Annotated in this window: 99 protein-coding genes, 1 tRNA gene, 4 pseudogenes and 1 riboswitch (1 of these 105 running past the window's edge); of the genes and pseudogenes, 25 read left to right on the top strand and 79 right to left on the bottom strand. The window is 35.0% G+C overall.

Annotated features, from left to right (window positions below; translation table 11 throughout):
- A partial coding sequence (locus BKP37_RS21020; protein ID WP_139193108.1) for a transposase domain-containing protein occupies nucleotides 1-156 on the top strand: 156 nt, incomplete at its 5' end.
- A gap of 408 nt (nucleotides 157-564) precedes the next feature.
- Here the strand turns inward: BKP37_RS21020 and metA are convergent.
- Nucleotides 565-1,476, bottom strand: a complete 912-nt coding sequence (metA, locus tag BKP37_RS10770) for a homoserine O-acetyltransferase MetA (RefSeq protein WP_071309609.1) — start codon at nucleotides 1,474-1,476, stop codon at nucleotides 565-567.
- Between the two features lie 182 nt (nucleotides 1,477-1,658).
- Here metA and BKP37_RS10775 point away from each other — a divergent pair, with 182 nt between their 5' ends.
- Nucleotides 1,659-2,324 (top strand): reverse transcriptase-like protein, encoded by a 666-nt coding sequence (locus BKP37_RS10775; protein WP_071309610.1) that lies wholly within the window; start codon nucleotides 1,659-1,661, stop codon nucleotides 2,322-2,324.
- Nucleotides 2,325-2,349: 25 nt separating this feature from the next.
- On the opposite strand, the gene BKP37_RS10780 is transcribed toward BKP37_RS10775, so the two are convergent.
- The 10 genes from BKP37_RS10780 to BKP37_RS10825 form a co-directional block, all read right to left on the bottom strand.
- Nucleotides 2,350-3,210: a PHP domain-containing protein gene (locus tag BKP37_RS10780; protein WP_071309611.1), complete on the bottom strand. Its 861-nt coding sequence runs from the start codon at nucleotides 3,208-3,210 to the stop codon at nucleotides 2,350-2,352.
- A 50-nt stretch (nucleotides 3,211-3,260) separates the two neighbouring features.
- Nucleotides 3,261-4,082 (bottom strand): ammonia-dependent NAD(+) synthetase, encoded by an 822-nt coding sequence (nadE, locus tag BKP37_RS10785; protein WP_071309924.1) that lies wholly within the window; start codon nucleotides 4,080-4,082, stop codon nucleotides 3,261-3,263.
- Between the two features lie 328 nt (nucleotides 4,083-4,410).
- Nucleotides 4,411-4,641 (bottom strand): small acid-soluble spore protein Tlp, encoded by a 231-nt coding sequence (tlp, locus tag BKP37_RS10790; RefSeq protein WP_071309612.1) that lies wholly within the window; start codon nucleotides 4,639-4,641, stop codon nucleotides 4,411-4,413.
- Nucleotides 4,642-4,810: 169 nt separating this feature from the next.
- The gene (locus BKP37_RS10795; RefSeq protein ID WP_071309613.1) at nucleotides 4,811-5,230 is read right to left on the bottom strand and encodes an acyl-CoA thioesterase; all 420 of its coding nucleotides are present in this window, start codon (nucleotides 5,228-5,230) and stop codon (nucleotides 4,811-4,813) included.
- A gap of 19 nt (nucleotides 5,231-5,249) precedes the next feature.
- Nucleotides 5,250-7,580 (bottom strand): AAA family ATPase, encoded by a 2,331-nt coding sequence (locus BKP37_RS10800; protein WP_245712506.1) that lies wholly within the window; start codon nucleotides 7,578-7,580, stop codon nucleotides 5,250-5,252.
- A 544-nt stretch (nucleotides 7,581-8,124) separates the two neighbouring features.
- Nucleotides 8,125-8,343 (bottom strand): hypothetical protein, encoded by a 219-nt coding sequence (locus BKP37_RS10805; RefSeq protein WP_071309614.1) that lies wholly within the window; start codon nucleotides 8,341-8,343, stop codon nucleotides 8,125-8,127.
- A 172-nt stretch (nucleotides 8,344-8,515) separates the two neighbouring features.
- Nucleotides 8,516-9,448, bottom strand: a complete 933-nt coding sequence (locus BKP37_RS10810; protein ID WP_071309615.1) for a DMT family transporter — start codon at nucleotides 9,446-9,448, stop codon at nucleotides 8,516-8,518.
- A gap of 177 nt (nucleotides 9,449-9,625) precedes the next feature.
- Nucleotides 9,626-11,248 carry a copper resistance D family protein gene (locus BKP37_RS10815; RefSeq protein ID WP_071309616.1) on the bottom strand — a complete coding sequence of 541 codons (1,623 nt, stop codon included), beginning with the start codon at nucleotides 11,246-11,248 and terminating at the stop codon, nucleotides 9,626-9,628.
- 2 nt (nucleotides 11,249-11,250) lie between these two features.
- Nucleotides 11,251-11,817, bottom strand: coding sequence for a copper resistance CopC family protein (locus BKP37_RS10820; protein ID WP_071309617.1), 567 nt, complete (start codon nucleotides 11,815-11,817; stop codon nucleotides 11,251-11,253).
- Between the two features lie 505 nt (nucleotides 11,818-12,322).
- Complete coding sequence (locus BKP37_RS10825; RefSeq protein WP_071309618.1) at nucleotides 12,323-13,609, bottom strand: glycoside hydrolase family 18 protein; 1,287 nt, start codon at nucleotides 13,607-13,609, stop codon at nucleotides 12,323-12,325.
- A 365-nt stretch (nucleotides 13,610-13,974) separates the two neighbouring features.
- Here BKP37_RS10825 and BKP37_RS10830 point away from each other — a divergent pair, with 365 nt between their 5' ends.
- Complete coding sequence (locus tag BKP37_RS10830) at nucleotides 13,975-14,607, top strand: TVP38/TMEM64 family protein (RefSeq protein ID WP_139193109.1); 633 nt, start codon at nucleotides 13,975-13,977, stop codon at nucleotides 14,605-14,607.
- 52 nt (nucleotides 14,608-14,659) lie between these two features.
- Here BKP37_RS10830 and BKP37_RS10835 read toward each other — a convergent pair whose 3' ends face one another.
- On the bottom strand, nucleotides 14,660-15,112 hold the full coding sequence (locus tag BKP37_RS10835; RefSeq protein ID WP_071309927.1) for a VanZ family protein: 453 nt from the start codon (nucleotides 15,110-15,112) through the stop codon (nucleotides 14,660-14,662).
- Between the two features lie 267 nt (nucleotides 15,113-15,379).
- Here BKP37_RS10835 and ku point away from each other — a divergent pair, with 267 nt between their 5' ends.
- Genes ku through ligD (BKP37_RS19300) form a run of 3 tightly spaced genes read left to right on the top strand, consistent with a single transcriptional unit; the run spans nucleotide 15,380 to nucleotide 18,002 of the window.
- Nucleotides 15,380-16,189, top strand: a complete 810-nt coding sequence (ku, locus tag BKP37_RS10840; RefSeq protein WP_071309619.1) for a non-homologous end joining protein Ku — start codon at nucleotides 15,380-15,382, stop codon at nucleotides 16,187-16,189.
- Between the two features lie 2 nt (nucleotides 16,190-16,191).
- Nucleotides 16,192-17,118 carry a non-homologous end-joining DNA ligase gene (ligD, locus tag BKP37_RS19295; protein WP_084034656.1) on the top strand — a complete coding sequence of 309 codons (927 nt, stop codon included), beginning with the start codon at nucleotides 16,192-16,194 and terminating at the stop codon, nucleotides 17,116-17,118.
- The gene (ligD, locus tag BKP37_RS19300) at nucleotides 17,094-18,002 is read left to right on the top strand and encodes a non-homologous end-joining DNA ligase (protein ID WP_084034657.1); all 909 of its coding nucleotides are present in this window, start codon (nucleotides 17,094-17,096) and stop codon (nucleotides 18,000-18,002) included. Before ligD (BKP37_RS19295) ends, ligD (BKP37_RS19300) begins: the two co-directional genes overlap by 25 nt.
- A 60-nt stretch (nucleotides 18,003-18,062) precedes the next feature.
- Here ligD (BKP37_RS19300) and BKP37_RS10850 read toward each other — a convergent pair whose 3' ends face one another.
- The 5 genes from BKP37_RS10850 to BKP37_RS20765 form a co-directional block, all read right to left on the bottom strand.
- Nucleotides 18,063-18,203 (bottom strand): acid-soluble spore protein N, encoded by a 141-nt coding sequence (locus BKP37_RS10850; protein WP_071309620.1) that lies wholly within the window; start codon nucleotides 18,201-18,203, stop codon nucleotides 18,063-18,065.
- Between the two features lie 129 nt (nucleotides 18,204-18,332).
- On the bottom strand, nucleotides 18,333-18,473 hold the full coding sequence (locus tag BKP37_RS19305; RefSeq protein ID WP_084034658.1) for an FbpB family small basic protein: 141 nt from the start codon (nucleotides 18,471-18,473) through the stop codon (nucleotides 18,333-18,335).
- A gap of 83 nt (nucleotides 18,474-18,556) precedes the next feature.
- Complete coding sequence (locus BKP37_RS10855) at nucleotides 18,557-19,297, bottom strand: DUF421 domain-containing protein (protein WP_071309621.1); 741 nt, start codon at nucleotides 19,295-19,297, stop codon at nucleotides 18,557-18,559.
- A gap of 81 nt (nucleotides 19,298-19,378) precedes the next feature.
- Nucleotides 19,379-19,579: a DUF1657 domain-containing protein gene (locus BKP37_RS10860; RefSeq protein WP_071309622.1), complete on the bottom strand. Its 201-nt coding sequence runs from the start codon at nucleotides 19,577-19,579 to the stop codon at nucleotides 19,379-19,381.
- A gap of 11 nt (nucleotides 19,580-19,590) precedes the next feature.
- Nucleotides 19,591-19,722: a hypothetical protein gene (locus BKP37_RS20765; RefSeq protein WP_281243046.1), complete on the bottom strand. Its 132-nt coding sequence runs from the start codon at nucleotides 19,720-19,722 to the stop codon at nucleotides 19,591-19,593.
- A gap of 151 nt (nucleotides 19,723-19,873) precedes the next feature.
- Here BKP37_RS20765 and ymzB point away from each other — a divergent pair, with 151 nt between their 5' ends.
- The gene (gene ymzB, locus BKP37_RS10865) at nucleotides 19,874-20,221 is read left to right on the top strand and encodes a protein YmzB (RefSeq protein ID WP_071309623.1); all 348 of its coding nucleotides are present in this window, start codon (nucleotides 19,874-19,876) and stop codon (nucleotides 20,219-20,221) included.
- 344 nt (nucleotides 20,222-20,565) lie between these two features.
- Here the strand turns inward: ymzB and acnA are convergent, their stop codons facing one another.
- Nucleotides 20,566-23,292 carry an aconitate hydratase AcnA gene (acnA, locus tag BKP37_RS10870; protein ID WP_071309624.1) on the bottom strand — a complete coding sequence of 909 codons (2,727 nt, stop codon included), beginning with the start codon at nucleotides 23,290-23,292 and terminating at the stop codon, nucleotides 20,566-20,568.
- Between the two features lie 233 nt (nucleotides 23,293-23,525).
- Between acnA and sspO the strand changes: the two genes are divergently transcribed.
- Nucleotides 23,526-23,675 carry a small acid-soluble spore protein O gene (gene sspO, locus BKP37_RS10875; RefSeq protein WP_071309625.1) on the top strand — a complete coding sequence of 50 codons (150 nt, stop codon included), beginning with the start codon at nucleotides 23,526-23,528 and terminating at the stop codon, nucleotides 23,673-23,675.
- A 441-nt stretch (nucleotides 23,676-24,116) separates the two neighbouring features.
- Here the strand turns inward: sspO and BKP37_RS10880 are convergent, their stop codons facing one another.
- On the bottom strand, nucleotides 24,117-24,377 hold the full coding sequence (locus tag BKP37_RS10880; protein WP_071309626.1) for a hypothetical protein: 261 nt from the start codon (nucleotides 24,375-24,377) through the stop codon (nucleotides 24,117-24,119).
- A gap of 144 nt (nucleotides 24,378-24,521) precedes the next feature.
- On the opposite strand from BKP37_RS10880, the gene BKP37_RS10885 reads away from it, so the two are divergent.
- Entirely contained in the window at nucleotides 24,522-24,659 is a 138-nt protein-coding gene (locus BKP37_RS10885; RefSeq protein ID WP_071309627.1) for a small acid-soluble spore protein P, read from the top strand.
- A gap of 594 nt (nucleotides 24,660-25,253) precedes the next feature.
- Here the strand turns inward: BKP37_RS10885 and selA are convergent.
- The gene (gene selA, locus BKP37_RS10890; RefSeq protein ID WP_071309628.1) at nucleotides 25,254-26,675 is read right to left on the bottom strand and encodes an L-seryl-tRNA(Sec) selenium transferase; all 1,422 of its coding nucleotides are present in this window, start codon (nucleotides 26,673-26,675) and stop codon (nucleotides 25,254-25,256) included.
- 916 nt (nucleotides 26,676-27,591) lie between these two features.
- Nucleotides 27,592-27,822 (bottom strand): Rdx family protein, encoded by a 231-nt coding sequence (locus BKP37_RS20870; RefSeq protein WP_425424985.1) that lies wholly within the window; start codon nucleotides 27,820-27,822, stop codon nucleotides 27,592-27,594.
- Between the two features lie 101 nt (nucleotides 27,823-27,923).
- Between BKP37_RS20870 and selD the strand changes: the two genes are divergently transcribed.
- A complete protein-coding gene (gene selD, locus BKP37_RS10895; RefSeq protein ID WP_084034659.1) occupies nucleotides 27,924-28,976 on the top strand; it encodes a selenide, water dikinase SelD in 1,053 nt (350 codons plus the stop codon).
- 99 nt (nucleotides 28,977-29,075) lie between these two features.
- Nucleotides 29,076-29,951 carry a selenium metabolism-associated LysR family transcriptional regulator gene (locus BKP37_RS10900; RefSeq protein WP_071309630.1) on the top strand — a complete coding sequence of 292 codons (876 nt, stop codon included), beginning with the start codon at nucleotides 29,076-29,078 and terminating at the stop codon, nucleotides 29,949-29,951.
- Between the two features lie 97 nt (nucleotides 29,952-30,048).
- Here BKP37_RS10900 and BKP37_RS10905 read toward each other — a convergent pair whose 3' ends face one another.
- From BKP37_RS10905 to BKP37_RS10925, 5 genes are all read right to left on the bottom strand, one after another.
- Entirely contained in the window at nucleotides 30,049-31,116 is a 1,068-nt protein-coding gene (locus BKP37_RS10905; protein ID WP_071309631.1) for a glycosyltransferase, read from the bottom strand.
- Nucleotides 31,101-33,026 carry a selenocysteine-specific translation elongation factor gene (selB, locus tag BKP37_RS10910; RefSeq protein ID WP_071309632.1) on the bottom strand — a complete coding sequence of 642 codons (1,926 nt, stop codon included), beginning with the start codon at nucleotides 33,024-33,026 and terminating at the stop codon, nucleotides 31,101-31,103. The genes BKP37_RS10905 and selB overlap by 16 nt, the downstream gene beginning before the upstream one ends.
- Before the next feature lie 372 nt (nucleotides 33,027-33,398).
- Nucleotides 33,399-34,664, bottom strand: coding sequence for a hemolysin family protein (locus BKP37_RS10915; protein ID WP_425424986.1), 1,266 nt, complete (start codon nucleotides 34,662-34,664; stop codon nucleotides 33,399-33,401).
- 166 nt (nucleotides 34,665-34,830) lie between these two features.
- On the bottom strand, nucleotides 34,831-35,535 hold the full coding sequence (locus BKP37_RS10920) for a LysM peptidoglycan-binding domain-containing protein (protein WP_342707786.1): 705 nt from the start codon (nucleotides 35,533-35,535) through the stop codon (nucleotides 34,831-34,833).
- A 418-nt stretch (nucleotides 35,536-35,953) separates the two neighbouring features.
- Nucleotides 35,954-37,588 (bottom strand): HD domain-containing phosphohydrolase, encoded by a 1,635-nt coding sequence (locus BKP37_RS10925; RefSeq protein ID WP_071309633.1) that lies wholly within the window; start codon nucleotides 37,586-37,588, stop codon nucleotides 35,954-35,956.
- Nucleotides 37,589-38,037: 449 nt separating this feature from the next.
- Here BKP37_RS10925 and BKP37_RS10930 point away from each other — a divergent pair.
- Nucleotides 38,038-38,134: transfer RNA gene (locus BKP37_RS10930), tRNA-Sec, on the top strand.
- 128 nt (nucleotides 38,135-38,262) lie between these two features.
- On the opposite strand, the gene BKP37_RS19315 is transcribed toward BKP37_RS10930, so the two are convergent.
- The 8 genes from BKP37_RS19315 to BKP37_RS10965 form a co-directional block, all read right to left on the bottom strand.
- On the bottom strand, nucleotides 38,263-38,442 hold the full coding sequence (locus BKP37_RS19315) for a site-specific integrase (RefSeq protein WP_084034661.1): 180 nt from the start codon (nucleotides 38,440-38,442) through the stop codon (nucleotides 38,263-38,265).
- Between the two features lie 120 nt (nucleotides 38,443-38,562).
- Nucleotides 38,563-39,033, bottom strand: a complete 471-nt coding sequence (locus BKP37_RS10935) for a site-specific integrase (RefSeq protein WP_071309634.1) — start codon at nucleotides 39,031-39,033, stop codon at nucleotides 38,563-38,565.
- An 879-nt stretch (nucleotides 39,034-39,912) separates the two neighbouring features.
- Entirely contained in the window at nucleotides 39,913-41,661 is a 1,749-nt protein-coding gene (locus tag BKP37_RS10940) for a SpoIID/LytB domain-containing protein (RefSeq protein WP_169823133.1), read from the bottom strand.
- 237 nt (nucleotides 41,662-41,898) lie between these two features.
- Complete coding sequence (locus tag BKP37_RS10945) at nucleotides 41,899-42,585, bottom strand: S-layer homology domain-containing protein (protein WP_071309636.1); 687 nt, start codon at nucleotides 42,583-42,585, stop codon at nucleotides 41,899-41,901.
- Nucleotides 42,586-42,822: 237 nt separating this feature from the next.
- The gene (locus BKP37_RS19320; RefSeq protein ID WP_084034663.1) at nucleotides 42,823-44,385 is read right to left on the bottom strand and encodes a LysM peptidoglycan-binding domain-containing protein; all 1,563 of its coding nucleotides are present in this window, start codon (nucleotides 44,383-44,385) and stop codon (nucleotides 42,823-42,825) included.
- A 201-nt stretch (nucleotides 44,386-44,586) separates the two neighbouring features.
- Nucleotides 44,587-46,260 carry a S8 family serine peptidase gene (locus tag BKP37_RS10955; RefSeq protein ID WP_071309637.1) on the bottom strand — a complete coding sequence of 558 codons (1,674 nt, stop codon included), beginning with the start codon at nucleotides 46,258-46,260 and terminating at the stop codon, nucleotides 44,587-44,589.
- A gap of 33 nt (nucleotides 46,261-46,293) precedes the next feature.
- Nucleotides 46,294-47,931 carry a glycosyl hydrolase family 18 protein gene (locus tag BKP37_RS10960; RefSeq protein WP_084034664.1) on the bottom strand — a complete coding sequence of 546 codons (1,638 nt, stop codon included), beginning with the start codon at nucleotides 47,929-47,931 and terminating at the stop codon, nucleotides 46,294-46,296.
- A 12-nt stretch (nucleotides 47,932-47,943) separates the two neighbouring features.
- Nucleotides 47,944-48,702, bottom strand: coding sequence for a hypothetical protein (locus BKP37_RS10965; protein ID WP_071309638.1), 759 nt, complete (start codon nucleotides 48,700-48,702; stop codon nucleotides 47,944-47,946).
- Nucleotides 48,703-48,855: 153 nt separating this feature from the next.
- Here BKP37_RS10965 and BKP37_RS10970 point away from each other — a divergent pair, with 153 nt between their 5' ends.
- The 6 genes from BKP37_RS10970 to BKP37_RS10995 all read left to right on the top strand — a co-directional run bounded on the left by BKP37_RS10970 (nucleotide 48,856) and on the right by BKP37_RS10995 (nucleotide 57,308).
- A complete protein-coding gene (locus BKP37_RS10970) occupies nucleotides 48,856-50,580 on the top strand; it encodes a DUF4127 family protein (protein ID WP_071309639.1) in 1,725 nt (574 codons plus the stop codon).
- A gap of 211 nt (nucleotides 50,581-50,791) precedes the next feature.
- On the top strand, nucleotides 50,792-51,547 hold the full coding sequence (locus BKP37_RS10975; protein WP_084034685.1) for a WecB/TagA/CpsF family glycosyltransferase: 756 nt from the start codon (nucleotides 50,792-50,794) through the stop codon (nucleotides 51,545-51,547).
- Nucleotides 51,544-53,091: a putative polysaccharide biosynthesis protein gene (locus BKP37_RS10980; RefSeq protein ID WP_071309641.1), complete on the top strand. Its 1,548-nt coding sequence runs from the start codon at nucleotides 51,544-51,546 to the stop codon at nucleotides 53,089-53,091. The genes BKP37_RS10975 and BKP37_RS10980 overlap by 4 nt, the downstream gene beginning before the upstream one ends.
- Before the next feature lie 30 nt (nucleotides 53,092-53,121).
- A complete protein-coding gene (locus BKP37_RS10985; protein ID WP_071309642.1) occupies nucleotides 53,122-55,029 on the top strand; it encodes a DUF5693 family protein in 1,908 nt (635 codons plus the stop codon).
- Nucleotides 55,017-56,144 carry a polysaccharide pyruvyl transferase CsaB gene (csaB, locus tag BKP37_RS10990; protein ID WP_071309643.1) on the top strand — a complete coding sequence of 376 codons (1,128 nt, stop codon included), beginning with the start codon at nucleotides 55,017-55,019 and terminating at the stop codon, nucleotides 56,142-56,144. The genes BKP37_RS10985 and csaB overlap by 13 nt, the downstream gene beginning before the upstream one ends.
- Before the next feature lie 72 nt (nucleotides 56,145-56,216).
- Nucleotides 56,217-57,308, top strand: a complete 1,092-nt coding sequence (locus BKP37_RS10995) for a glycosyltransferase family 4 protein (protein ID WP_071309644.1) — start codon at nucleotides 56,217-56,219, stop codon at nucleotides 57,306-57,308.
- A 26-nt stretch (nucleotides 57,309-57,334) separates the two neighbouring features.
- On the opposite strand, the gene BKP37_RS11000 is transcribed toward BKP37_RS10995, so the two are convergent.
- The 5 genes and pseudogenes from BKP37_RS11000 to BKP37_RS20120 form a co-directional block, all read right to left on the bottom strand.
- A complete protein-coding gene (locus tag BKP37_RS11000; RefSeq protein ID WP_071309645.1) occupies nucleotides 57,335-59,179 on the bottom strand; it encodes an FAD-dependent oxidoreductase in 1,845 nt (614 codons plus the stop codon).
- Nucleotides 59,180-59,435: 256 nt separating this feature from the next.
- Nucleotides 59,436-60,533, bottom strand: a complete 1,098-nt coding sequence (wecB, locus tag BKP37_RS11005; RefSeq protein ID WP_071309646.1) for a non-hydrolyzing UDP-N-acetylglucosamine 2-epimerase — start codon at nucleotides 60,531-60,533, stop codon at nucleotides 59,436-59,438.
- A gap of 894 nt (nucleotides 60,534-61,427) precedes the next feature.
- Nucleotides 61,428-62,090: an IS200/IS605 family transposase gene (tnpA, locus tag BKP37_RS20525; protein WP_084034665.1), complete on the bottom strand. Its 663-nt coding sequence runs from the start codon at nucleotides 62,088-62,090 to the stop codon at nucleotides 61,428-61,430.
- 97 nt (nucleotides 62,091-62,187) lie between these two features.
- Nucleotides 62,188-62,436, bottom strand: a pseudogene (locus BKP37_RS19330) (family 1 glycosylhydrolase); the annotation flags it as partial.
- 61 nt (nucleotides 62,437-62,497) lie between these two features.
- A complete protein-coding gene (locus tag BKP37_RS20120) occupies nucleotides 62,498-62,668 on the bottom strand; it encodes a hypothetical protein (RefSeq protein WP_169823134.1) in 171 nt (56 codons plus the stop codon).
- A 204-nt stretch (nucleotides 62,669-62,872) separates the two neighbouring features.
- Between BKP37_RS20120 and BKP37_RS11025 the strand changes: the two genes are divergently transcribed.
- The 3 genes from BKP37_RS11025 (at nucleotide 62,873) to BKP37_RS11035 (ending at nucleotide 65,358) form a co-directional block, all read left to right on the top strand.
- On the top strand, nucleotides 62,873-63,742 hold the full coding sequence (locus tag BKP37_RS11025) for an alpha/beta hydrolase family protein (RefSeq protein ID WP_071309648.1): 870 nt from the start codon (nucleotides 62,873-62,875) through the stop codon (nucleotides 63,740-63,742).
- Between the two features lie 400 nt (nucleotides 63,743-64,142).
- Nucleotides 64,143-64,997: a protein-glutamine gamma-glutamyltransferase gene (locus tag BKP37_RS11030; protein ID WP_071309649.1), complete on the top strand. Its 855-nt coding sequence runs from the start codon at nucleotides 64,143-64,145 to the stop codon at nucleotides 64,995-64,997.
- Between the two features lie 163 nt (nucleotides 64,998-65,160).
- Nucleotides 65,161-65,358 (top strand): YjcZ family sporulation protein, encoded by a 198-nt coding sequence (locus BKP37_RS11035; RefSeq protein WP_071309650.1) that lies wholly within the window; start codon nucleotides 65,161-65,163, stop codon nucleotides 65,356-65,358.
- Between the two features lie 361 nt (nucleotides 65,359-65,719).
- On the opposite strand, the gene BKP37_RS11040 is transcribed toward BKP37_RS11035, so the two are convergent.
- The 3 genes from BKP37_RS11040 to BKP37_RS11050 all read right to left on the bottom strand — a co-directional run bounded on the left by BKP37_RS11040 (nucleotide 65,720) and on the right by BKP37_RS11050 (nucleotide 69,055).
- Nucleotides 65,720-66,898 carry a DUF4317 domain-containing protein gene (locus BKP37_RS11040; RefSeq protein WP_071309651.1) on the bottom strand — a complete coding sequence of 393 codons (1,179 nt, stop codon included), beginning with the start codon at nucleotides 66,896-66,898 and terminating at the stop codon, nucleotides 65,720-65,722.
- A gap of 514 nt (nucleotides 66,899-67,412) precedes the next feature.
- The gene (locus BKP37_RS11045) at nucleotides 67,413-67,781 is read right to left on the bottom strand and encodes a peptide-methionine (S)-S-oxide reductase (protein ID WP_071309652.1); all 369 of its coding nucleotides are present in this window, start codon (nucleotides 67,779-67,781) and stop codon (nucleotides 67,413-67,415) included.
- An 89-nt stretch (nucleotides 67,782-67,870) separates the two neighbouring features.
- A riboswitch (SAM riboswitch) is annotated at nucleotides 67,871-67,985 on the bottom strand.
- A 488-nt stretch (nucleotides 67,986-68,473) separates the two neighbouring features.
- On the bottom strand, nucleotides 68,474-69,055 hold the full coding sequence (locus BKP37_RS11050; RefSeq protein WP_071309653.1) for a hypothetical protein: 582 nt from the start codon (nucleotides 69,053-69,055) through the stop codon (nucleotides 68,474-68,476).
- Between the two features lie 485 nt (nucleotides 69,056-69,540).
- Here BKP37_RS11050 and BKP37_RS11055 point away from each other — a divergent pair, with 485 nt between their 5' ends.
- A complete protein-coding gene (locus BKP37_RS11055) occupies nucleotides 69,541-70,356 on the top strand; it encodes a ZIP family metal transporter (protein WP_071309654.1) in 816 nt (271 codons plus the stop codon).
- 666 nt (nucleotides 70,357-71,022) lie between these two features.
- On the opposite strand, the gene BKP37_RS11060 is transcribed toward BKP37_RS11055, so the two are convergent.
- The 3 genes and pseudogenes from BKP37_RS11060 to BKP37_RS11070 all read right to left on the bottom strand — a co-directional run bounded on the left by BKP37_RS11060 (nucleotide 71,023) and on the right by BKP37_RS11070 (nucleotide 74,883).
- Nucleotides 71,023-71,718, bottom strand: coding sequence for an N-acetylmuramoyl-L-alanine amidase family protein (locus BKP37_RS11060; protein WP_071309655.1), 696 nt, complete (start codon nucleotides 71,716-71,718; stop codon nucleotides 71,023-71,025).
- Between the two features lie 774 nt (nucleotides 71,719-72,492).
- On the bottom strand, nucleotides 72,493-73,968 hold the full coding sequence (locus BKP37_RS11065; RefSeq protein ID WP_071309656.1) for a protein adenylyltransferase SelO: 1,476 nt from the start codon (nucleotides 73,966-73,968) through the stop codon (nucleotides 72,493-72,495).
- Between the two features lie 202 nt (nucleotides 73,969-74,170).
- Nucleotides 74,171-74,883: pseudogene (locus BKP37_RS11070) on the bottom strand (Crp/Fnr family transcriptional regulator).
- Between the two features lie 136 nt (nucleotides 74,884-75,019).
- On the opposite strand from BKP37_RS11070, the gene ric reads away from it, so the two are divergent.
- Nucleotides 75,020-75,718, top strand: coding sequence for an iron-sulfur cluster repair di-iron protein (gene ric / locus BKP37_RS11075; RefSeq protein WP_071309657.1), 699 nt, complete (start codon nucleotides 75,020-75,022; stop codon nucleotides 75,716-75,718).
- Between the two features lie 214 nt (nucleotides 75,719-75,932).
- On the opposite strand, the pseudogene BKP37_RS11080 reads toward ric, so the two are convergent.
- From BKP37_RS11080 to yneA, 19 genes and pseudogenes are all read right to left on the bottom strand, one after another.
- Nucleotides 75,933-76,638 (bottom strand): annotated as a pseudogene (locus BKP37_RS11080) (oxygen-binding di-iron domain-containing protein); the annotation flags it as partial.
- Between the two features lie 313 nt (nucleotides 76,639-76,951).
- Nucleotides 76,952-77,467, bottom strand: a complete 516-nt coding sequence (locus BKP37_RS11085) for a CcdC family protein (protein ID WP_071309658.1) — start codon at nucleotides 77,465-77,467, stop codon at nucleotides 76,952-76,954.
- Between the two features lie 230 nt (nucleotides 77,468-77,697).
- Nucleotides 77,698-78,531 carry a malonyl-ACP O-methyltransferase BioC gene (bioC, locus tag BKP37_RS11090; protein ID WP_071309659.1) on the bottom strand — a complete coding sequence of 278 codons (834 nt, stop codon included), beginning with the start codon at nucleotides 78,529-78,531 and terminating at the stop codon, nucleotides 77,698-77,700.
- The gene (locus tag BKP37_RS11095) at nucleotides 78,524-79,267 is read right to left on the bottom strand and encodes an alpha/beta fold hydrolase (protein WP_071309660.1); all 744 of its coding nucleotides are present in this window, start codon (nucleotides 79,265-79,267) and stop codon (nucleotides 78,524-78,526) included. The genes bioC and BKP37_RS11095 overlap by 8 nt, the downstream gene beginning before the upstream one ends.
- Nucleotides 79,268-79,270: 3 nt before the next feature.
- Nucleotides 79,271-80,458, bottom strand: coding sequence for an 8-amino-7-oxononanoate synthase (bioF, locus tag BKP37_RS11100; RefSeq protein ID WP_071309661.1), 1,188 nt, complete (start codon nucleotides 80,456-80,458; stop codon nucleotides 79,271-79,273).
- A gap of 29 nt (nucleotides 80,459-80,487) precedes the next feature.
- A complete protein-coding gene (bioB, locus tag BKP37_RS11105; RefSeq protein WP_071309662.1) occupies nucleotides 80,488-81,480 on the bottom strand; it encodes a biotin synthase BioB in 993 nt (330 codons plus the stop codon).
- A gap of 22 nt (nucleotides 81,481-81,502) precedes the next feature.
- Nucleotides 81,503-82,210 carry a dethiobiotin synthase gene (bioD, locus tag BKP37_RS11110; protein WP_071309663.1) on the bottom strand — a complete coding sequence of 236 codons (708 nt, stop codon included), beginning with the start codon at nucleotides 82,208-82,210 and terminating at the stop codon, nucleotides 81,503-81,505.
- Entirely contained in the window at nucleotides 82,203-83,564 is a 1,362-nt protein-coding gene (gene bioA / locus BKP37_RS11115) for an adenosylmethionine--8-amino-7-oxononanoate transaminase (protein ID WP_084034686.1), read from the bottom strand. Before bioA ends, bioD begins: the two co-directional genes overlap by 8 nt.
- Before the next feature lie 189 nt (nucleotides 83,565-83,753).
- Nucleotides 83,754-83,960, bottom strand: a complete 207-nt coding sequence (gene copZ / locus BKP37_RS11120) for a copper chaperone CopZ (protein WP_071309664.1) — start codon at nucleotides 83,958-83,960, stop codon at nucleotides 83,754-83,756.
- Nucleotides 83,961-83,985: 25 nt separating this feature from the next.
- A complete protein-coding gene (locus BKP37_RS11125; RefSeq protein ID WP_071309665.1) occupies nucleotides 83,986-86,373 on the bottom strand; it encodes a heavy metal translocating P-type ATPase in 2,388 nt (795 codons plus the stop codon).
- A gap of 17 nt (nucleotides 86,374-86,390) precedes the next feature.
- Entirely contained in the window at nucleotides 86,391-86,720 is a 330-nt protein-coding gene (locus BKP37_RS11130; RefSeq protein WP_071309666.1) for a metal-sensing transcriptional repressor, read from the bottom strand.
- A gap of 186 nt (nucleotides 86,721-86,906) precedes the next feature.
- Nucleotides 86,907-88,724 carry an ABC transporter ATP-binding protein gene (locus tag BKP37_RS11135; protein ID WP_071309667.1) on the bottom strand — a complete coding sequence of 606 codons (1,818 nt, stop codon included), beginning with the start codon at nucleotides 88,722-88,724 and terminating at the stop codon, nucleotides 86,907-86,909.
- Nucleotides 88,717-90,477, bottom strand: coding sequence for an ABC transporter transmembrane domain-containing protein (locus tag BKP37_RS11140; RefSeq protein ID WP_071309668.1), 1,761 nt, complete (start codon nucleotides 90,475-90,477; stop codon nucleotides 88,717-88,719). Before BKP37_RS11140 ends, BKP37_RS11135 begins: the two co-directional genes overlap by 8 nt.
- Nucleotides 90,478-90,629: 152 nt before the next feature.
- Nucleotides 90,630-90,842, bottom strand: coding sequence for a YneF family protein (locus BKP37_RS11145; protein ID WP_071309669.1), 213 nt, complete (start codon nucleotides 90,840-90,842; stop codon nucleotides 90,630-90,632).
- Between the two features lie 199 nt (nucleotides 90,843-91,041).
- Complete coding sequence (gene sirA / locus BKP37_RS11150) at nucleotides 91,042-91,482, bottom strand: sporulation inhibitor of replication protein SirA (RefSeq protein WP_071309670.1); 441 nt, start codon at nucleotides 91,480-91,482, stop codon at nucleotides 91,042-91,044.
- 171 nt (nucleotides 91,483-91,653) lie between these two features.
- Nucleotides 91,654-93,648, bottom strand: coding sequence for a transketolase (tkt, locus tag BKP37_RS11155; protein ID WP_071309671.1), 1,995 nt, complete (start codon nucleotides 93,646-93,648; stop codon nucleotides 91,654-91,656).
- Between the two features lie 388 nt (nucleotides 93,649-94,036).
- Complete coding sequence (locus tag BKP37_RS11160) at nucleotides 94,037-94,279, bottom strand: DUF896 domain-containing protein (protein WP_071309672.1); 243 nt, start codon at nucleotides 94,277-94,279, stop codon at nucleotides 94,037-94,039.
- Between the two features lie 63 nt (nucleotides 94,280-94,342).
- Entirely contained in the window at nucleotides 94,343-94,996 is a 654-nt protein-coding gene (locus BKP37_RS11165; protein WP_071309673.1) for a YneB family resolvase-like protein, read from the bottom strand.
- On the bottom strand, nucleotides 94,959-95,297 hold the full coding sequence (yneA, locus tag BKP37_RS11170; RefSeq protein WP_071309674.1) for a cell division suppressor protein YneA: 339 nt from the start codon (nucleotides 95,295-95,297) through the stop codon (nucleotides 94,959-94,961). The genes BKP37_RS11165 and yneA overlap by 38 nt, the downstream gene beginning before the upstream one ends.
- A gap of 157 nt (nucleotides 95,298-95,454) precedes the next feature.
- Here yneA and lexA point away from each other — a divergent pair, with 157 nt between their 5' ends.
- Nucleotides 95,455-96,081 carry a transcriptional repressor LexA gene (gene lexA, locus BKP37_RS11175; RefSeq protein WP_071309675.1) on the top strand — a complete coding sequence of 209 codons (627 nt, stop codon included), beginning with the start codon at nucleotides 95,455-95,457 and terminating at the stop codon, nucleotides 96,079-96,081.
- Nucleotides 96,082-96,527: 446 nt separating this feature from the next.
- On the opposite strand, the pseudogene tnpA (BKP37_RS19335) reads toward lexA, so the two are convergent.
- The 6 genes and pseudogenes from tnpA (BKP37_RS19335) to spoVK form a co-directional block, all read right to left on the bottom strand.
- Nucleotides 96,528-96,974 (bottom strand): annotated as a pseudogene (gene tnpA, locus BKP37_RS19335) (IS200/IS605 family transposase).
- Between the two features lie 307 nt (nucleotides 96,975-97,281).
- Nucleotides 97,282-98,619, bottom strand: a complete 1,338-nt coding sequence (gene glnA, locus BKP37_RS11180) for a type I glutamate--ammonia ligase (protein WP_071309676.1) — start codon at nucleotides 98,617-98,619, stop codon at nucleotides 97,282-97,284.
- A 93-nt stretch (nucleotides 98,620-98,712) separates the two neighbouring features.
- Nucleotides 98,713-99,123 carry a MerR family transcriptional regulator gene (locus BKP37_RS11185; protein WP_071309677.1) on the bottom strand — a complete coding sequence of 137 codons (411 nt, stop codon included), beginning with the start codon at nucleotides 99,121-99,123 and terminating at the stop codon, nucleotides 98,713-98,715.
- Between the two features lie 213 nt (nucleotides 99,124-99,336).
- The gene (locus BKP37_RS11190; RefSeq protein ID WP_071309678.1) at nucleotides 99,337-100,605 is read right to left on the bottom strand and encodes a methionine gamma-lyase family protein; all 1,269 of its coding nucleotides are present in this window, start codon (nucleotides 100,603-100,605) and stop codon (nucleotides 99,337-99,339) included.
- Nucleotides 100,606-100,616: 11 nt separating this feature from the next.
- Nucleotides 100,617-101,882 carry a GTPase HflX gene (gene hflX, locus BKP37_RS11195; RefSeq protein WP_071309679.1) on the bottom strand — a complete coding sequence of 422 codons (1,266 nt, stop codon included), beginning with the start codon at nucleotides 101,880-101,882 and terminating at the stop codon, nucleotides 100,617-100,619.
- A 225-nt stretch (nucleotides 101,883-102,107) separates the two neighbouring features.
- A complete protein-coding gene (gene spoVK / locus BKP37_RS11200) occupies nucleotides 102,108-103,043 on the bottom strand; it encodes a stage V sporulation protein K (protein WP_071309680.1) in 936 nt (311 codons plus the stop codon).
- 171 nt (nucleotides 103,044-103,214) lie between these two features.
- Between spoVK and BKP37_RS11205 the strand changes: the two genes are divergently transcribed.
- A complete protein-coding gene (locus BKP37_RS11205) occupies nucleotides 103,215-104,204 on the top strand; it encodes a tyrosine-type recombinase/integrase (RefSeq protein WP_071309681.1) in 990 nt (329 codons plus the stop codon).
- A 161-nt stretch (nucleotides 104,205-104,365) separates the two neighbouring features.
- Here the strand turns inward: BKP37_RS11205 and hfq are convergent, their stop codons facing one another.
- The 9 genes from hfq to miaB form a co-directional block, all read right to left on the bottom strand.
- Entirely contained in the window at nucleotides 104,366-104,596 is a 231-nt protein-coding gene (hfq, locus tag BKP37_RS11210) for an RNA chaperone Hfq (RefSeq protein ID WP_071309682.1), read from the bottom strand.
- Between the two features lie 44 nt (nucleotides 104,597-104,640).
- Nucleotides 104,641-105,567: a tRNA (adenosine(37)-N6)-dimethylallyltransferase MiaA gene (gene miaA, locus BKP37_RS11215; RefSeq protein WP_071309683.1), complete on the bottom strand. Its 927-nt coding sequence runs from the start codon at nucleotides 105,565-105,567 to the stop codon at nucleotides 104,641-104,643.
- 21 nt (nucleotides 105,568-105,588) lie between these two features.
- The gene (locus BKP37_RS11220; protein ID WP_071309684.1) at nucleotides 105,589-106,362 is read right to left on the bottom strand and encodes a class I SAM-dependent methyltransferase; all 774 of its coding nucleotides are present in this window, start codon (nucleotides 106,360-106,362) and stop codon (nucleotides 105,589-105,591) included.
- Nucleotides 106,363-106,664: 302 nt separating this feature from the next.
- Entirely contained in the window at nucleotides 106,665-108,569 is a 1,905-nt protein-coding gene (gene mutL, locus BKP37_RS11225; protein ID WP_071309685.1) for a DNA mismatch repair endonuclease MutL, read from the bottom strand.
- 37 nt (nucleotides 108,570-108,606) lie between these two features.
- Nucleotides 108,607-111,210: a DNA mismatch repair protein MutS gene (gene mutS / locus BKP37_RS11230; protein WP_071309686.1), complete on the bottom strand. Its 2,604-nt coding sequence runs from the start codon at nucleotides 111,208-111,210 to the stop codon at nucleotides 108,607-108,609.
- 70 nt (nucleotides 111,211-111,280) lie between these two features.
- Entirely contained in the window at nucleotides 111,281-112,444 is a 1,164-nt protein-coding gene (locus BKP37_RS11235; RefSeq protein ID WP_071309687.1) for a putative amidoligase domain-containing protein, read from the bottom strand.
- Nucleotides 112,445-112,557: 113 nt separating this feature from the next.
- Entirely contained in the window at nucleotides 112,558-113,130 is a 573-nt protein-coding gene (locus BKP37_RS11240; RefSeq protein ID WP_071309688.1) for an outer spore coat protein CotE, read from the bottom strand.
- Between the two features lie 555 nt (nucleotides 113,131-113,685).
- On the bottom strand, nucleotides 113,686-114,099 hold the full coding sequence (locus BKP37_RS11245) for a YlbF/YmcA family competence regulator (RefSeq protein WP_084034668.1): 414 nt from the start codon (nucleotides 114,097-114,099) through the stop codon (nucleotides 113,686-113,688).
- Between the two features lies 1 nt (nucleotide 114,100).
- Nucleotides 114,101-115,343 carry the 3' portion of a tRNA (N6-isopentenyl adenosine(37)-C2)-methylthiotransferase MiaB gene (gene miaB, locus BKP37_RS11250; RefSeq protein ID WP_071309689.1) on the bottom strand. 305 nt of this gene lie beyond the right edge of the window, so the window shows 1,243 of its 1,548 coding nt (coding positions 306-1,548); its start codon lies off the right edge, out of view; the stop codon is at nucleotides 114,101-114,103.

Here is a 115,343-nt window from a genome sequence, read left to right on the forward strand (position 1 = left end):
GCGGAAACCGCTAAAAGTAACGGTGTCGATTTCTACGAATACATAAAGAAACTTTTGACGGATCTACCGAATATCGGCATCCATCAAAACCCTGAAATTTTAAATCAGTACATGCCCTGGTCCAAAATGATCCAGGTATCATGTATGAAAAAATAAATATGCCGTATATTCGATAAAAAAGTCGTGATATACGGCTATTCGTCATGCGTACCGGAAAGGTGCGCTATTTTTTATATTTCGGGCTTACTTTTGACACAGTCTAATCATTTACCTTTTCAATTGAAGAAAATTCTCTAATGGACTTATACTTATACTATAGTTCGAAAAATTCTAGTAGCTATTTCTAAAACTCGGTAGATTATAAGAAAAGCGCAAGGCGCCCGCCTATCGGCGACAAACACTGGAAGGTCGTCAATTGCGGTCTGCTCTTTGACCGCAATTGACGACCTGAAGTGATCGAGCCGATGGCGCCTGGAGCTAGACAGTTTCCAAGTTAGAAATTTATAAATTCTGATACTACAAGAAAACCCTCATTATTGTAATGAGAGTTTTCCTTCTTCGTACCTATATATTTAAATCGTAAGGAGTTTCTTGATAAACATAATAATTTAACCAATTTGAGAAAATTAAATTAGCATGCGCACGCCAACGTAGCCTTGGCGCTATAGTAGGATCATTATTAAAAAAATAATTAATTGGACAGGAAATATCTAAACCTTTTTGAATGTCTCGCTCATATTCAGTTTTTAAAGTTGTCGCATCATATTCAAAATGACCAGTAATAAAAATTTGTTTCCCATTTTTTGAAGCAACAATATTTACTCCTGCTTCTTTGGACTCCGATAAGATTTCTATATCAGGAATTTTCTCAATATCCTCTCTCCTTACCTCTGTATACCTTGACTGCGGAACGACATACTCATCGTCAAAGCCTCGTAATAAATCAACGTGTGGGTTAGAAATTGTATGCGGGAATATTCCGAAAACCTTTTCCTTCAACATATATTTGGGCACACCATAATGATAATATAAGCCTGCTTGAGCTCCCCAACAAATATGTAAAGTAGAAGTAACGTTAGAAACCGACCAGTCCATAATATCCTTTAATTCACTCCAATAAGTAACGTCTTCAAATGGAAGATGTTCAATTGGAGCGCCTGTAATTATCATCCCATCAAACTTTCGATCTTTTATTTCATCAAGAGTTTGATAAAAAGCAGTTAAATGTTTTTTTGATGTGTTTTTTGATTCATGTGTATCTGGATGTATGAAAACCACTTCTACTTGCAAAGGTGAATTCCCAAGTAAACGAAGAAGTTGTGTTTCCGTCACTTCTTTAACAGGCATTAAATTTAAAATAACAATTTTTAGAGGGCGAATATCTTGACTAAAGGCTCTGCTTTCATCCATGACAAATATATTTTCTTTAAGCAAAATTTCTTTTGCTGGTAACATATCAGGTATTTTTATAGGCATACTAAACGTCACTCCTTCATAAAACTATTCATATTCCAGTATGGATACGATCCGTATAACTTCAAATAATATTAAAGAAGTTACTCTTACTTATTGAACCCTTTTAAGTTATTAAGTTATCATGAATTTATAAAATTCGCAATTATTTATTTATTAAATTGAAAAAGTACAGGAGTGAAAGTATGAAAATACGGTTAGAAATATTATATAAACCAAAACAAGGAACAAATCAATATGAATTATCAACTGATTTTTTACCAATTCAAGAAGCACTTTTGTTAAGCGAAGATATTGAAAAAACAGGTAGAGCAACAAAAATCAATTATATTGATGAAACTGATACAACGTGGTTGAAGAAACATTTACAAAAATATATAAAAAGTTTGAAAGAAGAACCTCATAATATTCTTGTTTATTTTGATGGAGGTTACAATGAAGAAAAACGCATGGCAGGTGTAGGTGTAGCCATTTATTATGAACAAAACAATAAATATTATCGATTAAGAAAAAATCAGTCGTTAGACCAATTATCTTCAAACAACGAAGCCGAGTTCGCAGCCTTATGGTTGGCTATTAATGAATTAGAAGGTCTTGGGATACATCACCTTCCTATTACTATTAAAGGAGATTCGTTAGTAGTCATAAATCAAGCAAAAGGGGAATGGCCATGTTACGAAGAGGAACATACTCGTTGGTTAGATAGAATCGATGAAAAAATATCAGCATTAGGTCTTACCGTTAGTTACGAGTCCATTAATAGAGCTGAAAACAAAGAAGCTGACAGCTTAGCTTCTCAAGCACTATCTGAAACAATTATTGATGCCACAAGTGAAGTAAAAAAATATTAAAAACTTGGCGAAAAGCCAAGTTTTTTTATTTCTTTATTCGAGCTAATAATCTTATAGCAAACTCGTTATCTATTCGAGTCTCTCCTAGCGGTTGAGTGACTCTACCGTAATCCTCATGATGAAAATCGGACCCACCGGTTCGTAATAAGACTACACCTTGTTGTTGTTCGATTTGCTTTACAAGTTTCTCATAATGATTTTGGACTTCTAAATTATGGTCACGGTGATATACCTCCACCCCGTGTAACAATCCTGTTTTTACCCATGATGAAATTCTATCGTCCAAATTGTAATATACTGGGTGGGCTAAAATTGCAATACCTTTTGCAGCTTCTATCCATTGAAGTGCTTCTAGCGGAGTCATTTCTCTTTCCTTTTTCACATAACAAGGCTTTCCTTCAGCTAAATACTTGTCAAATGCTTCGGCAACATCGTTTACAGCCCCCATTTTAACAAGTACTTTTGCAACGTGAGGTCTACCAATACTCCCACCATCAGCTTCTTTTAGAATATCAGCTTCATTCAAATGAATATTAAGTCTTGCAAATTTTTGAACCATTTCCTGCATACGAGTTTTCCTCATCTTTTGTTGCTCACTAAGCATTGATAATAATGGTTCATAAGTTAGATCAATTCCGTAACCTAATATATGAACGCCGATGCCATTCTCTTTCGTAGAAAACTCAATACCATTAATTACGGTGATGCCTAACCTTTCCCCTTCAACTATGGCCTCTTTAACACCTGCAACCGTATCATGATCTGTAATTGCTATATACTCTAGTCCTACTTCTTTACACTTTCGTACTAATTCCTTTGGTGAATATCCACCATCCGATGCAGTTGTATGAAGGTGTAAATCCGTATTCTTTGACTCACTTCCCATGTTAACCATCCTTTTTCATGTGAAATCCTAAATGCACCATCTATAATCGGTTATTTCCACCAATCGTCATAAATACTGACTGGCCCTTGTCGTTTATGTTCTGTCAATTTGTATTTTGCTTCAATCTTATCACTTATTGTTGATGGAATGGTTTTACCCTCTAGGTAATCATCAATGTTTTCATAGGTAAAACCTAACGCAACTTCATCGGGTAAGCCAGGTTTATCGTCTTCTAAGTCCGCAGTTGGAGCTTTTAAATATAGGTGCTCAGGACAAACTAATTGTTTTAAAATCTGTTTCCCTTGACGTTTATTTAAACCATATATTGGAACAATGTCACATGCACCATCTCCATGTTTTGTAAAGAAACCTGTAATGGCTTCTGCTGAGTGATCCGTACCTACAACTAGACATTGATAATGACTAGCAATATCGTATTGTACCTTCATACGTTCTCTCGCTTTTGTATTACCTTTTAGAAAATCACTTAAATAACTTCCTGTTGCTTCTGTAAAAGAGTTCATTGATGCATCTACAGCTGGTTTTATGTTAACGGTTATTGATTTAGTAGGTTGAATAAAAGAAATCGCATCTTGTGCATCTTGCTCATCTTGCTGCTCTCCATACGGTAGACGAACAGCTATAAATACGTACTCTTTATTCCCATCGCTTTCACTGTTTAGCTCATCTATCGCCATTTGACACAATTTCCCAGTTAACGTTGAATCTTGCCCACCAGAAATCCCTAATACATATCCACTTACTCCTGTTTTATGGATGTATTGTTTTAAAAATTTAACTCGTTCTGATATTTCTGCATTTACATCAATGGTTGGTTTAACCTTCATATTTGCAATGATAGATTGTTGAATATTTTTCATCTATAATCCTCCAAATTTTTCTATGTCCCTATAGTTTACCACTTTCTGAAAATAAGCACATAAAAAAAGTAAATTTTACTAACAAATTTATAAGAAAAGCGCAAGGCGCCCGCCTATCGGCGACAAACACTGGAAGGTCGGCAAGTAGCGGTCTGCTCTTTGACCGCAATTGACGAACTGAAGTGATCGAGCCGATGGCGCCTGGAGCTAGACAGTTTCCAAGTTATAAATTTATAAATTCTGATTATATAAGAAAAGCACAAGCGCCTTGGGCTTTTAAGCAAACAAAAATGGTTAGGTAATTACCTAACCATAACCATTAATCGATCTGTCCATTATGCCGTGCAGACATCTCATCTTCAATTTCTGATTTGAATCCTTCAATACTTTGTTCTCGTCTTGCATTTTTAGATTGAATCGCTTCCCTCTCTTCAGGCTTTAAGTCTTCATTTTGTAACGTTTTATGTGCTTCTTCTAAATTTTCAATCGTATTGTTGACCATTTGTTCTAATCTTTCTACGTTATTGCTACGGTTATCTGGTTTTGCCATTATGTAAAACCTCCTATGTTTAAAGTAAAAATACTTGCTTTTGTTTTCAAATAGATGTCTACCATGTTGTTTAACGAAAGCTCTATTATTGTACTATCACTGTATAAGGATCACTCCGTGAAAGTACAAGGTTATTTTTCACTTTGAAGAAAGTTTTATTCATACAAGCTTATGACTTTTTTATTTTTTCATACACTTCATGCCAATTCGGGAATTTACGCTTCATAGAGATTGGACGGAACGAATCTTTAGTGACACAAACATGTTCACTAGTACCTGTTAAACAGGTGACTCCCTCTCCATTCACAATTTCATAACCATATGTCACCTTCACACCAGAATACTCCTCTACCCATGTTCTAACTTCAACAGTTTCTCCATATTTTGCAGGATACTTATAAGAAAACTGAACATTTATTACTGGAGATAGTACTCCTTCTTTTTCCATATCAGCATACTTAAATCCCATTTCTTCAATGATTTTCGTTCTTCCTATTTCGCACCAAACAAGATAGTTTGCATGGTAAACTACTCCCATTTGGTCTGTTTCTGCATAACGAACCTCTACTTTCGTCTTAGAAATATACATGGAAACTCACCTCTCTAAATCAATTACACCCTTTAAAATCTTCAATTACAAGCTCAGATAGTTGCTTTTTTGTTAACTCTTCTCCATCATTCATTATCCGAAAAGAATGATGTTGAATTGCTAAATCTACTAAATCTTTTGCGTATCGACCATTTCCTTTTGGATTTTGATCATTCAGTCTAGAAAATACATATGTTTTAACATCTTCTTTTATTGAATACCCATACAGGTTCGCATTCAGGTTGACCATTTGGACAAGTTCTTCAACAGTATAGTCACTAAAATAAAAGTACTTCTTAAAACGAGAAGCAAGGCCAGGATTGCTTTCAATAAGTGTTTCGATTTCATTTGGATATCCTGCTAAAATAACAACTAAGTTCTCATTATGTTTTGTCATTTCATCAACTAATGTATCGATAGCCTCTTTTCCGAAATCACCTTGACCACCGATTAAAGAGTAAGCCTCATCAATAAACAATATACCACCTAATGCTTCTCTTATTTTCTTCTTCGTCTTCAAAGCGGTTTGACCAGTAAAGCCTGCTACAAGATCTCCTCTAGCGGCAACAACTAGGTGTCCTCTTTTTAACAACCCTAATTCTTTTAAAATTTTTGCATATATTTTTGCTACGGTTGTTTTCCCTGTACCTGGGTTACCGGTAAAAACTGAATGAAGTTGAAGAGGGACAGTCGGTAGTTTCTTCTCCCGACGTAACTGCTGGACTTTTACAAATGATATTAGCGACTTTACTTCTTTTTTTATTTCCTGTAAACCTATGAGTCCTTCAAGCTGCTGAATACCATCCTCTTCTTTTTCATCGTTATTATGAACACGAACATCATCAACAGTTAAAATTGTAAAATCTTCACTCCGATGTGGTTCATGTAACTGAACAATTGAACCTTTTTGAAAAATAGCATCTAAAACAATATTTTTTACAGTACGTGCATTGCCAAACGATGCATCTACTTGCTCATTTTCAATACGCTTTCTTAATTCAATAATCGCTTCTTCAGAAAAAGTAAAATCATTATCAAGTGCTACCAATTCAGCAATGTTAATTAACTCATTCACTGTATAGTTTCGTAAATGGATATGGTTATTTTCCGGAAAACGACTTCTCAACCCTGGATTTGCCCATAGAAATTGGCGCATTTCCTCTGGGTACCCAGCTAAAATCACCGCAAACTTGCCCGCATATTCACTACTCGTCATTTGAGATACGAGGGTATCAATAGCCGTTTGACCATAATCGTTGCCGCTACTATCTTGTCTTTTTAAACTATAAGCTTCATCAATAAAAAGAACTCCACCCACAGCTTGTTTTATTATATTAATCGTATTCTCTTCTGTTTGTCCTACATAACCACCTACTAAGTGGGACCTGTCCACTTCTATTACTTCTTCTCGTGGTAATATTCCAAGTTCATAATATATCTTTGCAAGTAATCTTGCTAAAGTAGTTTTACCAGTACCTGGATTGCCTGTTAAGATCATATTTAAACTGAGTTCATCTTTTAATTGATAACCCATTTCTTTTCGAATGTTTTGATATTGTAAATAACGATACAGTTTCTCGACACGATCCTTTACTTCAGTTAAACCTATCATCTTTTTCAAGTCAGTTAATGCAACCCTTTGATCATTGTCTGTTTTTATTTCATCATCAGCAATCGTATTTATCCATTGAATGTGAAGCTCTTCAATTTCAGAGATTGTTTTTTTCACTTCAAGTAATTGTGATTTAGAATAGTAAATCCCCTTCACTGAGTCAGAATAAGCCTCTGTTGATTTTACAATAGTACGTAACTGTTTTTTTAACGCTTGCAGAATATCATTTAAATTCTCAAATCTTATAATAAGTTCATCATCATATAGTCGTCTTGCTGCACTAATTAAGGATTGAACAATCGCTTCATACTTCGTAGCGCGATCAAAAAAGTCGTTGGCTATATTTAAATAATCAGCAGCTAATTTTTTCTTTGCATTTCCGTGATCTGTTTCTCGAATTTGTGGAAACTGTTTAGGAAGAAGAGATGTTTCTAAAAGCTTAAAATAAATTTTAATAAATACTTCGTTTATTAAATGATCAAGAGGATCGACTTCCATAGCCTTATCAAGTCTATCTAATGTAATTTGATCGAGCTCATGTATTCGAGCAAACCTGGCGTAAGCTGCCAGCGCATATAATTTTGCTACTAATTTATTTCTTTTATTTGATTGGTCTGTTATCCCCTCTAGCATTTGGAGCATTCTTACTATATGTCCCTCTTGTACTACTTCAAGTTGTTTACACCACTCAATGACCTTTGTTTCTATTTCATTCATATTAATCGTATCATTACTCACTTTAGCACCCGCCTAATTCCACAGCATTTTTAACATTGTTATTAGAAAATAACACTATATATATTTTATCATTTCTTAGCGCTATTCTCACTCTTACAGCATTGGAACTTAGTTCAATCAAGAAAAGCGCAAGCGCCTTGGTCACGAGCGAAAGGCACTGGATGGCCTTTGACAGAAGCCGCTCTTTGGCTTCCTACGTGCTTCTGCGTCTTCTAGTATTGCTTCGTAGTAAGCTTCCTCGAAGCAGTGTTTTGTGCGACGAGTAACCGCAGGAGCAAAGCTGCATGAAGCTATTCAGAGACGTTATTCATGTAGTTATTGAAGTCAGTAACTTGACTGAAGTGACCGAGCTCGTAGGCTGCTTGCGCTAGACAGTTTCCAAGTTAGAAATTTATAAATTCTGATTATATGAAAAAAACTTAGAAGAAGTACATAGAGCTTTTTTCAACTAAGTCTATACAAGAAGAATTTATTCAATAGGTGCTAAAGGTAATTTAATAATTTTTAAAATTAAAAAGGATAAGAATATATCTCTCATCCCTTTTTAATGACGAATAATTTTTTTGTATTTTTCAATTTCCATTAAATATTTTTGTAGCTCTGACCTACATAATTCTTGTTTCTTACATAGTAACGTTTTTGAAATTAAGTTTAATTCATCCTTTAATCCATCAACACGAAACCCTTGATCAATATATTCTTTCACCCTTTTGTAATAGGCAATAATTTCGCTCGTCGTCATTTCTGTATAACACATTTCCATAGTATCACTCCTAGTAGTAGATTTATGTTTTAAGGGTTATAATACTACTTATTTTATACTGCTAGAAATAGTGCTTCAAACAAATTCGTTCATCAAATTCTTGGTCGATTCGACCTAACGTAAACATTTTTTCAGTATAATGTAGACAACAATAGAACAATGTCGATTTTTCTTATGCTGTTCGCTGCTTCTTTTCATTCTTTGACGATTTCCAGCCTTTCTTATACGTACTAAGGGTTACCCCAGTTAATACAAAAAAAGCACCTATTAAATGAGGAATAGTTAATTGCTCATTTAAAAATACATTTGCCATAATAACAGCTGAAATAGGCATAAAATTTATAAAAATAGATGCCCTTGCTGCCCCTATTTGTTGAATACCATAATAGTACATAATAAAAGAAATAACTGTTACAAAAACACTCATGTGACCAATCGCTACCCAAGCATCTATAGTACTATTTGTTAAATCCGAAACAGTTGTTTCATATAAAGCAAATGGTAGTAAGAACAGTGTTCCAAAACATACAGCATAAGTTGTTGATACAATGGAACTATATTTTCTTAAAACTACTCGACCGATTACACTATAAAGTGCCCAACATATCAATGCTCCAATTAAAATTAAATCGATAGGCTCAAATGCCATAGTTAAAAAAATACTGAGGTTACCATTAGTTATGATAAAGGAAACCCCTAATAAAGCGAAAATTAAACCTACAACTTGATTTTTTGATATTTTCTCTTTCAAAAATAGCGCAGATAATATAATAATTAAAACTGGATTAGAAGCAATAAATAAGGAGCTTTTAATAACTGGTGCATGTTTAGATGCTAAGAAAAAGAATATGTTGTAAAAACAAATACCAGTTAAGCCTAGCAATGCAAATAAAAACCAGTCTTTTAATGTTGGTTTTGGAATATTACGTTCCTTATACCACATTAACGGGAATAGAAGAATTACTGCACCTAAAAATCTGAAAAAAGCAACTGTTGCCGCTTCGAAGCTTTGGATTGCTATTTTTCCTGCAATAAAAGCACTTCCCCATGTACTTGTTGCTAAGAAAAGCATTAGATATATGAGCCACATTTTCTTATTATTCATTAAAACCGATCACCTACTTGTTTTTCGATAATCGAAATATACCTCATTTCCGTCGAATTTTCCATCGTTTTTCAAAAGAAAAAGGTAAAAAGTCGGAAAAATCCGTCTCTTTACCCTTTTATCCATTAGCTGTTATGAAGAAACACACTCTTTCACTTCTTTCTAAGGAGCTTTTATTTAATGACAATACGCATCTGTTTCCATGATCCCGCGCATATAATCGCCAACCTCATTTTCTGACTGATCATAAAAAATAATCGGATGGAGAGCTTCCCACTGGTCATTTGAATAGGAAAGATTAAAAAAAGATTGATTCTTAATGGGAACTTTTTTATGTTCACCTTCATACCTAATTTCTACAGTATCCACATCTTTTGGCTCTTGAATAAAACCAAATGTAACATACGTAAAAGAGTACCCTTGTTGTAACCAAGGACCATCGGTAATAAGGAATGTTCTAATTTTATAATCTGTCTCAATTATCGGAATGCCACCAATAGTTAGACGACTATCCCAAATGCGTTCATAGCCTGATTCACTCTCAAATAAAAGTTCACTAATTAGCTCAGATTCATTAATTGTGTATAAAACATAAATGATGTCATCATACCTATTTCCTTTTTGTAGAATAGTTAACTGATCATTTTCTTGATGTCCTTTCAAAATCGCTTCCTCAACCGAATGAAAAATGACACCCTCACTCATAAACGTATTTTCTACAGAAATAGTTGTCATAACAAAAAGGTAACTAGCAATAAGAAAAATGGCACTACTAATTATTCCTTTAAAGATGCGATTATTTACAAATGCTGTACGAAAAAGAAAGAAAACACAAACCAAAACCATAATGATAAATACATAACTTACTAAACTACCTGAAAATACAACGGTCGAATAGGGCCCAACACTTCCATGAAATTTTTCGAATATGGAAGATGGTTGCGTTCGTTCAAGTGTAACTGAAACATTATGAGGAGGTGTAGACTCAGTCATAAGAGCTGTAATAAATAAAACTAGTAGGATAAATACACTTTCTAAACGTAACCACTTTTTAGGTCGGAACGAAGAATCTCTTTTTAGTTTCCTTCTAATAATAATTCCATTAATGACACCATATAAAATGATTAAAATAAATAGAAGGTGTTTGAGTAGTAAAAATTGCCCATATGATAACATAAATGAATTTGCATACTCGGGTGTAGTTCCACCCATTAAAAACAAACCTGAAAAGGTTACGGTTAGAACAGAAGTAATCGCAACTGGTGTGTACCACTTTAAAAATGCAAGCCAATTTTGTTCGTCTATCGCACATAGTCCAATAACAAAGAGAATACCAACCCAAATACTAACACTTAAAAAATGCATCCCATGAGTGATGTAACCAAGATTAGGTTGTAACGACGCCATATGGCTTCCTTTTGAAACAATGAAAATCATAACAATCCCTAACAACAATGCCACAAAATATACGAAACGTTTATCTTTTTTATTTAGTATTATTGTTATTGCTAAAAAAATACCGATAACAACCGTCACCAACCAGGTTTTACCTATCGTAAAATTAGTTAATACAAGTTCCAACCCTTGAAAAAAAGAAAGACTAAAAATGTTTGAAACATAACTAACTGAAGAAAAAATCGGTACAAAGCTTAACATAATAATACTTAGAACAACTAAAGCAAAAGCACTTCGTTTTATTTTTATTGATGGACGTTTAGTTGTTGGAACTAAGGTAAGTATTAATCCACCAATTAAAAATGCAAATGACGGATATAACAATGCCTTACTTAATACAACCAAAATTATCCCTTCCTTCTATATATAAATAGAAATACCGCCACACCAATTACTATTAGGCTAATAATAAACGGAAGATTAGAGCTTTGTTTATCAGCTATTACGTTTTTGGACTCTTCTTTTCTTAATTCATTTTCACCGTTAAGCACTTCATCCAGCTGCTCGATCTCTTCGATTTCTTCAACCTTTTCATGTTCGACTTCTTCTTTTACTGGTAAATAAATCGAAAAGTGGAAAACTCCGTCTGTTGGATGTCCATCATCACCGATAACAGCCCACCGCACTTCATAGTTATCTGTTTGCAACGCTTCCTCTAACGTTACATAAATGTTAGGACTCTCAACTGTTAATTCCTTAATAGCAATACTGTTTTCTTCAGAACCATAAATCTCAACGATACTACTTTTTTCTATGCCTGCGTTAAATACTAACTCAAGTTCAGAGACTTCTTCTTCGATAACTGATCCGTGTTCAGGAAATGAGTTTTGTAAGTATGAATGTGCCCCGTTATGGTTGGGAAAAACAAAAATAGGTAAAAACAAAATAAAAATTATTAGTATTTGCTTATTCATAAAATTATGACCTCCACGTTCTCTAATTCCAAGTTATTAACTTTGTTTTATAATATTGTTATCATAACAAACTTGTTAAAAGATAGAAAGTAGAATGCATATGTAAACATACATTTGAATTCATAGTAAATTAGCTTAAACCTAATGTAAATGAAAAGTGTTTCCTAATTTACTTCGGTTGCTAAAGTTTTATTTTCCAAACACAAAGAAAAACGCAAAAAATAATATAGTTCTTTGCGTTTTCATAATTATACCTTTTTTGACTACTAAATAATTTTAACCCATATGGCTTTTTCAAATGTCATTTATATTATGGTTAGACCCCCAAAGTCCACTGCTTTGGAATCAGTTTTTGCCAATCACAATATGTGGAAGTGACTGACACTGTATATCGTACCTTAGGGCGACCGAAAACCTTTTGGGGTGTGAACCATATTAATATATGTTTCTAATTATCGATTCGAGGGTTAAGGAACTCGTTTAAGTTTTCACTTCGTTTTTGTACTTATAATTTTCTTACTTGAAAGTTTTCTTCAATTAGTAACCAATTCTGCGGGAATGGTAAACCTAACTTCCAATAACTAACCCCTCTTAGTCCTAGTTCTTTTAATAAATTGAATTTTGCTTGGATGCTTCTTGCATCCTCAAACCATACGATATGTTCATTTCCTTGATCATCTACATATTCAAAAAAAGGTGCTTGCGCAACATAATCATACTCAATTATTACATTTCTATCTCTTGCTAACTCTATCGCAGCTTGGGGACTAAGTGCTCTAGCGTACTCTCCACCAGGAACGTAAGGTAACGTCCAATCATAACCATATAAATTTTGTCCCATCATAATTTTTTCACCTGGCATTTCAGTAAGAGCATATTCTAATACTTCTCGCACTGGTCCAATTGGAGACACCGGCATTGGAGGACCACCACTATATCCCCATTCATACGTCATTATAACGACAAAGTCAACAATTTCACCATGAGCACGATAATCATGAGCTTCATACCATGGTCCAGGTTGATCAGCTCTAGTTTTCGGAGCTAATGCTGTTGAAATTAACAAACCTTCTGCCCGTATTGTATCTGCTGCTTTTCTTAAAAATTGATTATAAGCGTCTCGATCTTCTGGTCTTAAGAACTCCAAGTCAAAATGAATATCACTATAGCCAACCCTACGAGCCTCTTCAATAATGGTTGTTAAGAGAACATCTTGCAAAGCTTGATCATTTAAAATAATCGCTCCCACTTCATCACTAAACTGACCACCTTCCAAATTTGTAACGACCATCATTAATGTCGCTTGATGATTAGCAGCAATTTGTGGTAATTCACCTAAAGGTGGCTCCCGTAAAGTCCCATCTCTTTCTATTTCATAACTGAATGGTGCTAAATATGTCAAATGAAGAGCTGCTCTTCTTGATGCATCAAGTAAGGCTTCACTAACAACCCCTCCCATCGGTTCCACATAAGCGTTTGTTTCTTTTACTGGTCTCGCTAGAGGTGGAATATACAATCTCAATCCAACAGGTAATATTGATTCCACAGGAATTTGATTTATTTGAGCTAGGCTGTAATAATTAATTCCGTACCTTTGAGCAATAGACCAAAGGCTATCCCCTTGTTGGACCCAATAAAATCGTCCCACTATAGGAATTACGATTGTTTGACCAATAACTAGTCTACCTGGCTCTGGAATTTCATTAGCAGCTACTATATTTTCTACCGTTGTGCCGTAAGCTTGTGCAATTCCATAAAGTGTTTGGCCTGCTTGTATTGTATGAATTTGCAATTACATTTCCCTCCCATTTCTATTAGTAATATTTTATTTACTTTAATGAATTTCAAAATTCATTACTCTGCCACTAAGATACTAGATATAGTTACGCAAAATCCTCTATAACTATATATAGAATTAAACAGCTCATTTTGAAAATTATGAAATTCACTCACTTCAATTAATATTACGATAGGAATGGCGCACATATGTCATTTTAATCTGCATAGTGCATCGCTTCAAACAATACGAGTCTTATTGCCGCTTAAGAGTGGGATAAACTTTGCGATAAGTAAATCTAAACCATGATAATTATGATAAAATGGAGAAGTTCAAAAAGAACCTACAAAGGGAAGGATTATTTTTTTAGGAGTGACATCATGAACAAAGGGATTTTATTTATTTTTTACCTTTTAATCGCCGTAGCGATCTACTTATTTCAAGAAGAACTTCTCATTTGGTTTCAAGAAACAAGGGAGACCTCGATTTTTCTGACTATGTTTATTGCAACATTGTTTGCTCTATTCCCGATTATCCCCTTTCCTATTATCGGTGGGATTATTGGTGCAATGTATGGCACCTTTTTAGGTGGATTTGTAACGTGGGTCGCATCAACAGCTGCCTCACTAATTATGTTTTTATTTATTCGTTTCGTCTTCCAAAACTGGGGGTTAAAAGTTATTAACCGTTATAAAAGGTTAGAACTGGTGACAGTCATGTTCGAGAGAAATGCCTTTATAACTATTTTAGTTTCTCGTCTCATTCCCTTTATTCCATCGATTGTAGTAAATGCATATAGCGCTGTGAGTCGAGTTTCTTTTATAAGCTATTCAGTTGCCTCAAGTCTAGGTAAAATTCCTGCCATGCTTTTATTTGCTGTATTAGGACATTCGTTTGTTTCTACTAACCAAGAAGTCATTTTTGTAGTTGGTATTTATGTACTTATCATTTTATTTACAATTTATTTATACACTCGTTGGAAAAAAGCTATTTTTTTAAAAGAAACGAAATAACAAAAGAGGATGAATCGTTAATTAGCATAGCTAATTACAAAATTCATCCTCTTTATGTTTTAATAATAAGTATTCTTGCTTTCACCCAAAAGCAAAGCTTGATTAAGATTGCTCCAATAAAGGCACCTAACGTATTTAATATCACATCATCAATATTTGATACCCTATACGTAAATAAAAATTGACTCGTTTCAATGAAAATTGAAAGGAGCATCCCCATCATTGTAGTAGCTATAATTGATTTACGTAACCTTTTCATTACTATCGGTGCTAAAAAACCAAAAGGCAAGAACAATACAATATTACCAACTAGTATCTTTAAAGGATCCATAATAGTTGGACTAAATACAGCAATTCGATAAATACTTCGAAATGGAATAATATTATAATTTCTTCCCCCTGGGCCAACCGGTCCTAAAGATGCACCATAATTCCATGCAAATAGAGTCAAATAGATAACCAACGCTAAATAAAGAAAGAAACAAATAATTAATATGCTTTTCATTTTCTTTTGTATCGGTTTAGTTGAATGTTGATAAATATGGTTATTCTTATTTTGCGGATGAATATCAAACACTTCCTTTTAAGACGTTTCTACTCCATTATTAACTGTCAACCCTATTTTGACAAGTACTATTTTAACTGAAATATAGACATACACCTAGTTTAGCAAATAGGTAAAAGCTTACAGTTTGATGTGTTTGAATGAGCGCATAATAAAACTAGTTCTACTTTTATCCTTTTATATAAAATGGAAAAGGAGTGATTATAAATGCATACGATGTGGAAAGGCTCAATCAGTTTTGGTTTAGTCCATATTCCAATTAAACTTTTTTCTGCCACTGAAAATAAAGATATCAAACTTAGAATGATACACAAAGAATGCAATAGTCCAATTAAATACGAACGAACATGTCCAGTCTGTGAAAAAGAAGTTGAAAATCATGAAATTGTTAAAGGATATGAATACGAACCTGGAAAATTCGTACTTTTAGAAGATGATGATTTAGAAAAATTAGAAAAGGAACAAAATAAAAGCGTTGAAATCATTGATTTTGTTAAGTTAGAGGAGATTGACCCAATTTATTTTAATCGTTCCTATTTTATTGGACCAAACGACAACGGCCAAAAGGCTTATATGTTATTAAAACAAGCAATGGAACAATCGGGTAAGATTGGCATTGCTAAAATTACGATCCGTTCTAAACAACATTTAGCGGTAGTCAGAGTTTTTAAGAATGCACTAGTTCTAGAAACCATTTACTTTCCTGATGAAGTACGAAATATTGAACAAATTCCAGGAATACCGGAAAATATTGAATTAAGTACGAAAGAAATGGATACAGCTATCCAATTAATTGAACAGTTAACAACAACTTTTAACCCTGAGAAATATACCGATGATTACCGTACTGCTCTTATGGATTTAATCCAAACGAAAATTACTGGAAACGAGGTTCGTACGGCTAAAGAAGCCCCACAAACAAATGTTGTTGATTTAATGGAAGCTTTGCAAGCAAGTATCGATCAAACAAAACCGAAAAAACGAAGAACGACTAGGAAGAAGAAAGCGACTGGTTAAGATTGAAATTATTAAAACCAATGTTACCTACACTCGTAACGGAAATACCTAATGGTCCTAATTGGTTATATGAAGTGAAGTACGATGGATTTAGAGCAATGATCTATATCAATGAAACGGAAACAAAAATCATTAGTCGGAACCTAAAACTGTTAAATGATCAATTTCCTGAGATAACTCTTCTCTTTCGACAACTATCTACACAATTAAAGTTACCTATTATATTAGATGGTGAACTTTGTGTATTAGAAACAGACATTAAAGCTAATTTTGATAAGATCCAAAAAAGAGGACGATTAAAAAATAAAGACAAGGTTGTACAAGCAGAAGAGTTATACCCTGTGACTTATCTAGCTTTTGACTTACTAATGGAAAATGGAATTTCATTGACAAAAAAAACACTCACAGATAGAAAGAAAAATCTTATAGAACTCTTTAAAGAGTTCGAGCATACCCATTTATTTAAAATTGTCCAACCTTATGAAGATGAAATAAAACTTTGGGATTTAATAAAAAGAGAACATGGAGAAGGAATTATCGCCAAGCAAAAAGACAGTAGATGGATTGAGGGGCAACGATCTAAACAATGGTTAAAAATAAAGAACATGTCAATTGCCACATTTTTTATTATCGGATATGACGAAACGAACGCTTTTTTTCACATTGGTTGTATCCATAATCGAATAGTTAAGATGATCGGTAAAGTAGGACAAGGCTTTTCCAAAGAAGAAAAAGAGACATTAATTGATATTGTAAAAAAAAATAGCCATAAAAAACTTCAACATATTCTTTATGTTAAACCCGGAATTTGTATTGAAGTTGAATTTTTAGAAATGAGTAAAAATGAGCTGAGACATCCAAAATTCCGTCGGTTTCGATTTGATAAACATTGGGAGGATTGTTTATGGGAAGCAATACCCAAGGGATAACAATTGATGGGGAACTAATAAATATAACAAATATAGACAAAATTCTTTGGCCGAAATTAACCATAAAAAAATACAACTATTTAAAGTACTTATCAATTGTAGCTCCTTTTATGCTTCCCTTTTTAAAAGATCGGTTATTAACAGTCATACGCTTTCCTAATGGCGTTAACCAAGAATCCTTTTATCAAAAAAATTGTCCAGATTATGCGCCACCATTTGTAGATACAAAACAAATAGATAATATTAATTACATCGTTTGCTCAAAACTTGCTACATTATTTTGGTTAGGAAATCAAGCAGCTATTGAATTTCATATTCCTTATCAAACTGTTTACAGTAATAACCCTAATGAGATTGTTTTAGACTTGGATCCACCTTCGCAAAACGAATTTTCGTTAGCTGTCGAAGCAGCTTTAATATTAAAAGAGATATTTGAACAACTAAAACTTCACTCCTTTATTAAGACATCTGGGAATAAAGGGTTACAAATCTATATACCTTTAAATGGACACTTCACATATGAGGAAACGAGAATTTTCACTAGTTTTATCGCAAAATATTTAGAAACAAAATATCCAGAAGCATTTACAACCGAACGTCTGAAGAAAAAACGTCATAACCGACTATACATTGACTTTTTACAGCACGGGGAGGGAAAAACTATCATTGCACCCTATTCACTTAGAGGTAATGATGATGCCCTTATGGCTACCCCCTTACATTGGTCTGAAGTAACAAACAAACTTCATCCATCACAATTTCCTATGACAGAAGTGATAGCAAGGTTACAAAGTGGGACCAACCCTTTTAAGGATTTTTTTGATATCGAAAATAAAGAAGCATTTAAAAAAGTATTAGAAACGATAAAGCAGGCTAGCTATTAATGTATTAAAAATAACTAGCCTGCTTTTTTAATGATAATGATACAATTTAACTTCCCTACACTATCCTTTTGGTGGAACGTAGTCCGGGCTTTCATTTCCTTTAGTCGCCATTTTTTTACCGTTATTTATATCAGATTCACGAGGTTGAGTACCTAAATGATTAGGTCTAAATTTATCGAAAGCATGTTTTGATTTAGCCAATTTTGATTCCCCCCTTCATGATATTAATATTAGCTATCATCAACTCCAATATGTTATGAAGCTGTTTCAGCATTTTCAATAAAGTGGGAAAAGCAGAAAAATATTAAAGGTAAAGCCGAATATTAGGCTTTACCAGTTTTCTTTTAAACGTTGATAATGCTTATTATCAAGGCGTTCTTCAATTTTTTCAATTGCTTCTTCATCATTTAAGAGCTCTTTTTTATTTTTACTTACTAACTCATCAAATGACATCTTTCTAAATTTCCTCATTTTTCTCGCCCTCTTTGATGTATTCTTGATTTTACAGAATGTTCTTTATCATTATCAACGTCTGGGCTTCTATTTAAACATAATTATTTGAAAATTTCCTTTTTTATTTTATCTACACGTTGATTTTTTTGACTCACGTAAATTTGACCCGCTTCATCCATTGTCATTAGAAAACAATCAGTATGATCCTTTATCCCATGTTTTTTTAATTGTTCTTCAAGCCACCCTTTAGTACCTACTTTTTTCAAGTTTACATCGACAATAATTCCATCTTGAATGAGCACCGTCGGATATCCTTTAGGAGCTACTTGCTTTAACATATCATTTGGTGTTAGGGAATCGTATTGACTCTTTTTAATCACACTTATTTGTCCGTTGGCCTCCAAAATCGCATAATCGATTTCTGATAGATCAGGTGCGTTTTGCAAGCGCAAGTCCATTAATAGTGATTCAACTGTCATTTTTACTTTTCTCATTTCTTTATTTAATATTTTTCCTTTTTCAATAATAATAATCGGCTCATCCTCGATAATCCGTCTGAATCTAGGTGTTTTTAAAGCAATAATGGACAAAAACAAATGTATACCTGCTATTAATGCTGCGGCTGCTAATGGACCAGCAAGAGGAATATCTCCGCTAGACAATGGTTCACCTACAATATCACCTATGATTACAGCAAAAAGAAAATCTATTGGATTGAGCGCTACCATTGAGCGTTGTCCTAAAATTTTAATAATAACAAAAATATAAATATAGACAATTACTGCACGTATCAAAAATCCATAAACCGGCAAACTCTCTGCACCAGTCCAAAAATCAAACATAATGACAACCCATCCTTATCCTATATGTATAAATTGGCTCGATTAGGACATAGCCTAATGAGCCAAAGTTTATTTTTAATTCTAATTAAATTGCGGTTCTTGTTGTAGGATTTGTTGATAGCGCCCTTCTAATTGGGTAACAATACCTCTTTGTTGTTGGGCTAGTTGACTATATAATTGTTTCGCCTGTTGGTTTTCAGTTTCTAATGAAAACTGAGTGAGGCTTGCTTCAACACTTTGAGCAGAAGCAATGGCTTGCTGCATTTGTGTTTGTACAGTCATATCAAATCCTCCTAATCGTTTTTCATCTTTTCTGCTTCTATTTCAGAAAATGTAGATAATTCAGAAGCATGGTTTTTCTTACCCATTTGCTTTTTATTATTATTTCTTTGCGCGTTAGCATTACCTTTCTTTTGCCTTCCCACTATTAAATCCCCCTCCTTTCGAAGCTATTTCATTTGTAGTATTTTCAACTCCTTACTAAAATATTTCACTTTTTGAGTAAGCTATTACATGCATGATTCATAAATTGAGTGCAAATCATAATCTTTAGGTTACAAAAAGGAGGCGTTTAAGATGAGTGAAATGACAAATAAATCGATTAAATTTTTGCTACAAGAGTTACAGGGATGGGTTGGTTCTGAAATAACAATTGAAAAAAAGGAGCGAAATGATTTAGATAAAAATACATTAGCTTTAAGTGGTGTTGAGATTGCAAATCAAGTTGAGGACGAAGATGACTATGTAGACCCACACACAATACAATTAAAAGGTAATGGAACAGTACTACAAAAAAATGGTAACACCTTTAAGTTACCTTTAGATAGCTACGAACTGCCAATACATGAGCTTTACTCGATCGAAGCATCTAGTGAATTGTTGACAGTAAAAACAGACCGTGCCACATATATTTTGAAAAAATAAGAAGAGCGCAAGGCGCCCGACTATCGGCAACAAACACTGGAAGGTCAGCAAGTAGCGGTCTGCTCTTTGACCGCAACCTATGTGCTTCTGCGTCTGACAGCAATGCTTCGAAGTAGTTTTCCTCGAAGCAGTGTTTTGTGCGACGAGTAATCGCAGGAGCAAAGTAGCATGAAGCATCAAAGAAGCAATCCAGGAAGTCAGAAACTTGACTGAAGTGATCGAGCCGATAGCGCCTGGAGCTAGACAGCTTCCAAGTTAGAAATTTATAAATTCTGATTATGTAAGAAAGAGGGTCAAATTTACATATGTAAATTTGACCCTCTTTACTAATTAATACAGTCTAATTAGGCATTCGCCTTTTCTTCAGCAAGCTTTGCGCGAAGAACCATTTGTAAAATACCTCCGTGACGATAGTAGTCAATTTCGACTTCACTATCGAACCGAGCGATAACTTCGAATTCCTTCTCATCACCAGTTTCATGATTTGTTGCAATAACTGTAACTATATCTCTAGGTCTAATATCATTAGATACTTTAACAGTTAACGCTTCTTTTCCAGTTAAACCTAATACGTCTGCATTTTCCCCTTCTTTAAATTGAAGTGGTAATACCCCCATTAAAACTAGGTTACTGCGGTGGATTCTTTCAAAGCTTTCAGCAATAACAGTTTTGATTCCTAGTAGGTTCGTTCCTTTTGCAGCCCAGTCACGAGAACTTCCCATACCATAATCTTTGCCTGCAAGAACGACTAATCCTGTTCCTGCTTCTTTATACTTCATGCAGGCATCATAAATAGCCATAACCTCTCCTGTAGGCCAATACGTTGTGTATCCACCTTCTGTACCAGGAGCAATTTGGTTTCTAATACGAATATTTGCAAAAGTTCCTCTCATCATTACCTCATGGTTACCTCGACGAGATCCATAAGAATTAAAGTCAGCAGGTGTTAACCCTTTTGAAATTAAATACTTACCAGCAGGTGTATCTTTTCCAATTGAGCCTGCAGGAGAAATGTGGTCTGTAGTTACAGAATCACCAAGTTTTGCAACAACAGTTAATCCTGTAAGTTCTTTTACTTCCTCTGGCTCAGGTGAAAGGTTTTCAAAGAACGGTGGATTTTGAATATACGTTGATTCAGTATCCCACGTATAAAGGTTTTCTTCTGTTGTTTTCAGCTCATTCCAACGCTCATTTTCTTCAAATACACGCTCATACTCTTTCTTAAATAATTCAGGTTTAACAGCTTTAGACATTACTTCCTTAACTTCCTCTGTTGATGGCCAAAGATCTTTAAAATAAACCTCATTTCCATCCTGGTCTTTTCCAAATGAATCATTTAACAGGTCAAAATTCACATTGCCAGCTAAAGCATAGGCAACTACAAGTGGTGGTGAAGCTAAGTAATTTGCTTTTACCAACGCATGAATTCTTCCTTCAAAGTTACGGTTTCCACTAAGAACTGAAGTAACTGTCAGGTCGTTTTCAGCAATCGCTTTTTCAATTTCTATAGGAAGTGGGCCACTGTTACCAATACATGTAGTACAACCGTAACCAACAGTATTAAATCCTAATTTATCAAGGTATGGCGTTAACCCAGCTTCATTTAAATACCCTGTAACAACCTTAGATCCTGGTGCTAAGCTAGTTTTTACGAACGCTGGAACTTTCAAACCTTTTTCCACTGCTTTTTTCGCAAGTAATCCCGCTCCTAGCATAACAAATGGATTAGATGTATTTGTACAGCTAGTAATAGCTGCTATCATCACAGCTCCTGTACCAAATGTTGATGTTTCTCCATTTGGATGTGTCACAGTAACTGATTTAGCAATTTCGTCATCACTTAAATCAAAGCCACTGCTTCCTGCTGGTGCCTTTAATGCTTTTTCCCACTCAGTTTTCATCTTAGAAAGTGGAATTAAGTCTTGTGGACGTTTAGGGCCCGAAAGGTTTGGTTCGATTTCAGATAAATCAATTTCAACTATATCTGTAAAAATAGGATCTTCTAAATCAGAAGTATAGAACAAACTGTTTGCCTTACAGTACTCTTCAACAATCTTAATTTGTTCTTCACTTCTGCCAGTTAGACGTAAGTAATTAAGGGCTTCTTCATCAACTGGGAAGAATCCACATGTTGCACCATATTCAGGTGCCATATTAGAAACTGTTGCACGATCAGCTAAAGGCATTTCCGAAAGACCTGGTCCAAAGAACTCCACGAACTTTCCAACAACATTCTTTTGCCGAAGAACCTGCGTTACTTTTAATGCTAAATCTGTAGCTGTTGTACCATTTGGTAAAGTTCCTACAAGTTTAACTCCAATAACTTCTGGAACTGGGAAATAGGATGGTTGCTTCAGCATTCCTGCTTCTGCCTCAATACCACCAACACCCCAACCAAGAATTCCTAGTCCATTAATCATCGTAGTATGTGAATCTGTTCCTACTAACGAATCGGGAAATGCTTCAAATTCTCCGTTTTGTTCAACCGTTTGAACAACACTTGCCAAATATTCAAGGTTAACTTGGTGGACAATACCAGTCGCTGGTGGAACTGCACGATAATTATCAAATGATTTTTGAGCCCAACTTAAGAACTTATAACGCTCTTCATTTCTAGCGAATTCCAAATCCATATTTTTTTCTAAAGAGTCACCTGCGCCGAATTCATCAACTTGTACAGAATGGTCTACTACAAGGTCAACAGGAATAGCAGGATTAATCTTATTCGGATCTCCACCTAAGTCAGCCATTGCTTTTCTTAAAGACGCTAGATCAACTACTGCAGGAACCCCAGTAAAGTCTTGTAATATTACACGAGAGGGCTTAAAAGGAACATCAATATCCTTAACTTCGCTTGTCCCCCACTTTGCTAAATTTGTTACGTGCTCTTCTTTAATTACTGATCCGTCATATTGTCTTAAAACAGATTCTAGTAAAATCTTAATAGAGTAAGGTAATTTTGTTACATTCCCAACTCCTGCTTCTTCTAGAGCTTTAAGGTTGTAATAATTATACTTTTTACCGTTTACTTGAAACGATGAACGTGCGTTATACAAATTATTTTCATTCATATGTAAAACCCTCCTTCTACATTATCTTACAACACATTTTTTCAATTGTCTAAATACTTTATTAAAAATAAACGTAAAAAATCCTTTTGGTAACGCTTTCCCACCTCCTTCATTCCATGTTTTTGCTCTAATCATTTGCCTATTCACAACTAGTTTTTGTTTCTTTTTCAATTTCATATCATAGAAAACAATAATCTAGAAAAAATAGTAGTAAAGAAATGGAGGTGTGTAATATGGCAAAAAGAAAAGCAAATCATGTAAGACCTGGAATGAATGATGCAAGTGCTCAAGGAATCGGCACAGGATACAACGAAGAATTCTCAAATGAGCCTCTTACAGCAGAACAAAAGCAATTCAATAAAAAAACGAAAAAAAGACAATAAGTAAGAAAAACACAAGGCGCCCGCCTATCGGCGACAAACACTGGAAGACCTGCTCGTAGCGGTCGGGTTTTTGACCGAAAGAGAAGGTCTGAAGTGGTCGAGCCGATGGCGCCTGGAGCTAGACAGTTTCCAAGTTAGAAATTTATAAATTCTGATACTGTAAGAAAAGCGCAAGGAGCCTCGGTCACGAGCAGCTGCTCCTGTGCCACTCCGTTTGCTCAAGAGCAATTGTTTTCCGTGCGACGAGTAATCGCAGGAGCAAAGTAGCATGGAGCATATTCAAGTAGTAATCCAAGAAGACATTGAAGCAGTAACTTGACTGAAGTGACCGAGCTCGTAGGTTGCTTGCGCTAGACAGTTTCAAGGTTAGAAATTTATAAATTCTCATTTTTAAATTAAAAGAAACTCCACAGATCACTGTGGAGTTTCTTTTAACCTTGCTTAACTCATACGATCCAAATTTCCTTTTATTTCTGCTAATTCAGTCTGAAATTTTTCTAATTCAAGACGTTGATGTTCTGATGCATTACGTAAAGCTTTATCAATCACTTGTTCAGCTTCCATAACTTCTTGCTCAGCTTGTTTATAATGGTGACCAAAATCCTCATCGTTAGGTATTAAATTATTTGTTGCTTGCTGAGCTTGAACAAATGCTTGTTGTGCTGCTTGGAATGCTTGTTGCTTGTTTTTAATGTATGGCAAAACAAACTCCCCCTTTTTATCTATTGTACTTTATTAGTTTTTATTATTGGATGAAAATCTATTCACGCTATATATGAATAGTTTTTTAATTTCACTTAAATAATAAGTAACGTAATATAGTTTATTTTTTTGGAGGGGTAAGTAGTGACTGAAAAAAATACGTATAAAGACCAACGTAAAAATGCACCAAAAGGGCATAACCCTGGTCAACCTGAACCTTTAAGTGGGTCTAAAAAAGTAAAAAAACATAATCACGTTGGCCAAACTGACGGTGAGAGCTAACTAAAAGAAGTTAAAACTCCTAACAGTTTAACGGGCGCAAAATTAAAAATGACAGATAAATTGGCGTTGAAACTGACACAGTTTTTAACGCCTTTTTTGTTGTAATATCAATATGATTAGAGGAAATGTGATTAAAATTGGCTCAGATGGCTATATTTTTTTAAATGGAAATAAATTATGGAAAGAGAAAAATGGAAGCCCATACTTGTGTCAATATCCTCTATCGTGTGTACGTTGAATACTGTAGATAATGCTTCCATGAAGTTAATATTATTTCATTTTTAGTATCTAAATAAAGGATGCTTTAGTGCAATAAGCGTTGTTGATCATATTAACTCTATCGGACAAGAGAGCCGTTATTTGTGAACAAAAGGGTATTTTAAAAGGGTTAACGGACATCTTGGTTCATTATTTACTTAATTTAGCACCAAATATAGCAGGTTTTCATGAAATAACGTAGCTCGAAAAATTTGATCAAATCTATAAAATAAGGTATCCTGTGTCCGTTAGCAGATTTTTACTTGCTAATCTAGATCGAATGATGCATACCACTAGCAAAACAATTGCATGGCAATTAAGAGGTTGATGATTACATCAACCTCTTAATTGATTTTCAATATTCTGAAGTGCATCAACAATTAATAATGCTTCTTCTTCTGAAATTGTTCTAAAATCTAAAAGGACTTGGTCAGCCTTTCTTCTCGTTATAATTGCTGGTTTATGTAATCTTAACCGTTCTGACAATTCATTTACTGTAGTTAAATGTGTTGAAATCGCAACTGCTTTTGTAGGAATTTCCTCTGTCGGCATGGTCCCACCACCAATTTGAGAAGTTTCATCAACAATGTCACAAGCATAAATCGAACTTCTGCTTTGCAACGCCTCATAAAAAGATTGAACTTTCCTCTCAATCTCTGTAGCACTTGCAAGAATATCCCTAATTGTAGGCACGTCTTTATGAGCTGAGTTACGTTCATAAGATTTTAATGTACCCTCAAGCGCTGCTAACGTCATTTTATCAACACGCAAAACTCTAGCTAATTGGTGCTTCTTTAACTTTTGAATAATTTCTTTTTTTCCAGCAATTATTCCAGCTTGAGGACCACCTAATAGCTTGTCACCACTAAAGGATACAACATCTACGCCCAAGTCCATTATTTTTGAGACAACAGGCTCCTCACCTATCCCTTGCTTTTGGAAATCGTATAGTGCACCACTTCCCAAATCTTCATAAAAGATTAACCCAGCGTGTTTCTTTTTTAGCTCAAGTAATTCATCTGTTTCAACTGACGCAGTAAATCCAACCGTTTTAAAATTGCTCGTATGAACCTTTAATACCATGGCTGTTTCTTCACCAATAGCCATTTCATAATCATAGAAGTGCGTCTTATTCGTTGTTCCTACTTCAACTAGTTTAGCCCCACTCTCCTCCATGATGGAAGACACCCTAAATGAACCACCAATCTCGACAAGCTGCCCTCTAGACACAATGACTTCCTTATCCTTAGCCAACGCTCGTAATATTAAGTATACAGCCGCAGCATTATTGTTAACGACCATCGCCGCTTCCGCACCTGTAATTCTTTTAATACATTCATCAATAATATCGTGTCTCGAACCGCGTTTACCTTCTTCTATATTGAATTCTAAATTTGAATAATTCTTTGCTGTTTCTACAACTTTCTCAATTGCCATCTCACTTAACTTAGCTCTACCTAAATTGGTATGTAATATTGTTCCTGTAGCATTAATAACTCTTCTTAGATGAAAGGGTTCATGGTTCTCTAGTGTATTTAATAAGCGTTCAAAAAGGAAATCAGTAAATAATTGCTTTGTTGGAGGATCAAACAAAATGTCTTTTTGATCCAAAATTTCTGTCCTTAATTGATCTATCTCTTTTTGTACGAATTTTGTTAATTCACTCTCTGAAAATTCAAATTGGTTACTATATTTTAAAAAACGTTTATCATTTTTTAAAGTATGTATTGCTGGAATTTCTCGTAAATAATAAATCATTTGTACACTCCCCGTCACTAAACAAAATGGTCTATGTTAATGTGAAATATTATACCTAATTTTTTATAAAAACACTAACAGCACTATAGGGCTATCTATCATTCGTTTTTCCAGTCTTACAAAGATTTCGACAATTAAAAAGGGGAAATTAACCAGTTATAAACATTGAAACAATACCTCATAATAAATGTGAGAAGAGTTCAAAAGCTCTTTCTCCCATCAAAATGATTGTTTCTGGAATTAGGATTTGCTTTTTTAAATACTTCAAAGAGGTGATAACGCTTGATAAGCTAAAACCTTTTTCAACTGTTCTAACAAAAGGACATAAAATGAGGTGTATGCGAAAAATACAAATCGATAAGGCCCCAGACAAAAAGTCATGAGATGGTGTAAAGGTGATCGTTTCCGGTCACCTTTTTTACAGTATCAGAATTTATAAATTTCTAACTTGGAAACTGTCTAGCGCAAGTAGCCTACGAGCTCGGTCACTTCAGTCAAGCTACTGACTTCAATAACTACATGAATAACGTCTCTGAATAGCTTCATGTAGCTTTGCTCCTGCGGTTACTCGTCGCACGGAAAACAATTGCTCCTGCGGTTACTCGTCGCACGGAAAACAATTGCTCTTGAGCAAACGGAGTGGCACTGGAGCAGCTGCTCGTGACCAAGGCGCTTGCGCTTTTCTTGTTATATTTGTTAATCGTTACTAATTACATTCAATTAGTAGGAACAAAACTCTTTTGTAAAAAAAGATGAGAACTTTAATTTAGTCCTCATCTTTCCCTTCACTTGTTCGGAAACGTTATTTTTTTTGGTAAAAGCCCCCACCTATAAGCGTAGCGTAGGTGGGATTTTCCAATCAGGTGGAGTAGACTCTCCACCTGATTTTCCGATGTTTCAGCTTGCTGAAACGAGTTCACTTTATTTTTTCTATGATTTCATCAGCTTGTGGAAATTCACCTGTTTCTAGCTTAGAGTACACGTTTATATCGTTAACAATAACTTCGAAAGCGCCACCAGAACTAGGGACTAAATTTAATTTTGTAATATCAGAACGGAAATGATTAAATAATTCTTCTGCGAGACCCGCAGCTTTCGGTGCAAAGTTTCACTGCATACAAAACTGGATTTCAACATGATAAGCCATTAACTACCCCTCATTTCATTAATATTTACTATCATTTTAAGATATTATTTGTCATTAATCAAAAAATACGCTTATACTAATCGGTAGGAGGTGCAAATAACATGGAAAATAATCCAATTAAATTGACATTATTAACTAGCAAAGGTGGCTGAGGATGTAAAATTGGTCCAGAAGACCTGGCACAAGTTTTGTGCCAATTACCTGCTAGAGCCTATGACCCAAATGTCCTTGTAGGACATGAAACTTCTGATGATGCTGGTGTATATCAATTAACAGATGACGTAGCGATTATACAAACGGTTGACTTTTTCACTCCTATTGTGGATGATCCGTATATGTTTGGGCAAATTGCTGCGGCAAATTCATTAAGTGATGTGTACGCGATGGGAGGAACTCCAAAAACGGTGTTAAATATTGTTGGCTATCCTATTAAAAAATTAGGTCCCGATATTTTAGCAAAGATACTATGTGGGGCAACTGACAAAGTTCATGAAGCAGGAGCAACAGTGATCGGAGGGCATTCGATCGATGATCAAGAGCCAAAATTCGGGTTATCTGTTACAGGAGTTATTCATCCAAATAAAGTTTTGAAAAACGTTGGTGCAAAGCCTGGTGATGCACTTGTCCTTACAAAACCTATTGGTGTTGGAATCCAAACCACAGCGATAAAAAGAGACAAGCTTAATGAGGAACAATTATCGAAAGTGATGGAAACGATGGCTGCTTTAAATGATAAGGCAAGTTCCGCACTTGTAAACTTACATCCAAATGCAGCCACAGATATAACTGGTTTTGGACTACTAGGGCATGCTTATGAAATGGCCAAAGGTAGCGACGTCTCCTTTAGCATTCATTACGAGGACGTGCCAGTATTAAATGGCACAAACGAACTTGCTGAAGAAGGAATTGTTCCTGGAGGTTCTAAAGCAAACCACCGCTGGTTAAGTAATGACGTTGACTACGATCCATCTATCCTCGAATATGAACAGTGGATCTTATGTGATGCTATTACATCTGGTGGCCTTCTCGTTAGTCTGCCTTTAGAGGAAGCTCATGGATATGTAGAAGAATTACATAAACTTGGAGTTAAAGAAGCGAAAATCATTGGCTGTGTAAAAGAAAAACAAGAAAAATCTTTGTACGTTACTCGTTAATTTATAAAAGATGCGACTCTCTAAAATTAGTTCACAATGAAGATTGAGTACCTATTAGAGAGTCTTTTTACCTAGCTCCTATGGTAAGGGGGAAATAGGATGAATTTAAAACGGATAAAAACATTTATGATGGTGTTAGATCATAAAAGCTTCTCTACTGTTGCAACTATTTTAAATATTAGTCAACCCGCGGTTAGTAAACAAATAAAAACGCTAGAAGTAGAACTAGGAATTACCTTATTGGTCCGAGAAACGTTAGAACCTACTGAAGCTGGTCGGTTAGTTTATCAAAAAGGAAAGCATTTTCTTTTTGATTGGGAAGTGCTTGTAGAAGAGTGCCGTAGACTTCAGGGTGAGTTAACTGGCGTCATCAAAATTGGAGCGAGTACTGTGCCTGGTACTTATATTGTTCCTCAGCTTTTACGGAAATTTTTAGATAAACACCCAAACGTTGATATTCAATTATCTATCCATGAATCGGATGAGATTAATGGCTTGATCAAAGAAGGGTCTATTGACATAGGTTTCGTAGGAAGTGAACCAATTGGGGAAGAAATCATTAGTCATATTGTTAAAAATGATCATTTTATTTTAATTGGTCCTAACGATAGTGAAAAAATCTTTAACTTAAATTCATTAAAGGATTTGCCGTTTATTTTCCGGACTGAGAAATCTGGAACTTGGCAAGGTGTTGTTAAAAGTCTATCATCCATGGGTATTTCAACCAACGAATTACAATGTATTGCTAGAGTACAATCTACAGAAGCGGTCATTAGTATGGTTGAGGCAAATCTTGGTTATTCCGTTGTTTCTAGTATTGCTGCTACTAAAGCGGTGAAACAAGGACGAATAAAACTGATCCAACAATTGCCTTATAAACGAAACTTTTACTTAACATACGTACAATCAAAAAAAATACATCCTGCAATTGTTTCACTTGTTTCAATATGTTCAGAAGAAAATGTAGGTGAATAATACTTATAAATTAGTAATAAATCGGCCAGTTAACACTGACCGATTTTTCTTTACGATATTGAGGCATGACCGAAGAACTAAAAGAGTTAGAAAGAAACTAACAGTAATTAAGGACTTTATTATACAAATGTAAGTAGCTCGTTATCTCCTTTTCTAAATGATGTTCTTTCATCACATATTCGCTTGCATGTTTTGTTACATATTGGCGTAGTTCGTCATGGAGAACTAGTTCTTTTATTTGATTATAAAATTGCTGTAAGGTTGCAAATAAGAATCCAGTTCTACCGTGGTCGATAATACTTTTATTTCCACCATTATTTCTGGCCACGACAGGTTTTTTAAAAAACATAGCTTCAAGTAATGCCGAAGATTGACCCTCTGAGAATGACGAATTGATAATAACATCACTTTGCTCATAAATCGATGACATTTCTTCAAATGGTACATCCTCATAATAAGAAACCCAAGGGTACTTTTTTGTTACATCAATAACTTCATTTAAAACAGATCGTTCGATCGCTGAACCTACGATCGTAAACGTTAGTTTTGGAAACTGCTGTTTTAATTCAATAAGGGCTGGCATAACAAATAAAACATCTTTTACAGCTCTTAACCCTGCTGGAAGTACGATATTAAATCCGTTATCAGTAAGATTAACCTTTTCCTTAGGTCTAATTCCACTTATTTCAGGCAACCAAACACTTTGCTTAATTACGTGTACTTTACTTTCTAAATTTTCATATACACTAAGTAACTTTTGCTTCGAATCATGACTAAAAACCGTTATCGCAGCTGCATTTCCTAATACTCTTCCTATTTTTTCTTTATGTTCTTCTTTGAATATATCGATATTAACATCGGTACCACCAGACGTAATGACATAGGGTGTTTCAAAATAAAATTGATTTTTTTCTTGCCAGTCACTAAACCTACGAAAATGTAAAATATGGAGCAATGGATTTCGTTCAATCTTTTCTACTATATCTGTAGAAATAGATTGTTCATCAAAAGCTACAACATCTGTATGAACTCGATTTTTGTTTAAACCAGTAACAATTCTTTTTGCTGTTGTAGCATTCCCTCGGCCTTCTTTGTAGTAAGGTGTTAAAAAAGTGATTTTTCCAACTGATTGCCGTTTACTTTCCTTTATTAGTCGTTGTTCCATTTCTCGTACTCCGCTTTTTGCCATTGTCTTTTCGTTTCAATTCGTACAGTTAGCTTTAATGTATCTAATAATTCCATAAATGGTACTAAATATTTTCTTGAAAGCTTTAAAACTTCTTTTGCATCTTGAAGTTCAAATTCATCTTTTGTGTTTTTTCGTAATTTTCTTATAGCTGACATTAATTGAGTAGTAGAGACAATATGTTTTTCATCTAACGCAAACACTTGTTTTGTTCGAATTAAGTAATGACGTAAATCTTCTTGTAATTGTGATGGAAGTTGCGACCTACTGACGATATGATCCCATCCTTCAACTTGAATACCGTTCGCATCTATTTCTTTAACCACTTGTTCCATTCTTTTTGTCCATTTTTCTGGAAAGTGTGGATTGAAACTTCCTAGAGCAATAAACTGTCCTCGTTTTATTATCTTTCCTTCTTTCTCAGCTAAAGAAAGACTAAATTCTAGTAACTTCATTGGATAATTTTGTTTCAGTGAATGAAAGACTTCGGCCTTACTTTTTCCTTCACGTAATGAAAACTCTTCATGAAACTCTTCTAAGTCACCCTTTATTAAGTCAACGATTTCTTCATAAACAGCTGACAAAACATATTCACTTTGGTCTGTCTGAATGATCTCTTGATTAGCTTTCAATTCATTTAATGACGCTATAACTATATCTTCTTGCAAGTCTACATGTTTTTGTAACTGTGGTAAAGTTAAGAACTTTTCCGTTTTTAAGGCATCTATGACTCTTTCAGTTGGTGTACCTTCTCGCTTTCTTTCTAATAATTCAATCGTACTTTCACCGAATTTATATTTCTGACCATTTGGATCAATGACAAGACCACCTCCTATAGTTTCGACAGGAGAAGGCCTACGTAATATAAAACGGTCACCACGTCTTGTTACAATGGGTTCATCTAAACGTAGTTGACATAGAATTGTGTCTTCATCGTTCCCTTCTAATTGGTTTCGATCAAAGAAAACTATCTTCCCATACACCTCTGCTGTGCCTAAATGAAGTTTAATATAGCCTCGTTGTTTCAGTGGGTAATTTAAGCCTTTTAATGTTTGTAATGAGACATCAATAGTAGAGGTTGTCGCGTATTGTTGAGTTGAAACTAATACATCACCACGTTTCACTTCCTCTTTAGCAACACCTCCAAGGTTAATTGCCGTTCGCTGTCCAGCAAACCCTCGCTCTTTTTTTTGGTGATGAACTTGTAGTTGCCTTGCTCTTACCTTTACTTTCTGAGGTAAAACCTCTAAAATATCACCTTCTTGTATCGTACCTTCATAAATGGTTCCTCTTACGACTGTACCTTGGCCATGTACAGTAAAGACTTGATCAATCGGCAGGCGAAACGCTCCTTTTGCATCACGACTAGAAACCTCACTTAACATTGCTTCAATCATGTCCTTTAGATCATCAATCCCCTTACGAGATAAACTGTCAACAAAAGCAAATGGAGCCCCTTCCAAAAACGTCCCTACTATTTCTTGAGCAATATCTTCTTGGGCAAGTTCTAACAGTTCTTCATCAACACGGTCAATTTTTGTCACAACGACAATGCCTCGCTGAATCCCGAGAAGTGATAAAATATCGAGGTGCTCTTTTGTTTGAGGCATAACACCTTCATCAGCACTTACGATTAGCATAACTAAATCAATTCCAGCGACACCCGCTATCATTTGTCTGATAAAACGTTCATGACCTGGTACATCTATGACCGAAACTTGTATATCACTTTTTAATTTTAATGGAGCAAAACCGAGTTCGATTGAAATACTTCTTTCTTTTTCTTCTTTCAAGCGATCGGTATCAATATTTGTTAACGCTTTAGTTAACGTTGTTTTTCCATGATCAATATGTCCTGCCATTCCAATAGTATAAAAACGATCTCCCATGAAATAATTACCAACCTTTCAATTGCTTTTTTATGTATATTCGGTTGCATACCTTTGTACATATATACTTTACTCTTAAAAACATAGGTGTTGCAAGGGAAATGGCAGAGGTAAATGAATATCTAACGTATTAAAGAACGAAGTCGAAATGAAAACGAATGCCTTAAGAAAAGCACAAGCATTATAGATTTAGACGTAAAAAGCTAGACCTAGTCAAGGAAGATATAGGAAAGTGAAAGATGCTAGACTCTCGTTTCTCGCCTTACCGGTATGGAGGTAAGAGAAGTTTTTTGGTCCATAGTGTGCTTATACTAGATATCATTCTACGTTCAAAATTTAAATTCTTGTCTTTGAACAACCAAGCGTCATTCATCATTCGTTTTCTTTTTCATCAATATTTATTTTCACAATCAATTGACGAATGCGCTTTCCATCCATCATGTGAACGATTATGGATAAGTGATGATAAAGGATTTCCTCTCCAATCGTTGGGATTTTCTCAACCCTTTCAACAACCCAACCACCAAGAGAATGATAAGAGCTAACCGGTATAGGAACATTCATCATTTGACAAAATTCAGTTAGCGAAAAGTCAGCAGAAAACTGATACGTTTTTTCATCGATTTGTTTCATTATACTAATCTTTTCATCGTGTTCGTCCCAAATTTCTCCGACAATTTCTTCGAGAACGTCTTCCATTGTAATCAGACCTTCTGTACCACCAAATTCATCAATTACGATAGCCATATGCGTCTTACTCTTTTGCAATTCCGGAAGTAACGATGAGATTTTTAATGATTCGACAACAAACATTGGTTTGCGTAATAAATCCTTTACTTCAAATGTTTTATGTTGTACAAGATGTGATAAAAATTCACGCTCTGATAAGATACCGATAATATTATCGATATGAACTTCATATACAGGGACTCTTGAAAAACGTTCCTCTAAAAACATCGCTAATATCTCGTCATGATTCGCGGATACTTCTACTGCAATCATATCAATTCGGGGTGTTAAAATTTCTCCAACAACGATCTCATCAAAATCTAAAGCACTATGAACAAGTTCCTTTTCTTTTTTATCAATGACGCCTTCCTCTTCACTAATATCAATCATCACCTTCAATTCTTCTTCAGTAACTAGAGGAATCTGTTCTTTCGAAATAATAATTTTGGATATCGCACTTTTTAAAGAGATAAAAACCATTGTGATAGGTGCTAATATATTCATTAAAATAGATAGAATGCCCGATATTTTTAACGCAAAAGATTCAGCGTTCTCTTTTGCATATGACTTTGGTAAGATTTCCCCAAAAATTAACACTAACGTTGTCATCACAACAGTATTAACGATCATACCTGTTCCTGCACCAAAAAGATCTGTCGCAAGCTTGGCTGAAATTGTCGCTGCACCAATATTAACGACATTATTTCCAACTAAGATCGTCGACAATCCTTTATCGAAATTCTCTGATATCATTAATGCATTTTTACTACCTTTACGATTTTCATCCGCATAATTTTTTAATCGGATTCTATTTACACTTGAAAAGGCTGTTTCAGCAGATGAAAAAAAAGCAGATAAAAATAAAAGTAAAATTAATAATGCCATAATAAAAAAAGGAAAAGTTTCCAAAACAGTCACCATCCTATAAACTACAACTTCAGGTTTGCTTAAGATTAACTTTCCCAATATCAACATAATCATTAATTTTTTCGCTTCCACAATATAACTTTTGTTTTCCTACATGTTTTTTAACAGAAACTTACAAATAGGAAAAAACGCTTTATTGTAGAGCCTTTCATTGCTGTAAACTTGCCAACTCAGATAAGGTTAAATGCGCGATAACTTCATACCCTCTTCCCTGACCATGCGGTCTTATCACAACTGTTCCCATATCAGGTATTTTCCCTAAACCCATTCCACTTGGGAAACTATGCGCAACAATAACTTTGTTACTGCCTTGAGGTGGGTGAATTTCTAAAAATATATTGAGGTAATATAATATCCATGACTGTTCCATTACACTTAACCTACCACTCATTTTATAAATCTCAGACCAAAAAGGATCGACCTGAACATTATCTCTTCCAAAAGCCAATTCAGCCGTTTCTATCGTCCTACAGAATGGACTAGCCAGTACTGGATACGTAACAGGAATTTGTAAATTCCGAAGAGTTCTACCATATGTTTCTGCCTGTCTCCTCCCTATTGCTGAAAGGTTTCTTTGCGTAGCACAATTCTCGAAACTATACTTAGGAGCGTCCAGCCCAACTGTAGCTTCGGCATGCCTTGAATAAAGAATATATCCACCTTCTTGTAGGGAGGATAATAATTGATTATTTACATTTGAATAAGGTCGTAAATAAGGTACATACAATGGTTGCCCGATACTTACTTCAGGTATAGCCATATAATTCATCTGCATTAATTGTTGTACAGATAGATGAAACTTTTCTGCTACTGTTTGGATCGTATCACCAGGCTGTACATAATAAATGTTCACTTTATCACCCACTAAATAATTTTCATAAGTATTTATATTCAAATATTAGTAAATGGGTGAACTACTAATTACTTAATAACTATTTTGTAAACTTGCTAATTCCAGCTAGATAACGAACATATATTCACACATGAATGTTACTACACATTAAAAAGGAGCTGATAATATGACATTTCTTAATCTCTCTAAGCTGCTTTTTAACCTTTTTGCAAAATATTTGTAGCTTGCTATAAATGGCCTTCCAGTTGTTGTAAAACCCCCTATAACTGCAGCATCTTCTCCCAATTATTAATTGTTTACAATTATACTATTCCAAATTACCTATGGGACAACTATTTCTAAGAAATGAAAAAGAAGTGGAATTTAACCACTCCTTTAATTAATGAAAATATATATAGTTTTTTGCAATATGTTAAATCTATCTACGTCCCAATTTCCATTTCAAAAATGCTTCTACTACCTCTGGATCAAACTGTTTACCTACTTCATTTTTAATGATCTCTACAGCTTTTGTTTCCATTAGCCCTTTCCTATAAGGACGGTCGGATGTCATCGCATCAAAAGCATCAGCAACACATGTAATTCTAGCTAACAAATGGATATCGGTTCCTTTCAATCTATCTGGATACCCTCTTCCATCCCATCGTTCATGGTGAGATCTAACAATTGGACGTATTTTATTCAGACTATCAATATTCTTAATGATGTCATCTCCATAAACTGGATGAAGCTTAATAAGGTTGAATTCTTCATTTGTTAACTTACCAGATTTTAATAACACATAATCAGGTACTCCGACTTTTCCAATGTCATGTAGGAGCGCTCCTAATTCTAAATCCGAACGTTCTTCTTTTGACAAGTTCATGTAGTTTGCAATTTGTAGGGCATATTCTGTCACACGTCTAGAATGACCAGCAGTGTAGGCATCTCTTTTTTCTAACGTTGTACTAATCATTTGGATTGTTTGTATTAAAAGCCTATCTTTTTCATTTAACACTCTTTTTAGTGCATTGATAATATATATCGTTTCTTTATCTCTTTTTGTTGGTAATGGAGCACTAAAATCGCCTTTAGCAATCTTATCTGCTTGTTCAGTTAATAATGTAAACGGCAATGAAATTTTCCGATTAAGCCATAACCCTGCAATTAATATAATGATTAATGTAAGAAAAGTTAAAAATATAAACGCCTTTTCTAATTGAACTTTCGGTTCATAGAGTTCTGCCTGATCGTATGAAACTCCAATTATAAAATTATCCAAAAGGTACGTAGCTGCTAAAACTCTCTTTATACCTTCGAGAGTTTTAAATTCTTGAAATACTACGTTATCATTCGATAAGCTATCATTTACCCCTTTGAATAAATCTCCAACAACAATTTCTTCTACATGAAGACCAATTAACTTATTATTACCATGTGCAAGTAAGAAACCTTTACTATCAACAATGAAAGTCGATCCAGTAAATCCAAGTGTTGTATTCATAATTGTTGGATTAAAAAAGTTATTTTCAATATTATATGCACCTTTTAATATACCAACAATTTTATTTCCGTTATAAATAGGGGTAGAAATGGATATATAAATCTCCTCAGTATTATGGTTATATTTAATATCTGAAAGTAAAGTAAATTTCTCTTGTAAAACTCTATTTAAAATTTGTTTATCATTACCTTCTTGGACTAGGCTTGAGTACTCAGGTTTTTGGTAAACAATATTTAAATCCCTGTCAAGAATAGTGACCTGATCGAATACGGGCGTAATATCACTTATATTTCCGATACTTTCAAGCCTTAATTCTTGATGAATATTAATTAAACTAAGACGTCCAGCCAATCTTTCTAATGACGTTTTTGCAAAATCTAAATCTTCTAGTGTGTCTTGCTTAATTATTTGTAGTTGTGTATTGATAGAGTTGTGAGCTGTTTCTTTAATCGTAGGAAAAATATATAAATATAATAAAAACCAGAATACAAATAAGATGAATGCTGATGCTCCGATTAAAACTAAACTATTTTTTATATAAGGAACGTTTTTGTAAGTGAATTTAAGCATCCTAACTCCTTGCCTTTTAGAATTAGTCAAACAAAATATTACAATATTCGACCAATATTATTATATAAAAACAGTTCCAGGAAATAAAGCCTGATCCAATACAAAAATAATCAGTTAAAACTTGAAGTCGGAATTTGATGAATTTCGATTCTATATATGTTAAATCTCTTCCTAATTATTCTCTTTAAAAATATTAACCCAATCTTCAATAAATGTGTCACAAGACACATCGATATAGCCATTTAAATAGAAACCAAAAATTTTTAAAGAGTGTATTTTTTTCTTCATAATATTTCGTTTTAGTATATAAAATTTTTCTTATCTACAACTTGTCTTTTTTTTATTTTCGTACTATAATAAGAACTTGTGATGGGTGGATATGGCCTAAGGATATTTTCAAGATAAACCTAAGGACATGCTCTCTAAACGTCGATAAACTAACAATAAATGGGGCTGGTTGTGTAACTGGTGTTTGCCGAGGTCTTCAAAACCTTATGGGAGGCGCGTGCCGTCTTCGGTGGGTTCGATTCCCACACAGTCCCGCCAAACTTTGATACATAATGCTTTTGAGAGGTTATGTAGATGAGGCACCTTGATAAGTTCATTGGCATTTTTCATTACTTTTGTCCATAGAGTGCCGAAAGAGTACCATTAGAGGGTGCCATTTAATTTTTTTAATTATGATCAAATGCCGAATCAAACATATCTGCTGCTTCATCTTGAAGCGAAGGAATTACATGTGAATAAAGATCAAGTGTAATTCCAATTTTAGAATGACCGAGTCGTTCTGAAACAATTTTTGGATGGACGTTTGCTTTTAGCAAATAGTTGCGTGTGTATGTGACGCAGACCATGGAAGCGACTAACTGGTAATTCTGTCTGCGCGACTGCTTTTTTATAGGCTAATCGTAATTCAGACGGATGAACATAGTTTCCAGCTGAATTACAGAATACTTTTGGATTAAAAGATTTTCCTAAAATCTTTTATTATCATCACTTTTTCGTTTATGATCTTTAAGAAACTTTATTAACTTCTTCCCCATAACAATATGACGCTCACCATGTTTGGTCGTGTATTTAATTTTTACTCCTTTTCTTCGAACATCATAAGCCGTTTTATTAATAAACATCTTCTTATTTTTAAAGTCGACATCTTCCCATGTAAGAGCCCTTAATTCACCAAGTCTTGCTCCTGTATAGGGACCTGAATAAATAATGGGACCATAAACTTCATTAGCTATAGCATTGTTTACAAGTAATTCTAACTCATTAGAAGTATACGTTATCGTCTTGATTTTCTGAACTTTTGGTGGCTTTACCTTCTTGACTACATTCTTCTCAATAAATTCCAGATCCACAGCATCTGAAAGTGCTTTTGACAGTACACGGTGGTGATGTTTTACCGATTGCGCAAATAAACGACTATCATCTTCATTGCTATCCAAGGTGTTTTCCGTTTTCAGCTTCCGTGTATAATAATCCTGGATATCTCTAGGTTTCAGTTTACTTAATAAAATATCGCCTAATTCTGGTTTTATAGTTTATAATGCATATTTACCTAGGTGATTATCCCTATTTTTTATAAATTTTCGATTTTTTCGCTATATATAATTCCGCCTGAAGGAAATTGAGTTGGGATAGCTTTTTAATAAAATATGTTTTCTACTTAAAGAAACGCAAAAAATGTAACTTTCCTGTATTAAACTTTTCATTGAAGAACCAACGATAAAATACTCTTGAAATGTAGTTAGTAATGGACATTGTAAGAAAACTCCAATACCATCAAAAACTGTTTTTGTTTGCCTAACGGGGTATTTAATTAATTTATTTTCAACTACTAGCAGATCAAATATCCATGTAATAATTTGTTTAAATAAGAAGGCTTACCGTATTGAGTTTTGAATCTAAAGCCTCAGAGCAGCGTAGCCTCTTCTCTTTGTCTATTTTGCCTTGTTACCATATTTCACTCAGGCATTATGATTTACAACACACTACTCCAATCATTCTCCACCAGAAGAACTGTCGAAAGAATAATTCCTCTCGGGTAGCGCGCCTGCTCCTCAATCACTTTCTCATAAAAAGTTCATAGGTCGGGGTATCCATCGCTAAATACACTTCATTTTTAAATTGTCCACCGGAGCCCGACTAGCGAGACCGAGGATGTAATTCAATGCTGATTGCTTATCCCACCGAAGTCGGTGTCTTTAATTTATTCAAGTTGTAAAATAATAATTCTATACGAATTCACCGCAGTCAAAACGCCCTATGCATTTACCTTTTCACCTCCATTCTTCTCCTTGCAAGGCTAGGGGGGCCTGGCCCCTTCAATTAGTAATTACGATGGACCGAGTGTTTTCATGCCATTTTACTTGAGCCCCAATTTGTTCAGAAACGAACCTTAATGGAACAAATGTGGTTCCTCTAATAATTTCTGGTGCTACATCAATAGTCGTATTCCTTGCGTTTACAGAAACTGTTCGACTTCCTCCCCTTAAAATTAATTTTTTATTTGATGTTGTAATTGTAATGTCAAGAGTGGAGCTGTCCCAAGAGACATCTGCACCTAATTGTTCACTGACAAATCGCAACGGAACGAGTGTTCTGTCATTACGAATAAAAGGAGCCTCTAACAGTTGAATACTTTTTCCATTGACGGTTGCTTGACTACTGTTAATTACTAGTACAATCTCAATAGGTATTTCAGGTACGAGATTAGTTGGCTCATTCGTTTGTAAAGTGACTAATGCTGTGCCTGGGTAATAAAATTGTAAAATGTCTCTGTAACCGGAGCCATTGTCCGCCATACGCTTTGCCCCCCACTGACTCATACCAACACCATGACCAAATCCTCTTCCAGATACTATATTAGAAAGACCTTCATCTGTAACTTTATCGACTAAGAACGTTCTTATTAAGTTAATACCAATAATGGAACGAATTAGTTGGGCTGTTGTGTTTTTTAACTCTAACGTATGAACTCTCAATGAACCATCCTCATTTAAAACATATGAGTTTCCTGCCCGGACAAAAAACTGAATCGATAGATCCCCTCGTATTACACGCTCTCCTGAAGTTCGTTCCTCCCTAAATGCAAGATGTGGAATTTGATATATCTTGATCTCACTATTCGGGTACCCATTTCTTCCAAGCCATGATTTTATATTATTCGAAATTGTTTCATCCACTTCCCTCGTATTTTGCCACCAACTTCCAGGTTGATAAATATCTTTATCCGATAAATCTATCTGAACTTTTTTGAACTGGAAGCTCCATGGATGGACAGGATCATATGGATCTTCTTTTACGAGTAGATACGGTAAACTCGCTCCACCCCAAATATTCGCATTTGATTCCGTTATCCCCCCATTACTTGAGGAATAAACGGTCAGCGCTAACCTATCTTTATGTTGTAAAACTTGCCCTGTTGTTTCAATCACGGCTCTTGTACTATTGGGATGAGTAGACAAACCAGCATATACCTGAAAGTTAATCGAATCGTCAATGATTCTATTTCCGTGTGACATTGCGTAAGTTCTTGCTGCAATCGCTTGAACTTTTAATGCCTCAATAGCCCATGACGCTGGCATTTCATGAGGAACCACTCCTTTTAAATACTCTTCAACAGGTAGAGTATTTATTGGCCGTAGAAAAGAATTTTCTATAGTAAATTGCATGTTTCCTATATAGGGACGATTATTTATACGAATTTGGTGGATTTCGTTATTTTGTTTAGGGATAAATGTAAGTGTTGGCCCTTCTCTCAGTTTATTCGCTCCTTCATATAAAGCGACATGTCCATTTTCAATCGTAAGACGATAGGTTCGATTCGGGGCAAGATTTGGGACTCCTTCCACATTATACTCCCCAATAAAAGTAACAAACACTTCTCTAACATTCCCAAGGTAATTGATCAGCCTAATACTTATATTTTGATTAACGTTTTGAATGAATATTCCCTCTCTTGGAAGAAGCCTATCACTTTGAAAATGAGTTCCGTGATTCATTACTCGATCACGCACCATCGGATCTTCAGAATCTTTTAACTCGATCGGTTCACTGATCTCAGTTTGCAATCCTTTTGGCTGTTGAGTGCACGCCCCTAAAAATAAGATAAAAACCATAAGGATAAAATAAATATTTTTAATCGGTATTCACCTCTGTAGTATTATTCCTTTTCTGTTATTTTGTGTAGATCATGAAGAAATAACGATATAGACCCATTGCAATTATTACCTAAAAAGTAAAGTAGCAAAGAAACTTGTTTGCTCTTATATGATTTGAGTCAAACAAGTTCTTCTTTTCTAATAATTTTAGCTTTCGCCACCATCAGGATCTTCTGGAGTAACGGTTCCTTCGTCTTCTGGCTCTCCGTCTTCAAGATCTACTCCTTCATCGCCAGGCTCTTCGTCATCAGGACCCAGATCGTCTTCTTCTAGAGGACTTTCTTCTGGAGCCCCTACATTTTCATCAACTATCTTTTCCTCTTCCACTTCTTCAGGTTCTGGAAATACTAAAATTCTATCGTCATGTAGCCTTGCAAAAAGTGCTGCAGCTTCAGCCCTAGTTAATGGTTTATTCGGTTGAAACTCACCATCTCCAACACCTGCAAAAAATCCTATATCTGTTAACCATTCCACATCAGCAGAATACCACTCACCAGCTTGTACATCTTTAAATTTCCCTTGATGCCCTTTGTCCACAAGCCTTTCTTGGCGATTGGCTTCACGTCTTTCTGCACCTACTCGGTTACCAACTTGTGTAACCCCAACCTGATTGGCACGTATTTGTTGTAAGTTTGTTTGCCTGCTGTGATTTGCAGCAGTTTGTCGTGCTGATTGAGTTGTTTGCCCTGTTACTGCTCCACGAGTTTGGTTAGCTTCCGCAGCATTCATTTGTATGGGTCTCTCTACATTTTGTGTTTGTTGTTCAACACCGCATCCAACAAGTGTTCCCATCATAATTGTAGCAACTGAAACAGTAAGGATTGTGTTTTTCATTTTTAATCCTCCTTTCCTTTTATATTTTTTGTATTTTGATAATAACTACTCATGGATATTATTAGATAAGCTTTTGAAATTCCACCGTATTTTCCAATTTATTTAAGTTTTAATCTCTATGGCCATTGATCAACCTGCTTCTAATGAAGATATATAAATAATAGGATGACCTAACTACATAAGTAGTTTAAGTCATCCTATATATTTCGACCCTATTTCCTCGACTCTAAATACAAATTAATTGACACCTGCAGCCACTCTAATTTGGTTTTGCATGGTGGCTTGTACAAGACCATCATTATGTCTAGTACTATTTAAAAAGTGGATGCAAAAGTGACCCGCATAATTATTATTTCTAATTACATGGTCTCCATGTGGGAAGGAATGCATGGCAGCAGCTAATCTTCGTCCATCAACAGAGATGATAACAGCTCTTGGAGTCCAAGAAAAACTTCCGCCCCATTGTTGTCTCATAATCTCTGCATCGTTTGAAGTTAGTGGTTCCGCATCCGCATGATTTCCGCCCATTGTATGCCTAATGCGGAAAGTTCTCCCCGATTGAAAATCGGTTACTGTTGCATCTTTTCCAATCGGAAATACATATCTTGCCTCTGTCCACCAATCGAGTAACTCTCCATGACGAGAGCTAGTGACTGGTCTAACGGGAACATGATAAACTGGGATAGTCAGTGTTTGACCAATACGTAATGTACTATTGATGGACAAGTTATTCACTTGTAACAGTTCAAGCATCGGTATTCCATATTTAATACTTAAATTCCATGCATTATCTCCTGACTGTACCGTGTGCGTTGTAAATGTTTTCGTTACCCCTCCACTTGTTGGCGGTGACGATTCATGCTCGACAGTAGTAGGAACTTTTAATACCTGGTTACTAGCAATGCGGTCAGAAGTTAAGTTATTGGCACTCATGATCACCTCAACCGTAGTGTTAAATCGGGCTGCAATTCGAGACAACGTATCACCAGACACCACCGTATAATAAACGATATTTTCAGTATTTGGAGTTGGATTCGAATTATTCTCATTTCCACCTCCACCTGTTTTTTCACGAACAAACAATGTTTGTCCAACCCTAATCACATCACTTGTTAAGTTATTAAGGGAGCGTACTTCACCGACTGTTATATTGAACATAGCCGCAATGCCTGAAAGAGTATCTCCTGCAACTACAGTATACGTTTCAGGAGTTGTATCGATGATTACCGTTCTGTTATTTTCGTTCCAAGTTACTTTGTATCCGAATGTTTCAGAAATGAACCGTACTGGAACAAAAGTAAAATCATTAATAATTATTGAAGGTGGGATACTCCGTTGATTACCGTTCACTCGTGCTCCATTAGCTCCTACGATAAAGGATATACTTATATCCCCCTTGTTGATGCCAACCGTTCTACTTTCTCCATTCCACCATACACCTGCCCCAAAATGTGTAGAAATCGCCCGAATGGGTATTAAGGTTGACCCGTTCTCTATAACTGGACGTGGACTTAAGTTAAGAGCCACTCCATCCACTACTACATTTACTTGCGTTAGTGATTTAGCTGTAAAATTTTTTTTCTCTTGATCTGGTGAATATAGTCTACCATGTTCTATCCTTAACTTTTCTAAATAATCTTCGTTAAAATCAATTTGAGAGTCACTTTCCTGCCAATCTACAGTGTCATTTTCTGTTTGGCCTTGATCGTTTTCCGACTTTAAATGATCATGATCTTGTAGACGTTCTCTTACAGGGGTCTCATTCATTTGTTCTTGAACACCCATTCGACCTAGATTCATTTGCTTTTCTTGATTATTAGGTTGTGAACATGCTGTTGTAAATGTAACAATTAAAATGAATAGAAGTAGTAAGGTTCTCGTAACACATCACTCCCCTTAAAATGTATAGTTTAAGGTTGTGTATATGCTCCCGTCATTATTACTGTTAAATCTATGCAAGAGTTACAATACATTATAGGTATAAACTTGTCTCACTAATTTTTAATTCGCTATTTGGTCCGATACCCGGTTCATTAAAACCGCCATTTGAGCTCTTGTAACTATTAATCCCCCTCCAAACTGATTAGGGGAGATCCCTTTGAAAATTTGGTGATGAGTAGTTGCGATCACATCGTTGGTTGCCCAGTAACCTTCTTGTACATCGATAAAAGGATTTCCCATTTCTGGCGTTCGCTTTAAATTTAATATTCTCGATAAGATAGCGGCCATTTGTTCTCTAGTGATTGTCACATCGGGTGAAAAACGGTTCTCAGCTGTTCCCCTCATAATTTGATGTTGACTAATAATTTCTATATCCTCTTGAGCCCAATGACCTTTTATATCTTGAAACTGTGGTGTGTTCCCAGAAGTCTTAGTTAGACCTAAAGCTCTAACTAAAATAGCTGCTGCTTGTGCTCTACTTAATTGAAGCTCTGGACCAAACTCCCCTTGCTTAATTCCTCTCATCCATCCTAAGTGAAATACCTCAACAATATCATGAATAGCCCAATGACCATAAATATCTGTTAAAAACACTGGAGCTTGTATCAGCCCATACCCGAACCACTCATCTCTTCCCTGTTTTCCGAGGTCTAATGATGTATTTTTTAAGATTTCCCGTAAATCTTTGGCATTTAACCTTGGATTTGCTTCTTTGAGTAAAGCTAAGGCTCCAACAACAAATGGTGTAGCCATGCTTGTCCCGTTCATTGATACATACTGATTATTCAAATACGTACTATATATATTTACACCTGGCGCACTTTGCTCAATCAGATTTCCTGTAGCCGAAAAGCTCCCTCTTTTATTGTTTCTATCTGTCGCTGCTACAGCTATAGCAGATTGATATCGAGCTGGAAAAACGAGTGTATCACCCGTTCCTTCAGGATTTCCACCATTGCCTGCAGCAGCAACGACTAGGATATTCTGAGTGTAAGCATCGTTGACAGCCTTTTCCAGAACAGCAGAATGTCCATTCGTACCTATGCTCAAGTTTAGAATATCGATACGGTTTCGAATGGACCAATCAATCGCAGCAATTATGTCAGATAGGTATCCGTTTCCTGTTTGATCCAATACTTTTAAGGCGTATATTTCAGCATTTGGAGCTACACCTATAATTCCGATGTTATTATTTAGTGCACCTACAATTCCAGCAACATGTGTCCCATGCCCATTATCATCAAAGTAATTGTTTGTGTAGTTAACAAACGAAGCACCACCGACAATGGATAAATCTTCATGCGGTGAAACACCTGAATCAATAATGGCAACTTTAACTCCTTTCCCAGTTAAGCCTGATTGAACCGATCTAGGAGTCAATATTTGGTCATACCCCCAATTTTGGGTTTGTTGTAACATGGATACCACTTGATCTTCTTCTACGGCAATAACCTCAGGATTTTTCCTTAGATGGTCAATTTCATCATCTGGCAATAATGCACCAACAACATTAATTGTTTCGGCTTCTTGGATAATGACCCCTTCAACATCTTCTATTAACTTTTCTTCAATTTCATCACGAAATAATACGATATAACGATGTATATCACTTTCGAGTTGGTCATTTATTTGGTCATGTTGTTGAATACGGACATCATTATTTTCAGAGAAGCATGATGTTAGGACGAAAAGGAGTATAAAAAAAAGTATGACAATCCGGTCAACGTTTTTCACTTGGACATCACCTCCATAAACAACATTCCTTATTTATTGATTTTGGTATTTTTCAAATTCAGCTTCCATTCTATTCATGAGTGCAGCCATTTGAACTCGAGTAGATTTAGCTCGAGGTCTAAAGGTACCGTCCTCAAACCCTGAAAGGAATCCTCTCTGATAAATTGCCATGAGAGATTCAAATGCCCAATCATCTGAACCGATATCTGGAAACGGATTTCTTTTATCTCGGTCAAAATCATATTGAAAAATATTGTTTAGAATCGCTGCTAACTGTTCTCTTGTCAGTGGATCATCTGGACCAAACCGATTATTCCCCAACCCACTTACCATTCCAAGCTCTCGAGCTATTTCAATCTCTTTACGAGCCCAATGGGTTGTCGTGTCAATAAATTCGTACCTATTCGGGTTTCTATTCGCCTCGCCTAATGCCCTTACGAGAATAACCGCACCTTGTGCTCTGGTCAGTTCTGCTTCTGGTGAGAAATTTGTGGATGCTGTTCCTGCCATCCAACCCCTGTTAGCCACAAATAGAATACTCTCTTCTCCCCAGTGGCCTACGGGTACATCATCAAAGAACCTACCGTTTAACCAAAGTGAATAGTAATTCCACGTTCCATGTTCTTCTAAAGAAAGTGCCCAGGAACCTGTCCCTTTTATTCCATACTTTTGTGGGAGTCGTAACTTTTCTTTCTTCGCTTGTTCATTATCGAACCAAATAATATAGTCACCTTCAGTTAACTTTTTTCCTCCTTGAAATTCGTGTTGTCCAGGTGGGATCCTAAAGTTTACATACGCTGACCTTCTTCTAGTGTCATATGTAACTTTCCCATTAAACTTGTTTACAATTTCGGGCACCCTTCTGTGGGCTAAACCCATTCCCTCAATTGGGCCATCAGCTATTGTCGGACCATCCGTCTTCCACATCCTCCCATAAAAAGGTAAACCTAACACAATTTTATCCTTTGGGACCCCTTCATTTAATACATATTGGATCGACCGCTCTTGAAAGTTAAGACTTGCTACTGGGCCAATAGGACTATCAGGTCCCCCCCAACTTTCATCGTACGCCATAATCATTAAATAATCAGAATATCTGGCTAACTCTCTTTCATCATAAAACCCGTGCCAGCCCGTATTCCAACCATTTGGATTGGCTGCAATTGCAACGGATACTTCTTTATGCTTTGGGATATATTGTCTTAATAATCTTACAAGGTCAGTGTGTTCATTTCGGTATTGGTGGCCGACCCCTTCAATATCCACATTTACACCGTCAAGGTTATATTCCTCAATCGCAGCGGCAATGTCACGAGCAAGCTGATCTCTATTTATTAAACCATTGATACCAGCGTCCCGATGCCAATGATTTGCTAAGAAAGGGACCACTTTGATTCCCCTTTTATGCATTTCTGTAATAAAAGAGGTTCGAAGCATCCAAGTAATATCTAAATTTCCCTCTGGTGTAACGTCAAAGTAGTTTGGAGAAACGACATGTACGGCTCTATTCGTGGCGTCGACTTGCTGAACAAATGTGTTAGCGCCGCCAAAATAAACATAAGTCATATTAAATAACTGATTTGATTGTGCCAATGATGGTTTAAAAAGAGGTATAGTAGTAATTGCTAGAGCCATTATGATAATTATAGTAACCACACATATTTTTTTCACAACGATCCCCCTTTAACCTTCTCTCGTCCGAAGATCAGCTTCAAAATGGAACTGATTTTCCATATGTTTTAAACGGAAGTGGACGTTTTTGTATTCAATTTCGCGATCATTACTCGGTATAGCAGCATTAGGTCCAATGTCTAAATTATGAAACACTTGATTAACATCATAATATTCAAAGTAAAAACTACTCATCAGAACGATTTGACTCCATCCCGTTAACAAAGTATAGCGATCGTCCTCTGTTGCACCCCTACCTTGTAAGCGCATCAGCTCTATTTGTTCTTCATTTAAAATAGACACCGTTAATTCAAACCCATTATTAAAAGTAAAAGAATAGGTCGATTGATTTCCTTCTGCCCCTTGTTTTTCTAAAGAAGTGATATACATTTCGCTATAAATTTCATCAGCTAAAGCATTCCACCTGTTAATAAATTCGTCAAAAGGATATGAGATTACTTCCACCTCTTCTATCTCTTCTACTTCTTTCACTAGACCTGGTTCTTCTTCATTATATTCAGAAACTTCTGCTTCCTCTTCTTCTAATTCGTACGTTGTTTCTAGTTGTTCACTCAATTCATTTTCGGTTTTATCTATGCCGTCTTCTTCAGGATCTATTTGATCGAATTCCTCACCCTGATTTTCAGTCTCTAACCTTATGAAGGATTGTCCATCTTGCTCGTTTTTATTTAGACCGTTACAAGCGGCTATTTGAGTAGTAAGTAATACAATAATAAGGATGAAGGCGATATGTTTGACCGATTTTTTCATTGATTTTCCCCCTTTGTAAGTTTTGAAGCTTCAACGTTTTTAGGTTGTCCAAGTATAGTATTTTTACATATAAAATCTTGATTTTGGAAATTTAAGTATAGCTTTGCAACTTCTACAAATATGTATGTGGTTGAATAGGAGGGTCAATAGGAGATGAATTTCAGTCGGAGAATTATTAGTTTAGTAGTACTTCTCATCTTCACAACATCAGTACAGTTCCATACTGTACAAGCGGAAAAAATAGATAACATTATGCCAATAACTTTTGACAAAGTAAAACTAGAACGGATGTTTAGGAACGGGGTAACGATTATGCTCATTCCTCTTGACAATAGACCAGTTAACTCATTCGTACCTCAACATATCGCTGCATCTGGTGGGATCAACCTTTTATTACCACCTTCCTGGATGCTTGGTAACCATCGAACCAAAGGGATGGCAACACAAATTACGAACTGGATGTTCGAATATGCTGACCAAGCAGATATCTATATTGTTTCAGCTGATATGCTTGCGTACGGTGGTTTATTGTATTCAAGATCAACTAGCTCAAACAACGAAAAAGAAGCCCTACAAAATCTTAAAAGCTTGGAACAGTTAAAGAAGCAATACCCTCAAAAACCTATTTACGTTTTTGATACGATACAGCGCCTCACAACAACTGTAGGTTCTAACGATGATTTAGAACTGTACCATCATTTACGAGAGTGGTCGAAATTAAAAGGCATCGAGCAACGTCATCTCACTAAAGACCTTAAACACCAATTAAAGGAGATCGAGCAAAAGATACCACACCATTTTTTAACGAACTACACGAAGAATCGAGAGCGTAATCATAAAGTGAACTTATATTTAATTGAAATGGTTTCAAAAGGTGTTGTAGATTATTTACTTTTTGGCCAAGATGATGCTGGAAAATCGGGTATCCATACTATAGAACAAACGATCCTCCAATCAAAAATTAAAGAAGAAATGGTTGAGGCAAAAGTTGAAATCATACCAGGAGCTGATCAGTTAGACGTTTTGTTGATAAGTAGGTACTACAACTTACTTAATGGTGTGAAACCTTCTTTCCATCTCACGTATTCAACTCTTAATGGTAATGAATGGATACCTGATTATGAAGATATCCCACTCGCTGAAAATATTAAAATGCATATCAACGTCATTAACGGTACCATCACTCTAGACGAGCAAAAAGCCGATTTTCATTTGATTGTAAATACGAACCGATTGGTTGAACCACAGCCTGATTTTAACCATAAGAAAGCCGTAGCATTAATCGAAAGGAAAGTGAATTTACATTATCCGATTATTTTAGCTGACGTTGCCAATTATAAAGCAGATTCTGAACTTTTTCGTTTATTAGTAAAAGATCAATTGGTTCCAGTGCTTTTTTCATATGCTGCTTGGAACACCCCCGGGAACACTTTAGGGCTTGCACTAAGTCATGCAAGTATTCACAATGTTTTCTTACAAAACAGCTATCATCGCTTAACGAAAAGTGAACAGCAATTAGTTTATAAGTATCACCTAGAATACTTATTTCATCGATTTTTAAAAGATTATTACTATAAAAGGGAAATCGTAGAAGGCATTCGTAATTCCTTTATAGGTAAACAATTTGATGAGTGGAATCTTGCAACAAAAGAAGAAGAATTATTACGCCTTGTCCAACGTCAACTACAAAATGATGTGAAGGAACTTTTTTGTTCTTTTAATCGTAAATCATGGCCATTACCTGGTGATAACGAATATTCTATTTCAATATCTAATATTTCTATGCTCGATACATCCTTTCCATGGAATCGGCTTTTTGAATTAGACATTCAACCTACTTTAGAACTGAAGTTAAATAGTACGAATATAATGCATTGATGTTCTAAGGTGTTAAGAACAGCTTAAGAAGTGAGACTCCTCACCTAATTACGGTCTTAACACTTTTTTTCATATCACGATATTAAAGAAAATATTTTCTTTTCAAGTATAAATTTACTAATATACCCAATAATAAAAAGTGACAATTTTTTTATGAAAATGAGCTGATATTGTGGATTATGTAAATGTCTTAGGTATCGAAGTGTCAAGAATGACGAATGAAGAAACCGTTAACTTCATAGTCGAGGAACTGAATCAAGGAAAAAAACAATTTGTTGTTACAGCCAACCCTGAAATTCTTTATCGGGCTTATAAAAACAAAGAATATTTAACATATATCCAGCATGCAAATCTTGTAACCGCCGACGGAATCGGTGTAGTTAAAGGGGCTAAAATTTTAGGCCAGTACATTCCTGAACGTGTTACAGGGGTAGATATTTTTTACAAGTTATTGGAACAAGCAAACCTTAATGGCTATTCCATTTATTTACTAGGTGCATCAGAAGAGGTATTAGAGAAAACGACACATAAAATTAAAACTCTTTATCCTCGAATTCAATTAGCGGGAAAACACCATGGATTTTTTAATGAACAACATGACGAAAAAATTGTTTGGGAAATTCAAAAACATAAGCCTGATTTCATTTTTGTTGCCTTAGGCTCTCCCTTTCAGGAAAAATGGATTGCCCAACATCTGCACCAATTCGAACATGGTACTTTTATTGGTGTAGGTGGAAGTTTCGATGTTTTTTCAGGACAAATCAAAAGAGCTCCTAACGTTTGGCAGAAGTTAAATTTAGAATGGTTCTATCGGCTATTAAAACAACCACGGCGAATTCAAAGAGTTGCAAAGATTCCATTTTTCTTTTTGTATGTAATGAAGCAAAAAGTTGGGCTTTTAGAAAATTTTGAGGAAACCAAAACTATTAATAATCCTGTTAATAATGAAAAAGAGCGTTCGCTATGAATAGACGTTTTGTTGAAGGTGCCCTTTATATTTCAATAGCCACCATATTGTCAAGGTTGATTGGTAGTTTTTTTCGTGTGCCACTTCAAAATATTGCGGGAAATGAAGTTTTAGGGATTTATACATTAATCTATCCCGTGTATATGACGACCTTAACATTAGCAGTCGCTGGGATTCCCCTAACCATTTCCAAACTAATAGCTGAAGCAAGAGCAAACGGGAACGAGCAAGAAATCTACTACATTTTCAGAACCGCAAATATATTAGCGGTCCTATTAGGTAGTCTAAGTTTTTCTATCATTTTTTTGTTTTCCGAGACACTTGCAACGGTACTTGGTGGTCAACACGTACGTATTCCATTAATCATTCTAACGTCGAGTTTGGTGATTGCACCTTATATGGCTATCTATCGTGGTTTCTTTCAAGGGTTTGAGCAAATGCAACCAACAGCTATTTCTCAAATCATTGAACAATTTGTACGTGTAGTGTTTATTTTATGTATCGCATTCATACTTGTGAACCAAAATATGTCAGTTGAAAACATTGTTAGTGGGGTAATGATCGGGTCTGTTATTAGTGTCATCGTTTCTCTTTTTTACTTGAAACTAAAGTGGAAAAAAGCAAAGTTACTACAACAAATTACTTTAGGTTTTCAATTCGCTCAATTATCGAGATGGGCTAAGAGAATAATAACATTATCTATCCCTATATGCATCGGTACTTTAACGTTTACGATCATCTTTGTAGTTGATTCTTTTACAGTACCTACGCAACTAATAAAGATCGGTTTTGAGAAAGAGATCGTTACAGACTTGTATGGCTATTACGGACGTGGATTAGTGCTTATACAAATACCTGTTGTATTAGCACAATCTCTTATTTTACCTATGATCCCAGCTGTTTCTAGTAATACACTTAATTCGCAACAAATAACAGAAAAGGTTTTGTATTTTATGCACCTAACCGCTTGGCCAATCTCGATGGGGATTTTTGCATTAACAGCACCTTTAAATTATGCCCTTTTCGGAGATTTCAATGAAAATGTATTAATAGCCGTTACTCATTTAAGTGCATTATTTATTACATTTTCAGTGTTAACTACAGGAATTCTCCAAGCTAACAATCGTTCCGTTCAAGTGGCGATTGTATTAATCTGCTGCTCGATTTTAAAAGGAATATTAAATCTTCTCTTAATTCCGTTCTTAGGGTTGTTAGGGGCTGCTATAGCAACAGTTGTCGTGTATATGGGGCTATCGATATTAAATACATGGGTTATAAAAAAACATTTATCCATTCAAATTTGGACAAGAAACTATACCGTTTTTTCTTGTTCTGCCATTGTTATGGCCATGATGATCTCTGTACCTTTTCAATTATTGTTTCATTACACATGGACTCGTATAGAGACCGTCTTTTATTTAACAGGAATAACTCTATGTGGTGCAGTCATTTATTGTATTTTGATTACCTTATTTAAAGGAATTACAAATAAGGAGCTATCCTGTATCCCAATTATTAGAAAACATATTACGGTCTCAAAGTAAGGTGCTTTTGAATAAAGAAAGGAAGTTTATATGAACAAGTTCATTTGGGGATTTATTATTTTTACATTGGTTGTTAGCATTCCCAGCTTGATCGACCGGGTAAAAGTTGAAAATAAAAATACAACCTATGAGGTAGTTATACCTTTTTCGGATGTTCAAGCATTATCAAAAGTGGGACTTTCAACTCGTGAAATTTTACACGACTTACAAGAGGCGAATGTATCTTCCATTAGCTTCAAACCTCTTACGATCCAAGACTTAGAAGAAAGGTATATCATTCAAGTGATCGAAAAAGGTCAGATCTTGCAACAATTTTCATCAAACCAGAGTCTGTTACCTAGTGAAGACGGATTATATATCGAATTACTTGATCCTACTCACCCCCTTGTTCGATTCATACCTGAAGCGATTGAAAGTAACTATCATCATAGTATTGTTGTGCAATCTATTGGTTTAGGTAATAAAAACTTCTACTTCATCCCTTTTGGTACAAAGTTTACGAAGTATCAGCCGATTTCCTTTGATGTGGAAGATATTCAATTGGCTATTAATCACGGATTTTCAATAGTTCCAAGATTAGATAATGCCTTTAATATACAGGATCAAGAACACCCTTTAATTCAACAAATAACACAATTTAGCGAAAATATGAAACATATGGTTTTTATGAATCATGAAGTACCAGGATTTTCAGAAAATGAACAAGAAAAGACAGATATTATACAAATGGCTGAACATTTATCCAATTGGGATATGAACGTTGTCATGATTGAAAGCTCTTATCAAAAGGGATTTCATGATCTAATTCAAGAAACAGGAAATTCACTTGTAAGACTACATAGTATTACCCTTGGGAAAGGAAATGAGGATAAATCTTCTCATGTGTATCGAAGTGCACGTGCTTTAAAAGAACGCAACATCCAAATGTTATATGTAAATATTATTGAAAAGCACCCACTCGAAGTATTTCACACTTCAACAGAAGCTAAAGACTCGTTTAAAGACACCATTACTTTTCTTACGAACGTACAAAGCTTGACCCATAAAAAAACGGGAGAAGCTGTGCCATTACAAGATCTTAAGTCATCACTTCTGTTAAAGATCTTTAGTCTGATCGCTTCTGTTGGTTTCGTTGGCTTATGTGTTGGTAAATTAAAGAGCCGGCTAGCTTTACCTGCTATGTTCTCTTTTGGGGTTGCTGCTATAGTGGGTTTGTTCTTTCAAGTATCCTTTCTTATCAAAATTGTTGCATCAGCGACTGCCGTACTAGCGCCTGTTTATGCGATATTATCCATAAACTATCCAAAAACAATGGGACAAGTCGTTACTACCTTTTTTAAAGTAATTGGCATCACTATTGTTGGTTGTTGGCTTGTAGTAATTACGTTATATGGTTGGGAATACCTTGTATATCTCGATCAATTTAAAGGAGTAAAAATGCTATCTGTTCTTCCCCTAATCATTGTTGGACTAAAAATCACTGGCTTTTCTTGGCTCCAAACTCAGCTTAAGTTTTGGCATGTGATTTTAGTTACTTGCATTGCTGTTGTTCTTTGGTTCTACGTAGGACGAACAGGAAATCACGGAGTGGCGATTCCATTTGAGTTATTGCTTCGCCAAGAATTAGAAAATTGGCTTGGTGTTAGACCGAGAACGAAAGAACTATTAGGTTATCCTATAATCCTATTTGCCATTTACCTGATTAAGCAAGGATATGAGAATGGAAAGTACTTTTTGATATTAGGAGTCGTTGCATGTAGTTCTCTTGTAAGTACGTTTACTCACTTTCATACTCCTTTATTCGTATCTATACATCGCAGTGTCCTCAGTATTTTCATAGGGATTGGTGTAGGATTGCTGACTATTTTCGTATGGTATTTAACCAAACAGTGGTTTTATTCCTTAAACAAGGAGCGAACAAAAACATGGCAATTGTAATATCTGGATACTACGGATTTGATAATGCCGGAGACGAAGCCATATTATATTCAATCATCCATGCCTTAAAGGATGAATCCCCAGCGATTTCGATTACCGTTTTATCCAATCAACCAGAAAAAACATCGCAACTTTATAATGTTAGCGCTGTAAATAGGTGGAGTTTAAAAGAAGTTATCCGAGCTATAAAAGCATCCGATGGGGTAATAAGTGGGGGCGGTAGCCTTCTACAAGATTATACCAGTTTTAAATCGATTAGTTACTATTGCGGGGTCATGGGAATTGCACGTTTTTTTAATAAGCCCTACTTTATTTATGCTCAAGGGATTGGACCCATTAAATCAAAGATCAATCAAAGACTTGTCGCCTTTACGGTCAACCACGCTTCTCTCGTAACGGTACGGGATCAAGAGTCGAAACATTTACTCCAAAGCATTAGCGTAAAAGAAAACATTATGGTGGTTCCTGACCCTGTGATGGGGTTGAAAATAACAGCCGAAAGAGTGGAACCATTAAGAACCTATTTGCCCGAGGGTCCTTATATTTCTGTAGCTGTTCGGTATTGGTCGAAAAAACGAACCTACCTCAAAGAACTATCAAAAGCCTTAACAACATTGGCTGAACAAGCTGTAAATATGGTTTTGGTTCCTATGCATGGTGTTGATGACCTCAAATGCTCAGAAGATATAAAAGCAATGATGTCTAAGCAAGCACAACAACACACTTTTATCGTTCCGGCCCATTTTTCTATTCAAGAAAAAGCGAAAATAATCGCTCATTCGGAATTGTTAATAGGAATGCGGCTCCATTCTCTAATTTTTGCAGCTAATAGCTTAACACCATTTATTGCTATCTCATATGACCCTAAGATTGATGCGTTTACTAAGCTTTGTGGACAACCATTAATGGGTCACGTTCAGTCTCTTAACTGGGATGCAAAGCAGTTAATAACAGAAATAAATTCTTGTTTAACTTCAAAAGAAAATTTAGTTGAAAAAATTCAGAAGTACGCAAATACCGCTAGCAAAAGAGCCAATTTAACAGCTAATACAGTACTCTCTAGATTAGGAGCCTCGGCTTATCCAGAAAAAACGAAGTTCAACATAGATGTATAAAGGAATGTAGACGAAATTACTTCCTAAAAATATTTAAAGTACTTTATCAGTATATTTTAGGAGCTGAGACTATTGATTTTCCTAATATCTTTCATATGCTTTCTAGCCTCAATATTGGTGACTCCAGTCGTTATAAAACTAGCCAAACTAATAAACGCTGTCGATCTTCCTAATGGCAGAAAAGTCCATCGAAAGGCCACACCATTATTAGGTGGTCTATCGATCTATTTAGGATTTATAATAGGCATCCTTTGGTTTCACCCAGAAAATCACTTTATATGGCCTATTATTATTGGTGCTACTGTCATAGTTTTAACAGGTATGATCGACGATATGATCCAATTGAAACCGCGATGGAAATTCGTTGGACAAAGTATAGCTGCGATTTCGGTTATTAGTGGGGGCCTATTTATTGAGTTTATCAATTTACCTTTTGAAACAATATGGGAATTGGGCTTCTTAGGCATTCCACTCACTTATTTATGGATTGTAGCCATTACGAATGCGATCAATTTAATCGACGGACTTGATGGTTTGGCTGCTGGTGTTTCAATTATAGTATTAACAGCCATTTCAATCATTTCAATTATGGCAGGTAACTTCTTTATTTCACTGCTTACTTTAATACTTATAAGCAGTACATTAGGGTTCTTATTTTTTAATTTTCATCCTGCTAAGATTTTTATGGGTGACACTGGTTCGCTTTTCTTAGGGTTTATGATTTCGGTTATTTCCATTTTAGGCTTTAAAAGCATTACCTTATTTACGTTAATCGTGCCAATTATTTTGTTGGCGGTTCCATTATCGGATTCAATATTTGCAATTATTCGGAGAATCGTCCATAAAAAGTCGATCGTAACCCCTGATAAATCCCATTTACATCACTGTTTAATGAAGATAGGATTTACCCACAAAGGAACAGTTTTACTTATTTATGGACTTAGTGCTTTTTTTGCGGTTTGTGCGATGCTGCTTACAAAATCAACTTTTATGGGTGGTTTCATCATTACCCTAATTATTATTATTACAATTGAATTAACGGTTGAAATCGTTGGGTTAATCAATGGTAATTATCGGCCAATGCTCAATTTTATCAGTCGATTTAAGAGGATTGGAAAGTCTCAGTATTTCTCTAAACAAAATAAGGATTGGTTTAAACATTAATTGTCTAACCAATCCTTATTTTTTGTTCAACGATTTTGGCTTAATTGTTTTAACAGGTGAGCAGCTATATAATAACCTTCTTTACGAGTTAAAACTCGATCTTCATTAATTTTATTAAATACCATTTCATTAATTAAATGAAATTCTAGCGCTTGTCCCCAAGTTCGTTCTGAAACTGAAGCGTCACTAAAGACTTCAATAATATATGCTGCTATTTCATCTCTTGTGAAGTAACCTTTATTAAACGTATCATTATCAAATGGTGAAAGTAATTTAGCTGTAAGTTCTTCACTACGAAGTCCGTTTCTTTGTATTCCGTTAATTAACAAATTGGTAAAGTGAAGACGGTTTAACTCTTTTTCCACTTGTAAATCATTATGATAACCTCCTACGATTAAACCGAGGTTCATTAAATATTGAATCGATTCGTCGTACCACTCCCCTTCATATGGATAAGAAAGTTTGAAAGGCTCAACTTTAGCCCCTTGATCCTTTAGTCGTTGGCGAAGTGTAACGATTAAGGACGCATCTTTACTCAATTCTCTATAGTTTACTTTGTTTTCTATCGATAATTGTGCGGCAACTCCCCCTGCCTCACCAACAGCCATGCCTGTAGGGATAATTCTTGCACTACCCGCGGCAATGGAAGAGTAACCTGCAGAGCGACTAACTATAATTAAGTTGTCAATTTTTAATGGGACGATAGATCGAAACGGAATAGCATATTGGATCGGTGAACAAATGACATACCCATAGTCATTTGGAGAGGTTGCTTGAATATCCACTGGGTAACCTCCGTAGGCAATACTATCCCAATGATCCGCATTCGTCCATATATCAGACATAGGAAGCATATATTCAGACTGAATATGGCGAGTTTCACGAATATATAATTCCTCAGGGTAAGTTGCAATCTCAGCATTTTCAAAACCAGGAAACTCTTTTTGTAAAAACGTTAGGACGTGTTTGGTTTCACGCTTCCCTTTTTCTAATCCTACTTCTATTGAATGAGGATCAAGGCCATCAACACCAAAAATTTGTAACGCATTTATGTAAAATTCTTCATCACCATTTCCATGATGTACCCGTACTAAATTTAATCCTCGTAAACGTGTATTATCTTCCACTGGCTTATACTCATAATGGAGGTCGTTAAATCCCCACGAAACCGAATCAGTGATCCATGCTTTCCCAAACCTTTGACTTTGAACCGCTCTCTTCACCCCCTCCCAATCAACGCCTGTTAAATGAATCATCAAAGTAGCAGCCATTTTACGATCATCAAGATGTATATCTTCTCCACCTAGAAAAAACGGTACACCAGCCATGACGGCGAAGTCGGCATCTTGAGTCGCATCAATAAAGCGTTTTGCGTATATTTCATAGGTTTCACGATTTTTTACAACCAGCCCAGTAACGGTTGTTTGATCATTTGAGAGAATTGGAGAAACGACATCGCTATTAAGGAAAAGTGTTAAATTTTCCTCCTTTTGGATGAGGTTGTGAAATGCATCTTTCCCATGTTCAATAGAAAATGCATCATCCTCACCAACAAGCTTATGCCACTCTTTAAATATCCCCCCGATTGCAGGCTTTTGGTTTATACCATATACCATATCAATAAAGTTAAGCATACCAAATGTCATTAACCCGCCTAAAGCTTCTCTCTTTTCAATTAAAAGTGTTTTTGCCCCGTTTCTCGCAGCAGAGACTGCAGCGGCAACGCCCTCAGGTTCCCCGCCAATGACCACAACATCATAATAGTCAATAGTAGCCTCTCTATTCGCTGGGTTTTGAGCACTTTTTATTAAATGACTATTAGATATTATGAGAAAAAGAAGCAAAGGAATGATTATATAGATCTTTTTCATTTTACTTACTCCTCCAATAATTTTTTCAAGTTCTTGAGTGTATTCTTTTAGCTTCGGCTGAATTTACCGAAATATTCCTTTTGTAAAGGATTTTTGTATTTTGAATTTTACAATTCTTTTATTAACCTATGATAATTAAAAGGACCATTGTTCGTTATTGTTAATGTTTGATTTTGATATAACGAAAAAAACCTTAAAAATAAATAGAAATCTATTTATTCTTAAGGTTTTTGAAACAAATATTAAGAAAAAGCAACTAATTTTCTTCTAATATATCCGCAATTTTTTTACTTGCAAATCCGTCACCATACGGATTTCTAGCCTGACTCATTTTTTCATATTCTCCTTTATCACACAGAAGCTTTCTTATGGCTTCGTAAATCCCATCTTCTTTTATTCCTACCAATTTTAAAGTACCAGCAGCTACTCCTTCAGGTCTCTCAGTTGTATTACGCATCACTAATACTGGTTTGCCCAGACTTGGGGCTTCTTCTTGGATTCCACCACTATCTGTTAATATTAAGTAGGATCTTGAAAGAAAGTTATGAAAATCCAAAACCCCTAAAGGTTCAATTATTCTAACCCTATTACAATTTCCTAAAATTCCTTGAGCATTACTTCGTATTTCTGGATTTAAATGAATAGGATACACGACTTTTATATCTGGATACTCATCTACAATTCTCTTTAATGCTCTGAAAATGTTTCTTATTGGTTCACCGAGATTTTCTCTTCGATGGGCGGTTAATAGAACTAGTTTACTATCAGCAGCCCAATCTAGTTGTTCGTGGTAATAAGGATCTTTTACGGTCATTTTTAATGCATCGATTGCGGTATTACCAGTAACATAAATGCTATTAGGGTTCTTACCTTCCTTAATTAAGTTAGCTTTGGTTTGTTCTGTCGGTGTAAAATGGTATTTTGCTATAATCCCAATGGCTTGCCTGTTAAACTCTTCTGGAAATGGTGAATAAATATCATATGTTCTTAGCCCTGCTTCTACATGACCAATAGGAATTTTCGAATAAAAACAAGCTAATCCTGTTACAAATGTTGTTGTAGTATCCCCATGAACCAAAACGACATCAGGTTTAACCTCTTCGAGAATTCGTTGCAACTTCTCTAAAATATTAAGGGTGACGTCAAATAAAGTTTGCTTCGTTTTCATAATTGAAAAGTCAAAGTCAGGAACAACTTGGAATGCATTCAAAACTTGATCCAACATTTCCCTATGTTGTCCTGTAACACAAATGACCGTCTCTATTCTATCTCTACTTTTTAGTTCGTGTACTAAAGGACACATCTTAATGGCTTCGGGTCTAGTTCCAAACACTATCAGTATTTTTTTCTTCATACTCGCTTACCAACTTTACAATTAATTTTATTAAACCAATTTTGCCCTGAGGGATGTACTCATTGACTTCAGATTGCTAGTCATTTTTTTATTTCATACCTAAGATTGAGTCAATGATCTTTGTTTAAGAGACATTCCATTTTACTCTTCCCACAGTAATTCACACCTCGTTATACAACCTATTCTCTTTTTATACAAGGTATATGTGTATTCACCCTCATTAAGAACTACCAAAAAGGTCCAGATCCATTCTGATTATAACGTTAATTAGCTCATCCGATATTTCCTAATGCGGCCGAGCGAAAAACTCTCCACTTAACAAAATATAAGCGACAGGCAGTTCTTCAGAGGAATTGTCACATAATAGCCATGGGTACAACGCTAAAAGGATAGAAATGTTCTCGATACGACTCATATTATTCTTTGGACTTTTTGACCATATCACACCAAATTGCATCTTTTTCCTAGAAAACTTTAATTGGCATTAATAAAAGGGGAGTCTAAAAGTATGTATTATTACCGCTCGAATCAAACCCAAAATAATTATAATTGCTCTTATATTTTAGAATTACTCAACTATAGTCTATATTTAGAGAAAATGATTTGTTCAATGACTACACAGCTATTCTATATTGAGGAAACAGAGGATTTAAAAGGTAACCCCGAAATGCATCAACATCTCGTCCCTGCATCGTATATCGTGTAACAGCAGTCGGCTCTGCCCTACGGTTACAGAATGGGGAGTTCCAAGATAATAGCATTCTCATGGCCTTAAACGACCACCCGCTAAAGCAGGTGGATTTGGACATAAAATGTCGACGACTAAAGTCGTTTCTTAAGACTGAAGTCCTCTCAAAGTCCAACATGCTTAAGCAAACTAAAATTTGACTAAACTCATTCTTCAATCCTAAATATGTCGTTCTTTTCTTCATTAAACTGGTTTGCAATATAATTTCTAATTGTTTCTTCATCCACATTTCCTACTGTGACACAAAAATAACCTCTTGCCCATAAATGTTGTCCCCAATATTTCTTTTTCAGTTCAGGAAATTGATCCTGGAGTAGCCTAGAGGATCTTCCTTTTAGGTACTGCATAATTTTACTTGGGGCAAGACTTGGTGGACATGATAACAATAAGTGGATGTGATCTTTTCCAACACTTCCTTGTAAAATGGTGATGCCTCTCGCTTCGCATCCTTGCCTGATTAGCTCTCGTGTTNCACAAAAATAACCTCTTGCCCATAAATGTTGTCCCCAATATTTCTTTTTCAGTTCAGGAAATTGATCCTGGAGTAGCCTAGAGGATCTTCCTTTTAGGTACTGCATAATTTTACTTGGGGCAAGACTTGGTGGACATGATAACAATAAGTGGATGTGATCTTTTCCAACACTTCCTTGTAAAATGGTGATGCCTCTCGCTTCGCATCCTTGCCTGATTAGCTCTCGTGTTCTTATGGCAATCGGACCATATAATACTTTATATCTGTATTTTATTACCCAGATTACATGATATTTGATATCATAAACTGCATGACTATTCTTTTTATAGCCGTCCATACTTTTCACCTCACAACTTAAGTATGGACATCGAAGTGTAAGGTTAAAAGCGTATACCGTTTAAAGACGGTGGAGTTAGACCACGCATTTGGAAATTAAATCCCATCTCAGCAAATAACTTGATATCTTCTTTATACCTATGGTCAAAATCAATACCAATAAGCTTCATAAGCTTCATATTATCTTCTGTTGGCTCATCTGTTATATCGCCTTTTATCCCCTTTGGTAATGCATCTTGTATCGATAGCCCTTTACCATCTTCATTATATGCTCCTTCAAATTAGTTAGTAGCTGTAGCTCCTCCCCATAAAAATCCTTCTGGAAACTTAGTTAGATTATTTTTCATTATTAATAACTCCTATCTTTTAATATTTAATGACATTGACAAATTTGAAATTACTTACTTTCTACATCTTTTTAGCCTCTCCAATTATTAATACTTCCTTACAAATTTCTTGAACTTTAACAATGGGATATACTACTGGTCCAATAGTAAGTACTATTAAGTAAACTAACTCACTTTTTTTCTGTTCATAATTAAACTTACTATGATCTAGACGTTCACTTACAATTTTCAAGTGAACGCTCTTCTGAAGTAGGATTGTCGCAATGTATTTCCAAAATCGTAAAAACGTCTATTATGTAACTCTGCTTTTTTGTTATACTATCATAACTAGAGGAGAACAGATCAAACAGCTACATCTTTGTTTTTTTCCTGAATGAAACTAATATAGAATTTGTCATATGTATAACTGATTAAATACAAATTAAGGGCGATAACGATGATTTTTCAACTTAGCTATTTAGTAGATAATTACATAATAAACGGTTATTTAGCAATACCAAATTGGGTAAATTGTTCAGCTGAAATTATTTACAAACATTTAAATAAACGATATGATTCCCCCAAACAACTACCTATGCCCAAACAGCTCTCTTTTTCCTTCCAAAAACAAGTAGATCATATAGAAACAATACAAATACCTGCCCTTTTGTATTGCCGAGGTGGCATTGGGAACCACGGAAAAGTGAAAATGGAATGGCTAGAACAATTTGCCTCATATGGTTATATTGTTTTTGCTCCTACTTACCGTGGGAATGAAGGTTCACAAGGACGGGATGAATTTGGTGGCTCAGATCGTTTCGATACGATTGAAGCCTTTCATCTTCTTTACTCTCTCCCATTTATTGATAACAAGCGAATTTCGATTATGGGGTTTTCTCGAGGTGCAATAAATGCAACACAAACGGCTATTGCACTACCAAATACACACAAGTTAATACTTTGGAGTGGTGTAGCAAGTTTAGCTAACATTTATAAAGAGAGGGTTGAGTTAAGGCGAATGTTAAAACGAGTAATTGGAACATCTCCACAAAAAGACCTTGATCCTTATCATAGTCGTTCTCCAATTATGATGACTAAGCAAATCCATTGTCCTACACTCATTATACATGGGACAAATGATCAACAAGTCCCCTTTCATCACGGGGAAGAATTATTTGAAAGATTACTGCAACATAAAAAAGATGTATCATTTCATCGCTACGATGGATTAGATCATCATTTTCCATTATCGATTCATTTATTAGCAAATCAAAGAATGTTTGCATGGATCAATAATAACCTCCCCCATTATAGAGTGTATTCATAAAAGTATTATGTATTGAATAAAGTTTGTCCAGTTCGTCTCTGAATTTGAATACTGATAGTCATTTATATTAGCGACGGTCATTCACTTTGAAATTTTTGTAAAATATCAGCGAGTAACGATCAAATAAAGTTCAAATTGTTATCAAGGTTTCCAATCCAAATAATGCCAGTTAAAATCAATGGGTATCCCATACATTCAGCGGCACCCGTTGTAATCGTTTCAAACCCCTTCGTAACCTTCCTGTTTAACGTTTGTTTCAACTTTTTTGAATTTAGGAGAAAGTTGCTGAATGAATATACTCGCTCATAAGTATTAAATATTTGAAAAACATTTTTAAAGCGAAGTGTGAATACGATAAATATTAATACAGATGAAAAATAAGCTTGGAATGGAGGATTGTATGATACAAATATCGGGGGTCCCGTTTCAACCTAACGAAAATTGGAAGCTGGAAAGTATTGAAAGAGCCATCATTCAACATATGCTGAATGCACCCATCTTATATTCTTTTTATTCGGAGGATGAATTTTGGTTTGAAATCAAAGTACGAAAAAACATAACCAAAAGTGCAAACGAAATGAACCAAAGTCAAGCTCAGTTTACAACATTTGAATATGCCCGCTGTAATCCAAATTATTGGCAACTAACAATGGAAGGCGGTTTTTTGTTAAGACCTGATGTGCAACCTGCTGATGCGATTTTGGACATTTATCGAAACAGTTCACTCTATGCATTTGAATGTGCAACTGCTGCTGTCATCATCTATTACCACGCCACTTTGTATAGTATTGGCAGCTATTTATTTAATTCTCTGTTTCAAAATCTTTATCTTTATAGCTGGCATACTGATCCTGACCTTGGAATAATCACCTTTTATTCAAATCATTTTTTACCCGGTGATGTTGTGTATATTAATAATCCTGACTTTCATCCCGATACACCGTGGTTTAGAGGCCTTAATGCCGTTCTTCTCAACGATGGTAATTTTTTTGGACATGGATTTTCCATAAGGACTATGGAACAAATCATTCAAATTCTCAATGAATATAGAAAACCGGGCAGTCAGCAAACAGCGTATTTGACAAATTTAGTAACAAGGCCTTCTTTTAACTATTTAGGCAGCTTGGTAAGTCAGCAAACTAGTCGTAGAGCATACAAAATGCAATATCCTATTGTACACCATAATAAATGTTCCATATCATATGTACATTATCTATATTATCTCTCTAATGGAATTAATAAGAAAGATAAATAATGATGAAAATATTTTACCATTGGCATGTGCCTATTATATTACTTATTAGATTCTCGTATAATCCATTACACTTACCCATTTTTTGTATAGACGGGCTCCAATTTCATCTCTTGGAGTAATATATAGGTATAAACATACTTACACAACGAAGGGAGGTGTGAAAATGTATTCTAACGTAAACGCACCACCGACTCTCGGAGCAAATATTCCTCCAAATATTCCTCCTATGCCTACCTATACCGCTCCTGTTTATGGTTATGGTTATGGCTATACCAGACCTACTCATCAGATTAATTATTTCACCTTAATTGTAGTATTGTTTATCTTATTAGTCATTGTAGGTGCAAGTTATTTCAACTAAAAACTAACTTAATCACGCTTGCTTAAAAAATTCCTGTGCGGTATACACTCGTACAGGAATTTTTTTTGTTTGAAAAAGATAACGTCGTTTACCGTTAGTCTAACTCCTTTAATATTATAGTAACCTTTAGATATTACTTCTTTACTTACCTATTCAGCTGAGGCCTATCGTGAAAATGTATAAGGCTAATAATATTGAAATTAAATAGTCGATGAAAGTACGAGTTACTCATCAATTTCTTATATTCAGATACAAAGATGCTATAGGATGTTTACATAGTAAAAAAGTGCCTATCCCCTTATTCAGTTAATACTTAACTGACTTGGGAAGGACAGACACTCTAAATCGAATTTACTTAATATTAATTTCTTTTTTCACCAAAAGCTTCCGGAATCATCGTGAACCCATCAATCACGGTATCCTCTTCTACTTCGATCATCAAATACCGTTTACCCTCAAAGTTGATCTGTCGGACAAACCTTAAATCCTGTGGACTAATCGAAACGTTCGCAACCTTCGTTTCGATTTTTATTGATTTGGAAGTATACTTTGGCACGATGTTACTAGCCTTTATTTCATAGTTGTTGTCATCGATTACTTTCTGAAAAGCGGCTTCCACTTGTTCCGTCTGAATATCTGTTATGCCGCTATGCTTTAATATACGTTGCACATCTTTGTAATCTAATTTAGGCGCTTCTTCTTCCTCATTCTCTTCAATAACACGGTTAATTTCTTCATATACATTGGAAAGGGTCGCTGTATTAAGCTGATCTCTTGTCACATCTTTCACGATTTCTTCAAAAACAACTTTGTCATCCTTTGCCGTCAGCGTCTCTTCGCCATTTAAGACTTCTTCAATGAAATGATGATCAGGCTCATTTACTTTCCCTGCCGAATATAAAATGCGGTTCACATCAGTCGCATTATCGGTAAAACACGGAAAGAGAAAACCGCCGATTGGAGAGTTGAGGTTGATGATCGGATCAACGACAATATTATACTTAAATTCTTTGATCAAATAGTCAAAAAGCAATTCTTTCTTTGGCTCTTGTGTACTATTAATAGTACATAAAATAAACGGATGGGTATAAACGGAATCTCGATCACTTTCCTCTGTCTCATCATTTCTCCGTTTCGCAGGCTTAAAATATTCCCCTCGAATAAAGGTAATGACGATATCCATATCATATTGCCGACTTTTAAGCATTTTGTCTACGATCTGAAGCATTTGCTCTTTCCAGTTTTCCACATCGTCGCTCAATAATCCTTGATGCAATATAAGCTGGCTACTGTCAACTGCATTCCGTTGAAACTTTAGTTCAAATAATTTCTCGTCTAATTGGCCACCTAGTATTTTTTTGAAATTATTAAAGAATAACTCTTGTTGATCCTGATCTAGCATTTCAAAGGGCTGACTTTGATGATGGTAGATTTCACTGGATTCTTTCATTACATAAACAGTAAACATATCACTGATTTTCAGTAAGTTATTATCTGCTTTAAATTGTCTACGAATATGTGCGATGTCTTTTTTATTCATTCCTAAATTCCACTCCTGCACTTTTTTGATTTATCACTATGAGAATTATAAAATGCTATTATTATACAGTGGGGAGCAAATCATCTCTATTCGATTTATTCCCCACCATTTGAAGTTTTCTATTATTTTAACATAAGGATAACAACTCATTGAATATCCACCTTATCACTTTTCTCTTCCTCAATTCTTGCGTATCTTTAGTATCCTACTACTTTTATTATATACATGGTAATAAAGTTAAAAATACGCCAAGTTCAATCTGTATTTAGTTGGAAAATATCGGAAATTCCTTTCCCGTTGCTACTATTAATACAATAATGGATATGCGTCAATCGCCTATCACGATTGGGTATCTGCCCTCATTCTAGTTATTTTCTGGATATTCACTATTTACATTACAATTCTCTACTAGAAGAACAGACATGCGGACTTCTTTTTAGAATAGCGCATGTTTGGAAGATAAACATTTACTTGTTTACATATCACGGTCCTAATGTTAGGTTTCAGTAAAATATTAGTTTAATCTCCTCCAAGTATTAATTTGTTCCCATACAGGAGTAATTTCTGTAATAACTTCATCCTTAACTATATGTTTTAGTTCATTTTTCTTTTGTTTAGCTTCTGCTAATTGATTAATATTAGAAAAAAAGATGAATGATTGATTTTGTAATTGCTGACCTACTCTAGTTGTTGGATCATGTAAGTCAAAAAACAATTCTAATAATTCCTTATAAGATACTTTCCAGGGATCAAACCAAATATCTACTATATCTACGTTTGCCTCTTTTATATGTCCTATTTGAACATATTCAATACCACGAACAACTGTAATAAATGCTTCATAACTAAAAAATTCGCTTGCACCAAACACTGCTCTTTCCATTATTTTCGCTCCTTTGAGCGATAAGCCTTCTATCCGATCAAAAAACCTCTCTTTGAATTAAAGAGAGGTTAGTATGATTACAAACACTCCTCTCATCTTTCAAAGGTTAATACCTTTGCAGGAATTAGCACCGTTCAAGTCAAAATTTGACTTGATGGTTGCCGGGTTTCATAGGGCCTGTCCCTCTACCACTCTGGATAAGAAGTTTATCGCTATTTATTTTTTATTTAACAACTTTATTGTTATTAAGAATAACAACCTCTCACCTAAAATTCAAGCATTATTTTAAAAATAATGAAAAAAGTTCCACTATGATTATTGGACTGAAAAAAAACAAGTGTTAATCATAGTGGTATTCAGTTCACGTTTTCACTCATGCTCTACTCACAAAAAACAAAAACAACAGATGACTTAAACTAAACTAGGGTGACATTGATCTTTATCTTATCGCTGAAGCTTTGATAAGAATTAAAGCTTCAAATTCCTAAAATACTTTTCAATTTTGACCTTAAAGTTCATGGAATTTGCTATCTTTGGTGGGTTCGCTTCCTTACAGTCCTACCAAAGAAGACAAAAAATTATCTTTTCTATTTGACAAACTAGTTTAATAGCTATTATTTTTTTAAAAAGTGATGTGAAATTGTCTCATTTTAATTGTTCTTATTAATATTTTTTTTAAAATATTTAACATGTCATAATTTCTTCATCATTAAACCTAAGCATTGCTTAGCAAAATTGTCTGCAGCTTTTTCATGTGGAATATTCCGATACTTTTTCTTTTCTTTATAGGTGTTTCCTTGTTTCATTTCTGACACAAAGCGTTTGTAATAGTATTCTCCCTTGTCGAAATAATCAAATAAGCGATCACGTTTTTCAGTACCGTTGCCTCCAACTAGACCATGGAAAAGATGTCCAACTTCATGGAGGCAAACAAATGCGGCATATTCAAAACAAGTAACATCACTTTCATTCATTTCAAGAACATATTCCTTATTTTTATAGTCTTCAGCAATTGCCATAATGTTTAAGTAGATGACTGCTTGAAATCGATCATCATCATAAACTCCCAATTCACCAGGGAAATTGATTGGTTCATCTGTTATATTAAATACAATATCTTCGACTACTTTTTTATAAATTGAATTATCCAACCAGTGTATTGTAGCATGAATACCATTAAAAGCATCTATCATATGAAGCTTTGAAACACCAAATTTGTATTTAATATGCTCCTCTACTCCATCTAAATAATCTATCATTTCGATAATTCTCATCGTAGAACACATCCTTGTTTTTAAAAACAAAAATAAGAATTTCTTAGATAAATCATTTTGTAGCTCATTAAATATCTTCTTATAAAATGATATTCACAAATAATCTACTTATGTATTTACAACATAAAGATTAGTTAATTAAGTGAAAATCTACCTTCACTTAAACAGCTTTCTAATGTTTAAAATTACATACGAATATCAGTCTCTTATGAACAACTGGAAAAATACAGAATTTTAAAACCTTAACTTCTTATTTCAGGTCACAAACACCCCATTTGCCTCAATACCAATCTTTTCCAAACTGAATTCTAACAATGATACTACCCACCAAATCAAAGATTTTATATTATTAAAGTTTTTCTGTTTTAAATTTTTTGGGTATTAGCACTTTTATAGAGTTTATAAATATATCTAGAGTGACACAACATTTTTATCGCTATACAACATTATTTGAAAACTCAAAAAAAGTTTTGAGGAGGGATAAAATGTTAGAGATGTTTATAAGCCTCGATCCCGTGGTTCAAGCACTTATTGGGACATTATTCACTTGGGGAATGACTGCACTTGGTGCGGCATTAGTATTTACAAGTAAAGGGGTAAATCAAAAATTTTTAGACTGTATGTTAGGATTTGCTGGCGGAGTAATGATTGCGGCAAGTTATTGGTCACTTCTTGCCCCTGCAATCGAAATGGGGGAAGGAAATGCTCTACCCTCTTGGGTTCCAGCAGCTGTCGGTTTTTTATTAGGTGGGGTATTTTTATTAATGGTGGATAAAATTCTGCCACACCTTCACCCTAACCTACCGATTGGAAGTGCCGAGGGGATTAATCCGAATAAACGGAAACGAAGTACCTTACTTTTTCTGGCGATCACTTTGCATAACATTCCGGAAGGATTAGCAATAGGTGTTGCCTTCGGAGCGGTTGCTGCAGGGTATCCGTCAGCCTCAATTATGGGTGCAATTGCATTAGCGATCGGAATCGGAATCCAAAACTTCCCAGAGGGGGTAGCAGTATCTATGCCTCTCCGTCGGGATGGAATGTCACGTCGGAAAAGTTTTTTTTACGGACAGTTTTCAGGAGCTGTCGAGCCAATTTCAGCTGTGATTGGTGCCTTAGCTGTAGTATTTATTGAACCACTACTGCCTTATGCATTGAGCTTTGCTGCAGGTGCTATGATTTTTGTCGTGGCTGAAGAAGTAATACCTGGGTCACATGAAAATGGAAATTCAGATTTGGCTTCAATGAGTTTAATGGTCGGTTTTGCAGTAATGATGATTCTTGATGTTGCATTAGGATGATTGTTTCAAACAAGAAAAGCGCAAGCGCCTTGGTCACGAGCAGCTGCTCCTGTGCCACTCCGTTTGCTCGAGAGCAAAGCCGCTTCGTAGTAATTCAAGTAGTAGCTTCACTGGGGCGGCCTTTGACAGAAGCCGCTCTTTGGCTTCTTATGTGCTTTTAGCGTCTTCTAGCATAGCTTTGAAGTATGCTTCCTCGAAGCAGTGTTTTGTGCGACGAGTAATCGCAGGAGCAAAGTAGCATGGAGCATATTCAAGAAGTAATCCAAGAAGACATTGAAGTCAGTAACTTGACTAAAGTGACCGAGCTCGTAGGCTGCTTGCGCTAGACAGTTTTCAAGTTAGAAATGTATAAATTCTGATTATGTAAAAAAAGCTGAAATTCAATCAATAGCGTTTTTCCTCCATTCCCCACTAATAAAAGTTTTCCTATATCGGACATTTAGGGGCCGTTTATCCCCCACCTAAACTTTCAATTATCTTAAGTTTTGAGGTCGGGATCTTACTGCCCCTTAAAAACGGAATAAATTGTGGCATATAAAAAACCTTAGCGCTATTGAATTTTGGCACTCAGGTTTCTAGTTTGCTTTTTTATTATCCCACTTAATATGATAAATGTCTGACCCTTGTTTACATACTAACTTTTATAAAGTCAATAAAGTTTTGGCCCTACTGTCCGAGTTCATTATCATAAGGATACAGTAAAAAGTATTCCTCTATTGCTCGAACCATTGCAGCAACAATTTCATTCTGTGAATCATCACTAGTCAACATTTGAAAATCTTCATTGTTACTAAGATATCCTAATTCTACAATAATTGATGGCATATCCATATTTTTCATAAGAAAATACGGTTTCCCCTTTCGTGGATATTTTTTAATTCCATAATAATTATTTAGATAATCTTGAATAATGTTTGCCAAATGATAACTTTCTCCACTTACTTGATAAATAATGACGGGCCCTCTAAGGTATTTATTTTTTGACCAATTCACATGTAGACTAATAAAAATTTTAGGTTTAAGTGCATCTGCAATTAATTTCCTCTGTTTTAAATCCTTTAAATGCCTACTTAATCCAGGTAATCTACTGTCATCACTTAACGTGTAGTCGTGAATTCTAGTGATTCCCACGTGATAAGATTTATTCTTTAATTCATTATACAATTTTATCCCAAAATCTAAATTAAGATCTTTTTCTAATATGCCATTTGCAGATGTTCCACCATCAATACCACCATGACCAACGTCAATAATAATATCGTAAGGGGATAAATCCGGATATGCAAAGGCGGATAATTTAGATGGTAGGAAAAATAAAATAATAATACTTAATAACAGCACTTTTTTTAATGACTTAACCATGTCCTCAACACCTCTAGTAAAATAACTTCAGCAGTATGTATTTGTATTCATTAAAAATGAATTTTCAAAAAAATTAACATACATCAAATTCAAAATATTAAGCTAATTAGATCGTTATTTATAATATCTAACTCCATACAAATTATTTCATACTGCTAACTCAATATGAGCTAGCAGTATGTTTACAAATTTAAATTTAAAGTTAAACATATCAAGAAAAGCGCAAGCGCCTTGGTCACGAGCGAAAGGCACTGGAAGGCCTTTGACAGAAGCCGCTCTTTGGCTTCCTACGTGCTTCTGCGTCTTCTAGTATTGCTATCGTAGTAAGCTTCCTCGAAGCAAAGCTGCATGAAGCTATTCAGAGACGTTATTCATGTAGTTATTGAAGTCAGTAGCTTGACTGAAGTGACCGAGCTCGTAGGCGCTGAAGCTAGACAGTTTCCAAGTTAGAAATTTATAAATTCTGATTAAACCAGAAAAGCGCAAGGCGCCCGTCTATCGGCGACAAACACTGGAAGGTCGGCAGTAGCGGTCTGCTCCTTGACCGCAATTTATGTGCTTCTGCGTCTGACAGCAATGCTTCGAAGTAAGCTTCCTTGAAGCAGTGTTTTGTGCGACGAGTAATCGCAGGAGCAAAGTAGTATGAAGCATCATCAAAGAAGCAATCCAGGAAGTCAGTGAAGTCAGAAACTTGACTGAAGTGATCGAGCCGATGGCGCCTGGAGCTAGACAGTTTCCAAGTTAGAAATTAATAAATTCTGATTATATCAAAAACTAAGTACCACAAAAGGTTCGATACGGACGGGCTAAATCCGGTGGGAGTTTACAGTATTCAGCCTGTTTTTCCGAGTGTGCAAAAGGATTTGAAAGGGCCTCAACAAGACTCTCCATCACACTGTAATCGTTATGTTTCACTGCTGCGTCCAGTGCTTCTTCTACCCTATGATTACGTGGGATTACCGCAGGGTTAGAATTTTTCATCAATTGATACGAGTCTGCTTTAGATTCGGTTTGTCTACCAAGTCTTGATTGCCATAATTTATACCAATCAGAGAAATCTTTTGTCCTAAAAAATTCGCTTTGATCATACTTTTCAAAAGTTATAGCAAGGAACGTATTAGTATAATCCACACGATGCTTTTGCATTATACTAAGTAGACCTTCAATTAGAGCTTCATCCTTTATCTCTTCATTAAATATCCCCAGTTTTGCTCGCATTCCCGAAAGCCACTTAGAACGATACAACTTTGTAAAATCAGAAAGGACACCTTGTGCAAGTTTGACAGCTTCTTCCTCATTTTCATTAAGCAACGGTAATAAAGTTTCGGCAAATCTTGCAAGATTCCATCCAGCAATATGAGGCTGATTGCCATAGGCATACCGTCCTTGACGATCTATAGAACTGAAGACTGTCGCTGGATCATATGTATCCATAAACGCACACGGACCGTAATCAATTGTTTCTCCACTTAGGGCCATATTGTCAGTATTCATCACCCCATGGATAAAACCAACCAACTGCCATTTGGCGATAAGTTCTGCTTGACGCTTACCAATTTCTTCTAACAAGAAAAGATAGCGATTCGGGGCATCTCCAACGTCTGGGTAGTGTCTTTGTATTGTATAATCTGCTAGAGCTTGAAGCTCTTCTTTAGTTCCCCAGTTTGAAATATATTGAAACGTACCAACACGTAGATGACTAATAGCGACACGAGTCAATATTGCACCAGGAAGTTCGGTTTCGCGCAATACTATCTCACCGGTTGTTACAACCGCTAAACTACGAGTAGTAGGAATATTCAGTGCGTACATAGCTTCACAAATAATGTATTCACGTAGCATCGGTCCAAGCGCAGCTCTACCATCACCACCTCTGGAGTAAGGTGTTCGACCCGATCCTTTAAGTTGGATATCAAAACGCTCTCCTTGTGGATTAATTTGTTCGCCAAGAAGTATAGCGCGCCCGTCTCCTAACATGTTAAAATATCCGAATTGATGCCCTGCATAAGCCTGAGCAAGAGGCAATGCACCTTGAGGAATTTTATTTCCTGCAAACACCTCTAACCCATCATTACTTTGTAAAGCTTCGACGTCCAACCCCAAGGATGTTGCCAATCGTTCGTTGAGAATGATTAACTCTGGTGAAGTTACTGGTGTTGGGTTTAGTTTGGAAAAAAATATTTCTGGTAGACGAGCATAACTATTGTCAAAATTCCAAGCCATTCCTAATGTTTCTTTTCCTTTTGTCATCGTATCACCTTTTATTCTTTGTCATTTTTTATATTTCAACTTTTTAAATAACGAAAGAAATCATAGGTACTCTATGATTTCTTTCGTTAACGTTTCTACATAAACATAAAGCTGAATCAGTGGGGGTTTCGTATCCGCCAATGATTGTTAGGTTAAAATACTGCTTTTAGTTTCTACTTCCGTTTATTAATTATTCCACTTCTCAGCCACTTAGTAATGCTAGTAAGCCTTTTTTATTTTTCACTAGCAATTGTTTATTTCCAATTAGGGATATTAATCCCAATCTCTCAAATTTTGCAATTTACGACTGATTGTTTCTCTTGTTACACCTACATAACTTGAAATTTCCTCACGAGTAATTGGTAACTGAATAAAAAGACCCTCTTGCTTTTTTATTCCAAATTTTTCTTCGAACTCTAAAATCATGTGAGCAATTCTAATCTCAGGGTCCTTTGTTGCTAAATTTTGCGCTAAATTTTCTGTATGTGTCAGTCGTTTTGTCACTGCTTTTAATAACTTTAGAGCTATTTGAGGGTTTGCTTCGATAATGTTATCAATATCTTTTTTCATTAGCATACATATCTCGGTATCCTCAATGGCATATGCACAGAAATTATTACCTTCATCATGATTAAATAAGTGAAGTTCACCAAAAAAATCACCGCTAGTCATAATATAAAGAATTTGCTCCTTCCCAAGAAGAGTAAATTTAGATACTTTTACTAGCCCTTTATTGATAATAAATAACGTCTCTGATTTATCGCCTTCATCGATCAATATTTGTCCTTTCTGGAAAGATCGATGTTTTGTCATTTTTGTAATTTTCATAATTTCATCATCAGATAACGACCCAAAAATCGGTACCTTTTTTGGAAATGGATCATTTATATCATGGGTACATATTTGTCTCTTCATAAATAATCACCTATCATAATAATTAGTAACCAAATTATAGCATGAAAAAATTTTTGTCATTGTGATTTAAGTCCTATTTGAATATTTTTTATAGTACTATACTTAAAATATAATAAAAAAAGGAGTTGGATAATAAATGACAACAATCTTTACTCGTTCTACCAAAACTGGTGACATCGTTACTAAACTACCTGCTGCAAGCAAAGTTTTCAAACAATATAAAATCGATTTTTGTTGTGGTGGTGATCGCCCAATAGGAGAAGTACTTCAAGAGCAAGACCTAAATGAAGCAGAAATTTTAAATACACTAAATGAGCTGTATGAAACTAGTAACCGAAGTGATGATGTAAATTGGGCAGCCGCTCCGTTAGCACAATTAGTCGACCATATAGTAAATAAATATCACGTTTATACAGAAGAAGTTCTAACAGAATTAAATGCGTTTGTAACCAAAGTTTATCGTGTTCACGGTAATGACCATCCACATTTACGGGAAGTTTATCAAGCATTTTCTGCATTAAAAGCAGAAATGGCCCAACATTTAATTGATGAAGAGCGTGACGTTTTCCCTCACATTATTGCTTATGAAGAATCAGCATCTCAAAATGAACTAACAAAAGCAAAAGAGGAAATTGCGAAATTAGAGGCTGAACATGAGGCTGCAGGAGATCTGCTGAAAAAATTACGAGAAGTAACAAATGATTATCAATTACCTGTTGGGGCTTGCAATACGTATCGATTAACGTATTTGAAACTTGAAGAATTAGAAACAATGACACATGAGCATATTCATTTAGAAAACAACATTTTATTTAAGCGTTTATTAAAAGCATAAAAGCGATTGCGCTAGACCGTTTCTAAGTTAGAAATTTTATATTTTCTGGTGTAAAAAAAGAAACCTAACGAGTATAACTAGTTACTTGTTAGGTTTTTTGTTACACCAGAATTCAATAGTTCCTAAGTTAGTAATGTTTAGCTCCTATCACTCCTAGCCAAGGCGCTTACGTTTTTCTTATTAATCTACTTGTTACCCTTGTATCACTTCCTACGGCAGCAATTTCCCCTTCTAAATTCATCGATTTTAGCCTCTTTTAGAATCTCTTCCAAGTTTCCAATCATATCTGCATATTTAGTTGAACTACCAATTAATACTGCATCGGCTTCTTGAATACTAGCTAATATTTCTACATTTTCAGACTTATCTGCATTAAAAATAGTAGCTTGAATATTGTTAGCTCAAAAACATTTCTTTTAACATGTTCGCGACTTTCTTTGTGTTACTTCTAATTGTTGTATGGTAACTTTCTTACCTTTCACCGTATCAGCGCTCATCGTAGCATATAAATCAATGTATTTTTGGATATCTGTTCTTAGAATGTATCCATGGGATGGAGCAATCATCTCTACATCTAATTCATCCAGTGCATTCATTAATGTACGAACATATCTCCTATGTGGATGAATAATCGCATTGTAATAACCGATAAGGTCTTCCGTTATATCTGTTCCAGCCTCATCATTAAAAAATTTATCGTTTGCTACGTGGGTACTAAAAATATCACACGGAAACAAAATTTTATCTTCTATACTATACGTAATCATTGTTTCTTCTGTATGAAGATATGGAGTAGTTTCTTTAAATTTTAATGTTTTCCCACCAATATCTAACGTATCCCCGTCTTTTACAACTAAAAGTGTTCGTTCATGCAATCTGTACATTTCTATTAGTTCATTTACAGCTGGTTGTGTGCAAATGGTACTTCACGATCATCAACCTTACCCACCCAATATACATCCTTAGCTAACATTACTTTATTAAAAGTTTCCATATATGATTCTTCCTCCTAAATGAATTTTAATGAGAGTGTTTCTCAACTGATTTCATAATAAAGTATTTTTAACTTTTTAATCAGGATTCGAATCACATTTTGTAAGAAAAACTTGGCTTATCGCCAAGTCCTATAGCGAAAGCCTTAGTTTTTCTTTCACTTTAATCCTTTAGCCAAGTTAAACTTTCTTAAAGTATAAAACAACTTACTTCTTGCTCAAAAAAAAAAAAAAACAATGGTTATCTTTCTAACCATTGTTCATTGCCATTTATTTGAAATCCATTTGCCTTTTTTGATTTTTCAAGTTCTCTCTCTAATGCTTTAAAACCAATATACATAGAAATTCGCCATGGTACGATCATACCATAAGCTAAGATGAAGAACATTCCACTTAATTGAACAGGGGCGATGTAGAAACCTAAAACGTATTTTAATATAAGACGTACAATTAAAAGCCCGATTAGTAAAAACAAAAATGCTTTTGTTTTCTTTAAATAGATATCATTATTTTTTATCTCAAATTTAGATGTCCTTACTAAAAATATTGAAAAGAACAATCCAATTGCTAATGCTTCTAATACTTGAGAAAAACTAATTTGCGCGGGAGGATATAAAAACATAAAAAATCCAGTAGACATAAATACCGGTGGTAAAATAATCTTTTTTACAGTTGCTGGTTTTTTCGCTGCCCTCATACGTATAAAAAATGCTAAAAAACCCATAAAAATAGCCATACCAGTTGCTAAAAACGTCATAATGAAATCCCCCCTTATCTCAATTTACACTATTGACATAATTATAACACAAATATTTTATTTTATTACAATTAAATTAGTTTCCGAGGATATGTATTTACCCATTCTATTGTGAAGTGAGACCCCAACCTCATATCTTTTAATGAATCGAATAATTTCCGATGCTAAACGTAAACCTCACTGCTATAGTTTTTAAATTATTTTTGCTCGTAATAATGCAAAATATTATTTTACTGGTCCTCTGTTCTTACGTAATGAATGCTTATATACATGCAATGGTATGTCGCTCTAACCCCTTTTACTTCACGGTAATTTTTTTCATAAAAACGAATCAATTCTTTGAAAAAAGTAGGAGGCAGATAAACGTTTTCTTGATTACTATTACTAGCACCAATCTTTTTGATTGAGGTAAGAAAATCACGTACTGATGGAAAATATTCATATTCAATCATTTGCTTACCTTTTATATCAAAATTAGCTAAAAATGTAAAAAGGAGCGATGTTTCGCAAAACTGATAAAGAGTTTCGAACGAGAAAAAAGACTGTCCTAAAGGACGAATACTACAATGCCCAAGTTGTTCTTTCACTTGATTATACGAATTATGAAGTTCTTGAAACGTTCTGTTCCCAAACGTTGAGAACGTTAGAATTCCATCTTCTCTCAAAAAAAGTAGTAACCGTTTTATAACTTCCTCAAAATCATTTACCCATTGGAATGTTGCATTTGAAACAATGATATCATAATTTCCCTTAAGTGATATCTCTTCAATATCTCCGCATAAAAACGTAACTGACATTCCCTTTAATTTTTCTTTGGCTACTTCAATCATTCCAGGTGCCAAATCAACAGCTGTAATTTTCGCGTTCGGAAATATCATACATAATTGTTTGGTTAAATATCCTGTTCCACAACCAATTTCAAGAATATTAATCTCTTTATCATTTTTTTCTTTGTCTATTGTTTTGATTAATTCCTTTGCCATGATCTTTTGAACATTTGCATACTTATCATATGTTCTTGAATTCCTACTGAATCGCCTCTGCAAAAGTTTTTTATCAATCATACTGTATCTCACTTTCTAGAAAACTATAAATCCATTTCAAACATAAATCCTCATGTGTAAAAAATGGAATGTGACCAGCATCCTCTAACACATTTAACCTTGTATTATCTTTCATTTGTTCATATATAAACACAGAAGCTTCATAGGGACAAATCGAATCACTTTTACCATGAATTAACATAGTTGGAATGTTAATGTTTTCAAGGTGCATCCTAACATCAGTTTCAAATAAATACGTTAATCCCAACGTTAGGGATGAAAGCCGATCTCCTTGGAACTTATCCTGAACTATTTGCAAAAATTTTTTATCAAATCCTTTATTTTTTTCGTTACAAGAAAATAATGAATGATAAAATGTAAAAAGAGTTTTATCTTTATCTATGACTAACTGCTTTTTCATATGGTTTACAATACGAGCCTTCCAACCGTATAAATAATCTCCTTTCGATGTAAAACTGCTCGTACCCCCTATACATATCAAGCCTTTGAACCGCTCTGGAATTAAGCTTGCCACTTCAAAAGCAACAACCGATCCTAATGACCAACCTAAAAGCACAATCGGCTGATTAATAGACATAACCATATTTAATAAACGAGTTTTAAAGTCTGTTAATCTTTCAATTTTTCTCCAATCAATACACGTGACTTGAAACGATTTTTGAAGTTCAATTTGGAGCGGTCCAAACACTTCTTTTTCTATTCCCCAACCAGAGAGCATAATAATGTGTGGCTTCATAACTTAAATCACCTCAAGCTCTTTTCCTACTTGAATAATTTTTTCTAACGCCCAATCAAGCTGCTTTTTTTGATGAGTTGCAGTAATTGCAAAACGAACTCTAGCTTTATTATCCGGTACTGTCGGTGGCCGAACGGCAATCGCGGCAATCCCTTCTTCTTGTAGTCGTTTAGCAAAAGATAGCGTTTTACTATTTTCACCAATGATGATTGGTACAATCTGCGATTCACTCTTACATGTATCAAAGCCATAATTTATTAACATATTTCTAAAGTGCTGAGCATGTTGTTGTAGTATTATACGTTTCTCATTTTCTTCTTCTACGATTTCAATTGCTCTTTCAATGGTTGCAAGTACTGATGGTGGAAGGGCTGTTGTATAGATCAGTCCTCGCATACAATTAATTAAGTAATCAATGATCCATTTCTTTGCTACAACATACGCGCCATAGGTCCCAAAAGCTTTACTAAACGTTCCCATTTGTATATCTACTTTATCTTGAAGATTTACGTGATATGAATACCCTTGACCACCTTTACCATAAACTCCACTAGCATGCGCTTCGTCAACCATTAACATAGCATTGTACTTTTCTTTTAATCTAACAATTCCTTCTAGATCAGCAATATCCCCATCCATACTAAAGACGGTATCTGTCACGATTAGTTTGCGTTTATCTTTAGGTGCTTTCATTAATAGAGCTTCTAAATGATAAATATCACGATGACGATAGCGCTGTAATTTCGCTCGACTTAAAACAATCCCATCTATTATACTTGCATGGTTTAATTTATCACTAAAAACGATATCATCTCGCTTCATTAATGCTGAGATAATCCCAACATTTGCTGTATAGCCACTGTTTAACACTAAAGCTGCTTCCGCTCTCTTCCATTGAATTAGACGTGATTCAACTTTGTCATAAAGAGGATGATTGCCAGTCATTAATCTTGATGCTCCACTACCAACACCATACTTATCAATTGCCATAAATGCTGCATTCTTTAACCTGATATCGTTTGAAAGGCCTAAATAATTATTTGAGGCAAGGTTTAACAACTTCTGGCCATCTCTAATTACAAAAGGCGAATTAATCTCTTTCGTTGTTACAATTGCGCGCTTTTGAGAAACTTTTTCTAAAAGTTCAAGCTCAGCTATGACTTCAGTTTCCCATTGGGTTTGTTTAGTCACTCTTTTTTTCCTCCGTTCACAAATCAAAGCTAACACTCTTCAATTTCAAAGCCCAAATCTTCGATCATTTGGTGATCTGAGTGAAATTCTTGTCCATCTGTTGTCAAATAATCGCCAACAAAAAGCGAGTTTGCTGCATATAATCCTAATACTTGAAGAGAACGAAGATTTACTTCTCTTCCACCTGATATTCTTATTTCCTTGGATGGATTAATAAAACGAAACAAAGCCAACACCTTTAAACAAAAGCGTGGATTTAGTTCATTCAAACTTTCAAGTTTCGTTCCTTCAATTGGATGTAAAAAATTAACCGGGATAGAATCGGCATCTATGTTTCTTAACTCAACAGCCGTGTTATATATATCTGCATGTGTTTCCCCCATACCAATAATACAGCCTGAGCAAGGAGATATCCCAGCTCGCTTTATATTTTCTAGAGTCTCAATCCGATCTGAATATGTATGTGTTGTCGTGATGTTTATATGATGAGCTTCACTTGTATTTAAATTATGATTATAACGGTCAACCCCAGCCTCTTTCAGTTTTTTAGCCTTATCATCAGAGAGAATACCTAAACAAGTACAAATTTTTAACGGAGTCGTATTTTTTATTTCTTTAACGGCTTCAATAACTTGGTCAATTTCTCGATTTGTCGGTCCACGTCCACTTGCGACTATGCAATACGTACCTACTTTTCGTTCCATGGCCTCATAAGCACCTTTAACAATTAAATCTTTATCAAGAAGTTTATAAGATTCTACCTCAGCACTTGACTTACTCGATTGCGAACAATAACCGCAATCTTCTGAGCAATTCCCACTTTTAGCATTCATTATCATATTTAACTTCACTTTGTTACTATAATAATGCTTTCTCACTTTGTACGCTGCCTGAAGAATATGTAATAGCTCCTCATCAGGCGCAGTCAAAACATGACTTGCTTCTTCTAATGTTAACAATTCTCCTTGTAGCGCTTTTTCTGCAAGTGTTTCCCACACTATTGTTTCTGATTGCCTCTCCATTGTTCTTCTTCCCCCTATAATTCTATCTTTTTTTCGCTAAGAATTTCATAACTATTCTTAAATCAAGCCTCTCGTTGATAACTTTGATAATTTCATTGCGGTTCGGCTGCTCTATATATGGAATAATTCCAATTACAGGAATACCTGAAAATTTCTCAATGATAGCCGGACTAGTCTCCTCAACTACCCCTATTTTTCTCTCATTTAATCCGTTAATCACTACGCCAAGGACGTGAAGCCCCACTTGTTTAGCAAAATTAATTGTTAATAGCGTATGATTTATCGTTCCTAAATTCGGTCTTGCTACGATAATAAGAGGAAAGGCAATTGCTTTGGCGACGTCTGAGACAAGATAATTTTCTCCAAGTGGAACTGCTAAGCCGCCAGCCCCTTCAACAAGTAAAAATTCATGCTTATACCTTATACGTTTCCATGCTTCGATAACCTCTTCTAACGATACCTTTATTCCTTCTCTTTGTGCTGCGACGTATGGCGCTAATGGCTCATTAAATTGAAAGGGATTTATTTCCTCTAATGTACTGCTCTCATTTGCCATATATTTCAAGATTGAAGCATCACTTAAAGGATCATTCCTATTTGCTCCAGAAGCCATAGGTTTAAATACTCCCACATCATAATTTCTTTCACATAACGCTGCAGCTAAGCCAGCAGTAACAAACGTCTTCCCAATTTCAGTATCTGTTCCAGTAATAAAAATTCCCCTAACCATTTGTAACTACGCCTTCTGTAACAGTGTGGATTGCTTTTTTCATAATTGCCATCATTGCAATTAAATCTTCTTCTGTCGCTGCAAGTGGTGGTAAAAATGGTATGACGTCCCCCAGCGGACGTGTAAGCATTCCTAACTCGCGCATTTTTAAAGAAACTTGATAACCGATACGTTGGTCCCATGGAAAGGATTCTCTTGTCTCCTTATTGCTTACAAGTTCCACCCCCACCATAAAGCCAAGTTGTCTAATGTCACCTACATGATCTAATTGATAAAAATCTTCAAAAATATCCTTTATAAGTTTCGATTTTCTTTGTACGTTCTTTATAATTTGTTCACTTTCAAACAGATCAAGGTTTGCAAGTGCAACCGCACAACCTAATTGATTTCCTGTATAAGAATGACCATGGAAAAATGTCTTCAAACTTGTATAATCATCATAAAATGCTTGATAGATGTGTTCTTTTGTCATCGTAATCGCAATAGGAAGATAACCACCGGTAATACCTTTTCCAGCAGTCATAATATCTGGTACAACCTCTTCGTGATTACAAGCAAATAGCTCTCCTGTACGCCCGAAACCAGTTGCTACCTCGTCAGCAATGAGAAGTACTTCATAAGTTTGGCATAGTTGCTGGACTCCAACTAAAAAGCCTTTTGGCATATTAATCATTCCACCTGCACCTTGCATCATAGGTTCAACGATTATCGCAGCTATTTCATTATGTCGTTCTTCTAATAATTGTTTTAACTCATCTAAACAGTGCTTGCAGCATTCTTGCTCCTCACCACTTATAGATCGATAGACATATGGGTAAGGTACTTTATAGCTTTCAAAAAGTAACGGTTTATATACTTTATGAAATATATCAATGTTACCGACACTCACTGCACCAACGGTATCCCCGTGATAACTATTTTTCATTGTGACAAACTTTTGTTTTTTAACTTTTCCGATATTTTGCCAATATTGAAAAGCCATTTTTAAAGCTATCTCTACTGATGCGGCACCACTATCAGAGTAAAAGACTCGATCTAAACCGTTAGGGCTAATATTGACTAGTTTTTCAGCAAGCTCTGTTGCTGGTACATTTGTCATTCCAAGCAAAGTTGAATGAGCAATTTTATCAAGTTGAATTCGAATCGCGTTATCAAGTTCTTTTTTTCTATGGCCATGAACATTTAGCCATACCGATGAAAAACCATCATAAAATGTTTTCCCTGTAATATCCTTAAGCATTATTCCGTCTCCACTTTCAACCATGAATGGATCTTTATCGTAATCCTTCATTTGTGTAAACGGTAACCATAAGTATTTTTTACTTTTATTAATAAGGTCCACTTCCCTACAGATATCGTTCACTCCTCCCTAACATACGTTAACCTGAATTATTTTATGGTTGACAATTAATTATATAAACACATTTAACAAAATACGTCAAGGTGTTATTTTCCACAAAAAAAGGGAACTCGACGTCAACACCTTTAGTTTTGGTTAAACTAATTATGGTGATGAGATTGAGTTCCCCTTTATAACTACCGACTAGACAACGTCGTAGCCAGCTTCTTCAATTTCATTTTTAAGCTTATCTTCACTTACTTTTGAACTATCAAATTGTACTGTTACATTTTTACTAGCTAAATTCACTTCAGCACTTGATACACCTTCAAGTTTTCCTAAGACGCCTTCTACTGCAGCTTTACAATGACCGCAGCTCATTCCTTCAACCGAGATTGTTATTTGATTCATTTTCAACAACTCCTACTCAATAATTTTATTTGAATTTCACGCGTTTTAAGCGTAAAGAATTACTAACAACAGAAACTGAACTAAATGCCATTGCGGCTCCTGCAATCCATGGTGCAAGTAGGCCAACAGCAGCAATTGGTAACCCAATAGAATTATAAACAAATGCCCAAAATAAGTTTTGCTTAATATTTTTCATCGTCGCTCTACTTAATTTAATCGCTTCAGGAATAGAACGTAAATCTCCACGCATTAACGTAATATCACTAGCTTCCATCGCAACATCTGTCCCTGTTCCAATAGCCATACCAATATCAGCAAGGACAAGGGCAGGGGCATCGTTTATTCCATCACCAACCATAATTACTTTCTTACCAGTGTCTTTTAACTCTTTGATTTTAAATGCTTTTTCTTCTGGTAACACTTCCGAGAAAACATGATCAATACCGATTTGCTTTGCTATCGCATGAGCAGTTCGTTTGTTATCACCAGTAAGCATAATTACCGTATAACCCATTTCTTTTAATTGATCTACAGCCTCTTTGGAACTTTCTTTTACATTATCGGCGACAGCTATAACTCCAACTGCTCTACCAGAAACACTAACTAGCATAGCAGTTTTACCATTACTTTCGAGGCTAATCATTTCTTGCTCTAGAATTTCAAAATTAACTTGGTTATCTAAGAGGAGTTTTCTTGTACCTATCAGAACTTCCTCACCTTTAAAAGTAGCTTTGATTCCGTGCCCCGGGATTGCTTCAAAATGTTCTACTGGATCAAAACTGATGTTCTTTTCTTTCGCAGCTTTTACGATTGCTTGCCCAAGTGGATGCTCAGAGCCTTTTTCTATTGAAGCAACAAGATGAAGAAGTTTTGAGCGTACCCATCCTTCCGTCGTAAAGATATCCGTCAGCTCTGGCTCGCCTTTAGTAATAGTTCCTGTCTTATCTAAGACAACCGTATCTGTTTTATGAGCTCGTTCTAAATGTTCTCCACCTTTGTACAATATCCCATTTTCTGCTCCTCTACCCGTACCAACCATAATTGATGTTGGTGTGGCTAATCCTAATGCACATGGGCATGCAATGACTAAAACAGCTGTAAAATTTATCAACGCTTCTTGAAAACTTGAACCTATAATAAAGAACCAACTAAAAAAGGAAATAATTGCGATTAAGACAGCACCTGGAACAAAATAACCTGAAATAATATCTACTAGTCGTTGAATCGGCGCTTTGGAACCTTGAGCTTCCTCAACAACCTTGATAATTTGTGCTAGTGTGGTTTCTTTCCCAACCTTTGTAGTCTTAAATTTAAACGAGCCATGCTTATTAATTGTTGCACCGATAACTTCATCATTAATACCTTTATCTACAGGAATACTTTCTCCGGTAAGCATCGATTCGTCAATGCTTGTAAAGCCTTCAACCACAATACCATCTACCGGTATTTTTTCGCCAGGCTTTACAACCACTATATCGCCAATTATCACATCTTCTATAGCTATTTCAAGCTCTTCTTCATTACGAATAACAATCGCCTTTTTCGCTTGTAAGCCCATCAACTTTTTAATTGCTTCAGATGTTCGGCCTTTTGCTCTTGCTTCTAATAGCTTTCCTAGTAAAATTAACGTTATGATTACGGCACTAGTTTCAAAAAAGAGGTATACCTCCCCTTGGAACACTAGCCATACTGAATAAAAATAAGCTGCCGACGTACCCATGGCTACAAGTACATCCATATTGGCACTTCCACCCCGTAGGGATTTGAATGCCCCTCGATAAAATTGTAAACCAGCATAAAACTGAACTGGTGTAGCTAATGCCCACTGTAGGTATCCATTCATTAACCAATGAGGAAGGATCATACTTTCTGGAGAAAAATGATCAACCATTGTCAAAAATAATGGAACGGAGAAAATTAAAGCAATCATAAACATCCGCTTCTGTCTCGACACTTCTTGGTCTTTAGAGTTTTTCCTCTCAGCTGTTTCTCTTCGTACACTGGCTTTAAAACCAATTCTTTCAATACGGTTTAAGATTTCTTCTTCAGTAATTACCCCATCAAGGTATGCAACAGTTCCTCGTTCAAGAGGCAGATTAACAGTTGCTTCCGTTACACCCTCTAATTTATTTACGACCTTTTCAATTCGAGCTGAACACGCTGCACATGTCATTCCTTTAATATCTAGGTCTAGCTTTGAGTGTTTAACACTAAAGCCGAGTTTTTCAATTTTTTCTTCAATATTGTTTAGTGTAATCTCATCTGAATTGTAACTTATTGTCGCTGTTTCCATCGCTAGGTTTACTGAAGCTGTTATGCTTTCTTGCTTATTAAGTACTTTTTCAATACGGGAAGAACATGCTGCACATGTCATGCCCTCAATTTTTAAATGAATGTTGTTCCTCTCTCCCACACTATCACCTTACTTTTTTATGATTTAGAAAATTGTTGAATAACCTTCATTAGTTCTTCGATCGCCTCATCACCTTCACCTTTGGTAACCGCCTGACTAACACACCCTCGAGTATGGTCCTCTAATAGTGTATACCCTACTTTTTTTAAAGCAGCTGAAACTGCTGAAACTTGGACTAATACATCTACGCAATAACGATCATCTTCAATCATTCGTTGAATGCCCCTTACTTGGCCTTCAATACGTTTCAATCTATTAATTAACTTCATCTTCTCTTCATCGCGCCTAATTAACGCAGGACTTTTCTCTGGATGAAGAGGGATGTTTAATAATTGTTCTTTATCCATATTCTCACCTCATTTATTATACCGTACCCCCAGATGGTATTTTTGTCAACCGCTTTACTAGTAAAACAATTTACTAAAATTAATAGCATCGCCACTGATTGAATGTTGTTATTTTAGCTATATGGTGAAAGGTAATCGTAGAAAATCAAAAACACAGTAGCAAAAATTCTCTACTGTGTTTTCATATTACGCTAATCCTTTTGTTGTTAAAAATTCTATTTCTTTAGGGTCACCTTGTTGAAGCAAATACATCTTGTGATAAAGACCACCATACTGTATTAATTCCTGATGTGTTCCACTTTCAACAATTTCACCTTGATGTAGTACTAATATTTTATCTGCATCTTGTATCGTTGATAAACGGTGAGCTATGGCAATTGTCGTTCTTCCTTTTCGCATTTTTTCTAACGCTTTTTGAATTACGGCTTCTGTCTCTGTATCGATATTTGCAGTAGCTTCATCAAGGATAAGAATGCTTGGGTTTAAAGCAATAGTACGTGCAAACGACAACAATTGCCTTTGTCCACTTGATAACGTTGACCCTCGTTCACCTATTTTTGCCTGATACCCCCCAGGTAAACTTTCAATGAAAGGATTAGCATGAACGAATTTTGCTGCGTCAATAACATCCTCTTTCGTAAGTGAATGATGATAAAACTTTATATTGTCCTCTATTGTACCTACAAACAAAAACGGATCCTGAAGTACAAGCCCTATTTTCTTACGAATCTCTTCGTTTTCATAACTCTCAATGGGAACACCATCAATAAGTATATCTCCTCTAACCCCTGGATAAAAACGCATCAGTAAATTGATGATTGAACTCTTACCACTACCTGTATGACCTACTAGGGCAATAGTCTCTCCTTTATTCGCACTAAAAGAAATATTTTTTAGGACCTCATGCTTACCATCGTAAGAAAAACTGACATTACAAAATTCAACTTCACCTTTTTCAATTTTCGGAGAACCATGACCTATTTTATCAGGCGCAACTTCGTCATGATCAAGAAGTCGAAAAACACGACTTGCTGAAACAAGAGCTTGCTGAAAAATGGACAAGCGCATCATCATTTGATTTACAGGTTCAAAAAATCGATCTAAATAATTAATGAAAGCATATAAAACACCAATCTCTACTGGGCTATTAAATGATGTTATACCAAAATAGCTTAAAACTAGGATTAACGCGATAATCGAAATGAAATCAACAGCTGGTCTTAGTAATAGACCCTCAACTTTAATACTTTTTAACCAAGCTTTTTGATGCTCATCATTTATCGTTTCAAATTCTCGCCGTAACCTTTTTTCTTGACGAAAAATTTGTATAACCGTCATACCCTGAATAGACTCATTTATCTTTGTATTTAACTGACTTAATTTTTCACTCATTTCCGCATAAAATTTCGAACTAATCCGTCGATAAACTTGCATCAATATGAGTAAAACCGGTAAGATAAACAAACAAAAAATGGCAAGTTGTACATTCAAATAAAACATCGCAACAAAAACACCGATTAAAAACATAATATTTTGAACATAGTTAGAAACTACACTAACGTACAAATCTTTGATAGTTTCTGTATCATTCGTTATTCTAGAAACAAGACCACCTGTAGGAAACTTATCAAAAAATGCTAAACCTAAGTTTTGCACTTTTTCAAAAACATCAATTCTTATTTTTTGAATGATTTGCAGTGCTATTTTTTGAAATAATAATAATTGGACGTACGTAATAACGACACTAGATAAATGTAATCCTAAATAAGCAACTCCTAATAAAAAAAGAGGTTGAAAATCAAAGATCCTCGGTGTTAAATAATCATCAATAAATATTTTTACGATAATTGGACCTAAAATTTGTGCTGCAGTACCCAGCATTAATAATACAAAAGCAAAGGTCAGTAGCCGTTTGTGAATTTTTGTATAACGTAATAACCTTTTAAAAACTACCTTCTGATCCATTGGCTCAAACAACAATGATTGCTTATTTTTTTCACTCATCCTTTGAGCCTCCTTGTTCGAGTAATGATTCCAGCTGCTGCTTTTCATACATTTCCTTATACCAACCGCCACTTGCCATTAGTTGTTCGTGGTTACCGATTTGAATAACTTTACCTTTTTCTAATACAACAATGCTATTCGCATATTTTATAGCACTTATTCGATGTGCAGTGATTATAGATGTCTTACCAGTACGTAATGCTTTTAATCCTTCTAGTATGTCCTCTTCAGTTTTAGCATCAACCGCGGACAAATTATCGTCTAAAATTAAAACTTCAGGATTTTCAATTAAGGCTCTAGCAATTGATATCCTTTGCTTTTGTCCACCAGATAATGTTACCCCACGTTCACCAACAATCGTTTCATACCCATCAGCAAGCCTGATGATATCCTCATGAATAGATGCAATTTTAGCTGCTTCAATAATTTCTGATAAACTAGACTGTGGTTTTGCAAAGGCAATATTATCAGCGATAGTTGCTGAAAATAAAAATTGATCTTGAGGTACGTATCCTATTGATTTTCTTAATGAGTCTATTGAATATTCAGTTATATTATGATTAGCAAAATAGATTGCACCGTCTTTTAAGTCAAACTGGCGCATCAATAACTTCAGCAAAGTCGTTTTTCCACTACCTGTCCTTCCAACAATACCCAGTGTATCACCTTTTTTCAAAGTAAAACAAACTTCTTGTAATGCCAACTCATCATCCTCTGTATAAGAAAAACTATTAATTTTATATTTTATGTTACCAACCGGCTGTTCTTTTAATACTGAATCCTTATCTTCAATATCTGCTTTTACACTAAGTAAAGAAGAAACACGTTTATACGATGCACGGCCTCTCTCTACAATATTAAAAAGCCAGCCAAAAGCTAACATTGGCCAAATAAGTAAACCTAGGTAAATAGTGAAGCTCGTTAATTCCCCAATAGTAAGGTCACCTATTACTACATATCTAGCACCAAATAAAATAGATAAGAAAAATGATAAACTAACGATTAAGGAAATCGTAGGATCAAATAATGAATCTACCCTTGCTACTGAAATATTCTTTTCTACAACGTCATGAGACTTTTCACGGAAAGAATCAATATCCTCTTTTTCATAGCCAAACGTTTTAATTACTCGAATCCCAGACATACTTTCTTGTACTTTGTCATTTAAGTTCGAAAAAGCTACTTGAGCTTTACCAAAACGCTCATGAAGCAATGAACCGTAATAACTAGTAGCAAGAGCCATAAACGGCATTGGAATTAATGCAATAAGAGTGAGCCGCCAATCGATCGTAAATGCCATTGTTAAAATAACAAAACCGCCCATAGTAAGAGAGTCTACAAGTGTTAAGACACCCAGACCCGCCGTCTGCTCAATGGCTTTTATATCATTTGTTGAATGAGCCATTAAATCCCCTGTCCTTTTTGAATGATAAAAACTTGGTGACATGCGAGTGAAATGCTCATAAAGTTGATTACGTAATTTCCGAGCTAATCTTATTGAAGCTCCAAATATCATAATTCGCCAAAAGAAACGAAAAATGTATATCAAAGTAGCGATAATTAATAAAATAACACACCAAGTTAGTAGGATAGACATTGTTAATGTACCTTTATCTATATGGTCTACCATTAGCCCAACAACATACGGAGGGACTAGAGACAATATTGATACAAACACAAGTAAAAAAATTCCTACTATATATTTATTTTTTTCTTCTTTAAAGAACCAAAGCAAATCAATAAAAACCCTCATTCATTCTCCTCAATTCTATTTATCTTTTAAAGGCATTCATTATTTTATCAAAATATTTAAATTGTTAGAAGTAAAAGTTTCCAATAACGAAATATTTCTTTTAAAAAAACATAGAAAAAACACTCCAATCATTGGAGTGCTTGTCCTTTTTATTACTTCATTTGATTGTTCATTGCTTTCATCATTTGAGTAATCTTCTTTTGTGATGGATTCATGCCCATTTGCATCATCATCACACGTAACATCTTTTCATTAATAGGTGGGTTTTTCTTAAGATAATTCATCATTGTTTTGCGGGCAATAAAAAAGCCAATCGCAATACCGGCAATTAAAGATAATACGCCGATTAAAATATTAATCCACATCTTTATATCCTCCTTCTAGTAATGTCTACTTAAGTAGACCGCCATTTGCATCAATTTATTATAACCTAACCAAATATTGAATTAAAGTATTATTTGTAGAGGATGAACAAATATCTGATTATCAACGATTGCCTACTATATTTGTTTAGACTGAATTAACTTTCACATCCTGAATTTTGAATAAATTAGTTAGGTTTTATTAAATATAGTTCACATGTTTGATTGGATTTAACCAGCCATAATTCTTGTTTTCAAAGTCAACTGCAAAGAAGCATGAATTGATTTGACGTAATACTTCAAAAAATATGGTTTCCGCTTGATAAGAACCATTAGCAGAAATAGTTAATACGTTTCCGTGATCTTTTAATACTGCTTTGCTTTCAAATGCTTTTATATCTATATAATAATGTTCCTTTAAAACATAAAAATCATGACGTATTTTTAATTTTTTTTCAACTGATTTCTTTATTTGTAAAGAAGGGATTATAGCACTTATATAATTTATTTGCTTCTTAACAATTTCCTGTAGTTCTGTATCAGCTGTTTCTCCCTCGTATAAAAGCTGATATATCAAGTTTTCTTTTCCAAAATAACTGGTGGCAATCTCAGGCTTTAATAAAAAAATATAATAGTGCCTCATTTCATTGTCCCTCCATCCATTCATTTCTTTTTACTATAATGCATGTCCAAAGAAATGATTGTCATTTAACGGAGAAATACATCACTATTTTTGTCAAAACAAATAGCTTTTTGCACACAGTTAAAGATAAACAACCCCCATTTCGATCAAAGAAATGGGGGAGAAACAAAATTAAAGTATAGCCTTTAATTTTGCAACAACGTTATCTACAGTAAATCCATACTCTGCCATAAGTTTTTCACCTGGTGCTGATGCCCCAAACTGATCAATAGCAATTACAGAACCGTTATCACCAACATATTTATGCCATCCTAACGACGATCCCATTTCAATTCCTACTCGAGATTTTACCGTTGGTGGAATAACTGAATCTTTATACTCTTGTGATTGTTTTTCAAAGCGGTCCCAACTTGGCATACTTACTACTGAAACATGAATTCCTTCTTTTTCAAGTTGTTGTTGCGCTTCTACTGCTAATTGAACTTCTGAACCTGTTGCAAGTAACAAGCCATCTACATTACCTTTCGCAGGAGAAATAACATATGCACCTTTCTTCACGCCTTCATATGCTTCTGCTTTAGTGTTTTCTTGAGTCAAAATATCTTGACGAGATAATACTAGTAATGTTGGTTGATCTACACTTTCAACCGCTAACTTCCAAGCTGCAACAGTTTCATTGCTATCAGCAGGTCTAATAACACATAGACCAGGCATTGCACGTAAAGAAGATAGTTGTTCAACCGGTTCATGAGTTGGGCCATCTTCACCAACAGCAATACTATCATGAGTCATAACATAAGTAACAGGTACCTTCATAAGTGCAGATAAACGAATAGCAGCACGTAAGTAGTCTGAGAAAACAAAGAACGTGGCACCAAACGGTTTCACTCCACCGTGTAAAGCCATTCCGTTTAATGCAGCACCCATAGCAAACTCCCTAACTCCAAACCAAACATTTCTTCCGCTATAATTATCTCTAGAGAAGTTACTTTCCCCTTTTAGAAGGGTTTTATTAGAAGAAGCTAAATCCGCTGATCCACCAAAAATTTGCGAAACATTTTTGGCTATTGCATTTAAAGCTTCACCTGAAGAAGATCGCGTAGCAACTTTATCTTTCCCGCCTTCATACACAGGAAGATTCTGATCCCAACCTTCTGGTAGTTGGCCACTTACTGCAAGTTTAAACTCAGCTGCTAAATCTGGATATTTTTCTTCATATTGCTTAACTAAATCGTTCCACTCATCTTCTTTTACTTGCCCGTGTTCTTTCACTTTTGCGAAAGCCTCTGAAACTTCTTCAGGAATATGAAATTCATTTTCATATGTCCATTTATAAGTCTCTTTAGTAAGCTTAACTTCATCTTTTCCAAGTGGTGCACCATGTGATGCGGATTTACCTCCTTTATTTGGAGACCCGTATCCAATTGTTGTCTTCACTTCAATTAATGTTGGACGATCGTCTTTTTTCGCTTCCTCAATGGCTTTATAAATATCATCAGTGCTATTTCCTTCTTCTACACGAATTACTTGCCATCCATAAGCTTTAAAGCGATTTTCTACATTTTCGCTGAAGGACATATGAAGATCGCCATCTAAAGAAATATCATTTGAATCGTATAATACAACTAATCGACCAAGTTTTAAATGCCCCGCTAAAGATGCTGCTTCTGCTGAAACACCTTCCATTAGGTCACCGTCACCACAAATAGAATATGTATAATGATCAACCACTTGAATATCCTCTTTATTATAAACTGCAGCTAGATGTCTTTCAGCCATAGCCATCCCAACTGCCATAGCAATACCTTGACCAAGTGGACCAGTCGTTGCGTCTACCCCTGGAGTATGACCGTACTCTGGATGCCCTGGAGTTTTACTTCCCCATTGACGAAAACTTTGTAAATCCTCTAAACTTACATCATATCCAGTTAGGTGAAGTAAGCTATAAAGTAACATTGAACCATGCCCGGCAGATAGTACAAAACGGTCGCGATTAAACCAATTAGGGTTTTTCGGATTATGGTTCATATACTTTCCAAAAAGTGCATATGCCATTGGTGCTGCCCCCATCGGCATTCCTGGGTGTCCTGAGTTTGCTTTTTCAATACTATCAATTGATAAAGTACGTATCGTATTAATTGCTAATTCATCAACGTGATTCGTCATGTAATCGATCATCCTTTCCGTAAATAAACATTTCGATTAACATCATATACTTTCTTTTGTCAATAAACAAGAACATCGGCGGATTTTGACGAAATTTTTTCAGAAAAAAATTGACCTTCATCATATCTTAGGGACACATTAAATTATCGTTTCCAAAAAATATTAAATAGCAAACTACCTCTAAGGAAAAATAATGAAGTAATGTACAAAGTGTAAAACTACGATTGTAGTGATTAACATTTCCATCAGAAGCATCAAAAAATATTTATATTTTTCTATTTAGAATATTACTTTTGAGATAAAATATTCAATAACAAAGAAAAAACTGACAGTTAAGGTGTCGGTACAAACAATTCATACAGAAAACACCTTAACAAAAGCCAGTTCACTAATGTTTAAGAAAAGTATTATTTGCTTTTTTACTTGCTTTTAACTTTTGGGGTGTTACATCTTGGCCTTTTTCATCAACTACTTTTATTGAATGAAGATGATTTTTAAAAGATGAACGGAACGTTTGAATGTATTCTTGACGTAATTTTTGTTGTTCTTTTGTCTCTTCCGGAGTGAGACCACCACTTTTTGCTTTTTTTGAAAGCTCATTTATACGTTGTAGCTTTTCTTTTGACAACATGGGATAAAACCTCCAACTTCTTTCTAAATCTACTATTAAATGTACATGAATTGAAGGTTTTTTTCAACTTTCCTTATCTAATTGTTCTTGTCTATATTCTTGATAACGGCGATGAACAGTAGCTTTAGATACATCATAACCGAATCCTCTTAACGTAGCTGCTATTTCCCTAAATGTTAGGTTCATACCCTTTAATCGGACAATCTCACTTATAGGAACTTCTTTTTTTAATCTACCACCAAGATTAGCATCTCCCAAATTTTTTCTCGGATTATACCCCTTTTCAACAGCTCTTTTCATGCCTCGTTTAATTTTTATATTATGTAACTTTCTTTGGTATTCTTCTACAATACTTACTATCTCTAACACAAGTGTATCAGTTTCTGAAAGAGTCAATTCTCCATTTTCATTTATAGTTTGAATTTTAACATCATATTTCAACAATTGATGAATTAGAGCTATTTTGGTATTTCCTCTTCCTAGTCGAGTCTCATCTTGTATTAATAAAATGTTTGCCTTTTTATCCTTGAAATCCTCAAGAAGTTCAAAAATACCGTCCCTTTCAAATTCAAATCCACTAGCTTTTTCCTCAATAACTTTATAAATTTCATAGTTATTAAGTTTTGCTAATTCAAGAAGCTCTTCCTTTTGGCGTTTTAAAGAAGAATGTTGAGCTTGCTTATCTGTACTCACTCGACAGTAAATAATTGCCTGCATTATAAGTCACCTCACTACTTTCTAATTGAGGAACAAGTAACCTTTGTCCAGGATAAATTAAATCTTGTTTAAGTTGATTATGAGTTCTCAACATTGATATATATAAATGGATTGATATCCCCTCTGAATAATTACTAGCAATAGACCACAAAGTATCACCATCATTTACCTCAATCTCAATAAAGTAGTCAAACTTAGGGTGAGCTGAAGCTTGCACAGACATAAACATATAAGCTATTAAGATAGCAAATAAGGTTAAAATAAATAAATCCTGAAAAGAAATTCTCAAAAACTTTTTCATTAAATCCACTTCACTTTCTATTTTAAAGAATGTTTGTTCTCACCTATAATACAAGAACACCCGTTCTCGGTCAACTGTTTTAGAACTTATGTTTGCATGCATTAGTGGAATATTGTATAATATATGGTAAGAAGACTAGTAAATGGGGTGCTACATAATGACTAAGGTATCGAAGAGACAACTAGAGATACTCGAGTACATCAAAGATGAAGTTCGAAAAAAAGGCTATCCACCTTCTGTAAGGGAAATTGGAGAGGCTGTTGGACTAGCATCAAGTTCAACCGTACATGGCCATCTATCACGATTAGAAAAAAAGGGATTTATTCGTAGAGATCCTACGAAGCCTAGAGCAATTGAAGTATTAGAATCAAAAGAAAACGCTGAGCACGAACAAATACTAACAAATACCGCTTATGCCCCTATCATCGGAAAAGTAACTGCTGGTGAACCAATTACAGCTTACGAAAATATAGAAGATTATCTACCTCTTCCCGAAAAGTTTGTGGGGGATTCTAATGTCTTTGTACTTATTATTCAAGGAGATAGTATGATAGAGGCCGGTATATACGATAAAGATATGGTTATTGTAAGACAACAACAAACTGCTAATAACGGTGATATAGTAGTAGCTATGACAGAGGAAGATGAGGCTACAGTAAAGCGTTTCTTTAGAGAAAAAGATTTCATTAGACTTCAGCCGGAAAATTCAACAATGGAACCTATTATTCTTAAAAACTGTTCAATCCTCGGAAAAGTCGTCGGAGTATTTCGAACAGTACATTAAAACAGAAGCGCAAGACGCCGCCGATCGGTGACAAACACTGGTAGGTCGGCAAGAAGCGGTCTGCTCTTTGGCCGCAATCTACGTGCTTTAGCTTACTCCTAGCATAGCTCTGAAGTAAGCTTTCTTGAAGCAGTGTTTTGTGGGGCGAGTAATCGCAGGGGCAATTGTTTTTCGTGCGACGAAGGATCTCAAGCAATAATTGAAGTCCGTTGCTTAACTGAAGCGGCCGAGCTCGTAGACTACTTGCGCTAGACAGTTTCTAAGTTTGAAATATATATTCTTATTTTAAATTCAAACCACCCGTTATCACCGGTGGTTTTCTCTACGGTTGAAAGACTTTATTACTGCCCAAACCCTAAAGGTCTACTGAACTGTTCGTCATTTGTACTACTTTTGCGGCCAGACCTCAAAGACCTTCTATTTACTTTTTTCCTTTTTCTATTTACCTATTCGCCTGTAAATGGATCTATATATTCTAATAAGCTTAATTGTTCTGCGACTATACCATCTTGTATTTGATTTTTTTAATACTGTTCAATCATTTTTTTCCTACTGTATTCACATAAAAACCTGTACACCAAAACCGTACCTATATTTAAATATTTGCATGCCAATCAAATATGATTAAACTACTTTTTTCCCTTTTAAATACTGCACAAATGAAGACACACTCCTCTTTGGTTGGATACTCACTAGCATATGTATATGTATGTGACCTTTACATGCCGTTGCATTTTTAATCTCTACTCCTTTTCTCTCACATAATGTTCTTAATATTTCTCCTATATCTTTCTTTAACTTCCCATAAATTATTCGCCTCCTATACTTAGGAGTAAAACGATATGATACTTACAATTCCACACTTTGTATGCACTATTTGTGTCTTTAAACATTAATACTCTCCGTTTGCTTGGCACAAAGCCACTCTTCGGCTTCTTACGTACTTCTGCCTCTTCAAGTATTTACCTCTTAGTAAGCTTCCTCGAAGCAGTGTTTTGTGCGACGAGTAATCACAGGATAAAAGCAGGCATGAAGCTAATCAATGAAGGATTTCAAAAAATAGTAATTGAAGTCAGCAACTTGGCTGAAGTGACAGAGCTCGTAGGCTGCTTGCGCTAGACAGTTTCCAAGTTAGAAATTTATAAATTCTGATACTGAAATAAAAACCCTTGATACCAGTGGCATCAAGGGTTTGAAGGATTAATAAATTGAAATATATTGCTCGCGCTCCCAAGGGTGAACTTGTGTGCGGAACATATCCCACTCTATTTCTTTTGCTTCGATGAAATTAGCTAAAGCATGCTCACCGATAGCATTTGTAATTACTTCGTTAGATTTTAACACTTCAAGAGCTTCTTTTAAAGTTGCAGGTAGGTCATTAATACCAGCTTCTTCACGCTCTTCCTTATTCATGATGTAAATATTACGATCTGTTGGCGCTGGTGGAGTAAGCTTGTTTTTAATACCATCTAAGCCAGCTGCTAACATTGCTGCCATTGCTAAATAAGGGTTTGCCGCAGGGTCTGGACTACGCACCTCAATACGAGTACTTAAACCACGAGATGCTGGGATACGGATTAGCGGGCTACGATTTTGCATAGACCATGCTACATAACAAGGAGCTTCGTATCCTGGTACAAGTCGCTTATAAGAATTTACAGTAGGATTTGTAAGTGCTGTAAATGCTTGTGCGTGTTTAATGATTCCAGCTAAAAAGTGCATTGCAGTAACACTTAAACCAGTTTCACTAGATGTATCTTCAAATACATTTTTGTCACCTTTAAATAAGGACATATTGCAGTGCATTCCAGATCCATTTACACCGAATAATGGCTTTGGCATAAATGTTGCATGCAATCCGTGTTTTCTAGCAATTGTTTTTACAACTAGTTTGAACGTTTGAATGTTATCACAAGTTGTAACTGCATCTGCATATTTAAAGTCAATTTCATGTTGTCCAGGAGCAACTTCATGGTGAGACGCTTCAATTTCAAAGCCCATATCTTCAAGCTCTAAAACAATATCACGACGGCAGTTTTCCCCTAAATCTGTTGGCGCTAAATCAAAGTATCCGCCTTTATCGTTAAGCTCCATTGTAGGCTCGCCTTTTTCATCAACTTTAAATAAGAAGAATTCTGGTTCTGGACCAATATTGAAAGATGTGAACCCCATTTCTTTCGCTTCAGCTAAAACACGCTTCAATACACCACGAGGGTCTCCAGCGAAAGGCCTTCCAGTTGGATCATAAATGTCACAAATTAAACGAGCAACTTTTCCTTTTTCACTTGTCCAAGGAAAAACAACCCAAGTATCTAAGTCTGGATATAAATACATATCAGATTCTTCGATACGTACGAAACCTTCAATTGAAGATCCGTCGAACATCATTTTGTTGTCTAATACTTTTGTTAATTGACTAATAGGAACCTCTACATTTTTAATAATCCCTAATAAATCAGTAAATTGTAAGCGAAGAAATCTTACATTTTCTTCCTTTGCCATAGTAAAGATGTCTTCTCGCGTAAATGTTGTAGTCATAACTATATCCTCCTAAAAAATTTTATATAAGTATTATTTTTATTTTAACCATCATAAAGAATTAATCTTTTCGAATGATGAATCGTACCGTTTTTAATGAAAAAATCGAGAAAGTTCTCCTTGAATTAAAGAAGTCTTTCCATGTCTCCCTGCTACTAGTAGCTCTTTTTTCAAATAGCTTCTTAACTGTTTTTCAGTGAGGTCTTTTTGTACTTTTCTATCTGGATTTTCAATGATATTATGTTTAAGACCATTAAATTGTTGTTTCATTATGAATATTTGCTTAATTCCAGAAATATTAATCCCTTGTTCAATTAATTCCTTTATTTCTAGTAATCTGTCTACATCATTGAAGGAATAGAGCCTTTGATTACCGTCCGTTCGTATCGGAAAAATTAAACCATGTTCTTCATAATATCGAATTTGTCTCGGAGTCAACTCGGTGAGTTTCTTGACAATACCAATTGGAAATAAAGGCATATTTCTTCTAACTTGGTCTCCCAACTGCCTCCCCCCTCTGACTTGATATTTATAGGTTACATTACGACACGAAACCTGTCAATACGTGTAAGGTAAGTTGACATTAAAAGTATGTGAGATTTCCTCACATACTTTTCGCCGGTTATTTATTGACATTATTATCATCCCCTTAATCTTTTTTTGTATTAATAAAAATAGTCAAATCGAATATTTATTTATACTCGATTTGACTATTTATTAGATAGTTAATAACTTTTCATTGATAAGGTGATCTACTGCAGTTAAAATACCGATTTTGACATGACTATATGTAAGCCCGCCTTGAACATAGGCAATATATGGTTCTCTAATCGGTCCATCAGCTGTAAATTCGATACTCGCACCTTGAATGAAAGTACCTGCCGCCATTATAACTTCACTTTCATAACCAGGCATAGCGCTTGGGTAAGGTGTCACATGGGAGTTTATGGGTGATGCTAATTGTATTCCCTGACAAAAAGCAACCATCATTTCAGCATTTGGAAATTGAACTGATTGAATCAGATCCGTTCTACTGGCATCCCATTTTGGGTTAGTCGAAAATTGTAATTTTTCTAGAAAAGCTGCTGTAAAAATCGCCCCCTTAAGCGCCTGGGCAACTACATGTGGTGCTAAGAAAAAACCTTGATACATTTCTTGTAAACTATAAAGTGAAGCTCCACCTTCTTTTCCTATACCAGGTGCAGCCAAACGGTATGAGGCTAGATCAACTAGTTCCTCTTTCCCGACAATATAACCTCCAGTTTTTACAATTCCACCACCTGGATTTTTGATTAATGAACCGGCCATTAAGTCCGCTCCAACATGACATGGTTCCATCGTCTCAACGAATTCTCCGTAGCAATTATCAACGAATACAACAACATCCTTCTTGATTTCCTTAACAAAATCAATCATTTCTTCAATTTCATTAATAGTAAAAGATGGTCGGTTAGCATAGCCCTTAGAACGTTGAATCCCAATAACTTTTGTATTAGATTTAATATTTTTTGCAACAGCCTCAAAATCAACACTACCATCTTGGCTAAGTTCAACGCAACCATATTTAATCCCAAATTCTTTCAATGAACCATTTCCATTACCACGAATCCCAACTACCTCTTCTAGAGTATCGTAAGGCTTTCCTGTAATATACAGTAGTTCATCTCCTGGCCGTAAGACTCCGAATAAACATGTTGCAATGGCATGTGTGCCAGAAATGATCTGCGGCCGAACAATTGCCGCTTCACCACCAAATACATCTGCATAAATGGCTTCTAACGTGTCTCTTCCAGCATCATCGTAACCATATCCAGTTGATGGAGTAAAATGAAAGTCAGATACTTGATACTTACGAAACGACTGCAAAATTTTCAACTGATTGATTTCCATTTTTTCTTCAATCTTTATATGTATATCTTTAATTTTGGTTTCAATTTCTTTCGTTATTTCTTTTAATTTTGCTCCACTTGTAAATTGATCGTACATATTAACTCCTTTTACACTTTGAATTCTTGTAATTGTTTATAAATGGATGTATCCGGTGAAACATACCCACTTAAAAAATAACTTTCTTCATCTTCTAACCAAGTTTGTTTTTCAATGATCGCACTACTAGAACATTTTGCTATCAATCTTCCTTCACTCACATGAATTTTCGCTTCAAAATATTGTAATGTAACCATTATTTCTTTTTCTAGTTTTTTTAGTAATTTTTCTAAGTCTTTTTCTTTAAGGGCTGAAATTATTATTGATTTTATTCCTTCTGTTGGTATAAAGTTAGACATCATATTATCCCGCTTATTGTAAACTGTCAAAATTGGAACATCTTTCACATTAAGCTCGTCTAACAAAGATAACACGGTTTGTTCGTGGTTATAATAATCATCACTAGAACAGTCAACGACATGCAACAAGAAGTCAGCTTCACAGACCTCTTCTAATGTCGAACGAAAGGCTGCTACTAGTGTTGTTGGTAGGTCTTGAATAAATCCTACCGTATCAGTTAATAAGACTTGAAATCCACTAGGGAGTTTCAATCTCCTTGTAAGTGGGTCTAATGTCGCAAATAATAAATCTTCTTCTAATGCATCAGCCTTTGTTAAACGATTATGAAGAGTAGATTTTCCAGCGTTAGTATATCCAACTAAAGCAACTTGAAGAGTTCGGTTTTCTTTTCTCCGTTCACGGTATAATGTACGATGTTTCACAATTGTCTTTAGTTGCTCTTTGATTTCATCCATTCGTCTACGTATATGTCTTCGATCAGTCTCAAGTTGCGTCTCCCCTGGTCCTCGTGTTCCAATTCCTCCCCCAAGCCTCGATAACGAATGACCTTGTCCAGCTAAGCGTGGTAATAGATAATTTAACTGAGCAAGCTCTACTTGAAGTTTACCTTCTTTTGACTTAGCTCTTCGTGAGAATATATCTAAAATAAGTTGAGTTCGATCAATAATTCTTGCAGAAATTTGCGAGTTTAAGTTACGAACTTGACTGCTTGAAAGTTCATCATTAAAAATGACAACATCAATTTCAAGCTCTTCTACAAGAGGGATAATTTCTTCGATTTTCCCCTTGCCAATATAAGTAGCCCGATCAAAGCTATACCGATTTTGAAAAACCGTACTAATCACCTTACCACCAGCAGTTTTAGTTAATGAGGATAGCTCTTCCATAGAATAGCGAAAGCGTTCTTCACTAGTATCAAACAATTTACAACCTACAAGTAACACTTGTTCTTCAGTATTGTTACTTAATTCACCCAATATTTCACAACCTTTTTTTCTAAACTCTTTTTGTTACAATTTATTATTACCATTCTTTACTATAATCTTTCTACTAGAAAAAGCGCAAGTGGTCTGGAGAATTACTACCTTTAAAGTTGTACGAAGACTTGCGCATAGCAGCTGTTACATTAATCCATAAAAGAAAACGAACCTTCTTATTTCACACTGAATTACAATCTAGTACTTTAATTCCACAGAAAAAAATCAAGTTTTTCTCATCTTAAAGTCATCTTTCGTTAACGTTAATAGTGTTTCTCTGTCATATTTACCTTCATGCAGAAGCCGTACAGCCTGTGCCCTAACTGCCTTTTCTACGACATTTCGAATTAACCGGCCATTACTAAAATTATAGCTTCTTTCCACTCTTAATGACTGTAAATAGTCTCGTAGTTTCCATTCAGCTTCTGTAGAAATCACATACTCTCTTTCATTTAACATTTTTTTTGCGATCTCCATTAATTCATCGTTTGTATAATCGGGAAACTTCATCGTTATCGGAAAGCGTGACGGTAAACCAGGATTTAAGGATAAAAAGTGGTCCATTTCTCTAGAATATCCTGCTAAAATCAGAACAAAGTCATGTTGTTGGTCTTCCATTGCTTTGACCAAAGTATCAATAGCTTCTTTTCCAAAATCTTTTTCTCCACCTCTTGCTAAAGAGTAAGCTTCATCAATAAATAAAATACCACCAACAGCTTTTTTTACTAAATCACGTGTTTTTTGTGCAGTATGCCCTATATATTCACCTACCAAATCCGCGCGTTCCACTTCTAGCAAATGACCTTTTGACAATACTTCCATTTCCTTGAAAAGTTTAGCTAAAAGCCTAGCAACCGTGGTTTTCCCTGTTCCAGGATTCCCTTTAAAAATCATGTGCAATACTTGCTTTCCTACTTTTAATCCTTGTTCTTTCCTGCATTTATTAATATATAGCCACGCATAGATTTCCTTGATAAATTTTTTCATTTCTGATAATCCAACTAACTCTTCAAGCTCTTTTTCAATTTTTTCAAGAATATAGTGCTTTTCCCTATCTACATCAGTAAAGACACTTTTTTGATCAAAATTTTTTTTTAACTCCTTCTGATTTAAGACGATATTTATCTGTCCTCTAGACTTAAGAGACAAGGGTTTATCCATAGACTTCACCACCTTATCAACATATTAAAGTCGGAAACTTAATCAACCATTTGTGATCAGTATACTCCAAAGCATGAAAAGTGTGACAAATGCCTATTTTCTCTTGCTATTTTAAAGCAACAATAGTCAATCGTTGTTATAATTAATGTAATAATATCAGGAGGGGATGTAATGGATATTCTAGATAAAACATCTTTACCTAGCTTTGTTAAAGAATTTTTATTTCATTTAGTACAAAAAAAACGCAAGTCTTCAACAATTAGAAGGTACATATACGACTTAGAAGATTTTTTTCTATGGCTTCATACTGAAAAAAAAGATCTTACGTTTTCTACCTTTGCAAATTTATCTTCAACTGATATTAATAATTACTTCAACATATTAACAAAAACTCGCAATTATCAACCAAGAACAACAAAGCGGATACAAATCGTTTTAAATCAGCTCTATAAATATTATGACAACCAAGGGTTATCCAAAAACCCGATTCATAAGATTTCTAAAATAGAAATTGGCGAACCATTAATGATGGCGGAAGATTTTTTAACCGAACAAGAAATTATCCATTTATTTACATCAATCCGTTCTTATGATGGGTTATCAGAAAACCAACTCAAAACTAGACATTTCATCGTTAATCGTAATGAGGGGATTTTTATATTATTTCTGTATTACGGTTTAACACTTCAGGAGCTAACGGGTATTCAGATGACAAATATACATTTTGAGACAAACTCAATTGACATAACAAATCCAAAAAAGCTAAGACAAATTAAAATAACACCTGAACACAAACAAATTTTGTACAAATATTATCATACAATCCCAATACCTGTACGACCGCGTTACCATGAAGACGATCCTTTCTTTGTGGCATTTGATTTTCAGCGTGGGACTTACCGTTGGGTTTATGATAATAATAAACCAAAACGATTAACGAATATAGCCATTCAACGAATGATTCAAAAAGAGATTACAAGAAGTGGTCTTAGGAAGGGAATTTCTGCACAACATTTTCGAAATACGTTTATTTTAAAAGAAATTGAGAAAGGGAAAACCATCTCCCTATTAAAAGAGGATTTAGGTTTACAAACAGATCTTTCTTTGAATAAATTTTTTCGATTTTCTTCTTCTCAAAAGAAAAGCGCAGGAGCAAAGTAGCATGGAGGATATTCAAGAAGTAATCCAAGAAGACATTGAAGTCAGTAACTTGACTGAAGTGACCGAGCTCGTAGGCTGCTTGCGCTAGACAGTTTTCAAGTTAGAAATTAATAAATTTTGATTATGTAAAAAATAAAAAGCTCCCTAAGGAGCTTTTTATTTTAGTTCTCTTGGTTTAAAGGAACATTTTTTTGTGGCGAGAACGTTGATATCGCATGTTTATAAACCAATTGTTGTTTACCTTCTGTTTCTAAAATAACCGTAAAATTATCAAAACCTTTAATTAAACCTCTTAACTGAAATCCGTTTAAAAGGAAAACAGTAACAGGAATACTTTCTTTTCTTAGTTGATTTAAAAATACATCTTGAATGTTTACTGATTGTTGCTTCATTAATAGTCCTCCTCTAATAGCTATAAGTATATATTTCGCCTTTTTTATAATCTTTCCTCTATTAATTTTTTAATTTCTTCCTTCTTTTCGTAAAAATTATGTTCATTTAGTTCAAACCATTGAATATTCATCTTATTACGAAACCACGTAAGTTGACGTTTAGCATATCTTCTTGAATTTCGTTTCAATAATTCAATCGCTTCTTCCTTTGTTATATGACCTTCTAAGTAATCATATATTTCTTTATAGCCAATTGCTTGAACAGATTGACAATCCTTAACTCCATTATTATATAATCGTTTAGCTTCATCAATAAGTCCTTCATCAATCATCATATCTACTCTTCGATTTATCCGATCGTAAAGTATGGTACGATCCATCGTTAACCCTATTAACGCTAACTCATAACTACTTTCCGTTGGTTGAGCAGATTGATAGTCGTGGATTGTCTTTTTTGTTACATAATAGACTTCTAGCGCCCTAATCACACGCCGGTAATTGTTAGGGTGAATCGTTTCGTAACTAATTGGATCAATTTCTTTTAATTTTTCATGTAATGTAATTACACCATTTTTCTCGACTAACGCTTCTAAACTTTGGCGGTATTCTGGATCATTCGGGGCATCAGGAAAATTGTAATCATAAATAACCGAATTAACATACAATCCCGTTCCACCTACTAACAAAGGTAGTTTACCTTTTTTTGATATACTTGTTACAAGCGGTTTGACTAAATCTTGAAATTCAGCGACTGAAAAGCTTTCATTAGGGTTCTTAATATCGATTAAATGATGAACAATACCATCCATCTCTTCTTCCTTAATTTTCGCTGTTCCAATGTCCATCCCTCTATATATTTGCATTGAATCCCCGCTTATCACTTCTCCATTTAGCTCCTTAGCTAACTCAACACTTAATTTTGTTTTCCCCACTGCAGTAGGTCCAACAATAACGACTAGCTTTTCTTTCATGAGTAACTCCTTTTAACCATATCATAATTCTATTGAACCATAATGGAATTGAGAAGTAGGGCGTTTATATACATGGAAATTAAATAATTTAAAACGCATGCTTTTCCAATGATCCTTTAAAACTACGCGCTTTTTGGCTACACGTTTTGCTTCTTCAATTGTTTCCAAATCAAGAGGGTTATATAACGCATAACTACGTAGTGGATTTATTCCATCTGATTCACTAATTTTAGACTCGAACATCGGATCGAAGTATACAACGTCAAAAGAGTTTGTTTTCTCCCGAACAAGATAGTCAAGATTGTTCACTTGAATTACTTCTATTCTTTGCATCGCTTCATCCATTAGACTAAGTCCACTTTTCCAATTGCATAACCCTTGCTTAATTATATAAGCAAGATATGTATTTCCTTCTACACCTACCACTTTACCATTTTTTCCAACAACTACACTTGATACTATACTATCAGATGCTAGCCCCAATGTACAATCTAGGAAAGACATATTTTCTGTAAGTTTTGTCGCTAATAAAAATGGATCCATCTCACCTCTTAAAAACCTCTTTACCCGAAACATCGCTGAATTGGGATGGAAAAATAGCGGGTCTTTTTTGTCCATTTGATATACTTCTAATCGATTGGAACTTACTACAAGCACATCACTGTTGTATTCTTTATGTAAGGTAGGTAGCGGTCTATGGTTCCGTGAGACGAAAGGTAATTGCAAGTCGCTAGAAACTTTCTTAGCTTTTTCATTTATTTGTTGTGAAGTTCGTAATGATGTTGTGCAAATCATATTTCTCCTCAAGTTTTCATATTTCATTTTTTCCACTAAGATACTATATCTAGTAACGTTGAACCGTTCGTAACTAGATATACATTGACGCGAGTCGTTTTTGGTAATTATAAAATTCACTCAGTTATTAAATAAATTTTGCTTTTTTTCGATAAGCCAAGTTTTTCTAATATTATAGTCTCTTCTTTGGTGGCTTGCAAATTTTTCTCATGTAAAAAGAAAAAAAGACTGAGTACAAACATTGATTTCCCTTTATAAAATAAAAGAAAAAATCTTTGTAATTGGTCAGTCTATTGCTTAATTCACATTATTCTTTTAAACATTTTTTCCATTTCATAAGTTGTAAAATGAATAAAGATTGGTCTACCGTGCGGACATGTAAAGGGTTCTTCGCATTTACGTAACGTTTCTAACAAAGAAAAAATTTCATCATTTCTCAAATAACGATTCGCTTTAATTGCAGCTTTACATGACATTAGTATAGCTGCATCTTCTCTTAAATTTCCGATAGATACTTTTTTCCCGTTCATCACTTCTTCAACAATATCTTTAATAATTTCTTCTTCAAGTCCAACAGGAAACCAAGTTGGATGGGAACGAACAATAAAACTTTGTGTTCCAAAAGGTTCCATAAAAATACCTACATCTCGAAGTAATTGATCATTTGTTTTTATTCGTTCAACCTCACTAGTTGTAAACTCAAATGTAATTGGAACTAATAAATCCTGTAACTGTTTATGGTCTTCACTTACTTTTTTTCGAAAGTACTCATATTTAATACGTTCCTGAGCTGCATGTTGATCTACAACATATAAACCCTTTTCGTTTTGAGCTAAGATGTAAGTTCCATGCATTTGACCTATTGGATATAGAACAGGTACACGCTCATTAACTTGAACATTTTTTTCGGTAGGATTTTCAACGTAACTTTCATGTAAAACATTTTCATCTACATCACTTTCTTGTACATGGTGTTGCTCAAATTCAACTCCTTCGAACATTGAAGAAGTTTCCAGGCTTTTTGAAACAATGTTTTTTTCTTCCCTGTCCCCTTGAGTTTCTCTTAACATAACAGGACGTTCATTTGTCCAATCTTGACTGTGATCTTGTTCTCTTTCGGGCACAGGGTTCGTTTCATTAAGAATCGAATGTTCTAGAGATAATGCAATTTGTTCAGACTTTTCCTTTTGAAGCTTTGGAGTTTTCACTTCAGGAATTAAAGAAACTTGTTTAAAAGTAGCTTTAATTGTATTAGTAACTAGCGTATTTAACTCGGCTTCTTTGCTTAATCTCACTTCTAACTTTGACGGATGAACATTCACATCAATTATACTAGGATCCATTTCAATATGGAGGACAACTACTGGATAACGTCCGATAGGTAGTAAAGTATGATACCCATCTTGAATAGCCTTTGTTAACGGATAATTTTTAATATATCGGTAATTTATAAAAGTTGACATATATTGTCTTGAAGCCCGAGTTACTTCAGGTTTACAAACATACCCTGAAATCTTAAAATCTAGCGAACTACCTTCAAAATAAACCATTTGTTTTGCAATGTTCATTCCATAAATAGCTGCAATCACTTGTCTTAAATCGCCATTACCGTTTGAAGAGAATACTTTTTTCCCATTATGGTCTAATTGAAAAGAAATAGATGGGTATGACATTGCAAGACGATACACATAGTCTGTAATATTTCCGAGCTCTGTATGGACTGTTTTTAAATATTTTAGTCTTGCGGGGGTATTATAAAAAAGATTAGTTACTGTTATATCTGTTCCTTTACGACTTGATGATGATCCACTCTCAATAATCTTACCACCCTCAATATTCACAACCGTACCTGGCCCGTTACCAGTACATGTTTTTAACTGTAGATACGATACTGAGGCAATACTTGGCAGTGCTTCACCACGAAACCCTAATGTTTTAATACGAAATAGATCTTTATCTGTTCGAATTTTACTCGTTGCATGACGATGAAATGCCACTAAACAATCCTCATTCTCAATTCCATCACCATTATCAACAATTCGGATTTTCTGCATACCGCCGTCTTCTACCTGAATGTGGATTGATGTACTATTAGCATCAATAGAGTTTTCAACGAGTTCTTTAACGATTGATGCAGGTCTTTCAACCACTTCTCCGGCGGCAATTTTATTTGATAAACATTCATCTAATTTAACAATTTTGCCCACGTTTAATCACTCTTTTCTATATTTTAAAACGCTACCGTTATGCCTTTAGCTTCTTTTGTAAATCATTTAGCATTTGGATTGCTTCTAGCGGTGTGATATTTAATAAATCTAATTTTTTTATCGAAGAAATTACCTTCTTTTCTTCATCACTTGAAGGTTTTACCTGTTTTTTTGTTTTGCCTTCACCCTCGTTAAATAAAGAAAGTTGAACAGGTTTATCACCCTCTACTGTTAGGTTCTCAGAAATCTTCTGATATGATGGTTGATTTTCTAGTGTTGCCAATATTGTCTTCGCTCTAGTTATCAATCTATTTGGCAACTCAGCAAGCTGAGCCACATAAATTCCGTAACTTTTGTCAGCTTGTCCATCGATTACTTTATGCAAAAAGACGACCTTTCCCTCTTCTTCAACGGCACTCACGTGAACGTTTTTCACGGCGCTAAGGTCATGTTCTAAAGCTGTTAGTTCATGATAATGTGTTGAAAATAATGTTTTTGAACCAATTTCGTCATGGATATATTCAATTATTGCCTGTGCTAATGCCATTCCATCATACGTAGATGTTCCACGACCGATTTCATCTAATAAAATCAAACTATTTTTCGACGCTTTTAAAATTGCATTTTTCGTTTCTAACATCTCAACCATAAATGTACTTTGTCCGCTTGCGAGATCGTCCGCTGCACCAATTCTTGTAAACACCTGATCAAAAATAGGTAAGTTCACCGAATCTGCTGGCACATAACAACCAATTTGCGCCAAAATAGAAATTAGTGCTAGTTGACGCATATAAGTACTTTTACCAGCCATATTCGGTCCAGTGATTAATAAGATTTCTCGTTCTTCGTTCATAATTACATCATTTGATACGTATTCACCAGAGTTTAGAACTTTTTCAACTACAGGGTGACGTCCTTCAAGAATTGAAATATGACGCTCATCATTAAATTGTGGCTTTGTATACCGATTTTCTTCACTAACCTTAGCAAAACTTTGTAAAACGTCTATTTCGCTTATTTTTTTTGCGACATATTGTAATTTAGAGATATACTGTTTAACATTTTCACGCAGTTGTAAAAATAAATCGTATTCTAACTGCTCTATTCGTTCTTCTGCTTCTAGTATTAGTGCCTCTTTTTCTTTTAGTTCTGGAGTGATAAACCTTTCTGCATTAGACAGCGTTTGTTTTCTCTCATATCGCCCTTCAGGAAGGTGCACAAGGTTTGCTTTTGTAACTTCAATATAATATCCAAATACCTTATTATATCCAACCTTAAGAGACTTGATTCCTGTTACTTGCTTTTCTTGTTGCTCTAGTCTGGCAATCCAACTCTTACCGTTTCGACTAGCATCACGATATTGATCTAACTGTTCATTGTAGCCATCTTGAATGATCCCCCCGTCTTTGATAGAAAGAGGTGGATCTTCTTTTAAAGACTTTGATAACATGATTAATAACTCGTCACATGTATCAATGTCTTTTATTATCTCGTCACCATAGCAGTTATTTAATTCTTTTACAGCTGAAATTATTATAGGAATTTGTTGTAATGAGCGTTTCAATTGAACTAGTTCCCTAGCATTTACATTCCCATATGCCACCTTACCTGCTAATCGTTCTAAATCATAAACTTCTTTTAAAAGTTCACGTAATTCTTCTCTTTGGAAATATTGTTCAATAAATGTTTCTACCATACTAAGTCTTTGGTCAATTTGTTTTTTATTTAATAAAGGACGTTCGAGCCATTGCTTTAAAAGTCGTCCGCCCATTGCTGTTACCGTTTTATCTAGTAACCAAAGAAGAGAGCCCTTCTTTTTCTTTTCGCGAATCGTTTCTACAAGTTCTAGATTTCGTTTCGAATGTAAATCAATTCGCATAAAATCTGTTGGTGAATAGTCAACAACTGGTTGCAAATGCTCTAATGAGCGTTTTTGCGTCCGAAATAAATAAGAACACAGTCTTCCAAATGTTGCAATCAACTTTTTTTGCTCTAGTTTATTCACTAACGAATGAAAGCTTTCTGGCAGTTCTTCATTAGGTTCCAATGATGCGGTTACTGCAAGTTGTTGAAGTAAGGCCTTTATATTTTCTTCTGAATGATCAGGGGAAAATATAATTTCTTTTGCTCGTGTTGTAGCAATCTCATTAATTACATCTTGCCAACTACCTTGGATGATTGTGACAAAATTTTCACCGGTTGTTAAATCTGTTAAAGCAAATCCGTATGTTTCATCTAAAAAATCTGTAACCGATGCAATGAAATTATTCTCTTTTTCTTGAATTGTTTTGCCGTCCATCACAGTCCCTGGTGTTATTAATTTAACAACTTCTCTTTTAACAACTCCTTTTGCTTGACGTGGGTCCTCAACTTGCTCACAAATAGCTACTTTATATCCTTTCTCTATTAATGTTTGAATATATTGTTCAGCTGCATGATAAGGAACACCGCACATAGGAATTCTCTCAGTATCCGTACCAGTTCCTCTACTCGTTAACGTAATTTCTAATTCTTGCGACGCTAATTTAGCATCTTCAAAAAACAATTCGTAAAAATCTCCTAAACGGAAAAATAAAAAGGCATCCTTATATTCTGCCTTTATCGTTAAATATTGTTTTATCATAGGCGTATATTCTGCCATTAAATGTTCCTCCAATTTCTATAGTCACCGATAAATATTATACCATATTCATAGAGTATGCTCGACAATTTTAGACGAGTTTTTTAAGGAACGAGACATAATTAATAAATAAAGCTTTTTCCTTTTTTTCAATAAAATAGTCCTCATTTTCTTTTATCCAATCCGTTAGAGATCTCGTTTGACAATCACAACAATAGTAACTTTGTAAATCTTTTTTCTGAAAGTTAGAAGCTTCTAACTTGGTAGGGTTTTTCATTAAGAATTCAACCCATAGGAGCAATGGTAAACTATTTGGGATCAAATTAAACCATGATGGTAATACTCGATATTCAAAACCTTGAAAACGATTTTCTCTTACTGATCCTAATCTACCGTAATATCGTCTACGTTGGAAAGATGGTTTTTGCTCTACGTATGAAAAAGGAATAGTAACAAATTGATCTAGTAAACGTACATGCTGAAATGTAAGTGGGGTATTTCCAAAGTGAATATGACCGCCAAGAAAAAAACGTCCAAATGGATGCGCGTCTGTAATAATAGTTAAATAATGATTAGATGTCGCCTTTTGTAGCTTCTGATACAAAAGAAAAACATCATCAAAAAGTTCTGTCATATTACTTGCAGGTTTGGAACGTACTTCCACAATAGGGTGAATTACTCTCTTCTTATGAACAGCAATTGCATCATCAAGTCCTATTTGACCTTCTTTTAATAAAGCATCCATGTTCATAAAACTTGATGTATGTAAATTTTTCACCATTAACTCTATGTCACAACCAAACGTTACATTTTCAAAATTTTTGTTTTTATTCCCCAATGTCAATAATAATAATTCCTTCTCTTTCTTTGTTAATTCTTCAAGTTTTAGCGACCTAACTTGTATAACAGTAATCCCTTTTTTACCGCAGCGTTGAACCACACATTCTCCAAGAGGAATGGATAGTAAATACAAACATTGGATCGCAAATTCCTTAAGTTCTTTTTCAAAATAAAATTCATCGTATTGAATTTCTTTCCATACTATGTTTGAAGAAAATAGCAAAGCAGAGGAACAAGTACCTCTTTTAGCTGATAATAAATTAAAATGAAATGCTCGTACTTTAACTTGATTCCTTCCCCCGTTATGTATTTCACCTAATTTTATCCCATGATGTTTAAGCATAGAGGGTAACTGTGGGTTTAGCTTAAAATTAATTTTCTCGTGAAAAGAAATTATTTTATCATCAATAGTCATAATTCACCTTCTTTCTTTATAATACAGCTGGAATTACACACAAATTCCTATTCGCATGTCTTGAATGATTTTATGAAAAAAGCTAGGAAGAAGTAAACTTCTTCCTAGCTTTATTATTCTTCTAATTCACCTGTTAGGAAGTTAGGGTCTAAATCTTCAAACTCTTCATCTTCTACATCATAATCCCATGTCTTAGCATCTAGTTCGTCTGAAATCCCATCTGGATTAACATACACACAAACCTTTGTCTCCCCAATACATTCCACTAAAAATTCTCGCTCTACTTGAACAATCACATTCGTTCCATTAGGGGCTATAGTAGCTTCAAGAGTATTAGGTTGTTGAATTGCTCTAGCAATTACTTCAAGCTCCTCACTTAAAACATTTTTGTCTTGCAAAGTTAGTGGTACAACATCTGTATAAGTTACCGTCTCTGTCGCTACTTCTGTTTTTGTATTGTTACTATACGAGAACCAGATATTAGCATCATAGCTTCCACGAACTTCGATACAATCTCCCTTCTTTTCCGCCTCGTACTTATGGTTAATGATCCAACAACCTAAAATACTTGACGGTTTATGGGAAGGGCGTATCGTATGACTTGCTTGTGAGAATTTTCTCCCTTTTCCACAAACGGCTTTTGTAATAATCTCTCTGTAGTTTAATTCTTTTTCTGTTTGCGACATTTGTTTTTACCCTCCTCAAACAATTGGTTGTTCTCCGCGAGACTTCTACACATTTGTTAATCTTGTATAAAAGTCCCTCCCAAACAGTCTTCACTCTCATCCTATGCAAGACAAATGACTATTGTGCTAACTATTTGGATTATTCGAAGAAAACGTTCAAAATAGTTTCCTATAACATTGATATTAAAGCATATGTCAAAACATTCGTAGTTGTGCTAATTTCATTTTCTTTTTCATTTATATATATGGCTATATTATGATTTTCATTCCACAAATCTTTTAATTTAATACGGTACGTGAAATTTAATGTATATTAAAAAATCTAGCTCTATTGCCTCAATTCAACCTAGGTTACAAGGTAAGCCTTAGTTTAAAATTAAAGTAGAGCTAGATATTATAGATATGCATATTTTTAATTATTTGTAAACCATCTTACCAATGATGGTAGTTATAAAAATTCATTCTTTAGTGAAAGATTATTTTCTGACAAAACCATTTTTATGTGAAATTTCAAACTCGACGGAATACTTTTCCAAATGAGTCGAAGATATTTTACTATTTAGTGTCTCTTTTTTTAGTAGTTCCTTGTAAAATCTCCCCACCTGTAGCTTTCTCCATCTCATTAGTAACAGTAGTTGAAATTGTAGTTGCTACAATCTGCAACAATTCATTTACATCCAATTGACTTTGTTTAAATTGTTTTACTACTGGAATTCCATCCAATTCAGTTTGAAGTGTTGCAATTTCTTGTTCTGCTTTTTTTAAAGCTTCGAATTTACCATAATGCTGTAAATTAACAGCTTCTTTTTGCATTCTTTTTATTTGACTAATTAAATGTTGAACTTTTATAGAATTATTAACTTGTGATTCAGCCTGTTTGAAAAGTTCAACTTCCTCAGTTTCAGAGATCATTTTAGCAATTGATTTTGCTTTTGATAGGATCTTATCTTTTGAATAAATTTTATCCACTTTATGCCTTCACCTCAGCATCCTCTTTAACAATTTGGCCGTCTAACGACCAAGTTTTTGCTGCTGTAATTTTGACGTGAACAATCTGCCCAATCACAGATTTTGTGCCAGAAAAATTAACAAGTTTGTTGGTTCTTGTTCTTCCAGATAAAACCTCTGGATTTTTCTTACTTTCACCCTCGACAAGTACTTCAAAAACTTTTCCTTCTAATTCTTTATTCTTTTGAGCTGAAATATCGTTAATAAGAGCATTTAAACGTTGTAGACGATCACGTTTCACTTCATGTGGAACATTATCTTCCATTTTTGCTGCTGGTGTGCCTTCTCTTGGAGAATAAACATACGTATAGGCACTATCATACTCCATCTCTTTAACTAGCGACAATGTATCTTCAAATTGCTCCTCAGTTTCATTAGGGAACCCTACGATAATATCAGTAGTTAATGTAGCATTTGGAATTTTGGTTTTAATTTTATTTGCTAACTCAACATATTGATCTCGAGTGTATTTTCTTGCCATCAATTTTAAAATTTCTGTATTCCCACTTTGTACTGGTAAATGAATATGCTCTACTAAATTTCCACCCTTAGCTAAAACATCAATTAAATAGTCATCAAAATCTCTTGGGTGACTAGTAGTAAAACGAACCCTCGGGATATCAATTTTACGAATTTCATCCATTAAATGACCTAAACCGTATTCCATATCCTCAAAATCTTTACCGTATGCATTTACGTTTTGTCCTAATAACGTTATTTCTTTATAACCTAAACGAGCTAATTCGCGTACCTCACTAATGATATCATCAGGACGTCTACTTCTTTCTTTTCCTCGTGTATAAGGCACAATACAGTACGTACAAAATTTATCACAGCCGTACATAATGTTTACCCAGCCTTGTAATTGTCCACGACGTGCACGAGGCATATTTTCAATAATATCTCCTTCTTTTGACCACACTTCAATAACCATTTCTTTGTTAAAAATTGCATCTTTTATTAGATGTGGAAGTCGGTGGATATTGTGTGTTCCAAAAATCAAGTCTACTTGCTGATGTTTTGCTAAAATTTTGTTTACAACATTTTCTTCTTGTGACATACAACCACAAACACCAATAATTAATTCTGGTTTTTCTCTTTTTAATGGTTTTAAGTTTCCAATTTCGCCAAATACTTTGTTTTCAGCATTTTCACGAATAGCACATGTATTTAATAGAATAACATCAGCTTCTTCAGTTATTCCT

It is taken from the genome of Anaerobacillus alkalilacustris, from assembly GCF_001866005.1.
Lineage (GTDB): Bacteria > Bacillota > Bacilli > Bacillales > Anaerobacillaceae > Anaerobacillus > Anaerobacillus alkalilacustris.

Excerpts from the sequence above, each read along its gene's own strand:
- metA (WP_071309609.1), bottom strand. The coding sequence starts at position 1,476 with ATGCCTATAAAAATACCTGATATGTTACCAGCAAAAGAAATTTTGCTT.
- BKP37_RS10775 (WP_071309610.1), top strand. The coding sequence starts at position 1,659 with ATGAAAATACGGTTAGAAATATTATATAAACCAAAACAAGGAACAAAT.
- BKP37_RS10780 (WP_071309611.1), bottom strand. The coding sequence starts at position 3,210 with ATGGGAAGTGAGTCAAAGAATACGGATTTACACCTTCATACAACTGCA.
- tlp (WP_071309612.1), bottom strand. The coding sequence starts at position 4,641 with ATGGCAAAACCAGATAACCGTAGCAATAACGTAGAAAGATTAGAACAA.
- BKP37_RS10795 (WP_071309613.1), bottom strand. The coding sequence starts at position 5,230 with ATGTATATTTCTAAGACGAAAGTAGAGGTTCGTTATGCAGAAACAGAC.
- BKP37_RS10805 (WP_071309614.1), bottom strand. The coding sequence starts at position 8,343 with ATGGAAATGTGTTATACAGAAATGACGACGAGCGAAATTATTGCCTAT.
- BKP37_RS10810 (WP_071309615.1), bottom strand. The coding sequence starts at position 9,448 with ATGAATAATAAGAAAATGTGGCTCATATATCTAATGCTTTTCTTAGCA.
- BKP37_RS10820 (WP_071309617.1), bottom strand. The coding sequence starts at position 11,817 with ATGAATAAGCAAATACTAATAATTTTTATTTTGTTTTTACCTATTTTT.
- BKP37_RS10830 (WP_139193109.1), top strand. The coding sequence starts at position 13,975 with ATGAACAAAGGGATTTTATTTATTTTTTACCTTTTAATCGCCGTAGCG.
- BKP37_RS10835 (WP_071309927.1), bottom strand. The coding sequence starts at position 15,112 with ATGAAAAGCATATTAATTATTTGTTTCTTTCTTTATTTAGCGTTGGTT.
- ku (WP_071309619.1), top strand. The coding sequence starts at position 15,380 with ATGCATACGATGTGGAAAGGCTCAATCAGTTTTGGTTTAGTCCATATT.
- ligD (WP_084034657.1), top strand. The coding sequence starts at position 17,094 with ATGGGAAGCAATACCCAAGGGATAACAATTGATGGGGAACTAATAAAT.
- BKP37_RS19305 (WP_084034658.1), bottom strand. The coding sequence starts at position 18,473 with ATGAGGAAATTTAGAAAGATGTCATTTGATGAGTTAGTAAGTAAAAAT.
- BKP37_RS10855 (WP_071309621.1), bottom strand. The coding sequence starts at position 19,297 with ATGTTTGATTTTTGGACTGGTGCAGAGAGTTTGCCGGTTTATGGATTT.
- BKP37_RS10860 (WP_071309622.1), bottom strand. The coding sequence starts at position 19,579 with ATGACTGTACAAACACAAATGCAGCAAGCCATTGCTTCTGCTCAAAGT.
- ymzB (WP_071309623.1), top strand. The coding sequence starts at position 19,874 with ATGAGTGAAATGACAAATAAATCGATTAAATTTTTGCTACAAGAGTTA.
- acnA (WP_071309624.1), bottom strand. The coding sequence starts at position 23,292 with ATGAATGAAAATAATTTGTATAACGCACGTTCATCGTTTCAAGTAAAC.
- sspO (WP_071309625.1), top strand. The coding sequence starts at position 23,526 with ATGGCAAAAAGAAAAGCAAATCATGTAAGACCTGGAATGAATGATGCA.
- selA (WP_071309628.1), bottom strand. The coding sequence starts at position 26,675 with ATGATTTATTATTTACGAGAAATTCCAGCAATACATACTTTAAAAAAT.
- BKP37_RS10900 (WP_071309630.1), top strand. The coding sequence starts at position 29,076 with ATGAATTTAAAACGGATAAAAACATTTATGATGGTGTTAGATCATAAA.
- BKP37_RS10905 (WP_071309631.1), bottom strand. The coding sequence starts at position 31,116 with ATGGAACAACGACTAATAAAGGAAAGTAAACGGCAATCAGTTGGAAAA.
- selB (WP_071309632.1), bottom strand. The coding sequence starts at position 33,026 with ATGGGAGATCGTTTTTATACTATTGGAATGGCAGGACATATTGATCAT.
- BKP37_RS10925 (WP_071309633.1), bottom strand. The coding sequence starts at position 37,588 with ATGCTTAAATTCACTTACAAAAACGTTCCTTATATAAAAAATAGTTTA.
- BKP37_RS19315 (WP_084034661.1), bottom strand. The coding sequence starts at position 38,442 with ATGGTCTGCGTCACATACACACGCAACTATTTGCTAAAAGCAAACGTC.
- BKP37_RS10945 (WP_071309636.1), bottom strand. The coding sequence starts at position 42,585 with ATGAAAAACACAATCCTTACTGTTTCAGTTGCTACAATTATGATGGGA.
- BKP37_RS19320 (WP_084034663.1), bottom strand. The coding sequence starts at position 44,385 with ATGAATCTAGGTCGAATGGGTGTTCAAGAACAAATGAATGAGACCCCT.
- BKP37_RS10965 (WP_071309638.1), bottom strand. The coding sequence starts at position 48,702 with ATGAAAAAATCGGTCAAACATATCGCCTTCATCCTTATTATTGTATTA.
- BKP37_RS10970 (WP_071309639.1), top strand. The coding sequence starts at position 48,856 with ATGAATTTCAGTCGGAGAATTATTAGTTTAGTAGTACTTCTCATCTTC.
- BKP37_RS10975 (WP_084034685.1), top strand. The coding sequence starts at position 50,792 with ATGACGAATGAAGAAACCGTTAACTTCATAGTCGAGGAACTGAATCAA.
- BKP37_RS10980 (WP_071309641.1), top strand. The coding sequence starts at position 51,544 with ATGAATAGACGTTTTGTTGAAGGTGCCCTTTATATTTCAATAGCCACC.
- BKP37_RS10985 (WP_071309642.1), top strand. The coding sequence starts at position 53,122 with ATGAACAAGTTCATTTGGGGATTTATTATTTTTACATTGGTTGTTAGC.
- csaB (WP_071309643.1), top strand. The coding sequence starts at position 55,017 with ATGGCAATTGTAATATCTGGATACTACGGATTTGATAATGCCGGAGAC.
- BKP37_RS11000 (WP_071309645.1), bottom strand. The coding sequence starts at position 59,179 with ATGAAAAAGATCTATATAATCATTCCTTTGCTTCTTTTTCTCATAATA.
- wecB (WP_071309646.1), bottom strand. The coding sequence starts at position 60,533 with ATGAAGAAAAAAATACTGATAGTGTTTGGAACTAGACCCGAAGCCATT.
- BKP37_RS11025 (WP_071309648.1), top strand. The coding sequence starts at position 62,873 with ATGATTTTTCAACTTAGCTATTTAGTAGATAATTACATAATAAACGGT.
- BKP37_RS11030 (WP_071309649.1), top strand. The coding sequence starts at position 64,143 with ATGATACAAATATCGGGGGTCCCGTTTCAACCTAACGAAAATTGGAAG.
- BKP37_RS11035 (WP_071309650.1), top strand. The coding sequence starts at position 65,161 with ATGTATTCTAACGTAAACGCACCACCGACTCTCGGAGCAAATATTCCT.
- BKP37_RS11040 (WP_071309651.1), bottom strand. The coding sequence starts at position 66,898 with ATGAATAAAAAAGACATCGCACATATTCGTAGACAATTTAAAGCAGAT.
- BKP37_RS11045 (WP_071309652.1), bottom strand. The coding sequence starts at position 67,781 with ATGGAAAGAGCAGTGTTTGGTGCAAGCGAATTTTTTAGTTATGAAGCA.
- BKP37_RS11050 (WP_071309653.1), bottom strand. The coding sequence starts at position 69,055 with ATGAGAATTATCGAAATGATAGATTATTTAGATGGAGTAGAGGAGCAT.
- BKP37_RS11055 (WP_071309654.1), top strand. The coding sequence starts at position 69,541 with ATGTTAGAGATGTTTATAAGCCTCGATCCCGTGGTTCAAGCACTTATT.
- BKP37_RS11060 (WP_071309655.1), bottom strand. The coding sequence starts at position 71,718 with ATGGTTAAGTCATTAAAAAAAGTGCTGTTATTAAGTATTATTATTTTA.
- BKP37_RS11065 (WP_071309656.1), bottom strand. The coding sequence starts at position 73,968 with ATGACAAAAGGAAAAGAAACATTAGGAATGGCTTGGAATTTTGACAAT.
- ric (WP_071309657.1), top strand. The coding sequence starts at position 75,020 with ATGACAACAATCTTTACTCGTTCTACCAAAACTGGTGACATCGTTACT.
- BKP37_RS11085 (WP_071309658.1), bottom strand. The coding sequence starts at position 77,467 with ATGACGTTTTTAGCAACTGGTATGGCTATTTTTATGGGTTTTTTAGCA.
- bioC (WP_071309659.1), bottom strand. The coding sequence starts at position 78,531 with ATGATTGATAAAAAACTTTTGCAGAGGCGATTCAGTAGGAATTCAAGA.
- BKP37_RS11095 (WP_071309660.1), bottom strand. The coding sequence starts at position 79,267 with ATGAAGCCACACATTATTATGCTCTCTGGTTGGGGAATAGAAAAAGAA.
- bioB (WP_071309662.1), bottom strand. The coding sequence starts at position 81,480 with ATGGAGAGGCAATCAGAAACAATAGTGTGGGAAACACTTGCAGAAAAA.
- bioD (WP_071309663.1), bottom strand. The coding sequence starts at position 82,210 with ATGGTTAGGGGAATTTTTATTACTGGAACAGATACTGAAATTGGGAAG.
- copZ (WP_071309664.1), bottom strand. The coding sequence starts at position 83,960 with ATGAATCAAATAACAATCTCGGTTGAAGGAATGAGCTGCGGTCATTGT.
- BKP37_RS11130 (WP_071309666.1), bottom strand. The coding sequence starts at position 86,720 with ATGGATAAAGAACAATTATTAAACATCCCTCTTCATCCAGAGAAAAGT.
- BKP37_RS11135 (WP_071309667.1), bottom strand. The coding sequence starts at position 88,724 with ATGAGTGAAAAAAATAAGCAATCATTGTTGTTTGAGCCAATGGATCAG.
- BKP37_RS11140 (WP_071309668.1), bottom strand. The coding sequence starts at position 90,477 with ATGAGGGTTTTTATTGATTTGCTTTGGTTCTTTAAAGAAGAAAAAAAT.
- BKP37_RS11145 (WP_071309669.1), bottom strand. The coding sequence starts at position 90,842 with ATGTGGATTAATATTTTAATCGGCGTATTATCTTTAATTGCCGGTATT.
- sirA (WP_071309670.1), bottom strand. The coding sequence starts at position 91,482 with ATGAGGCACTATTATATTTTTTTATTAAAGCCTGAGATTGCCACCAGT.
- tkt (WP_071309671.1), bottom strand. The coding sequence starts at position 93,648 with ATGACGAATCACGTTGATGAATTAGCAATTAATACGATACGTACTTTA.
- BKP37_RS11160 (WP_071309672.1), bottom strand. The coding sequence starts at position 94,279 with ATGTTGTCAAAAGAAAAGCTACAACGTATAAATGAGCTTTCAAAAAAA.
- BKP37_RS11165 (WP_071309673.1), bottom strand. The coding sequence starts at position 94,996 with ATGCAGGCAATTATTTACTGTCGAGTGAGTACAGATAAGCAAGCTCAA.
- yneA (WP_071309674.1), bottom strand. The coding sequence starts at position 95,297 with ATGAAAAAGTTTTTGAGAATTTCTTTTCAGGATTTATTTATTTTAACC.
- lexA (WP_071309675.1), top strand. The coding sequence starts at position 95,455 with ATGACTAAGGTATCGAAGAGACAACTAGAGATACTCGAGTACATCAAA.
- glnA (WP_071309676.1), bottom strand. The coding sequence starts at position 98,619 with ATGACTACAACATTTACGCGAGAAGACATCTTTACTATGGCAAAGGAA.
- BKP37_RS11190 (WP_071309678.1), bottom strand. The coding sequence starts at position 100,605 with ATGTACGATCAATTTACAAGTGGAGCAAAATTAAAAGAAATAACGAAA.
- spoVK (WP_071309680.1), bottom strand. The coding sequence starts at position 103,043 with ATGGATAAACCCTTGTCTCTTAAGTCTAGAGGACAGATAAATATCGTC.
- BKP37_RS11205 (WP_071309681.1), top strand. The coding sequence starts at position 103,215 with ATGGATATTCTAGATAAAACATCTTTACCTAGCTTTGTTAAAGAATTT.
- hfq (WP_071309682.1), bottom strand. The coding sequence starts at position 104,596 with ATGAAGCAACAATCAGTAAACATTCAAGATGTATTTTTAAATCAACTA.
- miaA (WP_071309683.1), bottom strand. The coding sequence starts at position 105,567 with ATGAAAGAAAAGCTAGTCGTTATTGTTGGACCTACTGCAGTGGGGAAA.
- BKP37_RS11220 (WP_071309684.1), bottom strand. The coding sequence starts at position 106,362 with ATGATTTGCACAACATCATTACGAACTTCACAACAAATAAATGAAAAA.
- mutS (WP_071309686.1), bottom strand. The coding sequence starts at position 111,210 with ATGGCAGAATATACGCCTATGATAAAACAATATTTAACGATAAAGGCA.
- BKP37_RS11235 (WP_071309687.1), bottom strand. The coding sequence starts at position 112,444 with ATGACTATTGATGATAAAATAATTTCTTTTCACGAGAAAATTAATTTT.
- BKP37_RS11240 (WP_071309688.1), bottom strand. The coding sequence starts at position 113,130 with ATGTCGCAAACAGAAAAAGAATTAAACTACAGAGAGATTATTACAAAA.